We start from the raw sequence: 115,343 nt of genomic DNA on the forward strand, positions 1-115,343 counted from the left end.
TGTTTTGAGACATTCCCCTTTCCTCAAAAACCAGAAGCTCAATTAGTTAAACAAATTCGCGCTAAAGCTGAAGAACTCCATCAATATCGCACACAACAAATGGAGTCAAAACAGTGGGGAATCACCACACTCTACAATAAATTTTTTGATGAACCAACTAGCCAGCTTTATAAATTACATCAGCAGTTAGATAAATTAGTCATGCAAGCTTACGGATTTAATTCTAAGGATGATATTTTAGAAAAACTGCTGACTTTAAATTCAGAATTAGCAGCAAAAGAGAAACAAGGAATAAATATTATTGGACCTTGGTGTCCAATTGAAGAAATTACATAGGATATCAGAAATCATAAAATAGCAAGTTTTGGAAGTCCGCGATGTTGGAGAAATAGCAAGCAATGTATAAGAACACTTTGGGTATGAAAGATAGTGAAAACAGATAGCATTTTTTATCGCCTATTTCAAGAATTTCCAGATATCTTCTTTGAGTTGATTGGTAATTCTCCCGATGTCGCCAGCATTTACCAATTCTCATCCGTTGAAATCAAACAAACATCTTTTAGGATTGATGGGGTATTTGTTCCTACAGTCACAACTGAACAGCCGATTTACTTTGTGGAAGTGCAGTTTCAACCAGATGAAAGAATTTATTCACGTTTAATGGCAGAAATTTGCTTATATCTCCGGCAAAATCAACCTGTCAATGATTGGGGTGCTGTGGTTTTATACCCAAACAGAAGTATAGATATAGGAGATATTAAACATTACAGAGAGTTCTTTATTAGTCAGAGAGTTAGGTGTATTTATCTTGATGAGTTAAGTCCAGAGACATCATTGCCAATTGGTATTGCAACGGTCAAGCTAATAGTAGCATCTGAAGATACAGCAATTATCCAAGCTAGGGAGTTGATAGAAAGAACAAGATTAGAAACTTACTCCCCAAACAAACAACAGCAATTATTACAATTAATAGAGACTATCTTGTTGTATAAGTTTCCCACAATCACGAAAGAGGAGATAGAGGAAATGTTTAGCCTCAGTGAGTTAAGGAATACCAGATATTTTCAGGATGTTTTTCAAGAAGGTAAAGAGGAAGGCAGAGAGGAAGGTAGAGAGGAAGGTGTACGTATAGGTAAATTACAAGCAGTACCACCAATGTTGGCAGCAGGTTTGAGTATAGAACAAATAGCACAAGCTTTAAACTTGAGTGTGGAGGAAGTACAACAGGCTGCACAAAGAACAAAGGGGACAGGGGATAGGTGACAGGTGACAGGTGACAGGTGACAGAAAAGAGAAGAGAAGATTCTGTTATTTATCGAGGGTGGTGTAAGTTTGAAAGCGAGAATTGAGTAAATAGCTTGGAACTTTACGATTACTCAACGAAAAAGAGTTTCTGACGACGAATTTTTGGTTAATTTTTGTTAATATTGGACACAGTGTTGGTACTTCGTCCGCAAATATCCATAATTCCTAACTGAGAGAAACTCGATGCTGCGATTAGAACATATTAGTAAAATTTATCCTACAGGCGAAGTTCTCAAAGATATTAACTGGGAAGTCAAGCCAGGCGATCGCATTGGTTTAGTCGGTGTCAACGGTGCTGGAAAGTCCACCCAACTGAAAATCATCATGGGGGAACTTGAACCGACATCTGGCGAAATTATTCGTCCTGCGAGCTTGCACATAGCTTACCTGAATCAAGAGTTTGAAGTAGATCCAGCCCGCACAGTTAGAGAAGAATTTTGGACTGTATTTAAAGAAGCTAACCAAGCGCAGCTGGCTTTGACGCAGGTGCAACGGGAAATGGAAACAGCGACTCCAGAGGAACTGGATCAGCTAATTAATAAATTAGATCGCTTACAACGCCAGTTTGAAGCTTTAGACGGCTATGGCTTAGAAGCACGCATCGGGAAAATTCTCCCAGAAATGGGATTTGAGCAAGAAGACGGCGATCGCCTCGTTAGTGCTTTCTCTGGCGGTTGGCAAATGCGGATGAGTTTGGGTAAGATTCTGCTGCAAAAACCAGATGTCTTACTGCTGGACGAACCAACAAACCACCTCGATTTAGAAACCATTGAGTGGTTAGAAAATTACCTGAAAGGGCTGACTACCCCAATGGTGATAGTTTCCCATGACCGAGAGTTCCTTGACCGCCTCTGCACCCAAATTGTCGAGACTGAACGCGGTGTTTCTAGCACTTACTTAGGAAACTATTCTGCTTACCTCCAACAAAAAGCCGAAAGTCAATTGGCGCAACTGAGTGCTTACGAACGCCAGCAAAAAGAAATTGATAAACAACAGGCGTTTGTGGATAGATTCCGCGCCAGTGCTACCCGCAGCACCCAAGCCAAAAGCCGTGAGAAGCAACTCGATAAAATCGAACGCATCGAAGCACCCACAGCCAGCGTCAAAACTTTGCACTTCCGCTTTCCCCCCGCACCTCGGAGTGGAAGAGAGGTAGTCAAAATTAAAGATTTAACCCATACCTACGGTGACAAGATTCTGTTTTTGGGTGCAAATCTACTAATTGAAAGAGGCGATCACATCGCTTTTCTTGGCCCCAACGGTGCAGGCAAATCTACCATACTACGCATGATTATGGGTGTAGAACCACCCACAGAAGGGACTGTAGAATTAGGCGAACACAACGTTATCCCTGGTTACTTTGAGCAAAATCAAGCTGAGGCTTTGGATTTGCAAAAAACAGTCATGGAAACCATCCATGATGAAGTTCCTGATTGGAAAAACGAAGAAGTCCGCACTCTATTGGGACGGTTTTTATTTGCTGGTGACACAGTATTTAAGCAAGTAGAAGCATTAAGTGGAGGAGAAAAGGCGCGTTTAGCACTAGCGAAAATGCTCTTACGTCCCGCTAACTTAATCATCCTAGATGAGCCAACCAATCACCTAGACATTCCTGCCAAGGAAATGTTAGAGGAAGCACTACAAAACTATGATGGCACAGCAATTATAGTTTCCCACGACAGGTATTTTATTTCTCAGGTGGCTAACAAAATCGTCGAAATTCGTGATGGTGAATTTCGTGTCTACCTGGGTGATTACCACTATTATCTGGCAAAAATTGCTGAAGAAAAAGAAGCAGCCAGATTAGAAGCGATCGCGGCTGAGAAAGCAGCAAAAAAAGCTGCTAAAGCAGCGAAAAAGAAATAGCTGAAAATAGGGAGTAGGGAGTAGGGAATGGGGAATGGGGGAAGACAGATTTTCAATCTCCCTCATCTTCTTAACTTGCTTGTTGTCCAAATTGAAGTGAATGGGTAGTGTTTTTAGGCTGCTACTAAGTTGTCTGAGTAACTTGTTTATCAAAAAATATATGCAACAATCACTAGGGTTTAAGAAAAGCTAAAAGAAATAGAATGATGTCATAAAAGAAGTTAATAGGCAGAAATTCACTTGCAGTGGTGGTTAGCAGTGGTATCATTCGGGTATTACAAAAAGTAAAGGGCAATTTTACTATGACCAAAGCACCTGTTGCTCCTGTGGTGCTAGTCATTTTAGACGGATGGGGCTACTGCGAGGAGAAGCGAGGAAACGCGATTATCGCTGCCAAAACTCCAATTATGGACAGTTTATGGGCAGCTTACCCGCATACCCTCATCCACACATCAGGGAAAGCCGTAGGATTGCCAGAGGGTCAAATGGGTAACTCTGAAGTTGGCCATTTGAACATCGGCGCAGGTCGAGTCGTACCACAAGAATTGGTACGCATTTCTGATGCTGTGGAAGATGGTTCTATCCTCAGCAACTCAGCTCTTGTCAAAATTTGCCAGGAAGTTCGCTCTCGGAATGGCAAGCTGCATGTAGTTGGGCTGTGTTCTGAGGGTGGAGTACACTCACATATCACCCATCTGTTCGGACTACTTGACTTAGCCAAAGATCAGCGAATTTCAGAAGTTTGTATTCATGCCATTACTGATGGTCGTGACACTGCACCAACGGATGGTATAAAAGCAATCAATGCTTTAGAAGAATACGTAGAGAAAGCCGGAATTGGGCGCATAGTGACTATCAGTGGTCGTTACTATGCGATGGATCGCGATCGCCGTTGGGATCGAGTCCAGCAAGCATACAATGTTATGACGCAAGCTGGCAACGGTGATGGTCGCAAAGCGGTGGATGTCCTACAAGCATCTTATGCTGAAGGGGTGACTGACGAATTCATCGTACCAGTGCGGATTGCTCCCGGTGCTGTCGAGCCAGGAGATGGGGTGATATTCTTCAACTTCCGTCCTGATCGCGCCAGACAATTAACTCAAGCTTTTGTCAGTCCCGAATTTACTGGTTTTGCAAGAGAGCAAATCAAGCCTCTGTCGTTTGTGACATTTACGCAGTATGATTCTGATTTGTCTGTATCTGTAGCCTTTGAGCCGCAGAATTTAAGTAATATTCTGGGTGAAGTCATCGCCAATCATGGTTTACAGCAGTTACGCACTGCCGAAACTGAAAAGTATGCCCATGTCACCTATTTCTTTAATGGTGGCTTAGAAGAACCTTTTGCTGGAGAAGACCGGGAATTGGTCAGTAGTCCCATGGTAGCGACGTATGACAAAGCCCCAACCATGTCAGCAGAAGCAGTAACTGAGGTAGCGATCGCTGCCATTGAAAAGGGTGTCTACTCCTTGGTGGTGATCAACTATGCTAACCCGGATATGGTAGGGCATACTGGTCAAATGGATGCTACTGTCACCGCAATTGAAACAGTAGATCATTGTTTAGGTCGCTTGTTAGAAGGTGTGAGCAAAGCTGGCGGGACAACAATTATCACCGCCGACCACGGTAACGCCGAGTATATGCTAGATGAAGAAGGCAATTCCTGGACGGCGCACACAACTAATCCAGTCCCCCTAATTTTAGTGGAGGGTGAAAGAGTCAAAATTCCTGGATATGGTACAAATGTCGAACTGCGAAGTGATGGCAAACTAGCTGACATTGCACCGACAATTCTAGAGATTTTACAGCTACCCCAACCACCAGAAATGACCGGGCGATCGCTACTGCAACCAGCAGAATATGATGTGCAACGCACTCGTACTCCTGTACCAGTAGGGCTGTGAGAGGGAACAGGTGACAGGTGACAGGTGACAGGGGACAGGTGGCAACTTATCCTGTGATTTACGAGAAAACAGTTAGCATTAAGTTGCTATAGCAATAGCCAAGGTGGTTAGGAAATCAATAGATGATAAAACCTATACACTGAAGGGCTTTTAACTCTGTAACCTGTAACCTGTAACCTGCTATAACTGTTTTCTAACTGTGTTTTGAAACTTTTATAAAAGAGATTGCTACCATGACAGTTACCAGTATTGTGCAAATCATTTGGGCGCTTTCTGCCCTGGGCATGATTGTTTTAGTATTACTGCATAGCCCCAAAGGCGATGGGATTGGAGCTATAGGTGGACAAGCCCAATTGTTCAGCAGTACCAAAAGCGCCGAAAACACCCTTAACCGAGTTACCTGGGCGCTGACAGTCATTTTTATGGGTTTAACAGTAGTTTTAAGTGCTGGCTGGTTACCTAAGTAAAAGGGAAATAGGTCAATGGGGCAGAAAATTCTCTCTCCAACACCTCATAGCCTGAAAAATTCCATCCTCAAACGTTTACTAGCAGCCTTTGTATTATTTATCAGTACAGGGCTGCTAGTTATTTTTATCAACCTCCAATTTATTCAGCCCCTAGGAGCAAGCCTCCCTTCCCCCACCCTCAAACCTCATCCTTTACCGCCTCAATTAGCACAATGGCAAGATAGCACAAATAGTGGTGATTATTTCTCCCAAGTCACAACGACTGGGGTAGGCTATTTAGTTTGGTCGCAATTTCCTGTTAAAGTTCATATCCAACGACCACAAGCAATTAATCCCCAACAGGCTCAAACATGGGTTGAAATGGTCTTACAAGCTGTACAGGAATGGAATAATTATTTACCTTTGATAGTTGTAGAACAACCAGAGAGTGCTGATATTACTATCGAGCGCAAAACACCACCTCTGGAGTTTTCCCGTGACAATAAAATTACCCGTGCGCGTTCTGCTCTGGCGCGTTACGAGCTATACACTAACAATAATGTTTTATTACACCGCTTTCAAATTCTTTTGAGTCCCAGCCAGACTGGTAATTATCTGTTTGCAGCCGCCCGTCATGAACTCGGTCACGCCTTGGGAATTTGGGGTCATAGTCCAATAGAAACTGATGTGCTTTACTTTTCTCAAGTCCGCAACCCACCCCCGATTTCTCCCAGAGATGTGAATACCCTAAAGCGGATTTATCAACAGCCTACCAGTTTGGGTTGGTGATTTAGCTATTAATTAATTCCTAGATAAAAATATAATCAGTTAAACGCCAAATACCTATTATGGAAACTAAAACTATCACAATTCGTGTTAATGCTGAGGCTGCCCGTATCTTTGAGGCAGCTTCTGAAGAACAGCGTCGTAAATTTGAAGCATTACTTGGTTCTTGGCAACTTTTGGTGATCTTGGTTGGGGGAAGGCAGAGGGCAGAAGGCAGAAGGCAGAAGTTAGAAAGATATAATTGAGATACGTCAAACTTCACTCCATCAAACATTTGAGGGATAAGCCTCAGCTTGGTTATGTCAGTGCTAAGTTATCTATTACCAGATTCAGCAAACCTGAAACTTGAAAATTGCATTCTTGACGAGATAAAAACTCAGATAAAGTTGATTGTTTCTGCTATCAATAGAGTAGTTAATTGTCCAGTTTGTAACCAACCAACTCATAAAATTCATAGTCGCTATGAGCGAAAGTTAGCAGATTTACCCTGGGCTGATTACAGCATTACTTTACAGTTAAGGGTGCGGAAGTTTTTTTGCCTTAATAAATTGTGTAAACGGCGCATTTTTGCAGAAAGGCTGACCAATGTTACCGCACCTTGGGCGAGAAGAACTCTACGTTTAGCTCAAAGACTGAGTGCGATTGGTTTAGCTAATGGTGGTGCAGCAGGGGTAAGACTCTCACAGGACTTGGGGATAAAAGTTTCTCGCAACACGCTATTAAATTTAGTCCGCTCAATTCCACTACCACCCATCGTAACGCCACATACTCTTGGGGTAGACGACTTTTGTTTTCGTAAATGTAAAACTTACGGCACAGCACTAATTGATCTCGAACGCAGACGACCAATTGCTCTACTCAAAGATGCAAAGGCTGAAACTTTGGCAGAATGGTTAAAAGCTCACCCTGGTGTCAAAGTCGTCTCACGAGATCGGTCAAAAACTTATGAAAGTGGTATTCGCCAAGGTGCGCCAGAAGCCATTCAAGTTGCAGACCGCTTTCATCTATTGCAGAACTTATCTCAAACGCTTTATCAAGTCTTTGGTAATCACGCCAAAACACTAAAAGAAGTGGAAAAACAAGTCTTTAATACTGATACTAAAGTGCATTTAGAGGTGGAAACAGCAAACAACCTTTCCATGATTGCTGAGACTAATAAGAGTCCAGTTGTGCCAAGGTTTCCCCAAAACACATCTTTAAAAAGAAAAGTTCAATCCGCCAAAGCACGGGATAGACGCAGAGAAATCCATGAGCAAGTTTGGAGACTGCGGTCTATTGGCTTATCAGGGCTAGCAATCGCTCAAGAGCTGGGAGTTTCTAAAACTACCGTATTCAATTACTTGCGTAGCTCAACTTTTACCGAACGTCGTGAACGTAGCGACCACGGTCTGAGTCTTCTCAACCCTTATCATGATTACCTCCTCAGTCGCTGGAATAGCGGGAACCACAACACCCAAGAACTGTTTGAAGAAATTCGCACCTGCGGCTATACCGGTAGTTATGCCACGGTCGCTCGCTTCACTCGTTATCTCAAGACCTTGCCCGGATTTGAGCCAGCAAAAGGTTCAAGAAAAAACGCTTCCCCCAGGGTTAGCTCTTGCGCCCATCGTCCTCTCACCCCCAGTCGCGTCACAGCTTTAGTCTTGCGACGACCAGAATTAATACAGCCTAATGAGCGTGAAGTCATCGCTCAACTACAAAAAGCCCATTCGGATTTGAAGTCAGCTATTGAACTAGCACAACAGTTTGCATCTCTTGTGCGTCAACGCCTGCCTGAGCAGCTCGATGCTTGGTTAAACAAAGCTAAAAACAGCTTGGTTTCTTTGTTGCGCTCCTTTGCTGTTAGTTTAGAGTCTGACTACGATGCTGTGAAAGCAGGTGTAACTATGTCAGTTAGTAATGGCCCAGTTGAAGGGCATATTAATCGACTGAAAATGTTAAAACGGCAGATGTATGGTCGCGCCAAGATAGACTTACTAGAACGACGATTTCTGTTGGCTATTTGAAAAGAAAATTTTGACAATTTACACTTGATTATATGAGTTATAGAAATCAGTTTATCTGGCAAAGGGCAGTTCAACTTGCTATCAATTGTTATAAATTTACCCGCCTATTTCCTCAGTCAGAATTGTACGGTTTAACTAGTCAAATACGCCGTTCATCCGTATCTGTAGCGTCTAATATAGCTGAAGGCTATGGTAGGCGTTCCAAACCAGAATATATCCAGTTTTTACATATTGCGCTAGGTTCTTTGAGAGAACTTGATACGCAATTAATCATTGCCAAAGAAGTAGATTTAGCTGATAAAGACCTTTTCACTCCCGTATTAAATGAAGTTGAGGAAATGCAAAGTATATTAGTTGCTACTTTAAACAAACTCAAGGGTTGAAATTATTACTTCTACTCTTCCGACTTCTGCCTTCTGCCCTCTGACTTGAAAATCAAACTTTGGTAAAAAACTAAAGAAAGTATGTGGCTATTGTCGTTGAATGGCGACACAGCCGAAACAAAATATTGATTACAGGTTTAAATTGCGACCGGAACAGGTTCAACACTAACTTGATAACCAAGTTTTTCTAGGCGTTTAATCAAACGTTTCTTGACACTTACATGTCGATGTTTGTCGAAATAATCAGCTCCTAAATCTTTATAAGGTTCTTGACGTGATATGAGATGGTAAGCGATCGTTAAAATAGAATGTGCAACAGCAACCGCAGCGCGTTTTTTCCGCGTCGTGCCGACAGACGACGAAACTGTGCAGCAAGGTAAGTTTTAGTTCGAGCCAAAGCATGGGCAGCTTGAACCAAAATAGTTCGTAAAACTCGATTACCTTTGCGAGTGCCGTCACAAAGCTTCTTACCGCCACTTTCATAGTTTCCAGGGGCAACCCCAGCCCAAGCAGCCAAATGTTCGGCACTTGGGAAGCGACTCATATCCGTGCCAATTTCCGAGACAATGATCTCAGCAGTTCGACGAGCAACACCAGGTATGGTGTCAACTAACTCAACCGCTTGGTCGAAAGGGCGGCAATATTCCTCAATTTGTTGGTCAAAACATTTAATTGTTTCGTCTATGCTATCAATTTGACACAGTAGCTGTGCAAGAATGAATCGTTGATGAGGACGAACTCTACCCTCAAGTGCTTGAATCAGTAAATCGTGCTTTTTTCGCATGGTTCCTTTTGCCAAGTCCGCCATCAGTTCAGGACTAGCGCTACCTTCAACAATCGCAGCTAGCATTGCTCGTCCTGACACACCCATTACGTCACTGGCAACTGAGGCAAGTTTGATATTAGCAGCTTCCAGCACTTTTTGGACTCGATTCACTAAGTTAACTCTTTCGCGAATAAAATTGCTACGATGACGAGTTAAATCGCGCAAATCTCTTTGCTCCACAGGGGGAATAAAACTCGCACGTAACAACCCATGTTGTAGTAGTTCGGCAATCCACTGCGAATCTTTGATGTCTGTTTTGCGTCCTGGCACCGCTTTTATATGACGGGCATTAACTAACATAACTTCAAAGTTTCCTTCTAGGATATTAAATACAGGTCGCCAGTACTCTCCAGTACTCTCCATTGCTACATGAGTACAATTGTGACTTGTTAACCAGTCAGAAAGTTTTAACAAGTCCTGAGTCATTGTAGTGAATGTGCGTATTTCCTTGTGCCATCCGGACGAAGACTTCGGGGTAATTACACAAGCTACCACCGTCTTTTTGTGTACATCTAGTCCTGCACAACGATTGTAGACTACCTGCATATCTCTTGAGCTACTACAACTTTCAAAATTGATAGGGGGCTAATACGTGGATATCTAAATAGTAGATTCTGACTTGCGTGCTCACTAAAACCAAAAAATTGCTCAGTGGCGACAATTGGTAATTCCTCTCGATATCCAGGTTAGACTGCCCTTCAGGCTCTGATGCTCTAATAAGGAAACAACCTCGCTTGTATCAGCCTTATCTTGGAAGTTACCACATTTTCATTCATGGTGATGAAATTTTTTCATTGGGACTGCCCTCTGCCTTCCCCCGGCTAAGATCACCAAAAGTTGCCAAGAACCCATTACTTAGTCTTAAACTTGGTGATGCAACTCGAAGCAAAAGACCCTTAGAGGAAATAATGAGTGAGATTAGCCGGAATGCTCAAGCGCGAGGATTAACACCAGAAATTTTGGACTCAATTCTGAATGAAGAATGAAGTAAGCTACGTTTTTGATACCCTATGCTCCCCAACTGAGTTTTACAGGGCGCTGTGCTAAAACTTCCCGATACAGTTCTTCTAATTGAGTAATATTTTTACTCAGAGTATATAAATCTAGTACACGCTTTCTAGCTTTTTGTCCCAGTAATGTTGTTAACTCAGCATGGTCTTGAAATAATGGAAGAAGAGTTCTCAGTTGCGATCGCACTGTCTTGGGATTTAAGACTACTCCTGCACCTTTTTCTAATACTTCACCATCTGCACCCACATCTGTAGCGATACAAGCTAACTCACAGGCCATAGCCTCTAGTAGTGATAGCGATAAACCCTCTACTAATGAAGGCAAAATAAATACATCTGCACCCCGTAAAATTTCGATCCGTCGGGCTTCATCTGCCACAAATCCCAACCAAATAATGTTGTATTCAGCACCATAAAATGGTTCTAAAGAAGTTCTTAAGGGGCCATCACCAACAATTAACAATTTACTATTTGGCCCCATGCCTGCCTGCTTCCAAGCACGTAGCAATGATTCTACGTTTTTCTCTGGAGCTAGTCGTCCTTGATAAACAAACAGACGTTCAGCTTGAAATTCAGCTTTAATTGTGGAATAGCCAGGGGAATATTTGACAGTATCGACACCATTGGGAATCACAGCCACATTTTCTTCTCGTACACCCATTCGTCCCAACAGTTCACGCTGGATTTGAGAGAATACAATCACGCGATCATAATTACCCAAAAAAGGCGCATATAGTTGATATGCTAAAAGTTGTGTGCCTGAAATTAGTTTTGCCCCCTTACCTGCAAATGGGGTGTGAAATGTCGCAATGAGGGGCAAATTTAATTGTTCACAGATTTCTGGTAGTACAAAGTCAAGGGGAGATAAAGTCAAGGAGGCGTGGACAATATCTGGCTTAATTTCCTTGAGTGACTTAGTTAAAACCTTAGTTGCTTTGAAAGTGGGGATGGTGTAAACCTGCGACTTGTAAAGGAAAGGCAGGGAAACCTCTTGAAAATTCGGCCAGTTGTCTACTTCAGGTTCTTCTTGAGCAAAGTGGAGAAAGCTAACTTGATGCCCTCTGTCTAGCAAGGCGTTTGTGATTTCTCTACTGTAAGTGACGTTGCCACAAAAGGGTGATTTTTTTCCAATCCAGGCTATACGCATTCTTTCTCAGCTATCAGAAGAGTGGGTTTAATTATTTATTTTGAATTTTTTTTATCAGTTTTTACTTGCTGGCTGTTTATTTAGCATATATTCCCACCCTAAACTAGCCATCATGCCAAACTTTAGGTTTACTAAAGTAGATAATTCATGGGCTTATTTATCTTGTTTTTCTATTGTACATTAACGTACATTTGCAACAGCTTTATCTGGCTCAATTTAACCCGATACCCAGCAAGTTGGCGATAAAATTTTCCTGAAATAAGTTTAGCATGAAAGCTTTTGCTTTCAGTCAGTTAGTAGTGATGTTGAGGCAGTAGATAAATCTGCCTGGGAAGATGATAATTAATCACGGGAGTTATACCAAGAGAAGATACCTCCAGAAAAGACGATCGCCGCTAATCCCATAAATACAGCCTTTAAACCGACAAAAGTCTCAGCTACACCTGCTAATGCTAAAGGTAGAGACAGGGCAATATTAATCACATTATTTTGTAAACCGAATACCTTACCACGCATTTCTGGTAAGGTTTGTGTTTGAATGGTAGTCTGCATCGGGATACCTACCAATGAACCGAAAACACCTAGCAGTGTTACGAATAGCAAGACTAGCCAGAGTTGAGTAGTGAACAGAGAAAGACCCATCAAAGATGCTGCCATACCCAAACATCCACACAAACTGAGTTGAGTATAAGAGAAACGCTGACCAAACTGACCCAAAATCGTAGCTCCAGCTGCAATTCCCACACCGCCTGCCGCTAATAAAAAGCCGAATTGGGAAGCTTTCAGGTTAGGTATGATTTCTGCCATGCGAACTGCTAAAACAGTTAAAGCTGCAAACACTGAAAACAAAATCATCAGTTGCAGTAAAGCATTACGGACATGAGAGTTATCTTTCAGGTAGCTTAAACCATCGCGCAGGTCAGAAAATACGTGAGGAAACTCGGTTTCCGGTGCGTGGGTTTTTTCGTTGGTGACTAATAGTAGCAAGATGATACTAGCGATCGCATAACTACCACCAACTAAAATTTCTTTACCCAAGCCATTACTACCACCCAGTTGCGCCCAAATAGTATCAGCCAGTGCCAATAACGGTTCTCCTACTGCAAACCCTATGATTACCGAAGCCATCATTGTTGTTGTATAGAGGGAGTTGGCCGATAGTAAATCCTGTTCCTTCACCACCAAAGGAATTGCCGCCTGTTCTGCTGGTGCAAAAAACTGGGTTAATGTGGAGACTAAAAAAGTCACAGCTAAAATAATGGCAAAACCTACAGGTATCATCCCTATGGGTTGCCAATCATGAGTTAACCACAATAGAGCGGGAATGGCTAACACTAAAATGCCACGCCAAGCATTGGTGGCTACTAACACAGTCTTTTTTGACCACCGATCTACAAATACACCAGCTACCGAACCAAACAGCACGGCAGGAATAGTAAAAGCCATCATTAAAGCTGATACCCAACCACTGATACTTTGATTACTGCCCTGAAACTGAGTATTAATCAAGGCAATCATCAGTACCAAATAGACTTTATCTGCCAATTGGCAAAAAACTTGACCACCCCAAAGCGCCAAAAAATTAGGGTTACTAAATACAGGTGCAAACCCCTGCTTTTGCGTAGTACCTGATGCTGCTTCCCCACCAGAACCAGAATCATCTAATAATGATGTAGATTCTTGGCAGGGAGTAGAAGTTACTGGTATACCTTTGGCGTTGTCTTCACTTCTGGTATCACTATGAGTTAATTGCTCTGGGAATTTTGTTGCTGATGGTTCTGGCACATCAGTTTTTGGTATTTCCGATGTCCAACTTTTCCCATTTGGAGAAATATTTGGTGCAGACTTGTCTTCACTATCAATGTGACTAGGAATAGACTGAGGAACAGCACTCAAATAATTTGATGTAGTAGGATCTGATGCCCTATTCGGTTTTCTGGGATGAGTGGGTGACAACGGCAGAATTTTTGTATCCAAATCAGACGGTTGTATCATGGTTGGCAGCAAAATAAGAATCGATTAAAGTAGCAGAGCGAATAGGGCGACCTAAATGATACTGAGCATACTGGCGCAAAATCTGCTCCACAGATAACCAGCTTTGATAGCTGGTGTTATTAATTTGCATTATCTCTGGTTGTGACATCTGTTGGAGCATGGCAAGTTCTTGAGCATTCAAACGCACAGAAATGACAGGAAGTTCTTGCCGATGTACAACTGTTTGGTAGTCAGGTTTTGGGGACTGGGGACTGGGGATTGGGGACTGGGGATTTGGGACTGGGGACTGGGGACTGGGGACTGGGGATTGGTTAACAGTTCTTCTCCCCTGCTCTCCTGCTCTCCCTTGTCTGCTTGCACTTCTGTTGGCTTCTTTTCGTAAATTTTCCCAAGCTTCTAAACAAATAATTCCACCACATGGGATGCTAAAACCTACCTGCCAGTTGGGGTTGCTGGAGTCTGGCATGAGAGGGCGTTGGGTTAAACAACAGGTTTGAACTTGGGGGGTGAGTCCTGCTAAGGCTAAGAGGTGAAAAACGGCATGAGCTAGGCAGGCTAAGATACTAGATGGCTCTGTTCTAGGCAAAGCCTCTAATCGCTGAAGATGTTCATTGAGTAACTCATAGAGTTCTTCTTGGGGATGTTCACTCAAAGCCTGACAAAGAACTATTTCGGCTAGATACTGACTAGCAGCTAATTTTCCTAAATCTTGAGACAAACCCGGATAAGTTTTGACTGTTTGAGCTTGTGTAATTTTATCGAGCGATCGCCCTTTAGCAATCAGTAGCTCGTTGACGACGAACATCCCGCTTCTACCGCCAAGGCTAGAATTATGCTTACGTGCGCCTGGGGCAACTGCTCGAATCAAACCGAATTCTCGTGTCAAAATAGTCACTATTTTATCTGATTCTCCTAGCACTTGGGTTTTGAGATTGATACCCGTTGCTTTATAGGTTTTACTCATTAGTTATTAGTTATTAGTCCTTAGTCATTAGTCATTATGTGAAGACAAAAAATAAATGACAAATGAGTGAGACTAGCTACCTTTTTCCAGGTTATCGCGCTCTCGGATCAAATCAATACTCCGAGATGTGCCTAACCTCGTAGCACCCGCCAATATTAAGTCTAAAGCTTGCTCTAGAGTCCGAATTCCCCCAGAGGCTTTAATTCCTACTCTGTCTCGTGCTACTTCCTTCAACAGTTTGACATCCGATACACTAGCCCCACCATTCCAACCTGTACTGGTTTTTAAGAATGCTGCTCCTGCGTCCATAGCAATTTCGGCGGCTAGTTTTTTTTCTGCATCCGTCAACAGGTTGGTTTCCAAAATCACCTTCACAGATTGCCCTGTTTCCTCACAAATTTCAGCAATTTCTCGGTGAATGGCATCGGTTTTACCAACTTTTAGCCAACCTAAGTTCATGACTACATCTAACTCTGTAGCCCCGTTTTCTACTGCTTCTTGAGCCTCATACAACTTGACAGCCCTAGTTGTCGCCCCCGTAGGAAAACCAATTACTGTACAAACTTTAGGCTTTTTACCGTGTAAGAGTTCTGCGGCTTGTTTGACATAAGCAGGATACACACAAACCGACGCGAAATTAAATCTATCTGCTTGTTGACACCATTGCTCAACCTGCTCTGGAGTAGCTGTTGGCGTTAACAGCGCATGATCGATCAATGGCGCAATATCAATATCTGGATAGTCTGCTGCCATCGTATTTTTACCAAACTAATTGAACTATAAGTCTTTATAAAAAATTAAGATTCTGATAATTAATTAAACCATATCTATTCCGAGTCTAACCTGAAAACTCACTACAGGCTCAGTCGTATATACCGAATATTGAGTACAAGCAGCTAAGATAGGTATTTTACTTAACATTGAACCAAAATATTTTCAGTAATACTTACCCTCCAGCATCAAGAAAAATATACTATTCCCATCATCTAGATGATATTTGATTACCTTAATTTAAAATTGGGAATTTTTCCCGACCAGATACTAAAAAATCCAGAATTTTTTGAGCTAATGCTTTTGATGCCAAATATGGTACACCATTGCCTATAGTTTTAAACATATTGGTTAAGGACATATTTTCTGGCAAAACAAAATTTGCAGGTAAAGATTGTATTGCTAAAGCTTCTGCTACAGAAATTCGCCTAGCTTTGTAAGGATGTAAATGCACTTCATTATTACCATAGCAAGCTGTGGGAGAGTAACGCCAGCGATGTAGACGTTTAAAAGATTTTTTTGTATCATCACCTTCCGCAATACTGGCGAATTTTTGCATACCTGCTCTGGGTTGAAAGTAATGGTGAGCGTTAGGATGTGCTGAAACAGCATTTTTTCTAAACCAATATTCCACTGTCAGTGCTTGCGGAATACCATCAGGACAAGGAATTACAGAATCCTCACGAAATGGTTCGCATTGACTCCAAGGATAAGTAAAAACCTTGTTTTGAGGATACAAAATATGATTCAACCAGGGAAAATTAATAGATGATAATCCAGAATCACTAATAACCTTGATGCCAATATCATCCAAAAAATTTTTTTGAAATCCCAATAAAATAATTCTTTCTCTATCTTGAGGTACACCATACTCAATCGCATTAATTAAATTTTCTGTTAGTATATAATCTGCTTTTTGTAACTGAAGTTTTAGCGATTCAAAAAATTGACGGTGTTTCTTCGTGCGCCACAAACCCTTAACGTTCTCAAATAAAAAAAAATCTGGTAAATTTCGACAAATTAATTCCACATAAGCAGCCGAAAGTTTACCCTGATCTCCTGCATCACCCCTATTTTTACCTCCAATGGAGAAATCAGGACAAGGCGGGCCACCAATAAAACCAACAATATTATTTGAATGCCGACAATCTTTAACTAATTCTTGAAGCTGCTGTGCTTGTACACCTGCGAACAGTTGAGTTATATCTCCTGTTTCTCCATGATGATATCCATATTCTGGCGACGGTAATTTCAGCATCTCGCGTGAATAACGATATGCAGCCATAAACGGAGAAAAGATTTCATTGACATAAAAGATATTAAAACCGCTTGCTTCAAAACCTAAATCTAAAAAACCTGAACCAGAAAAGAACGAGAAAATACGAGGAATAAAAATCATTTGTATATTTTCGTCTCACTTATAAAATTTATTAATTACTAGACGGTAAATATGGAAAAGGGGTTGCAAATAACTCTGAAATCATCAAACATGACTACATAGGATTCATCAAAGCCAAAGCGATTTTCCAGACTCCTGGTGAAATTCAATGATTGACATAAGATATTCTTATGATAACAGGTATACCGGTTGATAGTAAGATTATTGAATGTTTAGGTTTATTTAAATTTTTTTAGAATAATTGCAACTCCTGGATTTAAATGTCTCAGAAAAACAATTTTGAGTCTGAATTTTTTTAATTTCTCGTTCTTAACAAAATCAAACAATAACAAGGAATGAATCAAAAAACATATAAGTGCAATTAATTTCAACTAAAACAAGCCACTATCTTTTCTACCTAGATATTACTGCCTACCCTTACCCAACCCATACTTCCTGTGTTAGAAGCCTTTGTATTCGCAACAATCTTGTGCGGCTTTTTCGGCATCATTCTTAAAAAGAACCTGTTGATGAAAATCATCTCTATGGATGTGATGAGTACCGGGGTGATCGCTTACTACGTACTGATTGCGTCACGAGATGGTTTATTTTCACCAATTGTTGGCAAAGTTGAAAATCCCGCCTATTCCGATCCAGTTCCCCAAGCGGTGATTTTGACAGCGATTGTGATTGGCTTTTCGATTCAAGCATTAATGCTAGTTGGGGTGATGAAACTAGCACGAGATAATCCCACCTTGGAAACCAGTGAGATTGAGAAGAACAATACGCCATGATGAACACGATCACGATCGCTTGGATTGCACTACCATTTTTTTTGGGGTTCTTGATTTTTTTAGTCCCCAAACTCAATCGCTATCTCACCTTGTTGGGGTCACTAGCTTCCGCCGCCTATGCGGTACAGTTATTTGTAGAGCAGTCGCCCATCAGACTAAATTTACTCGACAATTTCGGCGTGACATTAGTAGCCGATGAGTTAAGTGGTTACTTCATCTTAACTAATGCCATAGTCACTGCTGCGGTGATTATCTACTGTTGGTACAGCGATAAGACGGCTTTTTTTTATGCTCAGACAATTCTTGTGCATGGTAGCTTGAATGCGGCCTTTGTCTGTGCGGATTTTATTAGTTTATACGTAGCTTTAGAGGTAAGCGGCATTGCTGCCTTTTTGTTAATCGCTTATCCCCGCAGCGATCGCTCCATTTGGGTAGGGTTGCGTTATCTGTTTGTCAGCAACACAGTAATGTTGTTTTATCTAGTAGGCGCGGTACTGGTTTATCAAACCCATCATTCCTTTGCTTTTGCAGGCTTAAAAGGCGCACCACCAGAAGCTATTGCCCTGCTATTTCTGGGACTATTGGGGAAAGCGGGAATATTTGTTTCTGGCTTGTGGCTACCCTTAACCCACTCGGAATCAGAAACCCCAGTGTCGGCTTTACTATCGGGAGTTGTCGTCAAAGCCAGCGTTTTACCCCTGTTGCGTTGCGCTGCCATTTCGGAAGAAATTGAAATCATCGTCAGGATTTTTGGTGTGGGGACAGCTTTGATGGGAGCATCCTGTGCCGTTTTGGAAAAAGATACCAAGCGGACACTAGCGATGAGTACGATTTCCCAATTGGGTTGGATAATGGCCGCACCGGCAGTAGGGGGTTTTTATGCCTTGGCACATGGACTAGTCAAATCAACACTGTTTCTGAGTGCAGGCTCATTACCTAGCCGCAAATTCCCAGAACTGCAACAAAAGCAGATGGATACAACTCTTTGGATCGGCTTAGTCATAGCGAGTCTATCTATTTCCGGCTTGCCCTTATTGTGTGGTTTTGGGGCGAAGATATTGACTATGAAAAATCTGCTACCTTGGCAAGCGATCGCCATGAATACCGCCGCCGTAGGTACAGCTATTACCTTTGCCAAATTCATCTTTTTACCCCATAAACCCCAGGGAGAACAGCTAGTTAAACCAGGTTTTTGGCCAGCCGTCACACTGTTGATTGGGGGACTATTTGCCACCAATGTCATCTATCTTCAGGCGTATAACCCCAACGACATCATCAAAGCGATCGCCATCATTGCTGGAGGGTGGTTAGCTTATAAGTTGATTTTCCAACGGTTAAATGTCTATATACCCCGTGTATTAGAACAATTTGACCATTTGATTGGGATGATGAGCTTGATTTTAATCCTACTATTTTGGATGGCTTTAGCATGATTGGGTATTTCATATTACGACTGGTAATTTGGTTACTACTCACAGCTAATGTGAGTTGGACAAATATTATTATCGGTGTAGCCATTGCTCTGTTATTGCCACGCGTTTACACATCACCAGATAAATTAAAAGATTGGCTACAGGTAATCGTCAAAATCATCGTAGCTATTCCCGTCGCTTATCTGGAAGCCTTTGAAATTATTTTCCGTCCCCATCAACACGAAGAAATCATTCTCGAACACGTCAAACTCAAGCGATCGCCTAATCTCGTTTTCTTGGATATTTTCATCATTACCTTTACACCCAAAACCATAGTCACCAATTACCGCGAAGAGGGTTGGTATGAAGTCCACCAGATTCAACCGAGGAAAAAACCATGAACCTGGAAATCATCATCATTGCCATGATTGCAGCCTTGCTCATCCCCATCTATGAAACCTGGAAAAGTGATGATATCTGGCAGATCATGTTGGCTTTTGGCAGCATCTCTAGCAAGATAGCCATTATGATTTTGTTCGTCTCCGTTCTCCGCGATGATTGGATGATTGGTGTAGTGGGAGTGATTATTTTGAGTGTGGGTAACGCTGGCTTCATGCTACTAGCGCAAATATTAAAACGATTGAGTGACGTATGATCAACATTTTGAGTTATATCTGTATATTCATCGGTCTGATTTTCTGGTTTTGGGGAACGGCTCATTTAGTTAGCGATCGCTCAGTCTTATTTAAACTACATGGTCTTTCCGTCGCTGATACTCTCGGCTCAATGCTGATGGTTGTCGGCTTGCTACTCAAAATACCCAGTGAATGGCCGCTACTCATCTTGGGGATTATTTCCTTAGCGGTCTGGAACACCATGCTGGGTTACGTAATAGCTCACTGTTCCTATGAAGAGGAAAATCATGAAGGATAGCTATATCTATATAATTATTGCCTTATTGCCCTTAGCGGGTGGGATGTTAGTCACTCAAACCAATCCCTACCATGCTTTAGTAATTCGTGGGGTATTGGGTGCAGTCGCCGCCTTGGTAGATGCCATTCTAGGCGCGGTGGATGTAGCTTTAACTGAAGCCTTGATGGGGAGTATGTTGGCAACTACTCTCTATGCAGTGGCGGTACGCTCATCAATGGTGATGCGGTTGGGGGTAATTCAAGATGAGTCAAGAGAGGAAGAGAGCGATCGCCATTTCAGCACAATTATTGATGATATACGTGCTACTTTTAACAAACACTATCTGCGTTTAGAAATCGTTCCCTATACCAATACCCAAGCTTTGGAGAGGGCGTTAATAGATAAAGAAATTCACGCTACTTGTATCCCCACAGCAGACAGTGGACAAAATAGCGTAGTCGATGGCGCGGAAATTCCACCCTATCAAACGACAACCAGAATCCCACGCCTCTATGAAATCATGCAAACCGAACTTGCCACACCAGGCACAATCCTGTCCTATGTAAACGTTTCCGACTTACAGGAGCAACATTGATGAAATGGGTCTACATCTTAGCAGGGATAGCATTGTTCATCAAAATGCTGGTTCTACAAAATCCTGAACTTGCTCCCACAGAGATTTCTATTGTGGAAATGGTGGTTAAAGATAGTGGCGTTCCCAATGCAGTCTCAGGGATAATTTTCCGTAATCGCCTCTACGACACCATATTTGAGGTAATTGTTTTTACTATCGCCATCTTAGGTGTAAACTATCTGCTAGCCAATGAAAATTCATCCTGCACCATCTATCAATTTAAAGACCAACCATCAATTATATTGGCGCGTTTAGGTGCAACAATTACCGCTATAGTAGGTATTGAGCTAGCAATTCGCGGACATCTTAGCCCTGGTGGTGGTTTCGCGGCTGGTGTCGCCGGTGGAACAGCGATTGGACTGATAGCGATTACCTCATCCTACCCCTGGATGCAGGAAATCTACCAACGTTGGCGCGCCGCCACCTGGGAGAAAGTTTCGGTACTGCTGTTCATCGTTCTGGCGGTAATTACTTTGGCGGGAATAGAGTTACCACATGGAGAATTAGGAACACTATTCAGTGGTGGCGTTCTCCCCATTTTAAATATCATTGTCGCTATCAAAGTCGCCTTGGGTTCTTGGGCGGTAGTGTTGATTTTTATTCGCTATCGGGGGCTGTTGTAGAGCGATCGCATTATCTGCTTGTACACACAAAAATCTATATTAGATTATGAGGTGTTGTAGAAATCAAAACGCGACTTAATTCGGCAACACCCATAAAATTTATACACGCGGAATACATTGCAAAAAAATTCTAAACATTGCTGTAAATAAAATTTACTTCTGAGTCGGGCAGAAAACATTTCATGCTACTGTCTGACTAGTTTTATAGGAAATTTCATATAAAATGGATGAAGATGAGGACATTCTAGAAATTCCTTTACGACCTCTGGTTTGGATGGGAGACTCTCTCAAAAATATCCGTTCATTTCCTGAAGAGGTGCGTGCATCAGTAGGTTACGCGCTGCAATTGGTTCAAGCAGGGGAAACACCAACGGATGCCAAACTTTTTAAGGGGGTTGGAAGTGGCGTGTATGAAATCGTTAAACGCTACGATACCGATACTTACAGGGCTGTTTATGCAGTAAAGATTGGAGAAAAAATCTATGTTCTGCACGCTTTTCAAAAGAAATCAACGCGGGGTATTAAAACTCCACAAGCGGATGTTGACCTGATTAAACAACGCTATAAGGATGCAGTAGCAAGGGAGAAACAAGAGTGACACAAGAACCCGTTTTTGAAGAAAGCAATGGTAACGTATTCGCTGACCTTGGGTTATCAGATGCAGATGAACTGTTTACGCGGGGTAAGATAGGTATTCAGGTACTGCGCCTTTTGAAACAACGCAACTTGAAACAACGAGAAATCAGCGAACTTCTTGGTATTTCCCAGCCAGAAGTATCTCATCTTATGAAGGGAGAGTTTCAACGGTTCAGCGAAGGCAAACTCCTGATTTTCCTGAAGCGACTTGATACAGAAATCACTTTACATCTTCGCCCCCGTCACGCACCAGAGCAATCTGCTGAAACTGTGATATCGCTATAAGGACGGATAAAAGGCATATAGGATATGAGTTGAGAAAAATCGGCTTTTTCGATTCACAAAAATAAATATAGTCACGCAAAAGCGCAAGGACTTGTGTTTGCGCCTTTGCGTGAAATTAACCCACAACTTCTGGCACTAATCGCTTCACCCCTTGCTTCACAAAACCTTGCAGAAAAGCTAACTGCTGATTTTGTTGGAAGACATTTTGTAAGGTTTGACGCAATTTATCTAAATTCAAATTATTACCAGAATCTAAAGCAATTTCTTGCTGTTCAAAATATGCAATTAGACTCAAGCCAGCGACTCTAGTCAGATAAGCTGCACTCACACCTTGCACTAAACCACCAGCGACAAAGGTAACAGCGTTACTTTTGAGAACTGTACTAATAGCTTTAGTCGAAAGTTCCACTAAACCTAATTTCAGCATCAAACTTCCCATTGTTCCCGCTACAGTTTGCGCTTGTTCTAGGGAGAATTTCTGCTGATAGATATTACCCAAATCCATTACCATTTGAGCATTAATCGCCGCCGTTGCCAAAATATCCAGTGCTGGAACTGGGTTAGCAAAAGCAGCAGCCGCAGCTATCCACTGATATTGTTCAATAATTGGGGTAGCGCGATCGCATCTCACCCCATTCAAATAATTTTTCGCCTCAGCTTTCAACAGCAGAGCCTGTCTAGTAGTAGTTGTCCACACCAATTGTTGACTTTGCTGTACTAAAATCTCATTCAATTGCTGTGTCAACTGCTGAATATCTGCTGCTGGCTGTTCCATCCATTCTTGCACATTCCCATCAGCCTGATGTTTCCGCACTTTCACCGCCACAGGAGCAGCTGAAACCGCGACTACATGATCCTGCTGACGTTGTTTTAATGACTGCAAAATACTAGCACGCTCATCAGGCAAATATTGGTCTTGTTTGTTGAAAACTAAGACTTGTGGCTGATTAGTTGCTGTTAACTGTTTTAAGGCTTGAAATTCCGAATCAGTTAAATCACCGTTAGTTAAGAACAAAACTAAGTCTGATTTTGCTGTTTCTGTGAGAATAGCCGCATCAGAGGATTCTACCTCTCGAAACAAAGGTGCTGTTTCTTGGAAGCTAACTCTTTGCTGTGTTTCTTGCCAATTACTAGACTCTAGCACCTGAATTAAGGTACTTTTACCAACGAATTTACCGCCAGTGACAGCTAATCTCAAATCTTGTCTGTCTAACTCTACAGGTAATGCGGCTAGCTGTGTTTTCAGTGTGTCTAAAGCTGGATGGGTTGCAGCTTCTTGCGCTAACTGATTAATCACAACTTCAGTTTTAGCGATCGCATTCACTGCTGTTTCCCGATCAGTAATGATACCACTCGGTTGTTCTGCATGGTCATGGGGGAAGTTACGCTTCCACAGCCACAAACCACCACCTACAGCTAAGAGACTGACTAAACTTAGCTCACCTACCTGCATAATTGAATGATGCCAACTTTGCACCATCCATAAGGAAAAGGATAATCCTAATCCTCCTATTAAAATGGGTCGCTGTAACTTCACAACCATGACTCTCCGAACTTTTTGGAATATTCCAACTCAACAATAAACCAAAACCCTGCTGCACCGACTTGTAAAGGTAAGATTAACTCCCAAGCCTCACGATATTTTGCCGAACGGGGTTGACGCTGGCGTTTTTCGGTTTCGACAAGGTGTATTTCGCTACCATAGCTGATAAACACATCTACCGGAAAGACATAGAAAACATCAAGTGGTTCTATGTAGGCTAGGGCAAAATCAAAGTCTGATGGTTGATATGTTGCTCTAAGCATGAGTCGGCGATTTGTTTTAGTGCGGCGATTGTCTACAACATAATTACCAGATGGCTCATGCAACCAAGCATACTTGACTTGGATTTTAACTAAAGTTCCCTCTATATCAAATACTAAATCGTATGGCAGGCGATCGCCAATTGTGTTTTAAAACTCCCCAGCCACGCTTTAAAGCATGAAGCACAGCAGCTTGCTCTGCTATGTCTCCCCTCAGCTTTGTGTCCATTGGTCAGACGGAATAACTTATATCAGCATAAAACAAAACCCCATAATCTTTAAAGATTACAGGGTTTTATTTTAAATTTGGTGGCGGGAAGTGGATTTGAACCACTGACCTTCGGGTTATGCTTACCATCTACAACTTTCGTTGCCCAGTTTTACTGGTTTGTGGTCTGGACTGTCCCTTCACCCTCGGCGTTATCGTTAGGGTGCCTGCCTTCCAGTCTCTACACCTTCTCTGTTTCCAGAGCTTGGTTCGGGATTACCGCGCTGTTGGCTTCCCCGAGTTTGACAGGTAATCGCACATGAGTTTCTCCATGTACCGCCCACTGCAAAACAAACTAATAAGCGCGTAATTAGTTTTGCTAGTTGAGCCCGACGAGCTACCAGGCTGCTCTATCCCGCGTCGCTCTCGACTTTTCAAGTATAACTCAAAAGCTTAAGTTTGGCAACTACAAAAATGATAATTCTCCGACAACCTCTAGACGTGTGTATTTGCCTGGGTTCATAAACTTTTCTGCCAAGCTTTCAGCGACGCTAGGAGTAATCCAGCCCATCTGTTGCAGCAAGTGAATTGCCACAGCATATTTTGCTCGTTTAGCACCATCCATGACTTTAATTGCCAAACCCATGCCTTCACCGAGTCTGCCAATACACTGGACTCCTTCCGCTCCAGATTTACTTACCAGTTCCCCTGGAGTGAGACGCATTAATTCTGTATCGAATTCTCCATCACCTGCCACCATTGCTGGGTGATGAGTCATGGCGCGGACAATGCGCTCCATATCTAAGTTACTACTAGAAGCTAACAGCGCATATAAAGAAGCTATTTGACCTAGTTGCATGAGATACGTCGGTGCGCCGCAGTCGTCATGGGCGCTGATGAATTCTTCGGCGGGCATTCGCAGTAACTCAGCTACCTTACCAACAATTAATTGCTGTACTGGGTGCTTGCGTTCCAAGTAATTATTCAACGGCCAATGGCGTTGTTGACAAACAGCCAACATCCCTGCGTGCTTACCAGAACAGTTGTATTCTAGAGGACTGCGCTTACCTTTGGGAATTGGACATTGCAGGACAGAAGGATCAAGATCGGCTCGCCACAGGATGTTAAATACCTGTCGTACTTGTTCGATAGTTCCCTTGTGAGAACTGGTGATGATGGCTAAGTCGCGATCGCTGAGATCATAACGTTCCAGTGTGCCTGTAGTAGTGACAGCTAGTGCCTGAAATGGTTTCAATGCTGAACGGACAAATGTAGCTGTTTCTGCATTACCTGCAACAGTTAGCACCCGTCCCCGTTCGTCGCATACAACCGCCTGGACTATATGCCTCGATTCAATAATACCTTCTCGCAACAACCGGACTTCCAGTGCTGCTGCTTGAGTTCGTTTTCCCATTGTCATGGGTTAAATCTATCACTTTTTAGTTATTAGTCATTGATCATTAGTTATTAGTGATTAGCTAATGACTAATGAGTATTTAAAACAAATGCCAAACTATAGTACCAGTAAGAAACATTCCCGCCAAGCTAGCGAATGTAAATTGTAACCGTTGAAGAATGGGTTTGATTTCGTAGGTGACAATCAAGCGATCGCGATTTAACACTTCTTGCGGCTTGAGCCATGTTTGTCCGTCATACCACCCTGATTCTTCATAAAATACAGTTGTACTATATAGGCGATCGCGTACATAAAGCCAGCCTAAATATAAGCGTAATAGTCCTAAGACTACCCCCACACTGGCCCCAGCAGATCCACAGAGGATAAAATGTGCCATTTGTTTGGTAGGTGAGAAACTGGCTGCGGCTACTGGTCCCGCCACTAACCAAGATAAACTCCAAATCCAAACCAGCTTTTTGACATACTCCTGCGAATTCAAGACGCAATCCCGAAATAGCCAGGATGTTCTTAGCTGTTCATACTCATTAAGCGGTTGTTGTTCTGTGGGAACTGGGCAATTTGCCAGTGAGGAATTCATCATGTTGGCTTACCACCACCTTCTTCAACATTGGGAAGGGAAATACGTTCTGCATGAACCCAGAATGCTTCTAAATTATAAAATTCCCGTTCCTTTGGCATCATTATGTGGACAATCACGTCGCCGTAGTCTTGTAGCACCCAGTTTCCTTCGCCTTTACCTTCTGTCCGCAAAGGACGGCGTTGCCACTCTGTTTCTACTTTATCTTCTATTGCTTGAGCGATCGCCCTAACTTGCACCCTAGAATAGCCAGTCAACATCACAAAATAATCTGCCAAGTAAGAGACATCTGCTACCTTCAACACTAGAATATCACCCGCTTTGCGGTCTGATGCAGCTTCAGCGATAGTTACAGCTAAATTTCCACTCAATTCAGTGTCACTCTCTGAATTTCTGAGTGCGCTCTTGGTAACTGAGACGGATTGTAATGGTAAATTTCCTTGGAAATAATCAGACATTCAACCTCAGGTGCTTTATCCCTTTGATTACGGTTTTTGAGAATTAATTACAAACAACAATCGAACCAGAACTGTATATCTTGGTTTTTTTGAATACTAACAAAAAAATCGGTGTTTATGGCATAGGCTCAGTGATTGACTAATATATCGCAACATTACTGGGGCTGCATTGCAGGAGGTCTTTTTGTAGCGTTCCATCCCACAACGGCTATTTTCACCGTACAAAATTCAATATGGTCATTCCACTTAGCCCAGCAGTCATATCTTCTTGGAGACGGATCACAAAGCCGTAAAGTTGATAACTCACAACTATACACTGCCGTTTAACTCTATAAATCTGCTAAAAGATAGTATATAGCATAGCTGACGACTGTGCATTCTGCCTAAAGTGTGACTAATAACAATTACTAATAACTTTTCGTATGCCTAGCATCTGCTGCATCTTAACTCTAGGCAGTCCTTAATATACAAAAAATAGGGCATAGAAAATAATTTTTTGAATATCTATACCCTCAGATATTTGATTTTTTTTAGCTCTATAATGTTTTGGTTTCTAGTGCAAACTAACGTTAATACCTAGACTTCTTGTTTAGAAACTACTTTGGCTGCGATTGGTTGACTTTCCGCAGTGACTGAGTAGAATAATTTTTCGTATTGATTTAAAGCCTGCTCGAAAGCATATTGTTCAGTAGCGTATTTCCGGCTATTATAACCCAATGTTTTAGTTTTTTCTGGGTGTTTGTATAGGTCTAAAGTTGCCTTTGCTAAAGCTTCGGGGTCTTCTGGAGGAACTACAATACCACCTCCACTTTGTCTCACAGCTTTGGCGGCTGTACCGTTGCGGGGTACGGATGCTATTAATGCTCTACCACTAGCCAGTAAAACTTGGATTTTTGATGGCATATTGAAAGAGATGACGTTTTTCTTTTGTACCACCAAACCAACATCTGCTGCTGCTAACATCTGAGGCAAATGTTCACGGGGTTGAAATGGTAGTAACAAAACATTATCAGCGCCGCAGTCTAAACAATACTTTTGTAATCTCTGCAAACCTTTAGCTTCACCAACAATCACAAAGGCTATTTCTGGAACATGACGCAACATGGCAGCTGCTTTGATCACAGTTTCTAACCCTTGTGTCAAAGCAATGTTTCCTGAATACAGCACTACAAATTTGCCATTTAGGTTGTGTTCGTCCCGGAAACTATTGTTGACTTTTGGTAAGGGACGAATGAAATTCACATCTACCCAATTAGGGATTTGCTCTATTTTGTGGGGTGATACGCCTTTAGATAGTAGATTTTCTACAAAACCATCAGCAATGACACTAATTTTTGTGGCACTCTTGTAAGCAAACTTTTCTAATACTGAAAACACTTTGATCAGCCATTTGTTTTTCAGTAATCCCACATGGATAGCTGCTTCCGGTAATATATCTTGAAGATTTAACACTACAGGACAGGCACGTAACCATCCTAACAAGGCAGCAGGTACACACACAGGTAGTGATGGCGACGTTGAGAGAATCACATCAGGCCGCCAGCCGAAAAGAGCAGGTAAAAAGCTAGTAGTGACAAAACTAGCATCAAGCAATATTCGATCTAAAAGCTTAGGTTGTGGGCGAATCCAAACATAACTACGCTGGATTTGCACACCATTTTTATATTCTGTGAGATACCATTTGCCACGATATCCTTCGTAAATTTGACGCTCAGGATAGTTAGGCATGGCTGTAATGACACGTACTTGATGTCCTCGCTTAACCAGTCCCTCTGCTAATTCTGTCATTAGCGGGGCAATCCCAATTGGTTCTGGATAGTAGTTGTAGGAGTAGATTAAAATCCGCATAACAAATTAGTCAGAAGTCCCTGGCTGTTTAGTTCATACAAGAAAATATCTGTCTTACAGATGATTGCTTCTTACTCAAAAGCATTTGTTAAGACATATATTTAATTTTGTCTTTATACTATTGATGTGTCAGTGCTTTTTCGTTGAAGATTTAGTAAATATTGGTGGAGCTTGCTTAGGTAAGACATGAGATTTTTTTTACTTTATAACTTGTAATTATTACTTATTGTCTAATGATTTAGTATAGGCATAAACTCCGGTGTAATTAATTAAAGTTTCTAGCAATCATTGGGAGTAATTTGTAAAATGTCAGTGAAATTGAGGTGATATATGAAAAATATTTTGTTTTGATACTAAAAATAAGACATTCACGACGCAAAACTTTTTCTTTTTTTCTCAGTAATCATCTGGGTACGAGCTTTTTCATATTTTTAAAGTTTTAAAATTGCTGTGTTTGATTGTTGGCGAGAAATCAAACTGCAAATAATATAGATACATAGTTATATAAAGATAAATAGTTGAAATATTGATGAGCGAAGGCTGCTGTACATAGCATTCCTACAACCCTTACAGTGGGAATATGAATATAAAATTTACCTTTGTAGCCATGAACCAAAAGTAATTTTTCTGAGTGTAGTTGTGATTACTTTTCTCACCTGTAAAAACTTTTCACAACTTGTAAGAAGTTTTGTAGGATAGCAGTCTCCATCTCAGAACGCCAGACAATGGCTGTTTCTATGAGTGGGGTTTGCTCGATCACAGCGCGATAGACTACACCAGGTCTTTGGAGGTTCTGTAAAGAAGAAGGTGCGATCGCAATTCCCATTCCTGCTGATACTAGACCAATAATAGTTTGCATCTGGATTGCCTCCTGAGTAACTTTAGGGCTGAAATTTCCTTGTTGGCAAAGATTGATGATGTGATCGTAAAGTCCTGGTGCTAGATAGCGAGGAAACATGATGAAAGATTCAGGAAAAAGCGATCGCACTGATATACATTCTTGGTGAGCTAGGGGATGATTTGACGGTAAAGCCACAATTAAAGGCTCTCGGTGAATGCACTCTTGAGAGAGTGTGTTGTCTTCTAGAGGAGGATGGGCAAAGCCTACATGAATCCGATAATCTCTTAACGCCTGCTCCTGTTGAGTTGTAGTCAACTCCAGTAAAACTAATTCGATTTCCGGAAAATGCTCCCGAAATTGACGCAAAATCACAGGTAGCAAATCATAAGTTACCAAACTGGTAAAGCCAATTCTGAGTTGACCGATTTCACCCCGTCCAGTTATTTGAGTTAACACTACTGCTGCTTCTAATTGCGCCAGTAGTTGATAAGCCTCCTGCAAAAACACTTTTCCAGCTGCTGTTAGTTGTACCTGTCGCTTAGTTTTGCGCTGAAACAGTTCTACCCCCAGTTCCGCCTCTAGCTGCTGGATTTGTTGGCTGAGAGGCGGTTGAGCAATATGCAGTCTTTCTGCGGCTTTACTGAAATGTAATTCCTCCGCTACAGCAATAAAGTAGCGTAGGTGTCGTAGTTCCATATTTTTAATATTTTATAAGTCTCAATTTTGAATAAATATATATTGGACATCTAAAAGCAGTCTACCTATGATACTCGTACAGATTAGTTGACGATACGGAAGGAACAAAGATGACGGAGAACTTCAGAAGTAAAGTAGTCACACAAGGAGTGCAGCGATCGCCAAATAGAGCCATGCTGCGAGCAGTAGGATTTCAAGACGAAGACTTTAACAAAGCAATTGTCGGCATATCCAACGCCTACAGCACCATCACCCCCTGCAATATGGGGATCAATCAACTAGCACAGAGAGCCGAAGCCGGGATTAAAAAAGCCGGAGCCATGCCGCAAATGTTCGGCACAATTACCATTAGTGACGGCATTTCTATGGGAACAGAAGGAATGAAATACTCCCTAGTCTCCAGAGAAGTCATTGCCGACTCCATCGAAACCGCTTGTAACGGACAAAGTATGGATGGAGTCATAGCCATCGGTGGCTGTGATAAAAATATGCCAGGGGCAATGATTGCCATGGCACGAATGAACATCCCAGCCATCTTTGTCTACGGTGGCACCATCAAACCCGGACACTACAACGGTAAAGACTTAACAGTTGTCAGTTCCTTTGAAGCCGTCGGAGAATACAGCGCCGGCAAAATTGACGAAGACGAACTATTAGCAGTCGAACGGCAAGCTTGTCCTGGTGCTGGTTCCTGTGGTGGGATGTACACCGCCAATACCATGTCCTCAGCCTTTGAAGCGATGGGCATGAGTTTACCCTATTCCTCTACAATGGCAGCAGAAGATGATGAAAAAGCCGATAGCACCGAAGAATCAGCCAAAGTATTAGTCGAAGCCATTCGTCATCAACTCTTACCCCGGCAGATTATCACCCGCAAATCTATAGAAAATGCTATTTCCGTGATTATGGCGGTAGGTGGTTCTACCAATGCCGTGTTACATTTTCTGGCGATCGCCCGCGCGGCTGGTGTAGAACTCAATTTAGATGACTTTGAAACTATCCGTGGTCGTGTCCCCGTTTTGTGTGATTTAAAACCCAGTGGTCGATATGTTGCCACCGATTTACATAGAGCTGGTGGTATTCCCCAGGTGATGAAAATGCTGCTAGTGCATGGTTTACTCCACGGTGACTGTATGACTATTACAGGGAAAACCATTGCCGAAGTCTTAGCGGCAGTACCGGATGAACCACCCACTAATCAAGATGTGATTCGTCCTTGGCATAACCCCATGTATGCCCAAGGACACTTAGCCATCCTCAAGGGCAATTTAGCCACAGAGGGGGCGGTAGCCAAAATCACCGGGGTGAAAAAACCCACCATTACTGGCCCCGCACGGGTATTTGATTCGGAAGAAGAATGTTTAGATGCTATTTTAGCGGGTAAGATTCAAGCTGGTGATGTGATTGTCATCCGCTACGAAGGACCCAAAGGTGGCCCTGGGATGCGGGAAATGTTGGCTCCCACCTCGGCTATTATCGGTGCTGGCTTAGGGGATGCAGTGGGATTAATTACTGATGGGCGATTTTCTGGAGGGACTTACGGTATGGTTGTGGGTCACGTTGCACCGGAAGCTGCCGTTGGCGGTAATATTGCTCTGGTAGAAGAGGGTGATAGTATTACCATTGATGCGGATTCTCGCCTGTTGCAAGTTAATGTCTCAGATGAAGAATTAGCCCGTCGTCGTACCAATTGGCAACCTCGTCCGCCCCGTTACACTAAGGGTATTTTAGCGAAATATGCCAAGTTGGTGGCTTCTAGCAGTGTTGGCGCTGTCACTGATTTGGATTTGTTTAATTAGGGGTAAAGCTGATGCAGAGCGGAGCCGGAGTTTCTCCGCCTCCGGGGTGAGGACTGTCTAATCGGGTAGATTCATTCCCCGATTAGACAACCGCTAGAATCACCTCCGCTTTTAGCTGGCGTGAGTGTCAAACGAAGTTTTAGAGAATTTGGGAGAGAAACTTGCGGGTTCGTTCCTCTTGAGGTTGGGTGAAAAAGGTTTGTGGGGTGGCTGATTCGACTAAGTGACCACTATCCATTAACACAACTCGGTCGGCGACTTCACGAGCGAATCCGACTTCATGGGTAACTACTACCATTGTCATGCCTTCAGTGGCTAGGTTTCGCATCACATCTAAAACTTCTCTGACCATTTCTGGGTCTAATGCCGAAGTAGGTTCATCAAATAACATAATTTTAGGCTGCATAGCCAAAGCACGAGCGATCGCTACCCGTTGTTGCTGTCCCCCAGATAACTGTCCTGGGTATTTGTGCGCCTGTTCTAAAATTCCGACTCTTTCTAATAGCTGCATCGCCAATTCTTCAGCTTTGGCTTTCTTCCATCGACGCACCCAAACTGGAGCTAAGGTGATATTTTGCAGCACTGTTAAATGGGGAAATAAATTAAATTGCTGAAATACCATCCCCACCTCCCGCCGAATTGCATCAATATTTCGCAAGTCGTGACTGAGGGTAATTCCATCAATATTAATTTTTCCTCGTTGGTATTCTTCTAGAGCATTAAATGTGCGGATAAAAGTTGATTTTCCTGAGCCAGAAGGTCCCATCAATACTACCACTTCTCCGCGATAAACTGTTAAGCTAACACCTTGGAGAACATGAAATTTACCATACCATTTATGAACATCTTCAGCAATAATTATTGGTGTTTGTTCGTTCACAGATTTTAACCTCAATTTTTAAGTAGTTGGGAGAGCCAGTTAGATTAACTAATAACTAATAACTATTGACTATTGATGCAACTGTTTCTCTAATCGCCGAGAAGCTAAGGATATAGAGTAACAAAACAGCCAGTAAATGAAACCAATAAATAAATATACTTCTGCATAACGACCAATAAATTGAGGTTGTGCCAATATGGAACGAGCAATACCTGTCAGTTCCACTAAGCCCACAAGAGATAATAGAGAAGTATCTTTAAATAAGCCGATAAATTGTCCCACAATAGCAGGAATAACAGCACGTAAAGCTTGAGGCAAGACAATAAATATAACTGTGAAAGGAGTATTTAATCCTAGTGCTTTGGCTGCTTCGACTTGTCCACGAGAGATGGCTTGGAGTCCACCGCGTACATTTTCGGCCATGTAGGCAGCACTGAACAATACTAAACCTGCGATCGCTCTTAAAACCCTATCTAGGCGTATATCTGCTGAAAGAAATAAAGGTAACATGACTTGCGCCAGGAATAAAATCCCAATTAGGGGAACTCCTCGGATGATTTCAATATAGAGAATAGAAAACCAACGGACTACAGGTAAATTGCTAGTTCTTCCTAATGCCAGTAAAACTCCAATTGGAAAAGAAAGCACAATACTAACTGCGGCCATTAGTAATGTAAGTAGCAAACCATTCCACAACGTTGTAGATACAGGTTGTAAATTAAATCCACCACCAATTAGCCAGAGAATTAGGAGAAAAGATAATAACCATACTAAAGAAAGCCAAGGTGCTATAACTTGAGCAAACTTTTTCCCTAACCAGAGACTAGGAATTAGTACAGACACAATTAAAAATGACCAAAGGCGAGATATTAAATCTACAGGTAAGATAATAATTCCCAAGGTGGTGATAACGGCGAATATTCCCATACTCCGCAATTTCAACTTTGGCTGACTAAATAAAATACCTGTATTTATAGCAGCCAAAGTAGTAGTAATTGCTAATACAATCCAAATCCGCCAATATTGGCTTTGCGGATATCTCCCAACTAAAAATAAACGTAAGTTGACTTGAATTACTTGCCATTGTGCTTGAGTGGTTGCCCAAATTACTATTCCCTGCACTAGCCAAAATAGCAATATCAAGCAAATAACAGTTAACAAACTATTATACCAAGTGCTAAATAAGTTTTTACGTAACCAAGTTAGTTGTTTAGTCATTAGTTATTAATCATTCTCCCCTACTTAGTTTCTAGTCTCCAGTCCCTATTATCTTTCTTTGATCTGAACTCTGCGGTTGAATAAGTTCATGATTAAAGAGATAGTTAAACTGAGGGTGAGATAGGTGAGAGTCAGTAGTAACATTACCTCTACAGCTTTCCCGGTTTGGTTAAAGGTGGTGGAGGCGACAAAATAGAGATCAGGGTAGCCGATCGCGATCGCTAAACTCGAATTCTTGGTGAGATTCAGATATTGGCTAGTCAGTGGGGGAATTATTACCCGTAAGGCTTGAGGTAGAATCACTAGCCGCATAATTAAGCTTGGTTTTAATCCTAGCGATCGCGCTGCTTCCCATTGTCCTTGAGATACTGACCCAATTCCACCTCTGACAATTTCGGCAATGAAAGCGCCTGTGTAAAAAGTTAATCCCAAAAGTAAAGCGGAAAACTCTGGAGATAAGTTAAACCAGGGTAATTCTATGCCATTTTGACTCAGACCCAAGAATCCCCAAAGGGTGATTTTATTTTGGATTTTGGGAAAACTTAAAAAGACGGCGAAGTACCAAAATAACAACTGTAATAGTAAAGGCGTATTGCGGAATACCTCTACATAAACCAGCATAATATTCCTAACTAGCCAGTTGTCTGAGAGTCTCCCGATACCTGCTATAACTCCAATAATTGTTGTGAAGATGATTCCTAAAACTGCTACCCTTAATGAGTTAGTTAGCCCTACCCAAAAGGCACGAATATAAGCATCAGTTGGTTGATAAGGAATTGGTGTTTCGCCAATATCAAAAGATGCTTGCTGGTTAAGAAAATCAAAGCCAAACTGAATCCCTAACTGCTGTAAGTTGCGGTTGAGATTATTCCAAATAATTGCCACTATAGCTAAGGCTAAAAACACAGCAATTAATTGTCCAGCTATTCGCCAAAAGCGATCATCACGCCATAAAGGGGGTTTAGTCATTGGTCAATAGTCAATAGTCAATAGTTTTTCTCCCCTGCTTCCCCGGCATTTCTCAGTTCCCATTACCTGAAAGGTGGTGAATACAACAGTCCGCCTTTTGTCCACTGTTGATTTTGACCGCGAGGTAAGTTGAGTTTTGTTTTTGGGCCGAGGTTGCGATCGTAAATTTCATCATAGTTACCAACGTGCTTAATCACTCTGGCAGCAAAGTCATTGGTTAAACCAAGTCCTTGTCCGAGATTGCCTTCAGTTCCTAAAAACCGTTTAATCTCTGGATCATTACTGGTAGCAAATTGTCCAACATTTTGAGAGTTAATGCCTAACTCTTCAGCTTTGATTAAGGCATAAACTACCCAAGTGAGAGTATCACGCCATTTGCTATTTCCTTTAGCTACTGCTGGTGCCAGGGGTTCGGAAGAAATGACTTCATCTAAAATGACGTGATCTTCTGGTTTGGGGAGAGTTGTACGTCTGGATACTAAAGCGGAGCGATCGGCGGTGACAGCTTCACAACGTCCTTCTGCATAAGTGGCAAAGGTAACGTTAACATCTTCAAAGACAACTGGTTTGTAAGTAATACCTCGTTTCCGCATTTGGTCTGCTAGGTTCTGTTCTGTGGTAGTACCAGTTTGTACACAGATGGCTTTGTCTTTGAGATCTGTTAAAGATTTCAGTCCGCTATCTTTGCGAACCATAACTGCTTGACCATCGTAAAAAACTACAGGTGCAAATTCTAAACCTACTGATGTAGCACGGCTGAGTATCCAGGTGGTGTTGCGGCTGAGGATGTCTACTTCGCCAGTTTGTAAAGCTGTAAACCGTTCTTTGGCATTGAGGTTACGGAACTCTACTGCGTCTGGGTTGTCAAACAAAGCTGCGGCTACAGCGCGACAAATATCTACATCAATCCCACTATATTTACCATCAGTGCCTACAAAGCTAAACCCTGGAACTTCGCCACTGACACCACAAATTAATTGACCACGGTTTTTGACAGTTTCCCAGCGATCGCCTGCTGAGGTATTACCTGCATTTGGTGTTGTTGCTGAGTTGCCACCACAAGCTGTAGTAGTAAAAATTAAGGATGCTGCCAATATTAAACCTGATTTCCGCATAAAATTCCTGGATAATTGACTTTAAAATGTATTGGTGAATACAATAGTTTGGTTAAACCGAAATAGATGCTTGTAATATAAATCTTTTTGAGTACCTATGTGGCAATTTCATTAACTGCAAAGTTTATGGATATTTTTTCTGAGTGATTGAAAGTAAAAAATATTTATTTACGCTATCTTGAGTTACCTTCTACTTTAGAAAAGGGCAGGTTTGTACAATAATTTCTCAACTATAAAACTGAATTTACTAATTAAGATAATGTTTTTGAAGTAAGTGAGGTACATCATGAGTAATGAGCAAGAAATTTACTCATTACTTATTACTCATTACTTATTACTTATTACTCATTACTCATTACTCATTACTTTTTTCAATTAGTTGCTGTACCTCATAAAAATCGAATCTGCTGTATATCTTGAAACTCTGTTGACAAATAAAAATTACTGGAAGTTAAGGAATTTGGATATATCAGTCAACAAACTCATCTGATGTGCAACAACTTATTGCATACTTCTAAAAGAAGATAATTAACTACACCAACTTCAGCACCTGCCACTAAAAGGTTAAACTATATTCTGGTGACAGATGCTTCACCGTTGCTTAAAGAGGCTTTTATGGGAGCTAATCTACAACAGATTGCTAATTACTTAGATAAGATAGGTTGGGACTACCGTTTCGATGAAGACGAAGACCAGATCATCACAGGTGTAGAAGCTGATAACGTAGAAGATTTTCTAATAGTTGTCCAATTAGATGAAGGGGGAAAATTTTTCCGGGTATTTGCGCCTCAAGTTATAGCTATAGTTCAAGATCATCCTCACAAGGAAGCTATTTTACAGACAATCTTGACAATTGCCTGGGAAACGAAAATGCTGCACTGGGAATATGACCCGCTTGATGGTGAAATCCGTGCCATGATTGAATTCCCTTTAGAAGACTCAATTCTCACGGAGAGGCAATTTCATCGCTGTTTGAGTGGATTAATTCAGATTGTAGACAATATAGCAATCCCACGTTTAAAAGCGGTAATGGCAACAGGTCACGATCCAGGGAATATAGAACTTGGGGAAAGAATTTTACTGAGTATTCAGGAAGAAGCACCTGGATTACTGGAAATCCTAGAAAAAGCAATGCAAGCTAGGAAAAAGCGAGGAAGTTTTCCTACAGAGTGAGACGAAACATCACTTAAATAGCTATACTCCAAAGTGATACCCTCACAATATACTGAAATTTTCTAGGGCTGGATTTTATGACATCCTATGCAACCTCCTCTGCCAAAGCGGAAATGAGTGAACTCCGGCGGTTAAAAGGCTTACTACCGCCAGAATTGCAGAGCTGGGTCACGGTTGAAGGTACAACTGAGGTCAATCCACCCCTGATCCGTTGCGAAGAAATTGGTAAAGACCAAGTAGAAATTCAAATTGACTTGGTGAAATGGGACACCTTAGCAATGGATCAGCGTAATCTGCTGTTCTGGCATGAAGTCGCCCGCATTCAAAATGACACAATTCCCAAAGATGGTTGGGAAATGGCAGCATTAGCCATCGGCTTAGGTGGTGCTGTAGGTGAGTTGTGGGTACAGGATGGATTGTTGTTAGTGTTGGCTTTGGCGCTGTGTGGCGTTTCCGGCTGGCGACTATATCAAAAAAATAATGGAGAAAAGCAACTCAGAGAATTAATTGATGCTGATGATAAGGCGATCGCACTAGCAACTCGTTTTGGTTATAGTCTTCCTAACGCCTACAAGAGTCTAGGTAGTGCCTTAAAAACCCTCATCGATAACACTCCTAGCAAGCGCCAACGCTCTCGCTATGAAACGCGGCTTTCTGCTCTTAAGCGTAGTGCGAATAAAGCCAAAGCTAAATCTAGAGCAACAGATGAAGGCGAATTGTAGTCACCAAAAATAGATTTGGGTGGGCAAGTATTGCCCATCCCATGATTTAAATTTGATTTATCTTCATCAAAATTTTACACAAAAATTTGTGCGCGTGAAGCCTGATCAAGAACAGACCGATATGCTGTTGGCTTATAGCTGATTGAGCATTTTATGAGTCTGGGGTACAACGCGAACCTGTTTTAAGAACCGCTTCATCAAAGCTTGCCATGTCAAAACCTGTTCGGGAGTAGGAGCCAGCACAGGAGTTTTAGTAAATTGTTCAGATTCAGCCAAAGGTGTAACAGGTTGTAAAAATAGGGGAATCTCAGGACTGACATCTGCGACTAACAAAGCAGCCTGTTCCAATTCCGCCACATCAGTTTGATCAGAAATAATTATTTTGATGAAAGTTTCTAAATTTGGATAACAAATTTGCAGAAACTTCATATGCTCTTGCCAATGAGATTCACCACTGACACTGGGTAGTTTCCAATCCATACCCACCAAGTCGAGATAGGGTAATATCATTGCTAATTGTTCTGGGCGATGTCCGCCAGTTTCGAGATATATGGGTAGGCCAGTGAGCGATCGCACTTGTGGCAAAAATTCCTTTAAGAAACCTGCATGAAGAAGAGGTTCTCCACCAGTTAAGCTAATGCTATCGTGTAGAGAAGGTAAATTCTGCCTTTCAATCCATTCGAGTAAGATTGGTATTGGGACAGGATTGGGATGAGTTTCAAAGTCTCGTAATCCGGGCGATCGCTCTATCCTACAATTAGCAGGTGCATTCCAAGTATGGACACTATCGCAAAAGTGGCAACGCAAGTCACAAAAAGCAAAGCGAATAAAAATTTGACGTGTCCCGACATTCAGTCCTTCCCCTTGAATAGCAGAAAAGACCTCGATCAGGCGTGCAGTAGGTTCGGCTGTAGTCTTAGCAGTCATAGGATAGTAGCAACGCGATCGCGCTGCATCGGCGCAATAACAAGTATGTTTCACTTCTTGTTCTATTGTGAACCGTTACAGGCAGTCTGTGATCTTATCCTATACAACTAGCGATGAGTCATTATTCCTACTTATTAAATATGAGGTTAGGTGATTTTTTAGGACAAAATAAGTTTGGCAGATTAAATTTATATGGCAACGAAAGTGCAGAGCTTCATGACTAGCCAACCCACAGAGGTAAATTTCCCAGTTACTACCTTAGATGAAATGGTAATAGTGCAGGTATCTGCGCGTCTTAGCGTGCTTGAAGCAGTAGGCTTTAAGCAAACCTGCCAAGAATTAACTCAAAAAAATCCCCATCCTAAACAAATCATTATTGATTTTCAGCAAACTACTTTTATGGATAGTAGTGGTTTAGGAGCTTTGGTTAGTAGTTTTAAAACTACCCAAGAGAAAGAAATTACTATGACTCTGCGGAATGTCACTCCCCAGGTCATGGCAGTGCTAAACCTCACAGGACTAGATAAAGTTTTTTCTATTGAGTCTAGTAGCGATACACTGCCAATAGAAGCTGATAATTTGACTGATATCCAGAAGGGTAATTCTCGTAAAGTTGAGCAACTACCAACTACTCATCCATCGGTAGCATCGTGGATGAAAAGATTTTTAGACATTATTGGTGCTGTGGTAGGTTTGGTAATCACGGGAATTTTGTTGATTCCCATTATGATTGCTATCCAAATAGATGATCCCGGCCCTATTTTCTTTGGACAAATTCGCTGTGGTTGGATGGGGAAACGCTTCAAAATTTGGAAATTCCGTTCCATGTGTGTAGATGCAGAAGCGAAAAAGTCTCTAGTCAAAAATCAAGTAGAAGGTGCATTTTTTAAAAATGAAAATGATCCCAGAATCACAAGAGTAGGCAAGTTTCTACGCCGTACTAGCTTAGATGAATTTCCGCAGTTTTGGAACGTCTTGAAAGGGGATATGAGTTTAGTTGGAACTCGACCACCTACACCGGATGAAGTAGAACGTTATGAAGTCCCAGAGTGGCAGCGTTTGGACGTAAAACCAGGTATGACCGGCGAATGGCAAGTTAACGGCAGGTCTAAAGTCCGCAGTTTTGAAGATGTGATTAGGCTAGATTTGCTATATCAGAAAAACTGGAGTCTGATGTACGACTTGAAGTTAATTTTCAAGACTATTGCCATTATCTTTAATAGAAATAGTGGTGCTTATTAACAAATTAATTTGATTTGTAATTTGTTAAAAAATCCTAACTACCAAATGAATATTTATCTTTATAAATGCCCAAGCTGATTTTAGTTTGGGCATATTTCTTGATGATTTAAATTAAAAATAGCAATCCTATCTGATTCGTGACAATTTGCAGTGTTCAGATCCGCGACTTCTTTGGGAATTCGCGTATCTTGTTTCTACTAATGATTTGTGCGATCGCTTCCCTTTGCTGGGTGCATTTATTTCAAAAAACTTAGTTCCTGCATCTATATATGCTTTATATTTTTTGATTATTCATAATGATATTTACATGACAGAATAATTATTAAATCTTCTTCTACTTTGTAGACTAATCTATGTTCATCTGTAATCCGCCTTGACCAATAACCCTGTAATTCATACTTAAGGGCTTCAGGCTTACCAATTCCTGAAAATGGTTCTCTTTGGATGTCTTTAATCAATTCTAATATTTTTTTAAAAATTTTCTTATCTTCTATTGTCCACAGACCTAATTGTTCAAAAGCTTCTGGTTCAAATGCTATTTTTTTCATATTCATCTAATTCGACATAGATTAGATTTCCTTTATTTACATTTTCTAAAGCTTGAAGTAGATGTTTTTTATTGGCTTCCGATTTTAAAAGGTACGTAGTTTCATCTTCCTCAGTTTCCTGTTCCACTAGAACAATGACTTCTACAACAGTTCCTTCTGCTAGTTCGGTTGTAGACAATTCAATTTTGCCATCTTTACCGACAATAACCTTTTTTTTAATACCACTCAGCATAGATTTTAGTTACTCCTTTCATAACTGGGACTTAGACAGTATTTTAGACTTTATTTTAAGTTTATCGAAATAATGGCATTTTAGTGCGATCGCTCCCTGTATTCCCTGATCTACTTTAGTGAAAAAAGAGCGATCGCTAGTTAATTAGATACACTCTAACCCAAACTGGGAATACTATCTAAAGCACAGCTACCTGCTACATACAAGCAAAGCTGATACTTCATTGCTCACTGAGTTCTAGCAACTAGGAGAATATCATGAGTTTACCAATTCAAATTGCATTTGCACTTGCACCACATATTGCTAAAGGTTTATCTGATGGAAGCCTCTTAAGAGTTGGGGGTGTAGTCGTTGATGCTACTACAAAACAAGTTGTCACTTGGTTAAAAGAGATAACCCCTAATTCTCTAAAACCAACGTTAAATCAATCCTCTAATAGTGTCCTCAATCTTGCTGTTTCAGGAGCAAATCTAGTTGCTTCAGGGGCTAACGCAGCTGTGATAAGAAAAGGTTTATCTGATGTCAATGAGCGTTTAGGTGGTATTGAGTATCAGTTAGAAGAATTAGGGCAGAATTTACGATTAACTCAAGGAATTTTACAGGTAACTACAGCTGCTAGCATACTGAATCTAGGCGTTTCAGTGATGGGCTTTGCTGTGATAGCGCAACGACTTAAAGAACTAGAAGAACGCTTACAAGAAGCACAAGAGTTATTAAATAAGATTAACCGGAAAATTGATCTCAGTTTTTATGCTAATTTTCGTGCAGCTATTGAATTAGCAATTAATGCTTTTACGATGACCAAATTAGAAAATCGTAGAAGTAGCGCGTTACAAGCTATCAACCGATTTTTAGAAGCAGAACATATTTATACTGATTTTACTGATATTGAAATTGAGCAGCAAAGCCAAATTGCTGATGAATACCTGCTCACCTTATCCTTAGCATATCTAGCTGAAACACGTTGTTATTTAGAATTAGAAGAACATGAAACAGCACTGCGCCGCTTTCAAGAAGGGGCAAGAGTTATTCGTTCTCGTACTCAAAAGTATGTTGAAATTCTTCTAACTTCTAACCCAGCAGCTTATCTGCAACCTCACTTTAAAGACCAGATTGACTTGAGAAGATTAACCAAAGTTTACCAATGGATTGATCACAATTTGGAAGAAAATGCAGTGTTTGAAATGCAACGCGAAAATTTATATAAAATGGCGCAAGACCCTAATAAGTGGGTGGAATCTCTGCCAGTAGCTATTCTAAGTCGTGTTGAAGTTCAAGGAGGTTGGCTAGGTCCTAATGTTGGTGATTTGAAGCGAGAAGCTGATAAACGCCTTCCTCAAGTATTAGAAGTAATAGAATCTATGGTAGAAACCCACCGTCGTTTTGAATCATATCAAACAGAAATACAAGCAATATCTCAATTAGGTATCAGCTTTCATGAATGGCTCAAATTAACTCCTACAGAGAATCAACCAGAAGGTTCAGAATTAATGTATATAATGCCAAAAACACCCTTACAAATATCACTATCTACTTAAAATTACTTCTTTCCTTTGCGTCTTCCTTGCGGGACGCTCTGCGAATGTGCCTACCCTGCGGGAACGCCAAGGGCGAATGTGTGAAACATAAAAAAGGCGAACAAAGGTTCGCCTCTAAAATAATTATTTAAAACCCAAATCTTAAATCTTCGCTTCTTCCTTCACCAACTTATCCCAACCCAAATCTTTCAAATTATTATTACGACGCAGTGGACGAGTTACCAACTCTAAAATGTCACGCGCATTAGTAAAACCGTGAATTTGAGCAAAAGTAAACTCCACAGACCATTTTGTATTAATTCCCCGCGCTTCTAAGGGGTTAGCGTGAGCCATCCCAGTAATAACCAAATCTGGCTGCAAATCATAAATACGCTGCACTTGGTTGTAATTATCGGGCTTCTCGACAATTTTCGGCAGGGGTACACCCATTTCTAAACAAGCTTTCTCCAGCATTGCTAACTCAGCCGCTTGATAGCGTTTATCCATGTAGGGGATACCAACTTCATGAACAGTCATCCCGCAGCGCACTAAGAACCGTGCTAAAGAAACTTCTAGCAAGTTGTCGCCCATGAAAAATACAGACTTGCCACGAATTAATTTTACGTAGTCTTCCAACCCTGCCCAAATTTGCGCTTCCCGTTCTTCCAAGCCTTTGGGAGTAATGCCAAACACCGAACAAATTTTCTCAATCCAGGCGCGAGTCCCATCGGGGCCGATGGGGAAGGGTGCGCCAATGAGTTTACATTTACGGCGACGCATTAAAGTGGTAGCTGTGCGGCTAAGGAAGGGGTTGACACCAGCGACATAATACCCTTCTTCCAAGACTGGTAATTCTGTGAAGCGTTTAGCAGGTAGCCAGCCGGAAACTTTGATGCCTTGTTTTTTCAGTTCTAAGGTTAACTGAGTCACAACAGGATCAGGTAGAGAACCAAACAAAACCAAGGGTGGATGATCTACATACTCTGATTCTTCCTGAACTACTTCTTCTTTTTTCTTCCCGAAGTTGAGCAGCTTTTGAATAGCGTTACGCTCATTTTTCTCATTTTCCGTGACTGGGACTTGACTAGGACAACGGTTAGCCATTGCTGCTAACACGGTGTCTTCTCCTTGAGTGAAGGCGTAATCTAAGCCGTTAGCACGCGCCACTACAATGGGAATACCTATTTCACCTTCTAACTTGGGTGCTAAACCTTCCAAGTCCATTTTGATGATTTCAGTGGTACAAGTGCCAATCCATACAATTACACTGGGGTTGCGATCGCGCTTAATTTGCTCACATAATCGCTTTAACTCCTCATAATCATTCAGTTGGGCTGAAATATCCCCTTCTTCTAACTCTGCCATTGCATAGCGGGGTTCTGCAAAAATCATGACCCCCATCGCGTTTTGTAGGAAATACCCACAAGTCTTAGTTCCAATCACCAAAAAGAAACTATCTTCGATTTTTTGATATAACCATGCCACACAGCTAATTGGGCAGAAGGTATGGTAATTGCCAGTTTCACACTCAAAGTTTAAAGCTGTTGGTTCTTGCGCGACGGTCATTTTGGTTTTTCTCCCCTTAATATCTAAAGGCAGGTGAATAAGAGGGGGGAGTAGTCATACCAATTCAAAATTCAAAATACCCTTCCGGGAAGGCTTGCGCCTACAAAATTCAAAATTCAAAAGAATAGATATCACAAGGGTTTAAGCGTGTGTATCTGTCATATTCTTTTTTCAAATTGGTATGAGTAGTAAATCCTACATACTATTCCTTATTCCCTACTCCCTATTCCCTACTCCCTGATTACTAATATTTATGCGTTGGGGAAGAGACGGGCAATTTCTGATTCATCAAAAACGCCAGCTGGTAATTCTTCCCCCAAGAAATCATTATTTTCTTCACCCTTTTGTAAGGATGTTTCATCACCCCAGACATCTGATAACACGTCACTGAAAGCATTTTCATCTGGTGTGTTCAGATCATCCAGAATTTGCTCTTCCAGTTGTTCTACAGATGCAGCTGCGACATCAAAAGAAACATCGCCAAAATCATCTTCTTCCTGGCTCATGGCTGCAACAGACTCATCCTTGAGTTGTTGGATAGTTTGTTCCATGTCTCCGACTATCAGCGTTTGAGACTCAACATCTCCCCCAAAACCATTGGTATGAGAATCTGCAAAAGTTTCATCTTCGATGTTTTCATCGACTTCAGCAGTCGGCTCGTATTGGTGAGTTTCTGGTTCTGCTTCGGGAATTGTACTGTTACCAAGGGCAATGTCTGGGTCAAAATGTAAATCCAGTACCTCAATTAAAGTATCGGCATCAGGATTTAATTTGGCAAAGGGAAACATTAACTGTGCTAATTTTGGTTCTAGCGCATTCACTACTCCCAGGATGAGGTAAGAAGGTGGACGTTTTCCACCATCAGGCGTATAGACTGATTCCACCTGCATATGGAGTTTGATCCAATCACGATTGGCTTGGAAAAATTGCAACCACTTCTGTCTAATCGAATCTGTAAAGCTATTAAAGAAAGCCATATTGACCCCCATCCTGAAACTAGATGATTTATACAATCATCAAGTCTAATTCCTCTTCAGGATTAGCAACCTGTGGTTTACGCGGATTTAAATAAAAATCTGACAATAAAGAAAATAATTCCCGGTCTGGGGAATCGTTAGGTACAACTCCTTCAGGACGTGCGAGAATTTGGTCAGCGATGTTGAGGTAGTAATCGCAAACGTAGTTTAAAGATGGGTCAGACTCTGCCATTTCAAACAAAGTTTTCCCCTTGACGCGAGACACCCGGATATCTTCTATTAATGGTAAGACTTCCAGCACAGGCATAGGAACTGCTTCCACATACTTCTCAATCAAGTCGCGCTTGGAGGTACGGTTGCCGATTAACCCAGCTAGACGCAGTGGGTGAGTCCGTGCTTTCTCCCGCACAGAAGCGGCAATGCGGTTAGCAGCAAACAAGGCATCAAAGCCATTATCAGTCACGATCATGCAGTAATCTGCATAGTTGAGTGGTGCTGCGAAACCACCACAAACAACGTCACCCAATACATCAAACAAGATTACATCATACTCATCAAAAGCGTTGAGTTCTTTCAGTAATTTTACGGTTTCACCAACAACATAACCACCACAGCCAGCACCCGCAGGTGGGCCTCCAGCCTCAACGCAATCTACACCACCATAGCCTTTGTAAATTACGTCTTCTGGCCAAACATCTTCGTAGTGATAGTCTTTTTCTTGCAGAGTATCAATAATTGTTGGAATTAAAAATCCAGTTAGGGTAAAGGTGCTGTCGTGTTTGGGGTCGCACCCAATTTGCAGCACCTTCTTGCCGCGTTTGGCTAGGGCGACGGATATATTACAGCTAGTTGTGGATTTGCCTATCCCACCTTTTCCGTAAACTGCTAATTTCACTGTTGTTTGCCTCTTATCGTTTTTTTATCAAACTCGTGGCTAAAACATTGGCCTTCACCTAACCGTCGATGGCGATGTGTGAGGTATGTGAATGTGATTATTGACGAAATTTCACGGGAAATAAAGGGGGTGTAAATCTAAAAAATAAAGCTAAACAGCTTTATAAATAAAAAATTAGAAAAAATAGATAAAAATAATCGAAAAAACCTCTATTTAATGCAAAAACCTTTTTTTTGCAAAATTTAAAAATAACTAATTATAAAAATAGTTACAAAAAACAAAATTACAAAATAACGTAATATCAATATTTTTACTAGATTTAGCTGACTTGGATTGTCAGTGTGATATGGGTGATGGGAGATGCTGGGGGCGATCGCAAATCAGCCAGTGATTACAGGGGATTTTAGTCACAGAAGAGACAAAATTTCAGAGATCACCCTCTTTTTACCTCTATCTCAACCTTGGTAACTAAGGGGATATTAGCCAAATAGAACTTTTTTGTAAAAAAATATTAATTTTTCAAATAGTATCTAAGCTTGACTAAAATCCTGAGTGGGTTTCAAGTGCCTCAATTTCTTTGAGGGATTGCCATCCGGCTTGCCACTGGGAATTATCTTGTAATAATTTGGCGTTGATCCAAAACCGGACATTAGGATCACAAGCGGCAACCATTTCTGCATAAACCCACTTACCCTGATTTTTGCGGTTGACAACCTGGAAATGTCGCCAACCATCTATTTTTTTTGTGGTTGTCCACTTAGAACCGACTAAATAAGGAAATTTTTGTTTTTTAGCCATCGGTGAATAGTTATTAGTCGATAGTCAACAGTCATTAGTTATTTTCCCCTACATCCCCACTCGCTTTTCCCAGAATATGGAGAATACTACTACTTGCTGAAGACGTGAAGACCGATCCAGCAATTGGTGCCACTCTTCTTAAAATGACGATATGAGAACAATTTGTTCTATCTGCACTTTTGCGTCTAGAGTGGTAGCCTGAATTAGCCTATGCAACCAACTAATCCAAACCAATTTACAGAAAAAGCCTGGGAAGCGATCGCCCACACTCCTGAGATTGCTAAACAGCATCAACAGCAGCAGATAGAAAGCGAACACCTGATGAAAGCACTGCTAGAACAAGAAGGTTTAGCTAGCGGGATTTTGACTAAAGCAGGTGTGAACTTACAAAAAATCAACGATCGCACTGAACAATTTATCCAACGCCAGCCGAAAGTCTCAGGTAGTAGCACCTCTGTATACTTGGGGCGGAGTTTGGATACACTCTTAGACCGCGCTGAAGGTTATCGTAAAGATTTTAAAGACGAATATATTTCTATTGAACATTTATTTCTGGCTTACGCTAAAGATGATCGCTTCGGCAAAGGTTTATTTCAAGAATTCGGTTTAGACGAAAACAAACTCAAAAATATTATTAAACAAGTTCGTGGGAGTCAGAAAGTGACCGACCAAAATCCAGAAGGCAAATACCAATCGCTGGAAAAATACGGGCGTGATCTCACAGAAGCAGCCCGCAAAGGTCAACTTGATCCAGTCATTGGGCGGGATGATGAAATTCGCCGCACCATCCAGATTTTGTCTCGTCGTACCAAAAATAACCCCGTGTTAATTGGTGAACCAGGTGTTGGTAAAACTGCGATCGCCGAAGGATTAGCACAGCGTATCGTGGCTGGTGATGTTCCTCAATCCCTCAAAGACCGCAAGTTAATTTCCTTAGATATGGGTGCGATGATTGCGGGGGCAAAATTCCGGGGAGAATTTGAGGAACGCCTGAAAGCTGTATTAAAGGAAGTCACAGAATCTGGCGGCAATATTGTTTTATTTATTGATGAAATTCATACCGTTGTCGGTGCAGGTGCAACTCAAGGCGCAATGGATGCGGGTAACTTGTTAAAACCCATGCTAGCGCGGGGTGAGTTGCGTTGTATCGGGGCGACAACTTTAGATGAATATCGCAAATATATCGAAAAAGATGCAGCTTTAGAAAGACGCTTCCAGCAAGTTTATGTAGATCAGCCCAGTGTTGCAGATACAATTTCTATTTTGCGGGGCTTGAAGGAACGCTATGAGGTTCACCACGGGGTGAAAATCTCTGATAGTTCTTTAGTTGCAGCCGCTACCTTGTCTAGCCGTTATATTAGCGATCGCTTCCTACCAGATAAAGCCATTGATTTGGTAGACGAAGCTGCCGCTAGGTTAAAAATGGAGATTACCTCTAAACCGGAAGAACTAGACGAAATCGACCGCAAAATTTTGCAGTTGGAAATGGAGAAGCTATCTTTGCAAAAAGAAAGTGATGCCGCTTCCCGCGAACGTTTAGAAAGACTGGAAAAAGAACTGGCGGATCTCAAAGAAGAACAAAGAACTCTCAATGCTCAATGGCAGTCTGAAAAAGATATTATTACAAAGCTTCAGTCTGTCAAAGAAGAAATTGACCGAGTAAACTTAGAGATTCAACAAGCAGAGAGAAACTACGACCTCAATCGGGCTGCTGAGTTGAAATATGGTAAGTTAACGGACTTGCATCGGCGATTAGAAGGCACAGAAAGAGAGTTATCCCAAGCCCAAGGTACAGGTAAATCCTTGTTGCGGGAAGAAGTAACCGAAGCTGACATTGCGGAAATTATTTCTAAGTGGACGGGAATACCCATCAGCAAGTTAGTGGAATCAGAGAAAGAGAAACTCCTGCACTTAGAAGAAGAACTGCATCACCGGGTAATTGGACAATCGGAAGCTGTAACAGCTGTCGCCGATGCGATTCAGCGATCGCGTGCTGGATTAGCTGATCCGAATCGTCCCATTGCTAGTTTTGTTTTCCTCGGCCCCACTGGTGTAGGTAAAACCGAGTTAGCCAAGGCATTAGCGGCGTATATGTTCGACACCGAAGAAGCACTGGTGCGGATTGATATGTCGGAATATATGGAGAAACACGCCGTTTCTCGGTTAATCGGTGCGCCTCCCGGATACGTGGGTTATGAAGAAGGGGGACAACTGACTGAAGCGATTCGTCGCCGTCCTTACGCCGTGATTCTCTTTGACGAAATCGAGAAAGCCCACCCCGATGTGTTTAATATTTTCCTGCAAATTCTCGATGATGGTCGCGTTACCGATGCCCAAGGTCATACCGTGGACTTTAAGAACACGATTATTATTATGACCAGCAACATCGGTTCACAGTACATTCTGGATGTAGCTGGGGATGACTCCCGCTATGATGAAATGCGTCATCGGGTGATGGAAGCGATGAGAAATAGTTTCCGGCCTGAGTTTCTCAACCGGATTGATGAGATTATCATCTTCCACGGTTTGGATAAGAAGGAACTGCGGCAGATTGTGCAGTTGCAAGTGGAAAGATTAAGGGATAGGTTAGGCGATCGTAAGATGTCATTGCGACTTTCTGAGGCTGCACTTGACTTTTTGGCTGAGGTAGGATACGACCCAGTATTTGGAGCGCGTCCACTGAAGCGGGCGATTCAGCGCGAGTTAGAAACGCAAATTGCTAAGGCGATTTTGCGCGGAGAGTTTAACGATGGGGATACTATTTTTGTTGATGTGCAGAATGAAAGGTTGTCTTTTAGTCGTTTACCTGTTGAGGTATTTAGTAGTTAGTTAAAGATTGGTTCGCGCAAAGGCGCAGAGACGCAAAGGGGTAAAAGTGCCTCTTTGCGTTTTTTTTGTCAGTTATTGTCAGGCGGATTTTTTAGCACTATCAGGACTTTTACCTTGTGCTAGATATTTCAATGTGATACATAAAATAACGAAAAAGGAATATAGCGTCATGATTTTGAAGTAATGTAGTTCAATTTCAATCCCAATAGAATATTTACCTAAAAATTCTATATAAATACCCAAAATAAGGTAAATATTGATAAGGATAAATTCACTGTTTTCAATCTAAACAGTAGCATCAAAAAAATTGACAAGAATAAATTAAGGCTTACTCTTGGCTCAGGAGGAAAATCTTGACTGACAATCACCCACCACTATTACCCTTAAACAATATGGCTGAACGACATTAGGCTCTGACACCCTCAGTAGCTGGTAGTTATCTTGAAGCTGCAAGAGTGTGTCTTGATAGACATCATATTTCACCCAAAGAGTTTACTTTAGAAAATGATAAGGTTGAATCTATTGCAAAAGTTGACTGGGACATAACAGATAATAGGATCAGAGGAGCTTGGGCAAACATAGATGATGCAACAAGGGATGGAGCATATGCTGTTGCAATTGCAGCCACCGAGCTTTCGAGAGGTTTATTTGCTGTACGACGTGCAGAAACACGTACAGGCGCAGATTACTACATCGCTCCAATAAATGAAGATTTAGAGGATTTAGAGAATTGTTTTCGACTAGAAGTTTCTGGGACACATTCTGATAAATCCGAAGTCAAAAAACGACTACGTATAAAGATTGAGCAGACAAAACAAGGTAATAGTAACCTTCCTGCTCTAGCAGCAGTCATAGGTTTTAAAGTACAGTTGATATTAATTCAAACAGTCGATCAAGCATCATGAGTTGGTTAGTGCATCATACTCGCAGTGAAGAGTATGCGAGCCAAGCAGAGCAGATGTATCGCCAGCAAGACCTTATACGTGCTGCTGAACTCTATCGTTTAGCTGCTGAAGCAGAGGTTAATGCACTAGAAAATCTAACTCCCGACAAAAAACGAACCATTGGAATAACCGCAGTTAGTGCTGCATCTCTTTATTATAAAGCCCAAGAATTTCTACAAGCAAAGCGAGTGGCTCATAAATGGTTAGCTACTGAGGTTTTACCCTCTTTTGCAGTGGAAGAGTTAGAGGAACTTCTACAAGTTATTCGTTATCAAGAGTCCCGTGCAAAATCTGGTATTCAATTCATAGAAGGCGAAGTCTTAGTTTCTGTTAGTGGTGGAGAAATATTATATGGTGCGGCTCCCTTAGAACTGGTTTTAGATAAAGTAGAAAAAATTAGAAATATTTTCTACCGAACAACAGAATTTCTTCTTGATTTAGACTTACGAAAGCGAGGCAGTCCAAACCAAGTTGTAAAGAACCAGTGTGATCCTTGGTTGCTACAGGCTCCCCCTGGAAGTTATCAATTTGCTGTAAGAGTGCGTAAGCCTAATGAACAGCTAACTATACCAGGTTTACCTGATTTTGAGTTACGTGTAGAACAAATTACTAAGAAATTTCTTGAAATTATTACAGCAACCACGCAAGATCCAGAGGGAGAGCTAATAGAAGTTGTACCTAAAGAAGATTATCGAGAGGCTTTTTTGAAGTTAACTCGTGAACTTGCACCACCAGCAACAGGTAAGTCTTTTAATCAAATGGAAATTAAATCAACTGTTGATATTGAACCACGTCCTGTAATTCTCAGTCCTCATACTCGTGATGTTATTAATCATGCTCTCAAAAAAACAGATCCAGTAGTACCAGAACTACACGAACACAGAGTGATTCAATTGCGAAGTACTTTGCGTGGCTTGCAGTTGGATAAGGATTGGATTGAAGTTAATATTGATGGTGAAAATAAAATAATTTACGATGCAAAAGAAGAAATTGATGATGTTATTGGACGCATGGTCAATCGCCCAGTGGTAGTGGAAGTTCTTGAAAGACGTGATAAATCAGCAGACAAAAGATACTCTTTCCGTGACATTCAACTTCAGGAAAATGTATAGAAAATCTAATATTTTTCTATACATTTGCTTAATAACAATTTTTGTAGGGTTGGTATTATTTGTCAGTTGCTAATATCATGAGTTTTATATTGTTGGCCATGCCCACCTTACGCTTATTGAGAATGCTGCAAGATATGACTTAGTAAATTACCAACTCTCTACTTAGCTACTCAGAGATGAAAGCAATAGATTTATTTGCGGGTTGTGGAGGTTTGTCACTAGGATTTCAAAATGCTGGCTTTGACATTGTAGCAGCTTTTGATTATTGGCCTTCAGCTATTGAAGTTTATAGAGAAAATTTCCAACATACTATCTTTGAAAAAGACCTGTTGAGAGAAGATGTATGTGCGTTAATCGCTAGTTTTAATCCAGAAATAATCATTGGTGGTCCTCCATGTCAAGATTTTTCAAGTGCAGGCAAACGAGATGAAAATCTGGGGAGAGCAGACTTAACTTTTGTATTTGCTAACATTATTTCTCAAGTAAAGCCTAATTGGTTTGTGATGGAGAATGTTGAGAGAATTTCTAAAAGCAAAGTTTTAAAAACAGTCTTAGAAATATTTAAAAAAAGTGGATATGGTTTAACTTCCTCAATTTTAAATGCTAGTTACTGTGGAGTTCCGCAAGCTAGAAGACGATACTTTTTAATTGGTCAGCTTCATGGAAAGGATGATGCTCTCAACCATTATCTAATAAAACACCAATCTAAAAAACCTATGACTGTTTTTGACTACCTAGGTAATCAGCTAGGAATTGAATATTTTTATCACCACCCTAGAAGCTATAAAAGAAGGGCTATCTTCAGCATACATGAACCTAGTCCAACGGTTCGGGGAGTCAATCGACCTATCCCTAAAACCTATAAAAAACATGAAGGAGATGCCTGCGATATTAACGAGAAATTGCGACCCCTATCTACAATTGAACGAAGCTACATTCAAACTTTTCCAAAAACGTTTAAGTTTAAGGGGAATAAATCAGATTTAGAACAGATGATTGGCAATGCTGTTCCTGTAAATCTGGCTGAATATGTAGCTCGTTGCATACTTGAATATATTGAAGATGACTCTTCTAATAGCATTTCATATCAGTTACCTAACATCTTGCTTTTAAAACAATAGTGATAATGGCAGTCATTATTGCTTTATGGAGTCGATATTGTAGCAGAATAAACATAAATCTTTAATGAAAAATATAATTTCTTAGTAAAAAATACCAACTTTATACAAAAATTCCATCTGTAGCGAGATGATTAATTATCAGATTAATTTTATTTTTCTAAATAAATAAAGACTCTTTAATGCTGGACTATGCAACCCGGAATACTCTGGCTATTTAATGTAGGTCTTATTAGATACAAAAATAAAATTTTCGGGGATAAACTTTTATGTCGTTACAGCAAGTGAATGCTTTTTATGAAGTTTTGATGTCAGAAAAATCTATTTATGAAGAATACTTTAATAATTGCTGTAGTAGAGGTTTGTTGAGCAGTTGGCATTGGGACAAAACCAAGATAGTGAACTTTGCAGCTAGTATTGGTTATCAGTTCAATGAATATGAATTAGCTTATGTATGGTTTGAAAGTGAGCCTAGCTATTCTCATAACTCGTTGAGTTTATCCAAACAAGATAAATTGCTGGAATTAACTCAAGCCTAGTTTTTTGACGCTTTCTCTTTTATAGAAGAAAGCGTCTTATAAGTTTATGGGTTTAAAAATTTGAGCCTGGCTGTTGCAGAAATTCTTCTTCTTCGGGAGTGGAAACACGTCCTAAAATACTATTGCGATGAGGAAAGCGGCCAAAACGCTCAATAATGTTCAGATGTTGCAATGCGGATTCAATTGCTATGGCACTATCAGGATCATCACTCAACTGCTGGAATAACTTCACACACTGATGCTGATCAGCTAGGTTTTCCCTGTGTTCAAAAGGTAAGTAAATAAACCACCGTTGCACAGGTAGCAAGTCATGATCATAACCTTGTGCAACAGCGTGCTTGGCTACTGACAATGCTTCCCAATCAGTAGCAAATGCGTCTGGAGTACCACGAAACATATTTCGGGGAAACTGATCTAAAAGCAGAATCAAGGCTAGACAGGTTGTGGGTAAATTTATCCAGTCGTCTAAATACCCTGCTGCGGCTTGTTGATAATCTTTGAAAAATTGATGCTGTAATTCTGCATCAAATTCTGGTTGCTTTTTAAACCAAAAACTTTTGGGTTGCCCGTAATCTGGTTCATCACGATGGCCAAACCAAAAGTCTAAAATTGTCTGTGCCTGGGACATTATGTTGCTCTATGTTGACAAATCACTTGTCGCATTTTACGCATATTTGCAGGCAACTCAAAGTTCATGGCTTGTTGAATAAAAATAGCAGGTATGGGAATATTCGGGGTAGCTTGGACGCTATAAATGAGTACAGTCCCATTGCCGCAGTCTTTTAGCTCAATCTTGGCTGCAAAGTCAACAAAAGAGCCTTTTTCCATGTGGAACTGAATTTTTTGACCGATAACTTCCACGACGTTGAGGTAAATTTCAACTTGAGCCGTGAAAAAAAGGAAAGCTTTTTGTGCTGCTTGGTACAGGCGCTTGACTTCACCTCGCTGCAATACCTCACTTTTGGTGATGTCGGGAAAGTATTGTACCCAACGGGGGTAATCGGTGATTTGTTGCCATACCTGCGATCGCACCATTGGTAAGTACATACAAGCACTGACAGCACCACCACAGGCGTTATGCGATCGCGTCTGGACAAAAATTTCACCCTGCATCAGCAAGTGTCGCTGTTCTTGACTCCATGTCAGATCTGAACCTGTGATCACTGGGTTTGATATATGGGGTGCAAACATAAATTTTTTTCCGTTACTCCTCAACTTCACCATCTGCTCAGGTTGTCACCATCAACCATCTCTAAATTAATGGAGTACAACCTCATCAATGTTAGTTCCACTTCAGTACACACGGTTTCCGGAACCAATCACGTCAGCACATTATTCTGAAAATCTACTGGAAAATCCGTGTTTTTAACTACAAATACTATTGTCTATGCTCTTGGCAGTAATCATAGCACTACTTATCAAGGAAAAATTTAGCTTAAAAAAGCTAAAATGTTACAAATACAATCTATAAAGTATTTTATGTAATTGAAGCAATTCATAGAATCCTATTTTTAGTAAAAATTCAGTAAATTTTTGGTTAATTTGTCTATATACAGCTAATTAGGAATTAAGAGGAAAAAATAGTGAGTCAATCTTCCTTGAACCGCAGATTAACACAGGCGTTTGGTGTGCTACTCGGCATCGGCATAGCTGTCTGGCTACTGAGAGGTTTTGGCCTGCTGTCATTTATGCCTGGCGGAGTTATTTGGCTATTGTTTCTTGGGGCGATCGCTTTAGGACTGATTGCTTATGCTCAAAGAACTTGGTGGCGTTTTTAATAATGTGGTGATTTACCACACGATTTAGCAATAAATCATAATCCGACAAAGAAATATACCAATTCTTAATCAAAATCATCTATCCCCAGTCTGGCTGCTCACAGATATCAGAGAGATATTTTTTTATGCAACCAGTATGGTGTTTTGAGACTGAACTGCTGTTAAAGATATTGATAAGGTGAAGTATTAACCAGGGGCAACCATGCAAATTTATATATGTAGTGTTTGCGGCTACGAGTATGATCCAGAAGTAGGCGATCCAGATAGCGGCATACTCCCAGGTACCCTTTTTGAAGCCATCCCAGAGGATTGGGTGTGTCCGGTTTGCGGTGCTACTAAAGATTTATTTGAAGCAGCAGAAGGGTGAATATCAAGTCAGCTAATCACGGGAACAACCCAGAACTAAAATAAGGAAAAGTCTTGCACTACACCCTTACACACGCTACTTGCACGCCACTTGCTACAACGGGGGGAACCCCAACGGACAGTTTGCTCAAGTCGGGGAACCCGCCCACGCAACTGTCCTCCGCAACGCAGTGGCTCCTCAAGTCGAGAACCCTTTCGGCAGTGGCTCCCCTACTCCACTCCCTACTCCCTACTCTCCACTTCCTATTTTCAAGACAGATGGCGTGGGTAAATAATATCTCTATTTTGACGCTGAGTGTACTAGCCTAGAAAGTAGGTGCTATAGAAGAGATAATTTGTAAATTGCTACCTTTAAAGATTGTAGTTATTGGCGGTGGAGCCGCAGGATTTTTTGGGGCGATCGCCTGTGCCGAAGTTAACCCCCAAGCTCAAGTCACTTTACTCGAAGCTAGTCGTCAACCATTAGCTAAAGTCCGCATCTCCGGCGGGGGACGCTGTAATGTGACTCATGCTTGCTTTGAACCACAGGGGTTAGTCCAAAGTTATCCTAGAGGTGGTAAGGCTTTACGGGGCGCTTTTACTCGGTTTCAAGCTCAAGATACGGTAGCTTGGTTTGCTCACCACGGGGTAAAACTAAAAACAGAAGCCGATGGTAGGATGTTTCCCATTACAGACAGTTCTGAAACGATTGTGGATTGTCTGATGAATACTGCTCAAGCTGAGGGAGTAGAAATTTGGACGGGTACAGCTGTTGTTGCTGTTAAACGCATTAACACGGAATTTGAAATAATTTTAAAGTCTGGTGAGATCATCAGATGCGATCGCCTGCTGCTAGCTACAGGCAGCAGCCTCATCGGTTACAAAATTGCCCAACAATTAGGACATCACATCGAAGCACCCGTACCATCATTATTTACATTTAATATTCCAGAGGCCAAGCTCAGGGCATTAGCCGGGATCAGTGTAAACCCCGTACGTTTAAAATTATTGGTAGGGGAGAAGTCTCAATTAGAACAAACTGGGCCATTACTGATTACCCACTGGGGTGTAAGTGGCCCGGCTGTACTGAAGCTTTCAGCTTGGGGTGCCAGAGTTCTACACGAACATCACTATCAAGCGACTTTATTGGTGAATTGGTTGCCGGAACTGTCCCAAGAACAAGTCCGGCAAAAAATCTTAGCAGTCAAAAATGAATGGGCAAAAAAAGCGATCGCTCTGCACCGTGGCGTTGATTTACCCCACCGTCTTTGGCAATCTATAATCGCCCGTGTCGGTATTACCACAGATGATCGTTGGGCAGGACTCTCTAATAAAACTTTAAATCTCTTGATCCAAGAAATTACCCAGGGCAAATACTTAGTTAATGGTAAGGGAGTCTTTAAAGAGGAGTTCGTCACCTGTGGCGGTGTCAACCTCAAGGAAATTGACTTCAAAACGATGGAAAGTAAGCTAGTTCCTGGACTCTACTTTGCTGGTGAAATTCTAGATATTGACGGCGTAACTGGTGGATTTAATTTCCAAAGTGCTTGGACAACAGCCTATTTGGCAGGTAACGCTATGGGAATTGGCGACTCAGAACAATTACGATCACACAGATAAATTTAGTAGTCAAATTGCATAAACTCCTTAACTAGCTCTGATAAATCAAGTGACGATACTCAGCAGATTTAAGGATGCTTGTGGAATTTATGGACAACATCACGCACTTTATCCTTGTTCAAATCCATAGATTATGTAAAGTTATTATGAAGTTAGTTTAAGACAACTTTATAAACCCATAGATATCTTCATTAACTGAAGTAGTACAGCCTTTTTATGTAATTGTTATAAAATCTTGAAGTTTTGTGCAACAGAATTTCTTTTTGAGAATGTAAAACTTTGGTAAAGAGTTTAGTGATTCAGTGACTTTTCAACATAGAGATACTACCATATTCCTGTGTGTGTTTAAGTATTCTTGTTTCATAAGATACGTATACTTGTGAGTATCTTCTCTGATTTACAAAATGGTGAGTATTGTATTAGAACAAGGCTCTTCTAGGGTGTGAGTAATGCGTAAACCAGTTATCACTATTTTTTACCAGTTCAATCCCTGGCACGCTTCTATAGGAGGTATTCAGACACTCATCAATACGTTTATCAAATATGCTCCGAGTGAGTTTGAGGTACGGCTAGTAGGAACGGCAAGTGATACCAGTCAGCCCCTTGGTAAATGGCAACAAGCAGAATTTGCAGGTAGAGAAATTAGTTTTTTGCCATTATTTTTACTAGAGAATGATAATAAAAGAAGTCTAATACCCACAACGCTTAGATACACAACCGCCTTACTTGGGCGTTCTTTTTCTTCAGATTTTATGCACTTTCATAGGCTAGAACCGAGTTTGGCAGCTATGAATTGGCAAGGAGAAAAAACCCTATTTATTCATAATGATATTCACACACAGATGCAAACTGTGAGTGACCGCAAGGCAATACTCTGGAGAAGATTCCCTGCTGCCTATTTTGCTTTAGAAAGATTATTAATTGATCAGTTTAGTCAAATTCTCTCATGCAATACTGATGCAACACAGTTCTATCGACAACGTTATCCCCACTTACGAGATTGTGTTGAATACATAAAAAATTCCTTTGATAATGAGGTTTTCTATCCCTGGAATTGGGAACAAAAACAAGCCAATCGGCGGGAATTAGCAATGCAGATGGGGTTAGATGCAGAAACACGGTTTATTCTATTTGCTGGCAGGCTGCATCCCCAAAAAGATCCAATATTATTAATACGTACTTTTGCTAATTTAAAAGAGCGTAATACTCATTTATTAATAGCAGGTGATGGAGAATTAGCATCATCAGTACGCCAGGAAATTGCACAACTGGGCTTGTCTAATCAGGTAACAATGCTCGGTGCATTGAACCAAAAGGAATTGGCTAAACTACATAGATTAAGTAGCGCCTTTGTCTTAAGTAGTGCTTATGAAGGTTTGCCTTTGGTGGTATTAGAAGCACTGGCAAGTGGCACACCAATAGTAACAACTAAATGTGGTGAAACTCCCAAATTACTTAGAGGTGATACGGGAGTTGTTTGTGAAGAACGTACACCAGAGTGCATAGCGGATGCTTTGCGTCGGATACTGTTACACCCAGAAAATTATCCTAGCGAGTCTTGTGTCAGGGCTGCACAACCTTATGCGGCTCGTAGTGTTGTCAAAGATGTTTATGGTGAAATGTTTCATCGCTGGGAATCAAAACAACTCTCAGTAATTGGCTCAGGCTAGAAACAAAAATCATCGACTACCAATTCATGTGTTTCCTCATTAATAAATAGAACAACATAACTATGAAAATTGCTGTCATTGGTGCCAAAGGTCTTCCTCCCAAACAAGGTGGGATTGAACATTACTGTGCAGAAGTCTACCCTCGGATAGTGGCGCAGGGTCACACTGTAGACTTATTTGCCCGTTCCTCATACACAGATAGTTCTTGGCGAGAAAGTTACGATTTTCAAGGTGTTCGAGTAATTTCCTTACCAGGATTGGATGTGAAGGGAGCAGATGCCTTTGTCACCTCTGCATTAGGAGCGATCGCGGCTACTGCTAGCAAGTATGATATTGTTCACTTCCATGCTTTAGGTCCCTCTTTATTTAGTTTTTTACCGAGAATTGCTCAATCGACGAAAGTTGTAGTGACTTGTCAGGGACTGGATTGGCAACGCGCCAAATGGGGAAGTTTTTCCACCCAATTAATTAAGATGGGAGAACAAGCAGCAGTACGTTTTGCTCATGGCATAGTGGTCGTATCAGATGCCCTCAAGACTTACTTCTTACAGAATTATGGTCGGGATACAGTTTATATTCCTAACGCTCCTGCTAGCTATGGTGAATCAGACCCCAACTTTAGCTATGGTAAACAGTTAGGTCTGGAACAGGGACGCTACATGATATTTTTGGGGAGAATCGTCCCAGAAAAACGCCCCGACTTATTGATTGAAGCATTCTCTAAATTAAAGCCATCTGGCTGGAAACTGGTTTTAGCAGGTGGTGTGAGTGATACTCAATCATATACCGCCAAACTCTTAGAAAAAGTTGCCAATAATCCCAATATTATCTTTGCAGGTGAACTGCGCGGTTCTCGTCTTTGGGAAATTGTGCGTGGTGCAGGACTGTTTGTTTTACCTTCTGATTTAGAAGGACTGCCCTTAGCTATGTTAGAAGCTATGCAAGAAGGTAGACCAGTAGTAGCCAGCGATATCCTACCCCATCAACAATTAATCAATGGGGGTATGGGAACATTATTTGAAGCTGGCAACGTAGACTCTTTAGTAAATTCCCTTGATTGGGCAATTAATCATCCCCAACAAGTCGCACTCATGGCCAAAAACGCCCAAAGAAATGTGCAGACAAATTACAGTTGGGAACATATTACTGCTGAAAATTTAAAACTATACACAACACTTTTGAACTCATCGGAACCATTAAGTACAATCAAGCCTCATGAAATTAGTCTGGCAAGAGTTGGGAGCAAAAAATAAATAGTTTTTGTGAAAGGCAAACACATCAAACTTTCACAATCTCAATTAGTGTGTTTGCTACCAGTATTGTACTAATCGGTGTATGATACCGATTAGTTTAAGATTCATGTATCTTATCTACTCACCAATCTTTGTCAGCCTTTTAAATTAACTCAGGTGTATGTAATGGGAAAAGGCATTTCAACCTTACTAGCAGTGTTGCGGCGAAGAAGCTTGCCTGCTTTCACTACTTTTGCTGCCGTCATTGGGGCATCAGTTGCTTATCTGAGTGTTACTCCACGTTTGTACGAAACATCAACACGATTGATGGTTAATGACAATCAGGTAAGTATTTCTGAATTGGGTCGTGATCTTACACAGTTACGCTCAAGTGGTGGAATTAAAAGCAGCCCACTGGCAGATCAGGCAGAGTTAATCAGTTCACAAGCTGTTTTAGAAAGGGCAATTGCCAAAATTGTTTCCCCATCTCACAATGATTCCCATCAAAATACACTGACATCTAACAGTATCAGTCCGTGGCTAAGAATCAAAATTGTCCCTGCTACCAATATTCTGGAACTGAGTTATCAAAGCCCAGATCCCAATCTAGCTACCAAAATACTCAATGCTATTGCTCAAGCAACAGTTGAGGAAAATATCAGAACCATCAATTCCGAAGCTACAAAGGTGCGGGAATTTTTGGAAAAAGAAGTACCATTAGCTCAACGGAGGTTGCAACAAGCAGAAGTTGCAGAAAACAAATATAGACAACAAAGCGGTGTAGTTGAGATTGATAGCCAGACTAGGAGTTTGGTCGAAAGTTTAGCCAACACGGAAAATCAGGAACGCACACTACTGGCGCAACTTCAAGAAACGCGATCGCGTGATGCGTCCCTGAGACAAATTACTGATACCAAAACCCTCAATAATGCTTACTCATCGGTGCGTGGTGGTCAAGATGAGCAAGTAAAAGTGCTGCGAGCCAAGTTAACGGATTTAGAAACTAAGCTAATTGAGGCTCGGTTGCAGTTTACAGACAGCCATCCAACAGTTATATCGTTGCTTGGTCAACGAGATTCTATTCGAGCGTTATATGCACAAGAACTTGCTCGCGTATCGTCCGATGGGCAAACCATTCCTTCAACAGACATTGCAGCCGATCAAATTAGCCAAAATCTCACCTCACAGCTCATCAATAATGAAATTGAGCGTTTGGCAATAGAGAACAAGCTGAATTTTGTAATTTCTAACTATGCCAAAAGTTTCTGTTATTATTCCAGCATTCAATGCCTTGAAATATCTCCCCGAAACTTTGAAATGCCTTTTCAAGCAAACTTTTAATGATTTTGAAGTCATTATTGTTGATGATGGTAGTTCAGATGGAACTGCTGAATGGGCATCCCAAATAGAAGAACCAAGAGTTAAATTAATTACTCAAGCAAATCAAGGATCAGCAGGGGCAAGAAACACAGGTATCAAACATTCCCAAGGCGAGTTTATAGCTTTTATGGATGCTGATGATTTTTGGCAATCTACTAAGCTAGAAAAGCAAGTAAAGGTTTTGGAGGCCAATCCAGAAGTTGGCTTAGTCTACAATTGGGTTGCTTATATCAATGACAAAGGAGAACCAACAGGTAGAGTTGTCAAACCTGATGCCCAAGGCCATATCTGGGATAAATTTACAGAACGTAACCTAATTGAGTGTGGTAGTGTACCGATGATTCGTCGCCTTTGCTTTGATGATGTAGGTTTATTTGACACAACTATTGATGCTGCACCAGATTGGGATATGTGGCTACGTATTGCTGCTCGTTATTCTTTTGCTGTCATCAAAGAACCCTTAGTTAGCTATCGCCAGCACTCCAATAATAAATCTAAAAATTATCCTAAGCTACTCCACGACTTTCGCACCATTATTGAAAAAGCTTTTCAAGCTGCTCCATTTGAACTGTTACACCTGAGAAATCGCAGCTATGGTAATCTCAATTTGTTAATAGCATGGAAATGTCTGCAAAGTAAGGATAAAGACTATAAACAGGCAGATTTATTTCGTCGGCAAGCTCTGAAGCATGATTATAAATTAATTTTTTCTAGAGAATATATCCGTCTAAGTGTAGCGATCGCCATTATGCAATGCTTGGGTGCTGATGGATACGAGAAATTTATCCAGCTATTTTATGCTCTACGTCGGCGCGTTTCGTCTGTTCCTCAATCCAAAGTAGAATTTTACGTTGAAAAATAAGGCTAGAACAAAATACTAAACTTAACGCATAGTCTCAAAGGTCACTTTCACAATTTGTAGGCTAGTTAACCTTAATTCAAAAATTGATGTCAATCAATAATATTAAAAGTAAAGTCATTCAAGGTAGTATTTACTTAACTATCAGGCAATTATTAGCATCAGGATTTTCTCTGGTCAGTGCCTTAGTAATTGCAAGAATTTTAGGACCTAAAAATTATGGAATTGTCACAACATCTCTAGGAATTTTTTATTTTTTGAAGTGGTCAGGCAGGCTGGGCTTAAGTGCCTACCTAGTCCGAAAACCTAATCTATCAGAGAATGAAGCTCAACAAGTTCTATGCTTCTATAACGTTGTAGGTATTGCCTTCTGCTTTGTTTCCTGGTTAGTTGCTCCTGCATTTGGTTGGTGGACTGGACAGGTTGAAGTTGCTCAATTATTGCAGTGGTTAGTTCCAGCAATCTGGTTAGACATGATTGGCAGTGTGCCTGCCAGTATGCAAGAGCGTGAACTACGTTTTAAGCAGGTTGGTCTGATTGATGCCATAGCACAGATTGCAAACTATTTACTCTCTATTGCTATTGTCTTGATGTATAAAAATTATTGGGGAGTAATTGCAGGAACTATCCTACAGTTTATGGTCTTTGCCAGCGTATCATTTTGGTGTTACCCCATGTCTTGGCGCTGGAAGTGGCATTGGCAAGATTTAAAACCTGCAATTCACTATGGTTTAACCTACTATTTTGCTAACTGGCTCTTTACCTTGAAGTCGCTGACTATACCTCTATTTGTGAGCCGTTTAGCTGGCATTGAAGCCGCCGGAATTGCAAATATGGCTACTAGAATACTTCAGCAACTTTCACTATTGAGGAATGTTGTCAACCGTATGTCATTGAGTGTGATAGCTAAACTTTTGGAAGATCCAAGTGCTACACAACGTGCAATTAGCCGAGGTATGACTTATCAAGCTTTGCTCATGGGAACAATATGTGCAAGTTTTGCCTGTTGTGCTTCTTGGTTAATTCCAACATTGTTCGGTGAAAAATGGGTATTGAGCGCACAAATTTTTCCGATGTTGGGGTTTGCTGCCGTAGTGGGGTCTATTTTTGACTTACATACTTCTGCACTCTACGCAGCTGGCCATAATAGATCTGTAGCAATCTTCAATTTTGGTTATCTAACAGTTCTGTGGTTAGGTTCTATTTTACTAATACCTATCTTCGGACTTTGGGGCTATGGAGCAGCAGAACTCATAGCATTACCTCGCTATTTTTGGCTGCATAGATCGCTTACTAAGTTATGTAATTCCCCTAATTACTGGCACGCTTTTTGGATAATTTTTTCATTGATCCCACCCATAATATCCGGAATTTTTTTACCCCCATTAATAAATTTTGTTATTCTATTTTCTTGTTATGGATTGCTATTTTTGCTGAATGCCAATATCAGAAAAACTTTCATGGAGCTATGGTCTATATTTAGGTCAAAGCAGAAACAAGTTGCTCAAGATTTGACAAATTAACAAACTTATAATTTTTGAAACTCATAGGAGTAAAGACAATGAAAAAAGTAGGTATACTAACTTATCACCATGCTATTAATTATGGTGCTAATTTACAAGCATACGCTTTATGGAAAACTCTAAAAAACCATGACTATGAGGTAGAAATTATTGACTATAGACCAGCAAAAGCAATTAAACAGTATTTTTTTGGAAGTAATTTTTTGAGCCATTTAATCAAGGCTCCAAAAGTAGAAAATTTTTTAACAAATAAAACAAAATTGTCCAAACCTACGGTTTATACACGGTCAAATCTTCTCAAGCAAAATTTTGATTATGATGTGTTAATTACCGGTAGTGATGAAGTTTGGAATATTAATTCATTCAGAGGATTTGATCCTGCTTATTTTTTGGATTTTATGTCTCAAAGCAGGATAAGCAAAATTAGTTATGCAGCTAGCTTTGGTAGTACCACCACCCTTGGTTCTTATCAGGAAGAAATCAAAAAGCTAATTCAGCAATTTGATTATGTATCGGTTCGAGATTCAAATAGTTTAAACATAATTCAGGAGGAATGTAAAAGTAAAGCTATTCAAGTCTTCGATCCAACCTTGATATTAGATGACTACAGTGAAATTACTTCTAATATTAAATATGATAAGAAATATTTGTTAATATATGGTTATATTTTAAATAGCCTAGAGGAGAATTTAGTTAAATCTTTAGCTAAACTCAAAAATTTATCCATAATTTCTGTTGGATGTAATAATAAATTTGCAGACAAAAATATAGTTGTCGCTAGTATAGGAGATTGGCTTGGTTATTACAAACAAGCATCTTATGTGGTCACTAGCTTCTATCATGGAGCTATATTTGCAGTAATATTTAGGAAACAATTTACTGTCTTAGAAAGAGGCAATAAGTCAATAAAGGTTAATGACTTATTGGAATCTATAGGATTAGAAAATAGAGTTTTTTCATCTGGTAATGCCAATGTTAATGAATTTATTGAGAAAAATTCAGAGATAGATTATAGTTCTAAAATCGATAAATTATCAGCAGGTATATCATTATCTAAGACATTTATTTTGGAGGCAGTAAATGGTTAAGATTCAATCCATAGAATCCAATAAACTATCTTATTTTCATACCTTACATCAGTTCGATAAATATGCAGAAGTTACCACTTTAGAAGAATTTTGTGAATATTATGAATGGGCAAAAAATAATAATATCAAAGTTTATATATTGGGCAATGGTTCCAACACTTTATTTACCAAAAAAAGAGTACAATCTTTGATCATTAAAAATAAATTACCCAAATTTATTAACACCTTAGACGATCTCCATCTAGAGGTATCATCATCAGTGCTAGTAATGGACATTCTTAAATATTGCCAAGAAAAATATCTTGACTCCTTTTATTATCTTGCATCTGTGCCAGCTACTGTTGGTGGCGCTCTAGCTATGAATGCAGGACGTGGTAGAAAGCATGAATGTACAATTTATGACTACGTAGAAAGTATCACATTTTTGGAAAACGGCTGTGTTAAAACTCTGAAAAATCATGAAGTAGAAAGAAGTTACAGGGAAACGATATTTACAGGTAAACATGACAAAATCATCTTGAGTGCTGTCTTTAAGTTTACACCTTTAAATTCTAAAGATAATTTATTAATTGAAAGACTCAAGTGGTCAAAAGAAAACCAAGACCATAGTGCGCCCAATTGTGGTAGCGTATTTAAATTATCATATTATCCGATAATGAAAATTATGAAAGGTTTCAGTATTGGAGAAGCTACTTTTTCCCCAAAAACAGCAAATTGGATCATAAACAAATCCCAAAGTAGTTTGCCAATTCTTATTTTAATTTTAATAGCTAAGATTTTACATTTTTTGGCTTTCAAAAAAGTAAAACTAGAAATAATTACTATAGATTAATATTCTAGTATTCTGATGGTTAGTAAGTATTTGGATGTATGATATAAATCATAGATCCTAATAAGCTTAAGTGGAAAACAGTAATGGAATACATAAATGGAATACATAATATTTTGAATAGGAGGTAATGGTATGAAAATTCATAGTATGTGTATAGTTAAAAATGAATCTGACATAATAGAACAGACACTCAAGGCTGCTATCAAGTGGAGTGATTTTATATATGTTTTGGACAATGGTAGTACAGATGGCAGTTGGGAAAAGGTTTTAAATCTGGCTGAAGCGTATAAGCAAATTATTCCTTACAAGCAAGATGACTGCCCATTTAATCTTGCTTTATTTGCAGAAATTTTTTATCATTATCGTTCCAATACTTCTGATGGAGATTGGTGGTGTCGGTTAGATGCTGACGAAATTTATATTGATGATCCTCGAACCTTCTTATCTCAGGTACATCAAAAATATCAAGCTGTGTGGAATGCTAGCATAACTTATTATTTCACCGACAAAGACTTAGAATTATATAATCAAGATCCTTCGCTATATGCAGATGACGTGCCAGTAGAAGAAAAGTTTAGATATTACTTTAATAGGTGGTCAGAAGCACGTTTTTTTAGATATGACCGAAATTTAGTTTGGGACAGAGATCAAAGTTGGCCATACTTTGGAGCAGTATATCCTGTTAGAATCAGGTTAAAACACTACCAATATCGTTCACCTGAACAAATTCAAAAACGTATTAATACCCGTATTTTAGCTAGACAAAGAGGCAGCGATAGATTTAAGCATGAGGTTAAAAGAACTTTAGAATCTGATGCTGCTAATCTACAGAAAAAAGCCGCCAGTGCAATTGCAATACAACTCTCTGGAGATGAGTGGAAAGGCAGGATTCAAGAAGCATCACAATTCAATTATGACAATCAGGATGGTAACTATGTACTCAATGAGGATTTAATGCCTAAGTTGCCATCAGTTCACCCGACCATAGCAAATAGAATGAGGATACTAAAAAGGTATGCAAGAGCTTTGAAAAAGTTAATTGCCCCCAACCGTTCTTAACTCTTATCCTGCAAATTAGTTATTACTGACGCACCCTAGGAACAGTCAATTTGAGATAATTTATTTTTTGGTATTCCCTTTGGTTGTAAATTTAGAAACTATGCAAACCTTTGCCTATGTGAAAAAGTGAGATTTTCGCGTAGTGGGTATCTCCAAAAATCAAGAAAAATAGGCAGGATATCTCATTGGCAGAAACTTCCTTCTAGGTGTGTTTTATTTTGCATCTCTATGCTTCAATCTTTTTAGATTGAAACACACCCAAAACAATGAAGTTAAGCGACATATTAAATCAATTAGAAGCTAAAACCAACGATCATAGCCTTGCTATCAATCCAAACAACGACCCAGAAATTACAGGGTTAGCTGCTGTCGATGAAGCTATAACTGGTCAACTCAGCTATATTGAAGGTGCTAAATTTGCGTCTTTTATAAGTAAGACCAATGCTACTGCTTTAATTTTGCCTCAAGATGCAGCAATACAAGCACAAGCACAGGAACGGGGGATTGCTTGGGTAGCTACAAGTACACCCAGGCTGTTGTTTGCAAAAGCGATCGCTTTATTTTATCAACCATACCGCCCCGCTCCAGAAATTCACCCTACAGCCGTCATTCACCCCACGGCAAAAATTGGCAATGACGTTTACATTGGCCCCCATGTCGTAATTCAACCAGGGGTAGAAATTGGTAACGATGTAGTTATTCACCCCAACGTCGTGATTTACCCCGATGTCAAAATAGGCGATCGCACCACCCTCCACGCCAACTGTACAATCGAAGAACGCAGCCAAATCGGTGCAGATTGCGTTATTCACAGTGGTGCTGTCATCGGTGCAGAAGGTTTTGGTTTTGTCCCTACCCGTACTGGTTGGTTCAAAATGGAACAATCTGGCTATGTAATTTTAGAAGATCGTGTAGAAATCGGTTGTAATACCACCATTGACCGCCCATCGGTAGGCGAAACCAGGATAGGATGTGATACTAAGATTGATAACCTAGTGCAGATTGCTCATGGTTGCCAAATTGGTAAAGGCTGTGCGATCGCTGCCCAAACTGGCATGGCTGGAGGTGTAACATTAGGCAATCGTGTAATTTTGGCAGGACAAGTAGGAATTGCCAATCAAGCGAAACTTGGAGATGGTGCAACTGTCTCGGCTCAAAGTGGTATTCTGCACGATGTTGAGCCAGGAGAAATTGTATCCGGTACTCCGGCTGTTCCTCATAAGCTATATCTCAAAGTAGCTGGTCTTTATAGCCGCCTGCCAGATATGTATCAATTTTTTAGACAACTGCAACGTCAAATGAGGGAATGAAGGGAGTAGGGAGTAGGGAGTAGGGAGTAGGGAAGAAGCAGAGGGGCAGAGGAGCAGGGGAGGCAGGGGAAGCAGGGGGAGAGAAATACCCAATACCCAATACCCAGTCCCCAATCTCCAGCCCCTAATACCCTTCAAAACCCCAATTTTTCTAACACTGTTTTTGTAGAAACAATATGCCGTTCTAAACCCAATTCCTGGGGACTAACACCCAATGCCAAAGCAATTAACTGGGGTAAATGTAGCACTGGTAAACCTAACTTTTTGCCAATGACTTTTTCTACCTCTGGTTGACGAGAATCTAAATTCAGATGGCAGAGAGGACAAGGTGTTACTAGACAATCTGCACCATTTGCTAAGGCTTCTTGAATGTGCATCCCTGCCATTTGGAAAGATTGGGTAGTAGCATAGCTAGACAAAGGCCAACCACAACACTGTGTCCGCCCCCGGTAATAAATTGGAGTTGCGCCCACTGCCCGAAACATATTTTCCATTGCTTCTGGATTGTATGGATCATCATAGGGCATCAACTTTTGAGCGCGGAGCAAATAACAACCATAAAAAGCTGCACACTTTAAACCAGATAACTTGCGGGTGACGCGTTTACTAATTTCCTCCAAGCCATAATCCGTCACCAAAGCATATAAAAGATGTTTAACTTCTGTGCTACCACGATAAGGTGAACAGCCTTCCTTGTGTAACAAACTATTAACTTGCTCAACATAAGCCGGGTTATTTTGTTGATAGTCTTGTAACCGTTCATTCACATGACCAATTACACCCTGACAGGTACTGCAATGAGTCAGTAAGGGCAAATTTAATTCTTCTGCTAAGGCAATATTTCTGGCATTAACTGTATCTTCTAACAGTTGAGAATCTTCTTTAAAGGTTCCAGAACCGCAACAAGCAGCTTTTTTTAATTCAATCAGTTCAATACCCAATGCTTTAGTGAGAGCTTGAGTTGACTGATACAGTTCCCGGCAAGCACCTTGAGCAACACAACCGGGGAAGTAAGCATATTTTAACGTCTGAGATAGCATAAAAGTAAGTTGAGATTGAGGGCAACTGCCCCGATGATAACTGTTTTATCATTCCTCACCAGACATACTGAGGAGAGAAGGTAATTTATTTTGGGCATTCATCCCAAAATTTTAGAAGCACCATTTACACAGTGTATGCAATCACACAATATAATTTTGTAGCCCCTATCTTTTTGAGATTGTGGTTTGTATTTCCTTCAGGAATGAACAACAAAATTGTCCTAACATGGGATGTATAAATAGTGACGCATCCAGACACATAAATCGTGTTTGGACAAGAATGCTGAGTCTGGACACTTACTCAGCACTCATAACTCAACACCTATCCATTTTTAGGACTGGAACGTATACGGATGATCGCGCTTTCCGATAAGATGTATATGCTCAAAACCATGTCACCCATAAACAGCAGACAATAGCAATTGCTTAAGGACTTTTATCTATGAGCCAGGCAGAAATCTTTGAAAAGGTCAAGAAAATTATTGTCGATCAACTCAGTGTTGATGATGCGGAAAAAGTCACACCACAGGCAAGTTTTGCCAATGATTTAGGTGCTGATTCCCTAGATACCGTTGAATTAGTTATGGCTTTGGAAGAAGAATTTGATATTGAAATTCCCGATGAAGCCGCCGAAAAAATTACAACCGTTCAAGAAGCAGTGGATTATATCAACAGCAAAGTTGCCGCATCCGCTTAAACAGCGATTGGGGATTGGGGATTGGGGATTGGGTACTAGGGATTGGGTACTGGGGATTGGGCATTGGGCATTGGGGACTGGGTATTGGGGACTGGGTATTGGGTATTGGGTATTGGTCATAGGGCATGGGATTTCTCTCCCCCTGCCTCCCCTGCCTCCCCTGCCTCCCCTGCTCCTCTGCCCCTCTGCGCCTCTGCGCCTCTGCCCCTCTGCTTCTTCCCCAGTCCCTAGTCCTGAGTTCCTAGTCCCTAATTTTTGCAGCTTTCTCGCCATCTTTTACTGAGTCATGACAGATTATAATCGTAAACGCGTTGTTGTCACTGGTGTTGGCGCGATTACACCTATAGGTAATACACCGAGTGAATATTGGGAAGGATTGTTAAGTGGACGCAATGGCATTGATTATATCAGTGCATTTGATGCGTCTAGCCATGATTGCCGCATTGCGGGTGAGGTGAAAAACTTCGATCCACATGAGTATATGGATCGCAAAGAAGCCAAGCGCATGGATCGCTTTTCCCAGTTTGGAGTCGCAGCCGCTAAACAAGCTCTTGCCGATGCCAAGTTAGTTATTAATGAACTCAATGCTGAACAGGTAGGAGTTATCATTGGTTCTGGGGTAGGTGGGATTAAGGTCATGGAAGACCAGCAAACCGTTTATCTCAACCGCGGCCCCGATCGCTGTAGTCCATTTATGATTCCGATGATGATCGCCAACATGGCGGCCGGATTGACAGCAATTCATACTGGTGCCAAAGGGCCAAATAACTGTACTGTAACTGCTTGTGCGGCTGGCTCTAACGCCATTGGGGATGCTTTCCGCATGATTCAAGGCGGTTATGCCCAAGCCATGATTTGTGGTGGATGTGAAGCGGCTGTGACACCCTTATCTGTAGCTGGATTTGCGGCGGCACGGGCGCTTTCCACCCGCAATGATGATCCTGCTCATGCTTGTCGTCCTTTTGATCGCGATCGCGATGGATTTGTCATGGGAGAAGGTGCGGGAATCCTCATCCTCGAAGAGCTGCAACACGCCTTAAGTCGTGGCGCTCGGATTTATGCCGAAATCGTCGGTTATGGCATGACTTGCGATGCTTACCATATGACTTCCCCAGTTCCCGGTGGTGAAGGAGCCGCCAGAGCTATGCAACTGGCGCTCAAAGATGCAGGAATAGCACCAACACAAGTCAGCTATATCAACGCCCACGGCACCAGCACCCCGGCAAATGATTCCACGGAAACCGCCGCCATCAAAAAAGCCTTGGGCGATCATGCCTATAAAATCGCCGTTAGCTCCACCAAATCCATGACAGGCCATCTGTTAGGGGGTTCTGGCGGTATTGAAGCTGTAGCTACAGTTTTAGCTGTGGCTAATGATCAAATTCCCCCTACGATTAATATCGAAAACCTTGACCCAGAGTGTGATTTAGATTACGTTCCTAACACTAGCCGTCCTCTCAAAGTCGAGGTAGCCTTATCCAACTCCTTTGGATTTGGTGGTCATAATGTCACCTTAGCCTTTAGAAAGTACGTCTAAAGTTGTAAGAATTCAGAATTCAGAATTCAGGGGACAGAATCATTCCCAAATCAGGAGATAATTTGAGTAATCAACTTGCTCATAATCCCAAACTTGAGCCAGAATTCAGAATTCAGAATCTTAAATTTTTCCATTCTGCATCCTGACTCCTGAGTTCTGAATTCTTCGCCTTGACTTCCCAGTGCTGCGTTTTTCCTGTAATTAAGACAGGAAAAGTATCATAAATGTCATTCCCCCATCAGCCAAGGGTTCAAGTTAACCACTATCTTGGCTTGATAAATTACCACAAACTCAGGAGATCCCGCTTGTCCATGAACAATCGGGAATGGGATGATGAAGATACCGCAGGGGAACCTCAATCAGTAGTTCAGTTATCAGTGACCAGTGATGCAGTTGATGCCTAGGGATTTCAACCCTGACAAATCACACTCATAAGTGTTCGCTGTTAATCTGTTAACTGTTAACTGTTAAACACAACCCCGGTCAGAGTAGCTCAAAGAGTGCTAACCCGTCGTTAAACACAAGAGATTATGGCTGTTGCAACCCAATCCCTCGAAGAACTTTCTATTAATGCGATCCGTTTCTTGGCTGTTGACGCTATAGAAAAGGCAAAATCAGGACACCCAGGATTACCGATGGGCGCGGCTCCTATGGCTTTTGTGCTATGGAATCGCTTTATGCGGTATAACCCCAAAAATCCCAAGTGGTTTAACCGCGATCGCTTTGTCCTGTCTGCTGGTCATGGCTCTATGTTGCAGTACGCCCTGCTCTACCTGACAGGCTACGACAGCGTAACCATTGAAGATATCAAGCAATTCCGGCAGTGGGAATCCAAAACCCCCGGACACCCGGAAAACTTCGTGACCGCAGGTGTGGAAGTTACCACCGGTCCCCTAGGTCAAGGTATCGCCAATGGCGTTGGTTTAGCCATAGCGGAAGCTCACCTGGCAGCTAAATTCAACAAACCCGATGCCAAGATTGTTGACCATTACACCTATGTAATTCTAGGTGATGGTTGTAACATGGAAGGTGTTTCCGGTGAAGCTGCTTCCCTCGCTGGCCATTTGGGATTAGGTAAACTCATCGCTCTGTACGACGACAACCACATCTCCATCGATGGTTCTACAGATGTTGCCTTCACCGAAGATGTTTCTAAGCGGTTTGAAGCCTACGGCTGGCACGTCCTCCACGTTAAAGAGGGTAACACCGATTTAGAAGCGATCGCTAAAGCCATTGAAGAGGCTAAAGCTGTCACCGATAAACCCACCATGATTAAGGTGACAACCACAATCGGTTACGGTTCCCCCAATAAAGCCAATACCGCCGGTGTTCATGGTGCAGCTTTAGGTGCAGACGAAGTAAAACTGACTCGTGAAAGACTGAATTGGGAACACGAGCCTTTTGTAGTTCCAGAAGATATCCTCAGCTACACCCGCAAGGCAATAGAACGCGGTGCAGGCTACGAAGCTGACTGGAATCAAGCATTTGCTGATTACAAAGCTAAGTATCCCCAAGAAGCAGCTGAATTTGAGCGTTACCTAAGCGGCAAACTAGCTGAGGGTTGGGATAAAGTATTACCTACCTACACCCCAGAAGATAAAGGATTGCCCACCCGTAAGCACTCAGAAACCTGCCTCAACAAATTGGCGGCGGTTGTACCTGAACTCATTGGTGGTTCGGCTGACTTAACCCACTCCAACCTGACCGAAATTAAGGGCAAAGGCGACTTCCAAAAAGGACAATACCAAAACCCCAACATCCACTTTGGTGTGCGGGAACATGGTATGGGGGCAATTTGTAACGGTATTGCCTTACATAGTTCAGGCTTAATTCCTTATGGTGCTACCTTCTTAATCTTCACCGATTATATGCGGGCTGCTATCCGCTTATCTGCCTTGTCTCTAGCTGGCTCGATTTGGGTGATGACTCACGACTCCATCGGTCAAGGTGAAGACGGCCCCACCCACCAACCTATTGAAACTTTGGCTTCCCTCCGCGCGATTCCTAACCTGACAGTGATTCGCCCCGCCGATGGTAACGAAACCTCCGGCGCTTACAAAGTGGCAATTGAAAGAGCAAAAGCCAATGCTCCCACTCTGTTGGCATTCACCCGTCAAAATGTCCCCAACTTGGCTGGTACATCTATTGAGAATGTAGCTAAGGGTGGTTACGTATTAGTAGATTCTGAAGGTACACCAGACTTAATCCTGATTGGTACTGGTTCAGAATTGAGTCTCTGTGTTACAGCAGCTGAAAAACTCACAGCCGAAGGTAAGAAAGTCCGTGTTGTTTCTTTACCTGCTTGGGATCTGTTTGAAGCACAAGATGCAACTTACAAAGAGTCTGTGCTGCCTAAAGCTGTTACTAAGCGTTTGGCTGTAGAAGCTGCTAGTAGCTTTGGTTGGCATAAGTACGTTGGTACTGAAGGCGATACTGTAACTATTGACCGCTTTGGTGCTTCGGCTCCTGGTGGTGTTTGTTTGGAGAAATTTGGCTTTAGTGTTGATAATGTGTTAGCTAAAGCTAAACAATTGTTGGGTTAATAGCAACAGAATATTCTCTTACTTGAGTTAGAGGGTGGGCTTGATGTCTGCCCTTTTTTTTACGCCAAGGAGCGCACAGAGAAGAATCTCTAGTGCCAATTCTGAACAGGCTGCTGGTTAGCAAGTACATGAAAATTGCAACAAATATATAAAATCTTTGACTGATTTTACGGTTGGCTGATTAAAATTGGGTATTTGGTTAAGAGTTAATATTCATTGCTTTGCCTTTCCGCGTGTTTTCTGGCTTAAAAGTGCTGTTAGCGGTAGCACTGGGTTGAGCCGATGGTGTTAGCTTTCTTCGGGGCGTTGAGCCGCGTGCTGAATACTGAGTAAAATTCCATTCCCCACTCCCTAGTCCCTAATCTCCAATGTTGTAGTTCTGAGGAATGTACTAATTAACACGAATAATGGGTCTGATGAATGCCAAGATCAAAATAAGGATGTCATAAGGGTATTGTAAGTAATATGCCAGAAATACACCAATCAATTGCACAGCATTATCACGAACGTACTAAATACGACCCTGAGACCCTTGCCTCTAAAAGTCAAAGGCTAGATTGGGCTAAACAGCCAGTACCGTTTAAAGAGTACAGAATCGGTTCTGACATCGACCTGAAACCTTATATCCAAGAAACACCAGAGGGATTTGCCAATGATCCTCATGCTCAATGGTGGCAAAGACTTTCGCGGTTACTGTTTCGCAGTTATGGGCTAACAGCTAGAATGCCTTCTATGGGTAGTACGGTATATTTACGTTCTGCTCCTAGTGCTGGGGGATTGTATCCTGCGGAAGTGTATGTAGTTTCTCGTGGTACGCCCTTATTGCCAGCTGGTCTGTATAACTACCAATGTCGGACTCATTCTTTGCTTTGTTTTTGGGAAAATGATGTTTGGCAAGCATTACAAGAAGCTTGTTTCTGGCATCCTGCTTTAGAAAGTACCCAATTAGCCATGATTGTAACGGCGGTTTTTTACCGTTCTGCATGGCGTTATGAAGACAGAGCTTACCGTCGAATTTGTTTAGACACAGGACACCTATTAGGCAATATCGAGTTAGCGGCGGCGATTACCGATTATCGCCCACACTTGATTGGTGGTTTTATCGATGAAGCGATTAATGATTTACTATACATCGATCCAAAACAGGAAGGCGCGATCGCAGTCTTACCTCTGGCAGACTTATTAGATATCCAGCAAAATTTACCCCCAGGATGTACCGCCCTCCCCTCCGCCACAGAAACCAATTATCCTGACATCCCCGATGGTGAATTGTTGAAGTATTTTCATAGCCATACCGAAATTCAGGCAGGTATCACTGGCAAGCTCAATTTACCAGCTGTAAAACAACCAAAATCTTTAGAAGATAAATATAATTTTCCTTTTTGTTTAAAAATTCCTACCACTACCACACCGATTTACTGGGGAGAAAAGCTCTCAGATTTAGAACTTGCTATCCACAAGCGACGTTCTACCCGTGCCTATAATGGTGAGGATTTAGCTTTTGATGAACTCAAAGCTTTACTCGATTTCACCTATCAACCCCAAAATTATATTGATCAAAGTTTAGACAATGCTCCAGATTATTTTGACTTGAACTTAATTCAAACATTTATTGCTGTCTGTGGAGTTAACGGATTAGAATCTGGCTGTTACTACTACGCACCCAAAGCCCAAGAATTACGACAAATTCGCTTTAAAAACTTCCGGCGAGAGTTACACTTCCTCTGCTTGGGACAAGAACTTGGCAGAGACGCAGGAGCAGTGATTTTTCATACGGCTGACCTCAAATCAGCTATTGCCCAATATGGCGATCGCGTTTATCGTTATTTACACATGGATGCTGGTCATTTGGGCCAACGTCTGAATTTAGCTGCAATTCACCTAAATTTGGGTGTGAGTGGCATTGGTGGCTTCTTCGATGACCAAGTAAATGAAGTTTTAGGGATTCCTGCTGATGAGGCCGTGTTGTACATTACAACATTAGGTAGACCAAGATAAACCAGATGTGTGTACCTCTGGCATGAAATTAGCAAATAAAGATTTTTTATCCTCATTGTGGGCTTCTATCTGTGGGAGTCTCTACCGCTTCGCTAACGCGAACGCCTAACAATTCATCTCATCGCCTCCCTACCCTTTGCTACGCAACGCTAGCGCGAACGGGAACACTTCATGAACAGGTAGGTGAGAGGCTTCTTTTTGTTTAAGCTAACCGCTAAACACTAGCATCTGAATTCAACGAGAGGTACTTCACTAAAACTAGAAATACTATAAATTCTTGTATATCAACATCATAGATGTAACTCTAGGAAATTTCACCTCTTTAATATCCCTAATGTAATTGAGAGATGAGATCAATCTGCCGTAGGTAAAAACTTTGGTTAAACATCATGCTTATTAAGTAAAATTTTTCACAAGAATTATTGTTTATATTGCAAAAGCTCATAGAATTCTGCTAAAAGTGCTGATATGAGAATATTTAGTTATTTCAGCAACCACTATTGATGAACGCTATTCCTAACGGAGATACTACCAAAAATTCTTCTTGTTCATTTCATACAGTTATGCCTAAGTATGTATTATACAGATGAGATTATTAGATAATTTTTATCATCCCAGTCTATCAATGTTTATTGATAAATAAAGCAGCAATGTTGTTACCCGAAAACGAAAATAAAAGATTAGAATTACTCCACCAGTATCAGATTTTAGATACACAACCAGAAGAAGTTTTTGATGATCTGGCACAACTTGCTGCTAACATTTGTGAAACACCGATTGCTGTAATTAGCCTTGTAGATACTCAACGGGAATGGTTCAAATCAAAGGTAGGTGTAACTGAATCAGAAATACCTCGCAGTATTGGCTTAGGTACTCATACTATTTTGCAAAGTGAAATATTGATTATTCCAGATATTTTACAAGATGAAAAATTCGCAAAAAATTCTTTGGTACTGTCAAAATCTCATGTGCGCTTCTATGCAGGAATTCCACTAATTACCTCAGATGGTTGGGCATTAGGTAGTCTAGCTGTAATGGATTTTGTCCCACGTCATTTGAGTTTAAAAGTACAAACTTCATTACAAAGAGTGGCACGTCAGGTAATGAGGCAGTTGGACTTACACCAAGATACAATAATTCATATCCAAGAACGTGAAACAATTGCCCACGCACTACAAACAAGTGAAGCTAAACTTAAAGGGATTATTGAATCTATTCCTATTCCACTAATTATTTCACGGTTAACAGATGGCTTAATTTTATATATTAATTCCGAATTTATGCGGAAATTTCGGTTTACTACAGATGATTTAGGAAATCGTTATATTTATGATTTATATCAAAATCCAGATGTTCAACAAACTATTTTGGCAGCTCTTGCTCAAAATGGTTCCCTAGAGAATTACGATATCCAATTTAAGAGAGCCGATGGTACTTTTTTTTGGGCGATCGCTTCACTACAGTATTTGAATTTTAATAATGAATATGCAATCTTAACTGCCCTACATGACATCACTGAGCGTAAAAATGCTGAAGCCAAACTGCAAGAAGAAAATTCATTCTTGCAAGGTATTTTCGCTCATATTCCTTTAATGATTGCACTGTTAAATTCTGACGGTAAAGTTCATTGGGTTAACCAAGAAATAGAACGTGTTCTGGGTTTCAGCTTACAAGAATATCAAACTCGTAATGTGCTAGCAGAATTATATCCAAATCCTGAATATTATCAGTCTGTTATCAACTTTATGCAGTCCGCGGACCGCTCTTGGCGTGATCTCAGAACTCAATTACAGGACGGTCGGATACTGGATACAGCTTGGACAAATATTAGATTGCCAAATGGTCAAGTTATCGGTATTGGTCAGGATATCACAGAACGCAAGCAAACTGAGCGGGCGCTGCAAGCTCAAGCTGAGAGGGAGCAACTCATGCGAACTGTTGCTCAAAGAATTCACCAATCTCTGAATCTCCAACATATTCTCAACGCTACAGTTCAAGAAGTGAAAGATTTACTTCAGGTTGATCGAGTGATAGTGTATCAGTTTGCCGCAGATATGAGCGGTAAAATAGTAGCAGAATCAGTCCAACCTGGATGGCAAGTTACTTTGGGTGTAGATATTGAGGATACTTGTTTTCAAACAGGAGCAGGAACTGAGTATTATCAGGGACAGAAAAGAGCGATCGCTAATATCTATGAAGCTGGACTCACGGATTGTCATATTAAGTTATTAGAACGGTTTCAAGTCAAAGCTAACTTAGTTGTACCAATTCGATTAGAAGTAGGTGAGGAACTAACTAGACCTCGCCTTTGGGGTTTGTTAATAGCGCACCAGTGTTCTGCTCCTAGACAATGGGAAGGACATCAACTAGATTTGCTTGACCAACTTTCCATACCGATTGCGATCGCCATTCAACAATCGAGCATATTTCAGCAAGCACAAAATGAATTGGCTGAACGACAAAAAGCTGAAATTAAATTAAGAAGCGCCTTGGCTGAAAAAGAAGTTTTATTAAAAGAGGTTCATCACCGGGTAAAAAATAATTTACAAATCGTCTCAGGACTTTTACAACTCCAATCTCAAACCCTCAAAGACCCGGAATTAATTAAAACCCTCAGAGAAAGCCAAAACCGTGTTGAGTCAATCTCTCTGATTCATAAAAACTTATACACTTCGCCAAATATTGGGCAAATTAATATTGCGGAATATATCGATAACCTAGCAACTAGCATCCTGATTTCCTATCAAATAGAATCTGGAAGAATTAGCTTAGAAACTCATATTCAAGCCATTAATTTGAATGTTGACCAAGCTATAGCCTGTGGCTTAATCATTAACGAATTAATCTCTAATTCTCTTAAACACGCTTTTACACGGGAACAGGGCGGCAAAATTATGATTGGTTTGCATAGAGTTGGTAACAATATTGAAATGATTATTCAAGACAATGGTATTGGTTTACCAGATGACATAAATTGGAATAATACAAACTCTTTAGGTCTTTCTTTAGTTTATGACCTGGTGACAGAACAACTAGAAGGAACTGTTACCATAGAACGTCTACAGGGAACATTATTTAAAATTCAATTTCCCCAGTAAATTTTTGTTAAAAAATTAGCAATGGAAACAGTGAAAATTTTAGTTGTTGAAGATGAGGTCATTGTGGCTAGAACGATTGCTAGCCAATTGATTCAACTAGGTTACACCGTTGTAGGTACGGCTTCTTCTGGAAAAGCAGCGATCGCTAAAGCATTAGAGACTCAGCCAGAACTCATTTTAATGGATATTATCATCAAAGGTGAGATCGATGGTATCGACACCGCTAGTTACATTCGGGAACATTTAGATATTCCGATCATCTTCTTAACTGCCTATGGTGACGACGATACCGTGCAACGGGCAAAAATCACGCAACCCTTTGGATATATTGTTAAACCCTTCACTTCAAAAGATTTACGCATAGCGATTGAAATTGGTCTTTTAAAACATCGCCTAGAACGTGATCTGCGGGAAAATCGCGATCAGTTAGCAACTCTCTTAAACTCAATTAGTGATGCTGTTATTGCCACTAATGAACATGGCATGATCACATTTATCAATCCAGCCGCCGAAAAATTGACTGGATGGCATCAAGCAGATGCTTTGGGGAAAGATATTTCCACAGTTTTTCATATAGTTGATGAAGTGACAGAAACTACTCTAGAAAATCCAGTCACAAAAGTTTTAAGAGAACAAAAGGTGGTTTATTTAGAAGAATTTACATCTTTGATTGCTAAAAATGGTCAAAGAGTACCGATTGGTGATAGTGCTTCACCAATCAGAATCAGACCTAATCAAGTTGATGGTGTAGTTATTGTTTTTTGGGATCTCAGCGAACGGCGCAAAACGGAATTATTAGAACAAGCTTTAAATAAAGAGAAAGAACTTAATAATCTCAAGTCATTATTTATTTCTACAGTTTCTCATGAATTCCGTAACCCTTTGAGCGTCATTCAAACCGCAGTAGAACTGATAGAGCTACAAGGAGCAAATTTAACAGAAACAAAAAAAAATACCTATCTCAGAAGAATTAAAGGTGCTGTGCAATCCATGAAACAACTAATGGAAGATGTGTTGTTTATGGGTAGAACTGAAGCCGGAAAACTCGAATGTAATCCCATCCCCTTGACATTGAAAGAATTTTGCCAAGAGCTAATTGCCGAATTTACATCTGTGACAACTAGCGGGCATGAAATTATTTTTACTTGTAATAATGAAAATACAGAAGCTTGTATAGATGAACGGCTGTTAAATTGTATCTTGGTCAATTTACTTTCTAACGCAGTTAAGTATTCACCCCAAGGCAAAGCTATTAGGTTTGATTTAATTTGTGACCAAACTGAAGGCATAGCAACTTTTTGTATTCAAGATTTAGGTATTGGTATTCCTCAGTCAGAGCAAGCCCACTTGTTTGAATCATTTTATCGAGCTTCAAATGCCAAAACAATCCAGGGAACTGGACTAGGTTTAGTCATAGTTAAAAATTGTGTTGATGCTCACCAAGGTACAATTAGTGTCAGTAGCCAAGAAGGTAAAGGTACTACATTTACAATCGTATTACCATTAAATTCCGAATCCCAATCGTTATAGCTGTAGCTAATGAGATTAGGACATCAGGGAATCATAAAACCATTACCATCAGAGGCTTTTAAACTTGTTACCCTTATCTACGAAACTCTTTCAGCGAACGGGTTAGCCACTTGCTATATGCCACGGAATCCGTCCAACGCAGTACCTCACCTGTAACCTGTCACCATATTTTAGGGGAAACAGTGCAGTGATTCCAGTCCTGTAGGTAGGTTTCCCAACCTAGGTGACTGGTGTTCACTGTACCCTTGAACAGAGTATTCGGAGGGTATACACAGTTGATCAGGACTGCCTCCTAGCTCAAAATTTACTCAACCTGAGTGTATTCGGAAGCAACAGTTTGCTGAGTTTGCTCTATGAACTTCTTGGCCGCATCTAGCAGATACTCATAGTAAGTACGAGCCACGATAGATAACTGTTTACCAGCCGGATAAACTATGTACCAAGTCCGTTTAATCGGAAAATTCTGCACATCTAAAATGCTGAACTCTGAAGCGTCAGACAATAGAGTATGTTGAGATAATACCGAAATTCCCAAACCTCCTGCGATCGCTTGTTTAATGGCCTCATTACTACCTAATTCCAGCTTCACTTTGACTGTCACCCCATGTTCATCAAAGAGATTCTGCACAGCGCGACGTGTTCCTGAACCAGGCTCCCGCATAATAAAAGGCTCATTACATAAACTCTGAATGGGAATATTTTTTTCTTTTGCCAAGGGATGATTTACAGGTGCAAATACCACCAAAGGATTATCTAAAAATCGTTGGCAATTGGCATCTAAGTGTTCTGGAACTTGACTCATAATATACAAGTCATCCATATTATTCATCATCCGTTCTAGGATGCGTTCATGATTTGTCACTTGTAGCGAAATGTCAATTCCTGGATAAAGTTGACAAAAAGGCCCTAGTAACCGTGGTATTAAGTATTTTGCAGTGGTAATTACTGCCAACCGTAATTGTCCTTGTTTCAAACCTTTGAGGTCTGCCACCTTCATTTCAAACTGGGCGATATTATCAAAAATTTGTCTACACGTTGCAAACAATTCCCGCCCTGCTTCTGTTAAATAGAGGCGCTTTCCTACCTGCTCAAATAATGGTAAACCTACCGATTTTGTGAGCTGCTTGATTTGCATGGAAACAGTTGGCTGGGTGAGAAATAATTCCTCAGCAGCACGAGTAAAACTGCCATGCCGTGCTGCCGCCTCGAACACCTTCAACTGGTGTAGGGTCGCCTGATTCAAGGGTGATTCTCCTCTAATAGCGATTTATCAATATAAAACTTGTATCACTGAACACTCATACATGACACAGCTTCACTCATACGAAAATTATGAGTTTATTATAGATAAAAATCTATCCTCGCTATTAGAAGAAAATTATTTTATTTATGGTCTGAAGAAGTTATCATCAAAAAAACAAGCAAAGCGTAAGATGCCTTCCAGCTGCAAGATGAATGCTGAATCCTGAATGTTGAGTTGAGGATGAAAATTTCTTGGAATTTATCTTTCTTCAATTAGCAATTCATAATTCATCATTCATCATTCCATACTTCTTCTGTAATTTTTACAGGCAGGGTAGCTAAATCTGGCAACTGTAACACTTCCACTTCGGCAACTTGTTCTTTGATGTTCACTGGTAGTCTTAATGGCTGGCGTTCTTCGATCCAGCAACTGGCTATGGGCAGGGTTTGCTCTAATTCATCTAGGGGTCGAGGAATTACCATGACTGCATTTAACTCCCCAATCCGTTCTGCTTCGTACATTCCAGCTTCTACTGCTACTGCCACGTTAGCTACAGAGCCACGAATAATGGCTGTGCATAAACCCGCACCGATTTTTTCATAGGATGCTAGTTGGACATCAGCAGCTTTGAGCATAGCATCACAGGCACCTACCATAGCTGGGAAGCCCCGCGTTTCTACTAAACCAATGGCTTGGTTACTCAAACGGCTGTATCTTCCCTCCTCCATGAACTGACTCAGACGGTTCGTAATGGGTAGCACTACATCTAGGTTAGGAAAAGGTCGGGGAATCACTAAGCTAGAAACTAACTGACCAAACTGTTCGGCAGTTTGCACACCAGACTCTACCGCCAGCCTAACATCAGCAATGCCACCCCGGACGATCGCCGTACAGTGACCACTGCCAATCTTTTCATAACCAACTAGGTGAACCCCAGCCGATTTTAACATCATGTCAGCTGTTCCCACGATCGCCGGAAAACTAAGAGTGGATACTAACCCTAGGGCAGTATCCTTGAGGTTATCTCGACGACGCGATGTCTGATTGGTGCTAATAGAACGTTGATTATATGTCTCCATGTGAATTCTCCAGGATATTCACAACTTAACACTTACTCAGACTGATCGTCAGAGACTGGGGTGTTTAGGGCTTGTCTATGGGGAAACAATGTCACCAAAAGTCTTTGGATGCTTCCCTGCCCATAAATTTGAGTCCTGAAGCCATTAGGGGATTCAGTGACAGGTTGATCAGATGTTGAATCTTCAGGGCTGAGTTCTGTCAGGTTAGTGTCAGTCTCAGGCGTATTTTCTTCTCCAGCAACAAACTGATTTTCTGGTGTTGTTGCAGGTTCTGATCCAGAAATGGACTGGTGTTTAAATTCCACAGAGGCTGACGCTGAGAGGCTAGTTGAGGTGATTAATTGGCTCTCGTTTGTTTGAGGTTGTTGGGTATCTGTAGAAGCAGTGGTATTTGTCGATGATATCGTTGGTTCAGCTAAACTAATCTGCTGAGTGTTATCTCCCAAAATCGAACCGGGTGGTACTACTAATCCTGGAGAAACAGAACATTTAAACACTGTTGTTGCTGCACCAATACAAGCATTTAAGCCAATTGTGCCTTGACCAACCATCAAAAAACCAGCCCCCAAGTTTACACCTGCTTCTACCTCTATAGTTCCCTCATCAACTTGGAGAATTGACCCCATACCAATACAGACCCCTGCCCCAATGATGATCTTACTGTTTGTAGCCGCTTGGAGTATCACCCCTGGTGCAATGACTGCACTAGGATGAATTGTCACCTCGCCACTAATGTAGGAATCAAAGTTATTGTGGAGGCGTAGTGGCGGCACAGACATGGAAATTTTAACCTCGGAAGCCGATATCAAGTGGGGAGAAGGGAATGGGGAATGGGGAATGGGAAATGGTGATTGGGTATTGGGTACTGGGTACTGGGTTAAAAATTTCCCCCTACTTCCCTTACTTACCACTCCTCTTACTTCCCCTACTCCCTACTCCCTACTCCCTACTCCCTTCTACTATGGACGCTGAATAATGGTTTCCAATACCCGACGCTTGCCTTTGGGGTCAATACCAATTAACCGCACGTATTCTCCAGCATATTCAGCTAAGGCAGATTCTACTGCGGCGATCGCTTCTCTTTCAGAGTTAGCTGCAATTGTCCCGCTACTATTCCACGAACCTGTGCGGAAACGTCGCTGGTCTACGTGTTCTAAGCTCAGTTTATACCCACCAGCCAAAATTTGCCGAATCTGATCTACTACTTCCGCATTTAAGCGGGTAGCGGTAGCTGTGGCAGTTGCTGTGGCAGATGGCGCACTGGCAAAGCTTCTTTGGCTACTACCAGAGGTGACTACTTGGCCGTTAGGTCTTTGGATAATTGATTCTAGGACACGCCGTTTAGCTTTGGGGTCAATACCGATTAACCGCACGTATTCGCCTTGGTGGCTGTCCATACATTCTTCTAAAGCCGAGACAATTTCACTGGTGGAAGTGGCTTCGATGGGCTTGCAGCTATTCCAGGAACCAGTCCGGAAACGACGCTCATCTACGTGTTCTGTGCCGATTTTGTAACCACCTGCTAGGAGTTGACTGATTTGTTGTACAGTTTCAGCTGCTAGTTTGCCACTGCCAGAGCCGTTGCTATAGCTAGCGCCGTTGCCGTTGCTGTAACTGCCATTGGTACTAGCAGGCGCTTTAAAGCTAGTGGAAGTTGCCACTACACCATCGGGACGTTGAATGATGGTTTCTAATACCCGTCGTTTACCTTTGTCAATACCAAACAGACGCACATACTCGCCACTGTGGTCTGTCAAACAAGATTCCAACGCTGCCACGGCTTCGCCTACGGATCTAGCTTCAATTGGTTGACAGCTAGTCCAAGAACCTGTGCGGAATCTTCTTTGATCTACGTGTTCGGTACCAATTTTATACCCTTGCTCTAATAAATAGCGTACCTGCTCTATGGTTTCTGCACCCAAGCTGCTTGCCACTTCATTACTCCTTTCTAATCCATTAACTTTATTAGTTGTATAAGATTTAACTTGCTCTTTGAGAAGGGGAGAAATACACTTGCTATCCGCAGCACAAAGATATCCAGCCCGCAATGCTTGATTAATGCCTATGACGTGATGAGCAAAATCTTTGTCTTGGGGTTGCACATCTGGCAAGCGATCGGCCTGCTTTTGGGTAGTAATTATCGCTCCTGAAGGAACATACTTACCAGGGGGAACTTCTACATCCTTAATCAAAGCGTGCATCATCACGATGCAACCTGCTCCTACCTTGGCATTAAATACTGTAGAGCGAAAACCAATAAATGAATTATCCCCAACATAAGCAGGGCCATGAATCAGCGCCATGTGGGTCAAGGATGCGTTATTACCTACCCAAACCGAGTATTCTTGCCCATCATCGCCAACTACTCGGCCTTGCTCTAAGCCATGAATGACTACACCATCTTGAATATTGGTATTTTCTCCAATGTAAAAGGGTGTACCTTCATCGGCTCTAATTGAAGTTCCTGGTGCAATGATCACATTTGCACCAATCACAACATCCCCAATAATGTTAGAAAAAGGATGTACAAATGCGGTTGCGTGGATTTTGGCTTCAGCTAAACTCCTCGACCACGGGGTTGGGGGTGCCGCCGTGCTGCGGACTGCCATTGCGAGATTCCTCCTGATTTAAGCTTTTGTCTGGAGTCCATTATCTATAGTCCATAGTCCATAGGCTGTTGACTAATGGCTATTGACTAATGACTACCTATATTGGTCTTTTTTGCTGTAAACGAGACGATCTTCCAGGTGAATAGTATCAATTATCGCCACCACTGCTGCATCTAAAGGGCGCTGTTCATTACCCAGCACTTGACGAGCAGCACTACCACGACTAATCAGTACCCACTCATCGACTCCTGCACCTACGCTATCTGCTGCTACTTCGTATTTTTGCAGGAGGTTTCCTTCTTCATCTACTAATTGCAACAAAAGTAGCTTCACACCTCTAAGACTGGGATCTTTTTGTGTGCTAACTACTGTGCCACGAACTTTGGCAATTTGCATTACTAATTACGGTCTTCTACCGCCAAAGGGACGAATTGCATTCACATTTTCCCGGAATTGCTCTACATCTTCGGTATATCGAATTGGAAGCACATATTCTAAGTTCTCGTGAGGACGAGCGATGATGTGGGTAGACAACACTTGTCCACCGTTAACTCGCTTGACTGATTCAATGCCTGCTGCCACTGAAGCTTGAACTTCAGACACATCTCCTCTCACAATAACTGTCACACGACCGCTACCGATTTTTTCGTAACCAACCAAAGTTACACGCGCAGCTTTTACCATTGCGTCTGCTGCTTCTACTACGGCTGGAAAACCCAGCGTTTCTACCATTCCAACTGCAATTGACATTCCTTTTGTTCCTTGATCAAATTTTTAGCTCTGGACTTAAATGATGCTCAAGAAGGCAACCCCGTTAATTACTTTTTTTATCAGCTTTTAGGTACGGAACTGTTCGACAGCTTCCGTGTACCGAATCGGTAAGACGTACTCTAAGTTTTCGTGGGGACGAGCGATGATGTGAGTCGATACGACTTCACCGCCATTAACTCTTCTGGCTGCTTCAATCCCAGCTGCTACTGAGGCTTGTACCTCAGATACATCTCCCCGCACAATTACTGTGACTCTGGCACTACCAATTTTTTCATATCCTACCAAAGTTACGCGTGCAGCTTTCACCATCGCATCTGCTGCTTCTACTACTGCGGGAAATCCCTTAGTTTCAATCATTCCAACTGCAATTGGCATCCCAGAACTCCTAAAAAATTTAATCCAATTAATACTGTGGTGGGAAATTTTGGACGGGGAAGCTCATCTTGAGCTACAAAAACACTTCCAAACTAAGCATAGGAAAGCTTGGCGTTCCTGGCAATATAAATTAGTATAATAGTTTATAATAAAAAAGTTTTAAAAAACTTAACAAAAATTTGTACCTGTGTTCTATGCAATCAAAGTCCATTGATTTCTGGAGCAACCACTTATGCTTTATAATTTTTTTATGACATTCATTAACAGATATTGATAACTAAGACAAATTGTGTCTAGGGAGGAATGGTCAGAGGCTGTATGTTTTGCTGTCTCTGTCTTTCCTTAATTTTATACTGTAAATCAAAAGTATAGAAAAAACTTATAAGCTTTTCTTATGTTTGCTATAAAGTTCTTTTCTCAAGTTAGCAATAGAAAACTTAGCATACATGAAGACGTAGTAACAACAAATGTTTTTGAGTTAATCAACCTATGTCTAATTAAACATTAATCGGAGGAGCTAAGTAAAAAATAGTTATTTAAGTTTCATCAAAAGAAAATTAAAAAAAGCATAGTTTTTTGGAGAAATGATTTTTTTTAGTAAATGATTGTTTTAAGAGTTTAAAAAAGATTAAGGCTGAGTCGTCAAGGGAAATCTAAATGAATCAATTTCTTTTTGCAACAAGTTGGTGTGTCCCTTTATATAGCTTGATAGGCGCACTTTTAACATTGCCGTGGGGAATAGGAATAATTCGACGCACAGGGCCAAGACCTGCGGCTTACTTGAACTTGTTGACAACCCTTTTGGCTTTTGCCCACAGTCTCTTGGTATTTAAAGATATTTGGAGCCGAGAACAAGAAAATTTAATTGTGACATGGTTTCAAGCTGCGGACTTAAATCTATCCTTCGCTTTGGAACTATCATCAATCAGTATTGGGGCATCAGTATTAATCACAGGGTTGAGTTTGCTAGCGCAAATTTATGCCCTAGGTTATATGGAAAAGGACTGGTCTTTAGCTCGGTTCTTTGCCCTCATCGGATTTTTTGAAGCAGCATTAAGTGGTTTAGCAATCAGCGATTCCTTGTTTCTCAGCTACGCATTGTTGGAAGTTCTGACCCTTTCTACTTATTTGCTAGTGGGATTCTGGTATGCTCAACCTTTGGTAGTCACAGCAGCTAGAGATGCGTTTTTGACAAAGCGAGTCGGAGATTTGATGCTGTTGATGGCTGTGGTGACGCTTTCCACCTTAGCAGGTAGTTTAAACTTTTCTGATTTGTATGAATGGGTGCAAACAGCCCAGTTAGATTCACTGACTGCAACGTTGTTGTGTTTAGCCTTAATTGCTGGCCCTGCTGGTAAATGCGCTCAGTTTCCCCTGCATTTGTGGCTAGATGAAGCAATGGAAGGCCCCAATCCAGCTTCTGTGATGCGGAACTCGTTGGTGGTAGCTGGTGGTGCGTATATGTTATATAAATTGCAGCCAATTTTAGTATTGTCACCAGTAGCCTTGAACGCCTTAATCATCATCGGTGGGGTGACAGCCGTAGGAGCTAGCTTAGTTTGTCTAGCTCAAACAGATATTAAGCGGGCGTTATCCCATTCAACAAGTGCATATATGGGATTAGTGTTTTTAGCTGTGGGGTTAGAACAAGGAGGTGTGGCGTTGATGTTGCTGCTCACCCATGCGATCGCTAAAGCATTATTATTTATGAGTTCTGGCTCGATTATTTTTACCACCCACAGTCAAGACTTGACAGAAATGGGTGGTTTATGGTCTAAAATGCCAGCCACTACCACCGCTTTTATAGTGGGTGCAGCCGGGATGGTGACACTCCTACCACTGGGTAGCTTTTGGGCAATGCTAGCCTGGGCTGATGGTTTAGTTAGAGTTAGCCCTTGGGTGATAGCAGTTTTAATCTTAGTCAATGGCTTAACAGCTTTAAACTTGACCAGGGTATTTAGATTAGTATTTTGGGGGAAACCACAACAAAAAACTCGTCGCGCCCCGGAAGTTGGCTGGCCGATGGCTTTCCCAATGGTGTCACTGACAATTGTGACTTTATTATTACCCTTAATGCTCCAGCAATGGTATTTACTACCAACTTGGGAAAGCATTGATTGGTATGTAGTTTTAGTGTTGGTTTCTTCTACTGTCGCTGGTGTAGTCATTGGCTCCACTATTCATCTCCACAAAGCTTGGTCGAGATCAAGAGTCATGGTGTGGAGATTGTTGCAAGACCTATTAGGCTATGATTTTTACATAGACCGGATTTATCGCCTCACCATAGTTAGTGCCGTAGGCATACTATCAAAAATTTCTGCATGGAGCGATCGCTATTTAGTTGATGGCTTAGTTAACTTAGTGGGATTTGCAGCCATCTTTGGCGGACAAAGTTTGCGCTACAGCGTTTCAGGTCAATCCCAAGGTTATATGTTAACCATCCTAGTAGTTATCAGCGCCCTAGGATTTTTCATCAGCTGGTCATTAGGCTTACTAGATAAACTGCCTTTTTGAGAGTGCCGTTAGCGGTAGCGTGGCGATAAGCCTTCCCAGTCCCCAGTCCCCTTCCTCATGTAGTTCTATGCTAAGTGCCTTAATTTTTGCCCCTTTATTGGGTGCGCTATTAGTTGGTTTATTTCCTGCTGGCGAGAATGGCAAAATTTCCCGTGGTATGGCTTTAGTTGTTGCAAGTTTAACTTGCTTGTGGTCAGTGATCATAGCTAGCCAATTCAATCCAGGGGAAGTTAGTCAGCAGTTTACAGAGTTTCTACCCTGGATAGATGTCTTGGGATTAAACTATAATCTGGGAGTAGATGGCTTATCTCTACCGTTGCTAGTGTTGAATGGATTATTGACTGGCATAGCCATCTACAGCAGTGATGAATCTCTGCAACGTCCTCGGTTTTATTACTCTTTGATACTGCTGTTAAGTGCTGGAGTATCAGGCGCTTTTCTCGCCCAGGATTTACTCCTATTTTTCTTATTTTACGAGTTAGAACTAATTCCCCTGTATTTGCTGATTGCGATTTGGGGTGGTGCTAAACGGGGTTATGCAGCTACAAAATTTCTGATTTACACTGCTGTTTCCGGGATATTAATTCTAGCCAGTTTCCTCGGCTTGGTGTGGTTGAGTGGTGCAGGTAATTTCGCCTTAGCAACTTTAAATGCTAAGTCACTACCCTTAGCCACACAATTGCTACTGTTGGGGGGAATTTTAATCGGTTTTGGCATCAAAATGCCCTTAGTTCCTTTGCACACTTGGCTACCTGATGCCCACGTTGAAGCTTCGACACCGATTTCTGTGTTGTTGGCGGGTGTATTGTTGAAGTTAGGAACCTATGGCTTGTTACGCTTTGGGATGAACTTATTACCAGAAGCATGGGGATATTTAGCCCCTTGGTTAGCAGTTTGGGCAGTGGTGAGCGTGTTGTATGGTTCATCTTGTGCGATCGCGCAAACTGATATGAAGAAAATGGTAGCCTATAGTTCTATTGGACATATGGGTTATGTATTGCTAGCCGCCGCCGCCGCCACACCATTAAGTACCTTGGGCGCTATCATGCAAATGATTAGCCACGGTTTAATTTCGGCTCTCCTGTTTTTATTGGTGGGTGTGGTGTATAAAAAAACTGGTAGCCGTGATTTAAACGTGGTTCGCGGATTGCTAAACCCAGAACGGGGTATGCCGATGATTGGCAGTTTAATGGTGTTAGGAGTGATGGCTAGTGCTGGAACTCCAGGAATGGTAGGGTTTATTTCGGAATTTATTGTATTTCGGGGGAGTTTTCCAGTTTTTCCTGTACAAACGCTGTTATCAATGCTGGGTACGGGTTTAACGGCAGTGTATTTCTTGATTCTGGTTAACCGGGCCTTTTTTGGTCGCTTGTCTGAGCCAGTAATGAACCTACCTAGAGTTTACTGGAGCGATCGCGCCCCGGCAATGATTCTCGCTGCCCTAATTTTAATTTTCGGTATCCAACCCGCTTGGTTAGTACATTGGACTGAACCAACAGTCACAACTATGGTGAGTGTAGAACATCCGGTTGCTACTGTTTCTTTAGACCAAATCAAAAGCAAAAGCTAAGAGGGTGTTTGAAAAGTGTTCGGCTGTGACTTTAAGTACATTCAGATCCCCCCTAACCCTCCTTAAAAAGAGGGGAATAAGAATTAAAGTCCACGGCAGTTGCTTTAAGTCGGCAGAGCCGCCCAACGCACTGCCTCCCCTTTTTAAAGGGGATTTAGGGGGATATAAACTGATTTGATACATCGTTAACGGTAATGAGAATAGCCCAACGATTACCAGTTACCAATTATTAACCAACAATTTAAAAAAATATTTTTATTTTATTTGGAGAAGCAAAAATGGTCACTCTTAAAAACAAGCAGAAAAACCATCCATTATCCGAGTATATTAAACGCCTACAAACTGGAGAAGCTTTACTGGCAGACAGTCCAGAAAATGTCTTAGAAGTTGTCGGTATCCTGAAAAGCTACGGGGTAGTTTTAGATGCTTACTCTAAAAATCTTATTTACATAGCAGAAAATCAATTTCTAGTATTTTTCCCGTTTTTCAAATATTTTAATGGTGAAATCACCTGGCAAAAATTACTGCGTCATTGGTGGCACGACAGAATTAATTTTGAATATGCCGAGTATTGCATGAAAGCCATGATGTGGCATGGTGGCGGTGGTTTAGATGCGTATTTAGATACCAAAGAATTTCAACAAAGAGCGCAAGCAGTAATCAAAGCAAAATTTGCGAACAATCCCTTAGTCATGGGTTTGAATCAACTGTTTCCCGACTTTTTAATTGAACAGTTACGTGTGTCTTCCTACTATAGTGGTTTAGGTCAATTTTGGCGGGTGATGGCTGATATTTTCCTCAACTTATCAGACCGTTATGACCGGGGTGAAATTCAAACCATTCCTCAAGTTGTAGACCATATTAAAGCCGGTTTAGTAGCAGATGCCTTAAGACCAATTACTTACGCTGTAAAAATTAACAAAAAAGTCTATGATATTATTCCTAAAAGTTTAGGGTTGACTTTTTTAGCAGATACTGCTTTACCCTATGTAGAAGCGGTTTTCTTTAGAGGCACTCCATTTTTGGGAACAGTTTCATATAATGCCCAAGCATATCAAATTCCACCGGATCAAGCTCGATTCCAGTACGGGGCATTATATGCTGATCCTTTACCCATTGGTGGTGCGGGTATTCCTCCTACCTTGCTCATGCAAGATATGCGCCATTATTTACCAGAGTATCTGCATGAAATTTATCGCCGCAGTCCCAGAGGTGAAGATGATTTGCGCGTGCAGATTTGTATGACGTTCCAAAAATCAATGTTTTGTGTGACGACAGCCGCGATTTTAGGATTGATGCCTTATCCTGCGGATACACAAGAGCCATCAGAACAGAAAGCCAATCAAATTTATCTAGAAAAATGGATGGATAGATTTACAACATCGCGGTTGGTTGATGTTAACAGTTAAGTGCCAGAAAACAATTATAATTTTGTACTAGCTGTTAACAGAAACATGGCAAATGCAACAAGGTCGCTATAAAAATCTTCATTTGATTCAGCAACTAGACCCAGTAAACGACCATTGCCAGATTTATCATTGGATGGACGGCTATGAGTTTCCTTGGGACATAACGCGTTCCCTGGAAGTTGCACTGATGCGAACTTACTGTATTCCTAGCATTTCTAAATTACTGAATCAAACAGGGGAATTTATTCATCGTCCCCAAAAACGCTATGATGATACAACTATAATTATGGTTGAGATTGTCAAGTGGGGATATGATAGCGATCGCGGTAAGCAAGCCTTAGAACGGATGAATGCCATCCACCGCCGCTTCAAGATTGATAACGCTGATTTTCTGTATGTGCTTTCGACTTTTATTTACGAGCCTATCCGGTGGAATGAGCGTTTTGGTTGGCGGTTAATGTGTGAACAAGAAAAATTAGCCGCTTTTTACTTCTGGTGCGAAGTAGGTAAGCGCATGGATATTCAAAATATCCCCGAAAGCTATGCAGAATTTGAACGCTATAACTTAGACTACGAACGCCAAAACTTTCACTATTCAGAGACTAATCGACGTGTGGGGGAAGCAACCCGTGATTTGTTTTTGAGTTGGTTTCCTGGGTGGATGCGATCGCTCTTAGCGCCCATGATTTATGCTTTACTAGATGATACAATGCTCGATGCTTTTGGCTTTCCCCATCCCTCGCCGTTTCTGCGTTCTACTGTAGCTAATATTTTGAAATTACGCGCTAGATTACTGCGGTTATTACCACCACGCACTCAGCCAAACTTTTATATTGATTCTCCCATCCGCACCTATCCCAATGGCTATGAGATAGGGAAGTTAGGGCCAGCAGAAAATATCAGCAGATAATAATTATACATCTGGTTCAACGCCAAGAGCGCGCAATTGAGCAATCAGGCGATCGCTTCTTTGACGTTCCTGTTCTGCTCGTTGACGTTCCTGTTCTGCTCGTTGACGTTCCTGTTCGGCTCTCTCTTCACCAGTCAGCAACAAATTACCTTGCAAATCCCACCAACGTAGCCAGGGTAATTCAGCATTTTGATATTCACCCTCCCATATACCTAACTCAACTCCCAAGGGTGTGATAGGATAACGTCCGCGTTCATTGGCTGATAATAGCTGATATCTACCACCAATTAATTCATAAACTTCTACACTGGCCTTTTTCACTTCATAGATACCGTAAAAAGCCGGATGAATCACCTGCTCATAAATCCAAAATTTACCCTTCCAGGGAGTTTTGTCTCGTTCTTCTGTACCATCGCCAGAGACAAATTCCAAAGCAATTGATGGAGCAATAAACTCACGCCATAATACATAAGACCTGCGTGTTTGTCCATCAAGTAAAGGCGGGACATTTCCTACGTAAAACCAATCCGGTGCTTCTGCGCCTTTCTCTGGGGGGTCAGTTAAACGCCAATAAATGCCTAAGTCCTGACCAATACAATATTGACCATCAGGATGTAATTGTTTGAGGACGGGTTGAATTGAGTCCGTCAATAAAATACTTTGAGGATGTTCTTGCCAATTTTTCACAAAAGTGCCGTCGGACTCTGGTAGCTGCGTATGGTCGGGAAATGGGGTGAGGTCAGTGTCTAGATTAGTTGCAGAGGTCATAAGATCACCTTTGCACAGGGTAAGGGTTGTTGTTTAGTTTAACAGTCGGGGACTATTAAGCGCAGCGCAACCCAACATTAATCTCGGAAACTTAACTATAGATATTGGTGTTGGGTTGACGTAAGGAAAACCAACCTACAATTTTTTGCTTTTGACTTCCCCAACGGGGTTGCTAGGTATCAGATTTATGAAATGTTAATTCTTGCGTGGGGAAGGAGGCTATGATAAACGTTTACAAAATTTCTGGAAGTTTTATATGTTAACTTTGACAGGCTTCAACACGAGATAAAAAACTCATTACTGTAGTCCACTCCGTCGCAAAATCGATACTATCTCTAATTGTAGGCAAGTGTCCCTTTGGAGCAATTGTACTATAATTTACTTTTGAACTGTCTATAAACCTGATATTTGTTGGGTCTATCGACCAAATTGCAGACATATTCCAACCCACAATATTACTGAAGCGTTGATAAGCTTTGTAAGCTTTGTTTATTTCATCTTCCTTATCCCTTACTCTACCACCAAAACGGGTATATATCCATTGGAAGGGAACAAGAACCTTTTTGAAAGGTGAACTTGTTCGACTTCCTTCTAAAATTCCGCCTACACTGAGATAAATGTCTTTCTGAACACTAAACCCAAAGTGTCCATTGCTGTAATTGACCCATAATTGATCAATAATTCTCAAATCTTCGCAGGGGAATTCCCGAATGTCTTCTAGTTCCAGAAAGCCATGTTTTTCACTTCCCGCAGCTTCCAACATCACCTGAAATGTTTCCTCGTCCGCTTCTTTCCATTTACCTGCTGCTAGGTAGTAAGCAAGTTGTGCATAGCGAGTAGGTATTTGAAACCGCAGCAGTTGAATTTTACCATCAGCATTTTGTTCTGGTTTTAATGCTTGTCTATAACAAATTCCTGGTTCAGCTAATTCTTGGCGACTTCTTAAACTCAACCAAGCACAAAACCGATTAGCATCCCAAAAGCTAATATTAGTAACAGGCTGTTGAGCTTGTCTTTTATTGGCTAAGGTACTTGGTGTACTTGTTTCATTGAAAAATAGTTGATATTCTGCCCAAGTTATATAACTACTATCAACTGTAATGCTGTCTTGTTCAACATTAATTTCATCCAAGAAATCATGATTTAGCTGACTCATCCTATCAGCAAGTTTAACTTCAGCCGCCAAAGTAAATTCAGCTAAATTATTAGATGCTAAACCTTGTTCTAATTTAGCTGTTAACTGCTGTTTTACAGAAGGTTCTAGTTCTTGAGCTTCTTTGCTGCACTGATAAGCCAGAGCTAATACAGATATATTGGCATGATTAAGAGCATTGGCAATTAATTGGCTAGCATCTGTTTGGGCGGCATAAAATCGAATTGTTTCTCGCCACCAAGCCAGCTTAGTCTCATCATTAAATGCCTCCAGTAATAAATTCTCTTGTCGAGAGTCTTTGATTTCAACGGCTGCGAAATATTCTTGAAAGGTTTTATGAGCAAATTCATAAATACCCTCTTGTTGTTTATCACTCAGTAACTCGCGCACGCCTATATCATCTTTTTTAATAAAGTCTTCTGGCGTAATTGTGACTTGAGGAAATCTATCTAATTTGTCTTTGATAAGAGACTTCGCCTGTTTGTATGTCTTTTCACGACGGGAAAATTCATCTAAAGTAAATGCTTGGGTATTTTGTTGCATTAACTCTAGAGCCAGAGACTTTAAAACAGATTGCTTTTGTTCGGCAGAAAGTAGCGTAGTTTGTCCTTTAACTCGTTGTCTACCTTCTAACAATACTCGACAAATTTCTTTATATAAATCTACACGTTTATTAGATAAAGTCTGATGTGGTTCATGGGTGATGGCAATCATATTTAACAATAAAGGATTTCTTGCCATCAGTTTTAAAGATGAGGATACTTCGATTTGTTCAATGAGATTATTAGCCTGTTTTTTGGCGCGATCTCTGACACCCAAATCTACCTTATTGTTATATTCTCGTTTAACACGATGAAAATACCAATCTTGAATAAATTTATCTCGTTGTTCACGGATAAATGGCTGTACTTCCAACTGACAGACATTTTGTGTTAGTGGTGCTTGGCGATAACCTTCTGGGCGAGAAGTGAGAATAAAACAACTATCAGGATATATCCCAATTTGTTTATCAACCCATGCACTCACATTTTGCCTTTGCTCATCATCTGGAATTTCATCTAGTCCATCCAGCATGACTAAACATTTACTTTCACGCAGGCGTTTAGCAAACCAATTTTTACGCGGTTGCAGAGGTTCACTAGCTTGGAGTTTTTTAACTGTGTTCTCAATAATTTCTGCTAAAGGTATCTCAGGATTTTGAATTATTTCTTGGTAAATGTCTCGCAATTGCAGCAAAACCGGAATTAATTTCGGTGCTTTGGGATGTAAACGCCGTTGTTTGCGCGTCGCATACATTAAAATAATGTGTCTAAGGAGAGTAGATTTACCACAACCAGGCGCACCTAAAATAGCTAATCTTTTAAAGTAAACATCCCTTTTCATTTGTACTAGCAAGTTACCAATTTCTTGCTGTTCCAGTGGATTAATTAATTCTCGCGGATAATTAATATCTTGTGGTATTTGTTCCGCTACTTTCTGCGCCATTTTGAGGGGAACAAACACATTTTCTAATTGTAAAGCACCGCGATTAATTCCCCGGATTTCATATTCTCGACAGTCAAATTTTAATCTTTGATAATATTTACCTTCAAAATCTGAGGTGAGCTTTGCCCACAAATCCAAAGCTAATCTTTCAGCATTACTGAATATCCAGTCTAGTAGTTTATCTATGCGTTGATCGATGCGTGGAATGAGTTTTTTAACAAACCAGACAGCAACAGCCGCTACTGCACACAACCCCGCTTTTTTCCATTCCGAGTTGCGGGCGAAATGAACTGCAAGCAAGAGCAAAGCCCCAGAAATACCGAAATTAATCAGTTTGGACTTAACGAGTTGCTTAACACTTTCCGGCGTTATGGATATGTTTTGGTCTTGTGGGTTTTGTGTCATCGATCGCTTGTGAACTAAAACCTGCTGCTAGGAGTATAAGCGATCGCAGCTTACGAAAAAATACTGAGTGAGATTTTATTCTCTTAATCAATCTTGAATGGTATTGTTTGTGAGTAAAAGTTGCTGAATTGTCGCTGCCAGTTGTTTGAGTTGAACGGGTTTAGCCAGATAGTCAGTTGCTCCAGAGGCCAGACATTTTTCCCGATCGCCTGTCATGGCTAATGCTGTCAGGGCAATAATGGGTATTGAGGCTAGTTGGTGATTTTGACGAATTTTCTCAATGGCTTGCAGTCCGTTGACTCCTGGCATCTGGATATCCATTAAAATCAAGTCGGGACGATGGGTTTGGGTAAGATTAATTGCCTCCTCTCCATTGTTCGCTACCAAGATACGATAGCCTTTAGCCTCCAGGTAGCTAGAGATGGTGCTGACATTGGCTTCGTTATCTTCTGCTAAGAGGATGAGGGGTGGATGGACACTACTGGGGGCGGCGACTACTTCCGGTGGGGCGATCGCTACTGAGTGGGAAGATAAGGGTAAGCTGAGAGTTGGCCTATCTGCAACTTGACAAGTGTAAGGTAAGCGCACAGTAAAGCAGCTACCCTGATTAAGTTCACTACGAAGGCTGACATCTCCCCCATGTAGTTCAATGATGCGTTTTACCAGTGCTAACCCCAGCCCTGTACCTTCGTATTTACGGTTGAGGCTGCTGTCAACCTGGACAAAGGGTTGAAATAGTTTGGCTTGATCGGCGGGAGCAATACCGATGCCTGTATCTATGACGGAAATACAGAGGTAGTAACCGCAGCCAGGAGGACAGTTATCTGGTGTGGGGACGAGATTCAATAGCCCATGTGAACGAATGATCGGCACGCGCTCTGCTAGGTTAAGTTCCATTGGTTCATAGTGTGCCTCTAGCGTGACCCTACCACCGATAGGGGTAAACTTAATGGCATTGGTCAAGAGATTGATTAATACTTGCCGGATGCGGCGCTCATCCACAGCGATTTCTCCCAGGTGTGGCGGTAAGGACATATGCAGTTGAATCTGTTTTTTCAGTGCCTGTTGCCTGACAAAAGTCAAGCTAGATTTGCACAATTGAGAAATAGCAACGGTAGAAATATCCAGTTCCAGTTTACCTGCTTCAATTTTGGAGATTTCTAGAATGTCGTTAATCAAGCCCAGGAGATGCTCACCACTACGTTCAATGGTGGCGATCGCTTGTTGTTGTCGGTCGTTCAGTTCACCCAATACCTCCTCCAGTAAGCTCTCAGACATTCCCAGAATCGCATTGAGGGGAGTACGTAGTTCATGGCTCATATTAGCGAGGAACTCATCTTTCAGGCGGGTAGCGCGGAGCAGTTCAGCATTAGTTCGCTCTAGGCGCTGTTCATATTCTTTGTGAACCCGCATATCTCGCATGATGGTTGAGAAAAATTCTACTTTTCCTTGGGGTGATTTATGCGCCAGCAGCAATTGGGAGACGGGAATTTCTTCTCCTTGAGCGTCTAGCAAGACGTTTTCTCCCAGCCAGCTGCCATTGGCGATCGCACTTGGTACAGCCTGCTGCTCCAGCAATTCTACAGCCCATTGCGGATGATAATCAATGGGTTTTTTCTGGTTGGATGCTACATTACCATCTTGCCCCCGCATCCGTTTAAGTGATGAATTACTCCAGATGACATTACCCTCTAAGTCTGCAATCAGGATGTAGTCGGTCGAGGCTTCTAGGATGGCAATCAAGCGATTTTGTTCTTGTTCCAGGCGTTTGCGATCGGTGATATCTGTTAAGGTACCAATATAGCCAATCACTTTACCAGCCGCATCAATTTCCTGCGCCACCTGCACATAGTACCAATTAATGCTGCCGTCTGGGCGTAGATGCCTACCTTCAGTATGGTTGAGAGTGATGTCTCCTGGAGATGCTTGAATCAATTCTCCAGACCATTGGGCGAGCAGCTCATCACGCTCATCTGGATGTAGAGATGCGATCCATCCCTTGCCCAAAGCAGATTCTTTCGGTCTGCCTGTCATTTCGCTCCAGCGATCATTGACATAGACACAGTTTAAAGGTTGATCAAAGCGGAAAATGGCGACTGGAGCGGCGGCGGCTAAGGTGGCATAACGGCGTTCACTTTCTCGCAGGGCAGCCTCAGCCAACTTGCGCTGGGTGATGTCGGTTTCAGAACCGCTCATGCGAATTACCTGCCCAGATTCATCGCGCAATGCCTGGGCGCGATCCAACACCCACATATAACTACCATCTTTACGTTGAGTGCGATACTCAACTTCAAAAAACTCCGTTCTACCACCAAAGTGGTCGTCAACGGCAGCCATAACGCGATCATAGTCATCAGGGTATATGCGGCTTAAGCACTCATCCGGTGAATCACCAATTTCATCGTCGGTGAAGCCGCGCATTTGCTTCCAGCGACTAGAAAAGAAAATTTTGTGGTTTTTGAGATCCCAGTCCCAAATGGCATCATTTGCTCCCTTCAAGGCTAACTGCCAGCGTTCTTCACTGGCTTGCAGGGCAGCAGTGCGTTCCTGAACCCGGCGTTCTAAGTCCTGGTTTAATTGCTCCAGAGCTTCTTCAGCCTGCTTAATCGCGGTGAGGTCGTGGGTGCTGACAACAACCCCGGTAATCTTACCATCTTGTTCAATGTAGGGAGAATAGGTAACTCTGACAAACCGCCGAGCGCCATTTTGATATTCCAACCAAGCTTCATGTTGCTGAATTTCCCCAGTTAAACACCGTTCCAAGCATGGCTGTACTAAAGTCTCGAAGACGGTTTTACCCAAGAGTTCCTCAACGGAGTGACCAACAATCTCCTCTTGTGATTTTTCATATCTATCCAGGTAGACATCATTAACTAGCCGATAAACATAGTTGCAATCCAGCAGGGCAATGCCATCGGTAGTAGCAGATACCACCCGCTCATACTGACGGAGCATGGACTCAGTGACTTTGCGATCGCTGATATCCGTGAGCATTGCTAATGAGCCGATATAGTTACCGGCATCGTCATACAAAGGATTTGTGGAAATCAACGTCCATACATCCCGTCCCGTTTTAGTTTTGAAGCGGAAGTCATGCTGTTCCTGAATCCCCTGACGGCGACGTTCCAAATAAATATGGGCTTGTACTTGCGCTTCTGTATCCATGAAGTCAAACAGCGTTTTGCCTAGCATCTCGTCTATGGTGTAGCCCAGCATTTCGGACATACGTGGGTTAACGTAGCTAGTGCAGGTTTGGGTATCAATGATCCAAACCCCTTCCAGAGTCGTCTCAATAATCTTACGAAAGCGTTCCTCACTGGCTCTCAGAGCTGCTTCGGTGCGTTGGCGTTCTGCTAGTTCGGTTTGCACCTGTTGGTAAGCAGTAGCTTGCTGAATAGCGATCGCTAGTTGTACAGCAATTTCATCCAGCAAAGTCAGATCCGCCTCTTGCCAACAACGATACTCGGCACACTGATGACCAATCAACAAACCCCACAGTTGACCAGAGACTAAAATAGATACTACTAATTTAGCTTTTACCTGATATTCCTCTAACAGGCTTAGGTAACACTCAGGATAGCCATAGGTATAGATATTATCGATGGCGATCATTTTCCCGTCCCGATACAGCACAGCCGCTTGGTAACGAAAACAGGGATCGTCAATCATATCGTGTAACGATGCTCTGCATCCCTCACCCACGGACTCTGCAACTACGATACCACTCCAATCCGACTGGAACTGATAGACCAACAGGCGATCGCACTGTAAAAACCCTCTCACTGCGGTCACAGCAGCATCTAAGACTTCTGACAGATTCAGGGAAGCGCGAATCTGGGTGGCAATTTGAGTCAGTAATTTTTCCCGTGCTACCTGCTTGTGTATCCGGCTGGTGCGTTCCTGCACCAATCGCTCTACCAATCCGTAGATTGCCATCGGGTTGAGTACACTCAATAACGATGTTTGGGTGACAATGCCCAGCAAATTACCCTCATTGTTGGTAATTACCACCTGATTGATTTGCCGCTCTTGCATTAACTGTTGAACCACCCACAAAGAGATGTCTGCATTCACAGACACCACGGGCATACTCATGATTGTCTCCGCTATGACGGTGACGAAATCTAGTTCCAAAGATAACAACTGCACAATATGCCGTTCAGTAACAATACCAACAGGGATAAGGTGGGTAGCAGTATGATTCACAATGACCACCGAACTGACACGATGGGTGGAAATTAACTGAGTGAGTTCGGCTAGCGTCGCAGTTGGTGGAGCATGAACCACAACCTGAGTCATGACATCGGCAGTGGTGATTAAATGTAACAGATCGAACGTGGTCAACAGTTGCCGGAGGCTGTCATGGGTGAGCAATCCTACCACTCTGTCCTGTTCATCCACCAAGGGTAAATGACGGATGGGATGGTGCTGAAATAGACTTAGGGGAACAAAGATATCGGTGAAGTTTGCTGCCTTGAGGGTAATTACCGGGGAAGACATGATATCTGCGATCGCCACCTCTGCCAAATTTAACCCGGCAGCACTCAGACGCACCAGATCCCGCTCTGTGACAATCCCTACTGGGCGATCATTTTCTATTACCAATACACAACTACGTCGCGTTTGGGATAGCTGTAGGTGAGATGCAGGATCTATCTCACAGATAAAATTGCAAGTGCTACTGCCAGCACTCATCAGAGCAATGGCATCCACCACACAAGCATCTGGAGCGATCGTCAGAGGGTGAGGGACGATCGCCTTTGCCAGATCAGCTAATGTCAACACGGTTGCAGGGCTAAACATGAGCAAAGTCTTGCTGCTTCAGCTAGGTATTTCTCTTTCTTGCGTTTTGCGTCAGTATATTGCGGTCAGCCTCAGAAATACCTATGCTACTTAATATTTATATATGACTTTTTTTGTTAAGTTAAAAGACTAGGATTATCACGTAACGTTATTTGAGCAAAGCCAAAACATCTCTTAGCCAACCGGAACGCGCTCGACTAGAGACTATGTTTTGGCAAGAAGCTGTCAAACTTAGTCGATATAAAGATTCTGTCGTTAGGACACTAAGTTCTGTCGTTAGGACACAAGTTACTGTCGTTAGGACACAAGTTACTGTCGTTAGGACACAAGTTACTGTCGTTAGGATACAAGTTACTGTCGTTAGGATACAAGTTACTGTCGTTAGGACACTAAGTGTAAAATCTCAGACTTCTGGTTCAACGCCGAGAGCGCAATTGAGCAATCAGGCGTTCATTTCTTTGACACTCCTGTTCGGCTCGTTGACGTTCCTATTCTGCTCTCTCTTCACCAGTAAACAACAAATTACCTTGCAAATCCCACCAACGCAGCCACGGTAATTCCATATTCTGATATTCACCCTGCCAAATACCCAACTCAACACCTAATGGATGTATGGGATAATGACCGCGCTCATTTGCTGGTAATAATTGATATTGTCCATCAATTAAGTGATAAACTTCCACACTGGCTTTATTGACTTCATAAATTCCGTAAAAAGCTGGATGAATTACCTGCTCATATATCCAAAATTTACCCTTCCAAGGAGTTTTGTCTCGTTCCTCCGTACCATCGCCAGAAACAAATTCTAAAGCAATTAATGGGGAAATAAACTCGCGCCACAGCACATAAGACCGACGTGTTTGTCCATCCAGCAAGGGCGGTACATTTCCTACATAAAACCAATCCGGTGCTTCCGCGCCTTTTTCTGGGGGATCAGTCATCCGCCAGTAAATACCGCTATCTTGACCTATGCAGTATTGTCCATCAGGATGGCGTTTTTGTAATACGGGTTTAATCGAGTCAGTGAGTAGAATGCTTTGGGGATGTTCCTGAAAGTTCTTCACGAAAGTACCATCGGACTCTGGTAGCTGCGTATGGTCGGGAAATGGGGTGAGGTCAGCGTCTAGATTGGTTGCAGAGGTCATAAGATCACCTTTGCAGAGGGTAAGGGTTGTTTTTTAGTTTAGCAGTGAGAAGGGGAGGAGAGCGATGTATACGACCAGCTATAACTGTATATTGTTTTACAGTGACTACTTACTATAATACTTGTTTAACTATTGTATTTTTGTTCCAATATATCCAATGATGATTTTACCAGGGCCTAACTCTGTAGAGAAATGAAGTCGCCAAGCCCCTGCGCCAGTCATTCTAAGATGCAAACTAAAAATGCGATCTTTACCATCAGGGCATTTAAAAGTTAGTTTCTGCACTAACTTGTGCAGCCTAGATTCGCTTTCTGGAGTTGCTTTACTGGCAATACCTTCTACATTAAAACCCCCTTCAGTCCAAGTTTTACAGTAGTTTTCTAATTCAAGCAACTTGTTTACAACCTGTGTAAGAATTGGAGTTCCATAATAAAGATTTTGGATTTGCTTACTGACATTTTCGCAAAACTCCAAACTAGGAAATAACTCATCTCTCCGATTCCAAAGATCCTCACCATCTATAACACCCAGGCGAATGCGGTTTTTGAACCATTCGGTGTGTTCTTCAACATGATTGCTACGACTAGTATGAACTATATTGACAATCTCATCGATTACTACTCCATCTTCATCAATTGTTTGAGCTTCAATTGATAAAAAACTTCTATCCCAGCATTCTGCTGACATCAAACTTACGGACATAGTGTCTAGGATATAAGCAACACCAAGACCAATTGCTGTTTCTCCCTGATACCAAAATTCCGATAAACCACAATTATTCTCGATATCTTTAATATCTACATTTGCAATATTTGTTGAGAAAGGATTTCCTGTTGCTAGTGTTCTAATAAAACCTCGTTCAACTTGATCTACTTCCTGATCATTAAGCCAACGACGTAACGGATAATCAGGTGCAAGTATAGTTGTATGAAAATTATCTTTGGTGCGAAGATATACTTTTACACCCTGAGCTTTTATTGCTTTTATAGTTTGAATAAAGTTTGACATCCAATAACGCGCTGTTTGCTGATCAGAAGCGGGATTTTTGAGAGACAGTTCATTTAATAATAAGTCAATCTCCACTTTTATTCTCCCGCCGGTTCTAACAAAGCATCCAAGCTCTTTTCCCATTCATCAAAAAATCCATCAGGCCATCGGTCAATTCTACCGTTCCGATCAATACATGGTGATACTACTTGTGTAACAGTTTGCTTTCTGCCCTCTTGTCGCCGAAAATAATGTAACTGAACATCATCAGGTTTAAGTTTTCCTCCATGAACAGCAAGACGAATACCATTTAAAATATGATCACTATGAGTTTCTAATACTAATTGAACTCCACAACTAGCTGCAAGAGACAATAATTCACCCATTCTAACTTGTCCTTTAGGATGCAGATGTGCTTCTGGATTCTCAATAAGAATTATAGTACCAGGAGAAGATGCTAAAACTGCTACAATAATCGGTAATGTATAACTAATTCCAAATCCGACGTTCGTAGTACGATACGGGTTACTATCTCCATAAAAATACTGCAAACTCATCAAACCTATATCTGAGTTTGAGTTGATTCTAATTCTCGTACCAGGACTAACTTCTCTCATCCATCCTTCAACCTGGCTACTCAGAGTATTTGATTTTGCCATTGGATGTCTTAGTTTACTTTGAAGAACATCTTTATCTTGATTAATTGCTAAAAAATGTGCGGTGTATTCACCTCTAGAACCTAGTTGTCCTAGTCGTCGGGCTTGATAATCTGACATATCGTAAGATGTTCTTGGGCCAAGACGTTCTGCTTGTAAATAGTGAAATCGCTTATTAAAAATGCTTTTTGATTTATAAACACCTGCATCAACTGATGATTGGTTATCTAGATTATTTAAGATGTCTGCTTCTGTTTTAATTGGGTCATAACTAAAATACCAAGTCCCTTTTTTCTCATCATTCCAAACAATTTCAAAACCAAGATAGTCCTCTTTAGCTCTTTCGCAGAAAGCATCTTTGGCAGTACCAATCTTTACTAATTCACCATTTAATGCTAAACCGATATTTGGTAATAATTCTTGTTGATAAGATTGACGCAACAACAATAACGATTGCAGTACAGAAGATTTTCCTGTGCTATTTAGACCAGAAAGGAACGTAAGTGGTTTAAATCCAAGTAGCTGGCTTTCAAAAGCTTTATAATTTATCAATTTCAGAGAGCTAATCATGATAATACTTTTTTGATAATTTTCTCAACTGTTGCAAACCTATACTCTATTTTATTTTTTACTTGAGATATTGATACTAGAAAATCTGCATCATTATCAACATGATTAACAAAAATATTTATAAGTTTTTGTCTTCTATGTTTTAATATTTCAATTTCTTCTATGCTTAGACGGCTAAGATTTACAGACCAAACCTCAAACAAAGATTTATTGAGTGGGAATTTTCTTTTATTTTTATAAGATATTTTACGAAAAGCATTATTATCGAAAATTTCAAAGGCTGCAACCATAGCCTTTTTGAAATTTTCTTCTATTTTTATCACATCTTCATGATTAAGATTGTTAATTTTTGATAATGCCTTGCTAAAGAATGACTCTCTAGTTTCATCTTGATATTCTTTATAAGAAATTAAATAAAAAGCAAGAAAGCCTAGCACAAACTCCCTATCATCCATCCTCTTTTTCTTTGAATCACTGAGATTAACAACAAGTTGAAACTCTGAAAAAGAAGCTAATTTCGCAACCAATTTGATAGCTTGACCTGGATTCAAAGCATGACGTAATTCTTGATTAGAGAGAGGTACTCCACCCGTATTAATCCGTTTAAATATATTATATTTTACTTCCAATGGTGTACCTTTCTCAATTAAAAATACTGTAACTTGAGTTTCTAGAATACGACGTTGATATCTCCTTTCTAATTCATCATAAGTTTTATTATTAAGCTCCTTCAAGTATTCTAAACCAACTAATTTAAGTCTTGTTTTGTCACTTTTATCAATTACAAATTGTTTGAGAGCAGACAATCTCTGTAATCCATCCACAACTACCCATTCATCTTCATTAGTAGCATCTATATAAAAAGCAGGCAATGGAATTCTAATTAAAATAGATTCTATCAATTTACTTTTTGCTTCTGGAGTCCATATATTTGCTTGTCTTTGGAAGTCGGGTGCTAAATCAAGTGCTGCTTCATCAATTCTTCTCAATAATTGCTCAATAGTTGGCTCTCTAGTAACAATGTTAATTTTTTCAGGATCATACTGAAAGGTAAATTTTTCCTCTAGTTCTTCATCATTATCTTCATCATCATCTAAAGTTTCTTCATTTGCTAATTCTAATCTGTAGTTATTTAAATCGGTCACAGTAATTACTCCTTAGTGTTAAGACTGTTACACTAAATGACTAGTTATGCCTGGGGTGACTATATTATTAAATAGAGCTTGTTGAGGAAGCTATTTCAATCCTACTATTTTCTCAATTTATAGAGACGCAAAATTTTGCGCCTCTATCTAGATAGTCTATTACTAACCTACTTCGCTAACACCTGATTAACTGGTGTAACTCCAGCTAAATCTAAGATTTTGGGAATCAAATCTTCCCGCTTCACCGCCATCATGTGGACACCATGACATAATTGCCTTGCAATCTGCACTTGCTCGCCAGCAATTTTTACACCTTCTTCTAAGGGGTGTTTGGCTTTTGCTAACCTATCAATAATGTGTTCAGGTATATTTACACCCGGAACGCATTTATTAATAAATTGAGCATTTTTCGCTGATTTCAACAGAAAAATTCCCGCTAAAATCGGTTTATTATGGACGGATGCTATCTTATCCATGAATTTTTCTAGTCTTTCAAAATCAGTAATTAGCTGACTTTGGAAAAATTGCGCGCCCGCTTCAATTTTACGTTCAAAGCGACTTTGCAAACCTGACCAACTGTCAGATTGAGGATCTACAGCTGCACCTGCAAATAAATCTGTTGCACCATCAGTTAAAGGTTTATCATGGCTATCGACACCTTGATTCATGTTCCGAATCAGTTGTAGTAGTCGCACAGCTTCCAAATCAAATACAGCTTTGGCTTCAGGATGATCACCTGCTTTTACTGGGTCGCCAGTTAAAGCTAAGATGTTACGAATTCCTAAAGCGTGCGCGCCCATGAGGTCGGCTTGTATACCAATACGGTTGCGATCGCGGCAAGCCATCTGACAAATTGGTTCAATCCCATGTTGCAACAAAATCGCTGATGCTACCAACGAAGACATCCGTAACACAGCACGGCTACCATCGGTAATATTGACAGCATGAACCCTCCCCTTAAGGGTCGCCGCCATTTCAATCATGTGTGTGGGATTTCCCCCTTTTGGTGGTGCTACCTCGGCGGTAACTAAAAATTCACCTGCTTGCGCGGATTTACGGAAATTATTCAATGTACTGTAATTGCAGCTATGGCTATGTTCCATAACGTTGATAATTGGGTTCTCTTTAAGGGTATTATGAATCACTCCTTAAAGAGAAGTCTGGGGACTGGGAGGCAGGGGGCAGGGAGCAGGGAGCAGGGGGAGAAAATCCCATACCCAATGCCCAATGCCCAATGCCCAATGCCCAATGCCCAATGCCCAATGCCCAAATTTACAAAGGCATTGAATAACCCAATGCAGCTTTCACATCTTTTAGGGTTTGGTTGGCGATCGCTTCCGCTTTTTCTCTCCCATCACGTAACACAGACTCTAAATAGCCTTTGTCATCCATGATTTGCTGATATTTCTCTTGGATTGGTTTGAGGGCATTAATTGCTGTTTCCGTGAGCAATGGTTTAAATTGTCCCCAGCCCATGTCTTGACACTCAGCCGCTACTTCTTCCTTCGCCTTGCCCGACAATAACATATATAAAGTTAGCAAGTTGTTGCACTCTGGCCTTTCTGGGTCATCAAAGGTTAAACCCCGTACTGGGTCAGTTTTACACCGCTTAATTTTATTCGCAATTTGGTCTGGTGTATCTAAAAGATTAATCCGGCTTAATTCTGAAGGATCAGACTTAGACATTTTGCGTGTCCCATCCGTCAAACTCATTACCCTCGCGCCTTCCTTGCGAATTAAAGGATCTGGCAGTTTCAGCACAGGATTATCCTTGGCGAATTGGTGATTAAATCTGTTGACAATATCCCGTGTCAGTTCTAAATGTTGTTTTTGGTCTTCACCTACCGGTACTTTATCAGCTTGGTACAACAAAATATCAGCCGCCATCAACACGGGGTAGATTAATAAACCTGCACCTACATTTTCCCCTTGCTTGAGGGCTTTCTCTTTAAACTGAATCATGTCTTGCAGCCAATTCAGGGGTGTGATGCAGTTGAGCAACCAAGCAAGTTCACTGTGGGCTGAGACGTGGGATTGAATAAAGATATTCGAGTATTTTAAGTCAATACCACAAGCTAAATAAAGTGCAGCAATTGTGTAACTATCTGCTGCCAATGTCGCTGGATTATGCGGTACTGTAATCGCGTGTAAATCTACGACACAAAAGAAATTATCATACTGTTCTTGAATCTCCACCCAGTTGCGAATTGCACCTAAGTAGTTACCCAAGTGTAAGTTACCAGTCGGTTGAACTCCCGAAAGAACACGCTGCTTACCCATAAATTACCAGTTTATTGATCTCAAATGCCCACTGTGTAAAGTGGCAATGGCAAAACACCTTTCATTTTGACATTTTCCAGGGTAACTGTCTTGAGAGTGCTGAGTGGGGAGTGCTGAGTGCTGAGTGCTGAGTGCTGAGTGCTGAGTGGGGAGTGTGGGAGGTGTGGGGAGTGTGGGGAGTAGGGAGTGCTGAGTCAAGAGTTTTTCTCCTCTGCTTCCCCTGCCCCCTGCCCCCTGCCCCCTGCTCCCTGCCCCCTGCCCCCTGCCCCCTGCTCCCTGCCCCCTGCCCCCAATCCCCACTACAATTTTAAGAAACGTAACAAAAGAATCCCTAATGGGATTGATAATATTACTATATAGTTATATAATGGAAAAACATTCAAGGGATGTCATTCAGTTAGTCGAATGACGAGGTTTTATTTATGGGGAAATTATTTAACGAGCTGAAGAAAGATATTTTATATCAGCATGGAATGAATGCCTGTTTAAATTGTGGTGTATGTACTGCGGTATGTCCGGCGGCTGAGTTTAGCGATTACTCTCCTAGGGAAGTAATGAACACGGTGCAGTCGGAAGATGACGAAATGATTGAGGAATTACTCAAGTCAGACAAAATCTGGTATTGCGGACAGTGTTTTTCTTGTAAAACCCGGTGTCCTAGAGGTAACAGCGCAGCTTCGGTAATTCTCGCTTTACGTCGCCTTTCAATTAGACATGGTTACTTTGCTGAGTCAGAAAAAGGCAGACAGCAATTAATCGCCAAGCGGGTGTTTGGGGAAAATATGCTCAAACGGGGTTACACCTTGCTGGCGGAAAATATTTCGCCTTCCCACTTCCCTGAACTCGGTGACAACTGGGAATACTATTACAACCATATGCAAGAAATGCGGCAATGGTGGGATGTCCCCATGAATCTGGAAAATAGCGCAGGTTCGCATCGGGTGATTCCAGAAAAAGATATGGAAGAAGTACGGGCAATTTATCAAACCACTGGTGCAGTTTCTTTGATGGATGCTGTGGAACAAGGCATGGAGAAGAAACTAGGTAGCAAGAAAGAAGTAGAGGAATATTGGCAAACCTGGCTAGAAACCGGCGATAGCAGAAATTACGAATTGAAATAACTACATAGGGTGAAAAATAATGAAACTGGCAGGAAAAAATCAGGCTTGGGAAAGACACCAGAAAAATGTCCCCACTGTAGATGATGAAGGTGGGAAGTTGTGGGGATGCTTTCGCAGTTGTTTTCTTCAAAGTGCTGCCCCTTACACAGAAGGCATTGCATATAAAATTTTGAAAAATGATTTAGGTATGGAACTGCGGGAAGCAGCCGGACATACTTCCTGTGGTGCTATTGGCTATCACGGGGATGTGTCGAACCTGGAAACGCAAATGGTGATGGCGGCGAGGAATTTTTCTGTGGCGCATCATGAACTGGGTGTAGATAATCTTTTCTCATTTTGTGTGACCTCTTTCGCTAACTATACAGAAGTGATTAAACTTTGGGAGGAAGAACCAGAGTTAAAAGAATATACAGAAAAGACTTTGAAGGAAACTACCGGAAGAGAATTTTGGATTCCTCACGTTTCTGGGGGTAGACCTTCTGTGGTTCATGCTTCGGATGTGTTCTTTGCAAATCGCCATAAGTTAGCCGCAAAAGCTAAGTACAGTCTCAAGGGTATTAAAGCTACAGACCATGTTGGATGTCACTATGGGAAGATTTTCCCAGGTGAGGCGATGGGTGGGGCTGAGTTCCCACAGGTGCTAGTTGGGTTGTTAGAAGCTTTTGGTGCAGAGATTGTTGATTATCCTGAACGCAGACATTGCTGCGGGATGGGCTTTCGTCAGTGTGCTTTTCCAGAAAATAGAGATTACACCGCTAGCAGTGTTTATAAGAAAATGGTGAGTTTGAAGGAGGCGCATCCAGACTGTAATTTAATTCTCACTAATTGTCCGGGGTGTACGGTGTTTCTTGATGCGGAACAAGGAACGATTAAAGAGGTGTTGGAAGAGGAGTTTAATGTCAGTATTCTTGACTATGCTCAGTTGACTGGGTTGTTGTTGGGTTATGACCCGTTTAAGGATTGTGGGTTGAATGCTAAGGCTGTGCCGATTGAGCCTTTGTTGGATAAGATTGGTATTCCTTATGACAGGAGTAAGACGGCGGAGGAGCGTCGGAGGCCGTTTTAGGTTGGGGATTTTTTCACGCAGAGACGCAGAGGCGCAGAGAGTAGGAGAGTTTAGAGGTGAAGGTTATGGGTAAGAATGTAGTAGTGATTGGGGGCGGTGTTGCTGGGATGGCGGCGGCTGGGAGGTTGCAGGATTTTGGGTATGAGGTGGTGTTAGTTGAGAAGGCGGCTGCTATTGGGGGTCATGTTAAGAATTGGTATAAGGTGTTTCCTGATTTTACTGATGCTACGGAAATTATCGGTAATTTGAAGGGTAATCTGGGTAAGACTAGGATTTTAACTGATTGTACGGTGACTGGGATTGCTGGGTCAGCACCTCATTTTCAAGTGACTACTTCGACGGGTGAAATTATCAATGCGGCTGCAATTTTGGTGGCGACGGGATTTAAGCCGTTTGATGCTGCTTTGAAGGAAGAATATGGTTATGGTATCTACGATAATTCTTTCACTTCTATTGAGTTAGATGCCATGCTGAAACATCACACGGTGAAGACGGCTGCTGGGAAAATACCTAAGAAGGTGGCGATGATTCACTGTGTGGGTTCTAGGGATGAGAAGGTCAATAATAATTACTGTTCTAGGGTCTGTTGTACGAACACGATTAAGGTAGCCATTGAACTTAAACAGCAGATTCCTGATTGTGAGATTTATTGTCTCTACATGGATATTCGGGTGTTTGGTCGCGGTTATGAGGAACTGTATCGCACTTCTCAGGAAGATTATGGGATTCAGTTTATTCGCGGTCGGTTGTCGGAGGCGAATGAGAAAACTGACGGTAATTTATTGTTAAGGCTGGAAGATACACTCACCGCTAGACCGATGCGTTTGACTGTGGATATGTTGGTGTTGATGGTGGGGATGTGCGCCAATACGGAATTATCTGATGTGGCGGGGTTGAAGGTTGGTGCAGACCGTTTTTATGAAACTGCAAATATGCAATACTCTAACAATTCTTCGCCCAGAGAAGGGATTTTTCTGGCGGGGACAGCTACAGGGCCGAAAGCAATTGTGGAATCTATTACTGATGGACGTTCTGCTGCGGCAGAAATTGCAGGATTTTTAGCTAGTCAGTCTGTGGGTTCTCAAAATGGTTATTCAGCAGTGACGGAAATTGCAGCTTCACTTCATTAGGGTGTAAAAAAATGGCAGCGAAAAAGTGTTTCTTTGGGTTAAAGGTCGATCGCCAGGTGGATGGCGACAAGATGAACCGCGAGTTTCTTAAGAAAGTGCTGGCGGAGGGTGGTGATTATGCCGCGATCGCAAGTTGTATGCAATGTGGTACTTGTAGCGGTGGCTGTACCAATGCTGATCGGATGGATATTTTACCGCGCAGCTTGGTATTGATGATTCAAAGGGGTGAGTGGGAAAAAGTTCTGCAAAGTCAGGCTTTGTGGTTGTGTACTTCCTGTCAAATTTGTACTTCCCGATGTCCGCGTGGGGTGCGTCCGGCGGATGTGATTGAAGCGGTAAAGGCGATCGCTATTCGGGAAGGGATCAAAAATGATTCTGTCAGGTTCAATCAGATATTTGTGGAGTTAATCAAGAAACGCGGTATTCTCTTTGAACCGGAATTAATGCAAGAGTACGGGGGTATGTCTGCCGTGCTGGAACAAGCGCAATTAGGTATCAAATTAGCTTTACGGGGCAAAATCTCTCCATTCCCCGCCAAAGTCAAAGACCCCAAACAATTTAGTGCAGCATTAGCAAAGGCAGTTGAACAATGAAATTTTCTTACTATCCGGGATGTAGTCTGCACACAACTGCTAAAGAGTTTGATATCTCCACTAAAGTTGTGATGCGGGAGTTGGGAATTGAACTTGAGGATTTACATGATTGGTCATGTTGTGGGGGTTCTGTTGCTGGTGCTGTCTCCCATGATGTGGGTATGGCTTTGGCGGCGAGAAATGTGGCTTTGGCACAGAAACAAAATCTCGATTTGTTAGCATCTTGTTCTGGTTGTTATAACAAATCAGCTAGGGCAGCACAAGCATTAGAAAAAGAGACAGAACGAGATAAAATCACCGCGATTTTGTCACAAATGGGGATATCTATTACTGATTCCCACATTAAAGTTAGGAATGTGGTAGATGTTTTACTCAATGATGTTGATATCTCCACCCATATCAAAAAACCCCTCAAAGGTTTGAAGGTGGCTTGTTATTATGGTTGTCTGCTAACTAGACCAGCAGACATTACTGGATGGGATTCTCCTTTATTCCCAATGTCAATGGATAAATTAGCTCAAAAGTGTGGGGCTGAGGTCGTTGATTTCCGATCCAAAACCAAATGTTGCGGCGGTTCTATGGTCATCCCTAAAGAAGATGTCGCCTTAGATTTGACTAAGCAAATATTAGATGAGGCTAAATCTCTGGGGGCTGATTGTATAGTTTTGGCTTGTCCGTTGTGTGCTACCAACTTAGAAATCAAACAACCAGATATTGAGAAGAAATATCATGTTAACTATGGGCTACCAGTTATCTACATTACGGAGTTAATTGGTTTAGCGTGTGGGATTTCACCGAGGAAATTAGGCTTGCATCAGCACATAATTTCTACTAAGTCGGTTTTACAAAAATTGAATACTTATGAGTAAGTAGGAGACATCAATTATGAAATTAGAATATCAATTGAGCAAGGCATTAACTAGAAATCCTCTATTTGGTAAATACTGCCTATTTCCTGGTATGACAAAATTACTACTTGTTGGTGTTACTGGTTTTATTCTCGTACCAATACTGCTACCAGCCGTCAAGAAACTTGGTAAGTCCATCGCTAAGGAAACCATCAAAGGCGGAATCATTGCCTATGAAGGTAGTCAAGAACTGATCTCGGAAGCTAAAGCAGAAATCGCTGCTAAAACCTCTACCTAAAAGTTTCATATTCACACTTTCATTAGATGGGCATATTATCTTTATGGTCTAGAATGTAGTGAAAAAATACGTCCTAATTGATAATCGAAAACACTAGCTAAATCTAGACCATGAAATATCAAAGGTTTTTGGCAATTTTACTAGCAATAGGCATATTTTTCTGTATTCTTTTTAGTGTCACATATAACTTGCCAGCCTTAGCATTGACTCAAACTATATCTAACCCAATTACAAAAGTCTCAACCGTGTTAAATTCAGATTCAGACATACAAACAGCAGTTGATCATTATCTTAATTCTCTTCCCAAAGGTTATTACACCGTGGGTAATGTAGAAGAATTGCAACGGTTACTCAGAGAAGATAATATGCTTTTGGTTGATGTCAGAGAGCCTTCTGAGTACGCGACTGGACATATTGGTAATGCGATTAATATTCCTTTGCCAAAACTGACGCAAAACCTAGATAAAATTCCGCAAAATCAGCCTGTGGTAGTTTACTGTACATCTGGTTATCGTTCAGCAATGGCAGTTATGTCTTTACGTTTGTTGGGCTATGAAAATGTCCGAGGTTTTCCCCCCAGCATCAATGGTTGGAAAGCAGCAGGCCAAACTTTAAATACTTCCTCTAGCTAATTTGTTTTTTTGCAGCAAAAACTATATCCTTAAGTTACCTACATTGTATTTTGTATACTTTGTAGGCTTATTAATATGTAGAAAATCATCACAGATAAAAATGCGTGAACTTTACCCACCGATTGAACCTTACAACGAAGGGAAATTAAAAGTTTCAGAATTGCATACAATTCATTTTGAAGAATCAGGAAACCCCCAAGGTAAGCCGATAGTTTTACTGCATGGAGGCCCTGGTGGTGGGTGTCCGCCATATTATCGCCAATATTTTTATCCTGAGAAATGGCGATTAATTATGTTTGATCAACGTGGCTGTGGTCAAAGTCAACCCCATGCAGAGTTAAGAGAAAATACGACTTGGGACTTAGTTAATGATATTGAAAAGCTGCGCGAGCATTTAAATATAGAAAAGTGGGTAGTTTTTGGTGGTAGTTGGGGTAGTACCTTATCATTAGCCTATAGTCAAACTCATCCAGAACGTTGTTTAGGATTAATTTTACGTGGTATATTTTTGTTGCGACAAAAAGAATTACGTTGGTTTTATCAAGAAGGGGCTAGCTATATTTTTCCTGATGCTTGGGAAGAATATCTCAAACCAATTCCTGTAGATGAGCGTGATGATTTACTGACTGCTTATTATCAACGTTTAACTAGTCCAGACTTGGAAACTAGGCAAGAAGCAGCGCGGGCGTGGTCAATTTGGGAAGCTAGCACCAGTAGATTATTTACAGATACACAATTAATGCAAACTTTTGGTGAGGATAAATTTGCGGAAGCTTTTGCACGGATTGAATGTCATTATTTTATGAATCAAGGATTTTTAAATCCTGACAATCAATTATTATTAAATGTTGACTGCATTCGTCATATTCCCGGTGTGATTGTGCAAGGGCGTTATGATGTAGTTTGTCCGATGATATCAGCTTGGGAGCTACATCAAGCTTGGCCAGAAGCCGAATTTATCGTTATTCCTGATGCGGGGCATTCTATGAGTGAAATCGGAATTCGTAGTGCTTTAATTGAGGTGACAGATAATTTTTGATGTATTGTAGACTATATGTCTCATTCAAGCATTTATTTCAGAGAATTAAGCAACTAATGCAAGGTACACAACTTTCTTTTTTTAGCAACGAAGAAGGGTTTAATCCTACCAAAAAGGAGAAAAAACCAAAATTAGGACGTTATGAACGTATCAAACGTAATTTAGAGAAAAATGATCAAGATCCATACAAGATATTTATTGATGTTAATACCCCACTAATACCAGCATCTCAATATACTTTTGTGGATCTGTTCTGTGGTGCAGGAGGAATTACACAAGGATTAGTACAGGCTGGATTCCAGGCCTTAGCTAGTGTGGAAATTAGTCCAATTGCTTCTGCTACACATCAAAGAAATTTTCCTCATTGTCATCATTTTTGTGGAGATATAGAACAATTTTATCCAAAAAGTTGGTTGCAACAAATTGGCTATCCTGAAGTAAATCTGGTGGTTGGTGGTCCTCCTTGTCAGGGGTTTTCGGTAGCAGGTAAACGCGATCCCAAAGATCCGCGTAATCGTCTATTTTATGAATTTGTACGTGTGGTATCAGAAA

At 41.3% G+C, this 115,343-nt stretch carries 101 protein-coding genes and 1 pseudogene (2 of these 102 running past the window's edge); 59 read left to right on the forward strand and 43 right to left on the reverse strand.

The features are described 5' to 3' along the window. The 9 genes from NOS7524_RS24115 to NOS7524_RS24155 all read left to right on the forward strand — a co-directional run. Positions 1 to 336 carry the end of a DNA methyltransferase gene (locus tag NOS7524_RS24115; protein WP_015141094.1) on the forward strand. It extends 2,364 nt beyond the left edge of the window, so the window shows 336 of its 2,700 coding nt (coding positions 2,365-2,700); its start codon lies beyond the left edge, outside the window; it ends in the stop codon at positions 334 to 336. A gap of 93 nt (positions 337 to 429) precedes the next feature. Beyond that, positions 430 to 1,263: an Rpn family recombination-promoting nuclease/putative transposase gene (locus NOS7524_RS24120; protein WP_015141095.1), complete on the forward strand. Its 834-nt coding sequence runs from the start codon at positions 430 to 432 to the stop codon at positions 1,261 to 1,263. Positions 1,264 to 1,488: 225 nt separating this feature from the next. Continuing rightward, positions 1,489 to 3,171, forward strand: a complete 1,683-nt coding sequence (locus NOS7524_RS24125) for an ABC-F family ATP-binding cassette domain-containing protein (protein ID WP_015141096.1) — start codon at positions 1,489 to 1,491, stop codon at positions 3,169 to 3,171. A gap of 302 nt (positions 3,172 to 3,473) precedes the next feature. Then, positions 3,474 to 5,072, forward strand: coding sequence for a 2,3-bisphosphoglycerate-independent phosphoglycerate mutase (gene gpmI / locus NOS7524_RS24130; RefSeq protein ID WP_041555938.1), 1,599 nt, complete (start codon positions 3,474 to 3,476; stop codon positions 5,070 to 5,072). Between the two features lie 233 nt (positions 5,073 to 5,305). After that, positions 5,306 to 5,539, forward strand: coding sequence for a preprotein translocase subunit SecG (gene secG / locus NOS7524_RS24135; protein ID WP_015141098.1), 234 nt, complete (start codon positions 5,306 to 5,308; stop codon positions 5,537 to 5,539). A gap of 15 nt (positions 5,540 to 5,554) precedes the next feature. Further along, a complete protein-coding gene (locus NOS7524_RS24140) occupies positions 5,555 to 6,307 on the forward strand; it encodes a matrixin family metalloprotease (protein WP_015141099.1) in 753 nt (250 codons plus the stop codon). A gap of 59 nt (positions 6,308 to 6,366) precedes the next feature. After that, positions 6,367 to 6,549, forward strand: a complete 183-nt coding sequence (locus NOS7524_RS24145) for a hypothetical protein (RefSeq protein WP_015141100.1) — start codon at positions 6,367 to 6,369, stop codon at positions 6,547 to 6,549. A gap of 54 nt (positions 6,550 to 6,603) precedes the next feature. Further along, positions 6,604 to 8,310 carry an ISL3 family transposase gene (locus tag NOS7524_RS24150; protein WP_015137799.1) on the forward strand — a complete coding sequence of 569 codons (1,707 nt, stop codon included), beginning with the start codon at positions 6,604 to 6,606 and terminating at the stop codon, positions 8,308 to 8,310. A gap of 32 nt (positions 8,311 to 8,342) precedes the next feature. Then, positions 8,343 to 8,693, forward strand: coding sequence for a four helix bundle protein (locus NOS7524_RS24155; RefSeq protein WP_015137800.1), 351 nt, complete (start codon positions 8,343 to 8,345; stop codon positions 8,691 to 8,693). A gap of 298 nt (positions 8,694 to 8,991) precedes the next feature. Here the strand turns inward: NOS7524_RS24155 and NOS7524_RS24160 are convergent, their stop codons facing one another. The 6 genes from NOS7524_RS24160 to NOS7524_RS24190 form a co-directional block, all read right to left on the reverse strand. Continuing rightward, positions 8,992 to 10,065 (reverse strand): IS110 family transposase, encoded by a 1,074-nt coding sequence (locus tag NOS7524_RS24160; protein ID WP_216087500.1) that lies wholly within the window; start codon positions 10,063 to 10,065, stop codon positions 8,992 to 8,994. 462 nt (positions 10,066 to 10,527) lie between these two features. Continuing rightward, complete coding sequence (locus NOS7524_RS24170) at positions 10,528 to 11,676, reverse strand: glycosyltransferase family 4 protein (RefSeq protein ID WP_015141101.1); 1,149 nt, start codon at positions 11,674 to 11,676, stop codon at positions 10,528 to 10,530. A 342-nt stretch (positions 11,677 to 12,018) separates the two neighbouring features. Continuing rightward, complete coding sequence (locus NOS7524_RS24175) at positions 12,019 to 13,671, reverse strand: MFS transporter (RefSeq protein ID WP_015141102.1); 1,653 nt, start codon at positions 13,669 to 13,671, stop codon at positions 12,019 to 12,021. Then, positions 13,655 to 14,635: a DNA repair protein RecO gene (gene recO / locus NOS7524_RS24180; protein ID WP_015141103.1), complete on the reverse strand. Its 981-nt coding sequence runs from the start codon at positions 14,633 to 14,635 to the stop codon at positions 13,655 to 13,657. Before recO ends, NOS7524_RS24175 begins: the two co-directional genes overlap by 17 nt. A 72-nt stretch (positions 14,636 to 14,707) precedes the next feature. Continuing rightward, positions 14,708 to 15,388, reverse strand: coding sequence for a deoxyribose-phosphate aldolase (gene deoC / locus NOS7524_RS24185; protein ID WP_015141104.1), 681 nt, complete (start codon positions 15,386 to 15,388; stop codon positions 14,708 to 14,710). A gap of 253 nt (positions 15,389 to 15,641) precedes the next feature. Next, positions 15,642 to 16,805: a DNA cytosine methyltransferase gene (locus NOS7524_RS24190; protein ID WP_015141105.1), complete on the reverse strand. Its 1,164-nt coding sequence runs from the start codon at positions 16,803 to 16,805 to the stop codon at positions 15,642 to 15,644. Between the two features lie 437 nt (positions 16,806 to 17,242). On the opposite strand from NOS7524_RS24190, the gene NOS7524_RS24195 reads away from it, so the two are divergent. The 9 genes from NOS7524_RS24195 to NOS7524_RS24235 all read left to right on the forward strand — a co-directional run bounded on the left by NOS7524_RS24195 (position 17,243) and on the right by NOS7524_RS24235 (position 22,080). Then, positions 17,243 to 17,578 carry a cation:proton antiporter subunit C gene (locus NOS7524_RS24195; protein WP_015141106.1) on the forward strand — a complete coding sequence of 112 codons (336 nt, stop codon included), beginning with the start codon at positions 17,243 to 17,245 and terminating at the stop codon, positions 17,576 to 17,578. Continuing rightward, on the forward strand, positions 17,578 to 19,011 hold the full coding sequence (locus tag NOS7524_RS24200) for a cation:proton antiporter (protein WP_041555440.1): 1,434 nt from the start codon (positions 17,578 to 17,580) through the stop codon (positions 19,009 to 19,011). The genes NOS7524_RS24195 and NOS7524_RS24200 overlap by 1 nt, the downstream gene beginning before the upstream one ends. Next, the gene (locus NOS7524_RS24205) at positions 19,008 to 19,391 is read left to right on the forward strand and encodes a Na+/H+ antiporter subunit E (protein ID WP_015141108.1); all 384 of its coding nucleotides are present in this window, start codon (positions 19,008 to 19,010) and stop codon (positions 19,389 to 19,391) included. Before NOS7524_RS24200 ends, NOS7524_RS24205 begins: the two co-directional genes overlap by 4 nt. Beyond that, complete coding sequence (locus NOS7524_RS24210; protein ID WP_015141109.1) at positions 19,388 to 19,645, forward strand: hypothetical protein; 258 nt, start codon at positions 19,388 to 19,390, stop codon at positions 19,643 to 19,645. Before NOS7524_RS24205 ends, NOS7524_RS24210 begins: the two co-directional genes overlap by 4 nt. Then, a complete protein-coding gene (locus NOS7524_RS24215; protein ID WP_015141110.1) occupies positions 19,642 to 19,923 on the forward strand; it encodes a monovalent cation/H(+) antiporter subunit G in 282 nt (93 codons plus the stop codon). Before NOS7524_RS24210 ends, NOS7524_RS24215 begins: the two co-directional genes overlap by 4 nt. After that, positions 19,913 to 20,497: a DUF4040 domain-containing protein gene (locus tag NOS7524_RS24220; protein WP_015141111.1), complete on the forward strand. Its 585-nt coding sequence runs from the start codon at positions 19,913 to 19,915 to the stop codon at positions 20,495 to 20,497. Before NOS7524_RS24215 ends, NOS7524_RS24220 begins: the two co-directional genes overlap by 11 nt. Next, positions 20,497 to 21,159, forward strand: a complete 663-nt coding sequence (locus tag NOS7524_RS24225) for a Na(+)/H(+) antiporter subunit B (protein WP_015141112.1) — start codon at positions 20,497 to 20,499, stop codon at positions 21,157 to 21,159. The genes NOS7524_RS24220 and NOS7524_RS24225 overlap by 1 nt, the downstream gene beginning before the upstream one ends. A gap of 223 nt (positions 21,160 to 21,382) precedes the next feature. Beyond that, complete coding sequence (locus tag NOS7524_RS24230; RefSeq protein ID WP_015141113.1) at positions 21,383 to 21,757, forward strand: type II toxin-antitoxin system RelE/ParE family toxin; 375 nt, start codon at positions 21,383 to 21,385, stop codon at positions 21,755 to 21,757. Then, positions 21,754 to 22,080 (forward strand): helix-turn-helix domain-containing protein, encoded by a 327-nt coding sequence (locus tag NOS7524_RS24235; RefSeq protein ID WP_015141114.1) that lies wholly within the window; start codon positions 21,754 to 21,756, stop codon positions 22,078 to 22,080. Before NOS7524_RS24230 ends, NOS7524_RS24235 begins: the two co-directional genes overlap by 4 nt. Positions 22,081 to 22,195: 115 nt before the next feature. On the opposite strand, the gene NOS7524_RS24240 is transcribed toward NOS7524_RS24235, so the two are convergent. From NOS7524_RS24240 to NOS7524_RS24270, 7 genes are all read right to left on the reverse strand, one after another. Continuing rightward, complete coding sequence (locus tag NOS7524_RS24240; protein WP_015141115.1) at positions 22,196 to 23,623, reverse strand: slr1306 family protein; 1,428 nt, start codon at positions 23,621 to 23,623, stop codon at positions 22,196 to 22,198. Next, positions 23,614 to 24,027 carry a group I intron-associated PD-(D/E)XK endonuclease gene (locus NOS7524_RS28945; RefSeq protein WP_327084613.1) on the reverse strand — a complete coding sequence of 138 codons (414 nt, stop codon included), beginning with the start codon at positions 24,025 to 24,027 and terminating at the stop codon, positions 23,614 to 23,616. Before NOS7524_RS28945 ends, NOS7524_RS24240 begins: the two co-directional genes overlap by 10 nt. A 530-nt stretch (positions 24,028 to 24,557) precedes the next feature. Then, entirely contained in the window at positions 24,558 to 25,511 is a 954-nt protein-coding gene (locus tag NOS7524_RS24250) for an asparaginase (protein ID WP_015141117.1), read from the reverse strand. A 76-nt stretch (positions 25,512 to 25,587) separates the two neighbouring features. Further along, a complete protein-coding gene (locus NOS7524_RS24255) occupies positions 25,588 to 26,088 on the reverse strand; it encodes a CGLD27 family protein (RefSeq protein WP_015141118.1) in 501 nt (166 codons plus the stop codon). Then, positions 26,085 to 26,543 (reverse strand): ribosome silencing factor, encoded by a 459-nt coding sequence (rsfS, locus tag NOS7524_RS24260; protein WP_015141119.1) that lies wholly within the window; start codon positions 26,541 to 26,543, stop codon positions 26,085 to 26,087. The genes NOS7524_RS24255 and rsfS overlap by 4 nt, the downstream gene beginning before the upstream one ends. Positions 26,544 to 27,119: 576 nt before the next feature. Continuing rightward, complete coding sequence (locus tag NOS7524_RS24265; protein WP_015141120.1) at positions 27,120 to 28,391, reverse strand: glycosyltransferase family 4 protein; 1,272 nt, start codon at positions 28,389 to 28,391, stop codon at positions 27,120 to 27,122. A gap of 652 nt (positions 28,392 to 29,043) precedes the next feature. After that, positions 29,044 to 29,928 (reverse strand): LysR family transcriptional regulator, encoded by an 885-nt coding sequence (locus NOS7524_RS24270; protein WP_015141121.1) that lies wholly within the window; start codon positions 29,926 to 29,928, stop codon positions 29,044 to 29,046. A gap of 110 nt (positions 29,929 to 30,038) precedes the next feature. Between NOS7524_RS24270 and ilvD the strand changes: the two genes are divergently transcribed. Next, positions 30,039 to 31,727 (forward strand): dihydroxy-acid dehydratase, encoded by a 1,689-nt coding sequence (gene ilvD, locus NOS7524_RS24275; protein ID WP_015141122.1) that lies wholly within the window; start codon positions 30,039 to 30,041, stop codon positions 31,725 to 31,727. Positions 31,728 to 31,866: 139 nt separating this feature from the next. Here the strand turns inward: ilvD and NOS7524_RS24280 are convergent, their stop codons facing one another. The 4 genes from NOS7524_RS24280 to NOS7524_RS24295 form a co-directional block, all read right to left on the reverse strand. Then, complete coding sequence (locus NOS7524_RS24280) at positions 31,867 to 32,607, reverse strand: amino acid ABC transporter ATP-binding protein (protein ID WP_015141123.1); 741 nt, start codon at positions 32,605 to 32,607, stop codon at positions 31,867 to 31,869. Positions 32,608 to 32,676: 69 nt separating this feature from the next. Next, positions 32,677 to 33,825 (reverse strand): amino acid ABC transporter permease, encoded by a 1,149-nt coding sequence (locus tag NOS7524_RS24285; RefSeq protein ID WP_015141124.1) that lies wholly within the window; start codon positions 33,823 to 33,825, stop codon positions 32,677 to 32,679. A 48-nt stretch (positions 33,826 to 33,873) separates the two neighbouring features. Further along, on the reverse strand, positions 33,874 to 34,794 hold the full coding sequence (locus NOS7524_RS24290; protein ID WP_015141125.1) for an amino acid ABC transporter permease: 921 nt from the start codon (positions 34,792 to 34,794) through the stop codon (positions 33,874 to 33,876). 62 nt (positions 34,795 to 34,856) lie between these two features. After that, the gene (locus tag NOS7524_RS24295) at positions 34,857 to 35,909 is read right to left on the reverse strand and encodes an amino acid ABC transporter substrate-binding protein (protein WP_015141126.1); all 1,053 of its coding nucleotides are present in this window, start codon (positions 35,907 to 35,909) and stop codon (positions 34,857 to 34,859) included. A gap of 615 nt (positions 35,910 to 36,524) precedes the next feature. Between NOS7524_RS24295 and NOS7524_RS24300 the strand changes: the two genes are divergently transcribed. Then, the gene (locus NOS7524_RS24300; protein WP_015141127.1) at positions 36,525 to 37,082 is read left to right on the forward strand and encodes a hypothetical protein; all 558 of its coding nucleotides are present in this window, start codon (positions 36,525 to 36,527) and stop codon (positions 37,080 to 37,082) included. Positions 37,083 to 37,159: 77 nt separating this feature from the next. Beyond that, a complete protein-coding gene (locus NOS7524_RS24305; protein WP_015141128.1) occupies positions 37,160 to 37,804 on the forward strand; it encodes a DUF3318 domain-containing protein in 645 nt (214 codons plus the stop codon). Positions 37,805 to 37,936: 132 nt separating this feature from the next. On the opposite strand, the gene NOS7524_RS24310 is transcribed toward NOS7524_RS24305, so the two are convergent. Continuing rightward, positions 37,937 to 38,731: a 7-carboxy-7-deazaguanine synthase QueE gene (locus tag NOS7524_RS24310; protein ID WP_015141129.1), complete on the reverse strand. Its 795-nt coding sequence runs from the start codon at positions 38,729 to 38,731 to the stop codon at positions 37,937 to 37,939. Between the two features lie 192 nt (positions 38,732 to 38,923). On the opposite strand from NOS7524_RS24310, the gene NOS7524_RS24315 reads away from it, so the two are divergent. Then, the gene (locus tag NOS7524_RS24315; RefSeq protein ID WP_041555441.1) at positions 38,924 to 39,973 is read left to right on the forward strand and encodes an anti-sigma factor antagonist; all 1,050 of its coding nucleotides are present in this window, start codon (positions 38,924 to 38,926) and stop codon (positions 39,971 to 39,973) included. 287 nt (positions 39,974 to 40,260) lie between these two features. Here NOS7524_RS24315 and NOS7524_RS24320 read toward each other — a convergent pair whose 3' ends face one another. After that, positions 40,261 to 40,521, reverse strand: coding sequence for a Txe/YoeB family addiction module toxin (locus NOS7524_RS24320; protein WP_015141131.1), 261 nt, complete (start codon positions 40,519 to 40,521; stop codon positions 40,261 to 40,263). After that, on the reverse strand, positions 40,502 to 40,753 hold the full coding sequence (locus tag NOS7524_RS24325) for a hypothetical protein (protein WP_015141132.1): 252 nt from the start codon (positions 40,751 to 40,753) through the stop codon (positions 40,502 to 40,504). Before NOS7524_RS24325 ends, NOS7524_RS24320 begins: the two co-directional genes overlap by 20 nt. 257 nt (positions 40,754 to 41,010) lie before the next feature. Between NOS7524_RS24325 and NOS7524_RS24330 the strand changes: the two genes are divergently transcribed. Continuing rightward, positions 41,011 to 42,291: a hypothetical protein gene (locus NOS7524_RS24330; RefSeq protein WP_015141133.1), complete on the forward strand. Its 1,281-nt coding sequence runs from the start codon at positions 41,011 to 41,013 to the stop codon at positions 42,289 to 42,291. Between the two features lie 141 nt (positions 42,292 to 42,432). Here the strand turns inward: NOS7524_RS24330 and NOS7524_RS24335 are convergent, their stop codons facing one another. From NOS7524_RS24335 to NOS7524_RS24350, 4 genes are all read right to left on the reverse strand, one after another. Continuing rightward, a complete protein-coding gene (locus tag NOS7524_RS24335) occupies positions 42,433 to 43,836 on the reverse strand; it encodes a ferredoxin:protochlorophyllide reductase (ATP-dependent) subunit N (RefSeq protein ID WP_015141134.1) in 1,404 nt (467 codons plus the stop codon). Between the two features lie 251 nt (positions 43,837 to 44,087). Then, the gene (locus NOS7524_RS24340; RefSeq protein WP_015141135.1) at positions 44,088 to 44,813 is read right to left on the reverse strand and encodes a DUF5331 domain-containing protein; all 726 of its coding nucleotides are present in this window, start codon (positions 44,811 to 44,813) and stop codon (positions 44,088 to 44,090) included. Positions 44,814 to 44,841: 28 nt separating this feature from the next. Then, a complete protein-coding gene (gene bchL / locus NOS7524_RS24345) occupies positions 44,842 to 45,708 on the reverse strand; it encodes a ferredoxin:protochlorophyllide reductase (ATP-dependent) iron-sulfur ATP-binding protein (protein WP_015141136.1) in 867 nt (288 codons plus the stop codon). Between the two features lie 540 nt (positions 45,709 to 46,248). Then, positions 46,249 to 46,506 (reverse strand): TIGR02450 family Trp-rich protein, encoded by a 258-nt coding sequence (locus NOS7524_RS24350; RefSeq protein WP_015141137.1) that lies wholly within the window; start codon positions 46,504 to 46,506, stop codon positions 46,249 to 46,251. A gap of 210 nt (positions 46,507 to 46,716) precedes the next feature. On the opposite strand from NOS7524_RS24350, the gene clpB reads away from it, so the two are divergent. The 5 genes from clpB (at position 46,717) to NOS7524_RS24375 (ending at position 53,048) form a co-directional block, all read left to right on the forward strand. Then, positions 46,717 to 49,335, forward strand: coding sequence for an ATP-dependent chaperone ClpB (clpB, locus tag NOS7524_RS24355; protein ID WP_015141138.1), 2,619 nt, complete (start codon positions 46,717 to 46,719; stop codon positions 49,333 to 49,335). A gap of 455 nt (positions 49,336 to 49,790) precedes the next feature. Then, entirely contained in the window at positions 49,791 to 50,240 is a 450-nt protein-coding gene (locus NOS7524_RS24360; protein WP_015141139.1) for a hypothetical protein, read from the forward strand. Continuing rightward, positions 50,237 to 51,391 (forward strand): hypothetical protein, encoded by a 1,155-nt coding sequence (locus NOS7524_RS24365; RefSeq protein ID WP_015141140.1) that lies wholly within the window; start codon positions 50,237 to 50,239, stop codon positions 51,389 to 51,391. Before NOS7524_RS24360 ends, NOS7524_RS24365 begins: the two co-directional genes overlap by 4 nt. Positions 51,392 to 51,567: 176 nt before the next feature. Next, positions 51,568 to 52,512, forward strand: a complete 945-nt coding sequence (locus NOS7524_RS24370) for a DNA cytosine methyltransferase (RefSeq protein ID WP_015141141.1) — start codon at positions 51,568 to 51,570, stop codon at positions 52,510 to 52,512. Positions 52,513 to 52,778: 266 nt separating this feature from the next. Beyond that, positions 52,779 to 53,048, forward strand: a complete 270-nt coding sequence (locus NOS7524_RS24375) for a hypothetical protein (RefSeq protein ID WP_015141142.1) — start codon at positions 52,779 to 52,781, stop codon at positions 53,046 to 53,048. 52 nt (positions 53,049 to 53,100) lie between these two features. Here the strand turns inward: NOS7524_RS24375 and NOS7524_RS24380 are convergent, their stop codons facing one another. Together NOS7524_RS24380 and NOS7524_RS24385 are read right to left on the reverse strand one after the other, a co-directional pair. Further along, positions 53,101 to 53,676 (reverse strand): DUF924 family protein, encoded by a 576-nt coding sequence (locus NOS7524_RS24380; protein ID WP_015141143.1) that lies wholly within the window; start codon positions 53,674 to 53,676, stop codon positions 53,101 to 53,103. Further along, on the reverse strand, positions 53,676 to 54,239 hold the full coding sequence (locus tag NOS7524_RS24385) for an SRPBCC family protein (protein WP_015141144.1): 564 nt from the start codon (positions 54,237 to 54,239) through the stop codon (positions 53,676 to 53,678). The genes NOS7524_RS24380 and NOS7524_RS24385 overlap by 1 nt, the downstream gene beginning before the upstream one ends. A 392-nt stretch (positions 54,240 to 54,631) precedes the next feature. Here NOS7524_RS24385 and NOS7524_RS24390 point away from each other — a divergent pair, with 392 nt between their 5' ends. The 12 genes from NOS7524_RS24390 to lpxD all read left to right on the forward strand — a co-directional run bounded on the left by NOS7524_RS24390 (position 54,632) and on the right by lpxD (position 67,744). After that, on the forward strand, positions 54,632 to 54,826 hold the full coding sequence (locus NOS7524_RS24390; RefSeq protein ID WP_015141145.1) for a hypothetical protein: 195 nt from the start codon (positions 54,632 to 54,634) through the stop codon (positions 54,824 to 54,826). Positions 54,827 to 55,028: 202 nt separating this feature from the next. Next, entirely contained in the window at positions 55,029 to 55,193 is a 165-nt protein-coding gene (gene rd / locus NOS7524_RS24395) for a rubredoxin (protein WP_015141146.1), read from the forward strand. A gap of 341 nt (positions 55,194 to 55,534) precedes the next feature. Beyond that, complete coding sequence (locus NOS7524_RS24400) at positions 55,535 to 56,791, forward strand: NAD(P)/FAD-dependent oxidoreductase (RefSeq protein WP_015141147.1); 1,257 nt, start codon at positions 55,535 to 55,537, stop codon at positions 56,789 to 56,791. 449 nt (positions 56,792 to 57,240) lie between these two features. Then, positions 57,241 to 58,461: a glycosyltransferase family 4 protein gene (locus NOS7524_RS24405; RefSeq protein ID WP_015141148.1), complete on the forward strand. Its 1,221-nt coding sequence runs from the start codon at positions 57,241 to 57,243 to the stop codon at positions 58,459 to 58,461. A 62-nt stretch (positions 58,462 to 58,523) separates the two neighbouring features. Beyond that, on the forward strand, positions 58,524 to 59,714 hold the full coding sequence (locus tag NOS7524_RS24410) for a glycosyltransferase family 4 protein (protein WP_015141149.1): 1,191 nt from the start codon (positions 58,524 to 58,526) through the stop codon (positions 59,712 to 59,714). A 165-nt stretch (positions 59,715 to 59,879) separates the two neighbouring features. Then, positions 59,880 to 61,034 carry a GumC family protein gene (locus tag NOS7524_RS24415; RefSeq protein ID WP_015141150.1) on the forward strand — a complete coding sequence of 385 codons (1,155 nt, stop codon included), beginning with the start codon at positions 59,880 to 59,882 and terminating at the stop codon, positions 61,032 to 61,034. Then, a complete protein-coding gene (locus NOS7524_RS24420) occupies positions 60,946 to 61,935 on the forward strand; it encodes a glycosyltransferase family 2 protein (protein ID WP_015141151.1) in 990 nt (329 codons plus the stop codon). Before NOS7524_RS24415 ends, NOS7524_RS24420 begins: the two co-directional genes overlap by 89 nt. Before the next feature lie 86 nt (positions 61,936 to 62,021). After that, complete coding sequence (locus NOS7524_RS24425) at positions 62,022 to 63,455, forward strand: oligosaccharide flippase family protein (RefSeq protein WP_015141152.1); 1,434 nt, start codon at positions 62,022 to 62,024, stop codon at positions 63,453 to 63,455. A 38-nt stretch (positions 63,456 to 63,493) separates the two neighbouring features. Beyond that, positions 63,494 to 64,543: a polysaccharide pyruvyl transferase family protein gene (locus tag NOS7524_RS24430; protein ID WP_015141153.1), complete on the forward strand. Its 1,050-nt coding sequence runs from the start codon at positions 63,494 to 63,496 to the stop codon at positions 64,541 to 64,543. Then, positions 64,536 to 65,375, forward strand: a complete 840-nt coding sequence (locus NOS7524_RS24435; protein WP_015141154.1) for an FAD-binding protein — start codon at positions 64,536 to 64,538, stop codon at positions 65,373 to 65,375. The genes NOS7524_RS24430 and NOS7524_RS24435 overlap by 8 nt, the downstream gene beginning before the upstream one ends. Before the next feature lie 132 nt (positions 65,376 to 65,507). After that, a complete protein-coding gene (locus NOS7524_RS24440) occupies positions 65,508 to 66,434 on the forward strand; it encodes a glycosyltransferase family 2 protein (RefSeq protein ID WP_015141155.1) in 927 nt (308 codons plus the stop codon). Between the two features lie 266 nt (positions 66,435 to 66,700). Then, a complete protein-coding gene (gene lpxD / locus NOS7524_RS24445) occupies positions 66,701 to 67,744 on the forward strand; it encodes a UDP-3-O-(3-hydroxymyristoyl)glucosamine N-acyltransferase (protein WP_015141156.1) in 1,044 nt (347 codons plus the stop codon). A gap of 134 nt (positions 67,745 to 67,878) precedes the next feature. Here the strand turns inward: lpxD and NOS7524_RS24450 are convergent, their stop codons facing one another. Next, entirely contained in the window at positions 67,879 to 68,784 is a 906-nt protein-coding gene (locus tag NOS7524_RS24450; RefSeq protein ID WP_015141157.1) for a CoB--CoM heterodisulfide reductase iron-sulfur subunit B family protein, read from the reverse strand. 442 nt (positions 68,785 to 69,226) lie between these two features. On the opposite strand from NOS7524_RS24450, the gene acpP reads away from it, so the two are divergent. The 6 genes from acpP to NOS7524_RS24480 all read left to right on the forward strand — a co-directional run bounded on the left by acpP (position 69,227) and on the right by NOS7524_RS24480 (position 80,187). Next, positions 69,227 to 69,481 (forward strand): acyl carrier protein, encoded by a 255-nt coding sequence (acpP, locus tag NOS7524_RS24455; RefSeq protein WP_015141158.1) that lies wholly within the window; start codon positions 69,227 to 69,229, stop codon positions 69,479 to 69,481. Between the two features lie 286 nt (positions 69,482 to 69,767). Further along, on the forward strand, positions 69,768 to 71,018 hold the full coding sequence (gene fabF / locus NOS7524_RS24460; RefSeq protein ID WP_015141159.1) for a beta-ketoacyl-ACP synthase II: 1,251 nt from the start codon (positions 69,768 to 69,770) through the stop codon (positions 71,016 to 71,018). Between the two features lie 530 nt (positions 71,019 to 71,548). Continuing rightward, positions 71,549 to 73,561 carry a transketolase gene (tkt, locus tag NOS7524_RS24465; protein ID WP_015141161.1) on the forward strand — a complete coding sequence of 671 codons (2,013 nt, stop codon included), beginning with the start codon at positions 71,549 to 71,551 and terminating at the stop codon, positions 73,559 to 73,561. Positions 73,562 to 74,026: 465 nt separating this feature from the next. Then, positions 74,027 to 75,559: a SagB/ThcOx family dehydrogenase gene (locus tag NOS7524_RS24470; protein ID WP_015141162.1), complete on the forward strand. Its 1,533-nt coding sequence runs from the start codon at positions 74,027 to 74,029 to the stop codon at positions 75,557 to 75,559. 650 nt (positions 75,560 to 76,209) lie between these two features. Next, positions 76,210 to 78,657 carry a GAF domain-containing protein gene (locus NOS7524_RS24475; protein WP_015141163.1) on the forward strand — a complete coding sequence of 816 codons (2,448 nt, stop codon included), beginning with the start codon at positions 76,210 to 76,212 and terminating at the stop codon, positions 78,655 to 78,657. 21 nt (positions 78,658 to 78,678) lie between these two features. Beyond that, positions 78,679 to 80,187 (forward strand): hybrid sensor histidine kinase/response regulator, encoded by a 1,509-nt coding sequence (locus NOS7524_RS24480; RefSeq protein ID WP_015141164.1) that lies wholly within the window; start codon positions 78,679 to 78,681, stop codon positions 80,185 to 80,187. A 304-nt stretch (positions 80,188 to 80,491) separates the two neighbouring features. On the opposite strand, the gene NOS7524_RS24485 is transcribed toward NOS7524_RS24480, so the two are convergent. From NOS7524_RS24485 to NOS7524_RS24520, 7 genes are all read right to left on the reverse strand, one after another. Continuing rightward, a complete protein-coding gene (locus tag NOS7524_RS24485; protein ID WP_015141165.1) occupies positions 80,492 to 81,430 on the reverse strand; it encodes a LysR family transcriptional regulator in 939 nt (312 codons plus the stop codon). 290 nt (positions 81,431 to 81,720) lie between these two features. Next, a complete protein-coding gene (locus NOS7524_RS24490) occupies positions 81,721 to 82,509 on the reverse strand; it encodes a carbon dioxide-concentrating mechanism protein CcmK (RefSeq protein ID WP_015141166.1) in 789 nt (262 codons plus the stop codon). A 32-nt stretch (positions 82,510 to 82,541) separates the two neighbouring features. Further along, positions 82,542 to 83,288 (reverse strand): hypothetical protein, encoded by a 747-nt coding sequence (locus tag NOS7524_RS24495; protein ID WP_015141167.1) that lies wholly within the window; start codon positions 83,286 to 83,288, stop codon positions 82,542 to 82,544. Positions 83,289 to 83,468: 180 nt separating this feature from the next. Continuing rightward, positions 83,469 to 85,118 (reverse strand): ribulose bisphosphate carboxylase small subunit, encoded by a 1,650-nt coding sequence (locus NOS7524_RS24505; RefSeq protein WP_015141168.1) that lies wholly within the window; start codon positions 85,116 to 85,118, stop codon positions 83,469 to 83,471. 93 nt (positions 85,119 to 85,211) lie between these two features. Further along, positions 85,212 to 85,514, reverse strand: coding sequence for a EutN/CcmL family microcompartment protein (locus tag NOS7524_RS24510; RefSeq protein ID WP_015141169.1), 303 nt, complete (start codon positions 85,512 to 85,514; stop codon positions 85,212 to 85,214). Positions 85,515 to 85,520: 6 nt separating this feature from the next. Further along, positions 85,521 to 85,868 carry a carbon dioxide-concentrating mechanism protein CcmK gene (locus NOS7524_RS24515; RefSeq protein WP_015141170.1) on the reverse strand — a complete coding sequence of 116 codons (348 nt, stop codon included), beginning with the start codon at positions 85,866 to 85,868 and terminating at the stop codon, positions 85,521 to 85,523. An 87-nt stretch (positions 85,869 to 85,955) separates the two neighbouring features. Beyond that, on the reverse strand, positions 85,956 to 86,264 hold the full coding sequence (locus tag NOS7524_RS24520) for a carbon dioxide-concentrating mechanism protein CcmK (protein ID WP_010995042.1): 309 nt from the start codon (positions 86,262 to 86,264) through the stop codon (positions 85,956 to 85,958). Positions 86,265 to 86,921: 657 nt separating this feature from the next. Between NOS7524_RS24520 and NOS7524_RS24525 the strand changes: the two genes are divergently transcribed. The 4 genes from NOS7524_RS24525 (at position 86,922) to NOS7524_RS24540 (ending at position 92,667) form a co-directional block, all read left to right on the forward strand. Next, entirely contained in the window at positions 86,922 to 88,778 is a 1,857-nt protein-coding gene (locus NOS7524_RS24525) for an NAD(P)H-quinone oxidoreductase subunit F (RefSeq protein WP_015141171.1), read from the forward strand. 67 nt (positions 88,779 to 88,845) lie between these two features. After that, complete coding sequence (locus NOS7524_RS24530; protein WP_015141172.1) at positions 88,846 to 90,348, forward strand: NADH-quinone oxidoreductase subunit M; 1,503 nt, start codon at positions 88,846 to 88,848, stop codon at positions 90,346 to 90,348. Positions 90,349 to 90,626: 278 nt separating this feature from the next. Beyond that, on the forward strand, positions 90,627 to 91,757 hold the full coding sequence (locus tag NOS7524_RS24535; protein ID WP_015141174.1) for a CO2 hydration protein: 1,131 nt from the start codon (positions 90,627 to 90,629) through the stop codon (positions 91,755 to 91,757). Between the two features lie 52 nt (positions 91,758 to 91,809). After that, entirely contained in the window at positions 91,810 to 92,667 is an 858-nt protein-coding gene (locus tag NOS7524_RS24540) for an oxygenase MpaB family protein (protein ID WP_015141175.1), read from the forward strand. A 3-nt stretch (positions 92,668 to 92,670) separates the two neighbouring features. On the opposite strand, the gene NOS7524_RS24545 is transcribed toward NOS7524_RS24540, so the two are convergent. The 9 genes and pseudogenes from NOS7524_RS24545 to trpS all read right to left on the reverse strand — a co-directional run bounded on the left by NOS7524_RS24545 (position 92,671) and on the right by trpS (position 108,064). Continuing rightward, positions 92,671 to 93,435 (reverse strand): Uma2 family endonuclease, encoded by a 765-nt coding sequence (locus NOS7524_RS24545; RefSeq protein ID WP_015141176.1) that lies wholly within the window; start codon positions 93,433 to 93,435, stop codon positions 92,671 to 92,673. A 259-nt stretch (positions 93,436 to 93,694) separates the two neighbouring features. Then, complete coding sequence (locus NOS7524_RS27940) at positions 93,695 to 96,478, reverse strand: GUN4 domain-containing protein (protein WP_015141177.1); 2,784 nt, start codon at positions 96,476 to 96,478, stop codon at positions 93,695 to 93,697. Positions 96,479 to 96,565: 87 nt separating this feature from the next. Then, positions 96,566 to 101,281 carry a PAS domain S-box protein gene (locus NOS7524_RS24555; RefSeq protein ID WP_015141178.1) on the reverse strand — a complete coding sequence of 1,572 codons (4,716 nt, stop codon included), beginning with the start codon at positions 101,279 to 101,281 and terminating at the stop codon, positions 96,566 to 96,568. A gap of 403 nt (positions 101,282 to 101,684) precedes the next feature. Next, positions 101,685 to 102,426, reverse strand: a pseudogene (locus NOS7524_RS24560) (Uma2 family endonuclease). Between the two features lie 129 nt (positions 102,427 to 102,555). Further along, positions 102,556 to 103,509: a hypothetical protein gene (locus NOS7524_RS24565; protein ID WP_015141180.1), complete on the reverse strand. Its 954-nt coding sequence runs from the start codon at positions 103,507 to 103,509 to the stop codon at positions 102,556 to 102,558. 2 nt (positions 103,510 to 103,511) lie between these two features. Further along, on the reverse strand, positions 103,512 to 104,639 hold the full coding sequence (locus tag NOS7524_RS24570) for an AAA family ATPase (protein WP_015141181.1): 1,128 nt from the start codon (positions 104,637 to 104,639) through the stop codon (positions 103,512 to 103,514). Next, a complete protein-coding gene (locus tag NOS7524_RS24575) occupies positions 104,636 to 105,784 on the reverse strand; it encodes a DUF262 domain-containing protein (RefSeq protein WP_015141182.1) in 1,149 nt (382 codons plus the stop codon). The genes NOS7524_RS24570 and NOS7524_RS24575 overlap by 4 nt, the downstream gene beginning before the upstream one ends. Positions 105,785 to 105,951: 167 nt before the next feature. Beyond that, on the reverse strand, positions 105,952 to 106,887 hold the full coding sequence (locus NOS7524_RS24580; RefSeq protein WP_015141183.1) for a methylenetetrahydrofolate reductase: 936 nt from the start codon (positions 106,885 to 106,887) through the stop codon (positions 105,952 to 105,954). A gap of 169 nt (positions 106,888 to 107,056) precedes the next feature. Further along, the gene (trpS, locus tag NOS7524_RS24585) at positions 107,057 to 108,064 is read right to left on the reverse strand and encodes a tryptophan--tRNA ligase (RefSeq protein WP_015141184.1); all 1,008 of its coding nucleotides are present in this window, start codon (positions 108,062 to 108,064) and stop codon (positions 107,057 to 107,059) included. Between the two features lie 422 nt (positions 108,065 to 108,486). On the opposite strand from trpS, the gene NOS7524_RS24590 reads away from it, so the two are divergent. The 9 genes from NOS7524_RS24590 to NOS7524_RS24630 form a co-directional block, all read left to right on the forward strand. After that, entirely contained in the window at positions 108,487 to 109,185 is a 699-nt protein-coding gene (locus NOS7524_RS24590; RefSeq protein WP_015141185.1) for a 4Fe-4S dicluster domain-containing protein, read from the forward strand. A 19-nt stretch (positions 109,186 to 109,204) separates the two neighbouring features. After that, on the forward strand, positions 109,205 to 110,251 hold the full coding sequence (locus NOS7524_RS24595) for a heterodisulfide reductase-related iron-sulfur binding cluster (protein ID WP_015141186.1): 1,047 nt from the start codon (positions 109,205 to 109,207) through the stop codon (positions 110,249 to 110,251). Positions 110,252 to 110,316: 65 nt separating this feature from the next. Further along, on the forward strand, positions 110,317 to 111,381 hold the full coding sequence (locus NOS7524_RS24600; RefSeq protein ID WP_015141187.1) for an FAD-dependent oxidoreductase: 1,065 nt from the start codon (positions 110,317 to 110,319) through the stop codon (positions 111,379 to 111,381). Between the two features lie 11 nt (positions 111,382 to 111,392). Continuing rightward, positions 111,393 to 111,974 (forward strand): 4Fe-4S dicluster domain-containing protein, encoded by a 582-nt coding sequence (locus tag NOS7524_RS24605; RefSeq protein ID WP_015141188.1) that lies wholly within the window; start codon positions 111,393 to 111,395, stop codon positions 111,972 to 111,974. Beyond that, a complete protein-coding gene (locus NOS7524_RS24610; RefSeq protein WP_015141189.1) occupies positions 111,971 to 112,843 on the forward strand; it encodes a CoB--CoM heterodisulfide reductase iron-sulfur subunit B family protein in 873 nt (290 codons plus the stop codon). The genes NOS7524_RS24605 and NOS7524_RS24610 overlap by 4 nt, the downstream gene beginning before the upstream one ends. A gap of 16 nt (positions 112,844 to 112,859) precedes the next feature. Beyond that, the gene (locus NOS7524_RS24615; RefSeq protein WP_015141190.1) at positions 112,860 to 113,120 is read left to right on the forward strand and encodes a hypothetical protein; all 261 of its coding nucleotides are present in this window, start codon (positions 112,860 to 112,862) and stop codon (positions 113,118 to 113,120) included. Between the two features lie 110 nt (positions 113,121 to 113,230). After that, entirely contained in the window at positions 113,231 to 113,752 is a 522-nt protein-coding gene (locus NOS7524_RS24620) for a rhodanese-like domain-containing protein (protein ID WP_015141191.1), read from the forward strand. A 100-nt stretch (positions 113,753 to 113,852) separates the two neighbouring features. After that, positions 113,853 to 114,791: a prolyl aminopeptidase gene (pip, locus tag NOS7524_RS24625; RefSeq protein ID WP_015141192.1), complete on the forward strand. Its 939-nt coding sequence runs from the start codon at positions 113,853 to 113,855 to the stop codon at positions 114,789 to 114,791. A 56-nt stretch (positions 114,792 to 114,847) separates the two neighbouring features. Beyond that, positions 114,848 to 115,343: the start of a DNA cytosine methyltransferase gene (locus tag NOS7524_RS24630; RefSeq protein ID WP_015141193.1), read on the forward strand. The gene runs 698 nt beyond the window's last position; only the first 496 of its 1,194 coding nucleotides appear in the window; its start codon is at positions 114,848 to 114,850; its stop codon lies off the right edge, out of view.

Source organism: Nostoc sp. PCC 7524 (assembly GCF_000316645.1).
Taxonomy (GTDB): domain Bacteria; phylum Cyanobacteriota; class Cyanobacteriia; order Cyanobacteriales; family Nostocaceae; genus Trichormus.

Excerpts from the sequence above, each read along its gene's own strand:
- NOS7524_RS24125 (WP_015141096.1), top strand. The coding sequence starts at position 1,489 with ATGCTGCGATTAGAACATATTAGTAAAATTTATCCTACAGGCGAAGTT.
- gpmI (WP_041555938.1), top strand. The coding sequence starts at position 3,474 with ATGACCAAAGCACCTGTTGCTCCTGTGGTGCTAGTCATTTTAGACGGA.
- secG (WP_015141098.1), top strand. The coding sequence starts at position 5,306 with ATGACAGTTACCAGTATTGTGCAAATCATTTGGGCGCTTTCTGCCCTG.
- NOS7524_RS24140 (WP_015141099.1), top strand. The coding sequence starts at position 5,555 with ATGGGGCAGAAAATTCTCTCTCCAACACCTCATAGCCTGAAAAATTCC.
- NOS7524_RS24145 (WP_015141100.1), top strand. The coding sequence starts at position 6,367 with ATGGAAACTAAAACTATCACAATTCGTGTTAATGCTGAGGCTGCCCGT.
- NOS7524_RS24150 (WP_015137799.1), top strand. The coding sequence starts at position 6,604 with ATGTCAGTGCTAAGTTATCTATTACCAGATTCAGCAAACCTGAAACTT.
- NOS7524_RS24155 (WP_015137800.1), top strand. The coding sequence starts at position 8,343 with ATGAGTTATAGAAATCAGTTTATCTGGCAAAGGGCAGTTCAACTTGCT.
- NOS7524_RS24160 (WP_216087500.1), bottom strand. The coding sequence starts at position 10,065 with ATGCAGGTAGTCTACAATCGTTGTGCAGGACTAGATGTACACAAAAAG.
- NOS7524_RS24170 (WP_015141101.1), bottom strand. The coding sequence starts at position 11,676 with ATGCGTATAGCCTGGATTGGAAAAAAATCACCCTTTTGTGGCAACGTC.
- NOS7524_RS24175 (WP_015141102.1), bottom strand. The coding sequence starts at position 13,671 with ATGATACAACCGTCTGATTTGGATACAAAAATTCTGCCGTTGTCACCC.
- recO (WP_015141103.1), bottom strand. The coding sequence starts at position 14,635 with ATGAGTAAAACCTATAAAGCAACGGGTATCAATCTCAAAACCCAAGTG.
- deoC (WP_015141104.1), bottom strand. The coding sequence starts at position 15,388 with ATGGCAGCAGACTATCCAGATATTGATATTGCGCCATTGATCGATCAT.
- NOS7524_RS24190 (WP_015141105.1), bottom strand. The coding sequence starts at position 16,805 with ATGATTTTTATTCCTCGTATTTTCTCGTTCTTTTCTGGTTCAGGTTTT.
- NOS7524_RS24200 (WP_041555440.1), top strand. The coding sequence starts at position 17,578 with ATGAACACGATCACGATCGCTTGGATTGCACTACCATTTTTTTTGGGG.
- NOS7524_RS24205 (WP_015141108.1), top strand. The coding sequence starts at position 19,008 with ATGATTGGGTATTTCATATTACGACTGGTAATTTGGTTACTACTCACA.
- NOS7524_RS24210 (WP_015141109.1), top strand. The coding sequence starts at position 19,388 with ATGAACCTGGAAATCATCATCATTGCCATGATTGCAGCCTTGCTCATC.
- NOS7524_RS24215 (WP_015141110.1), top strand. The coding sequence starts at position 19,642 with ATGATCAACATTTTGAGTTATATCTGTATATTCATCGGTCTGATTTTC.
- NOS7524_RS24220 (WP_015141111.1), top strand. The coding sequence starts at position 19,913 with ATGAAGGATAGCTATATCTATATAATTATTGCCTTATTGCCCTTAGCG.
- NOS7524_RS24225 (WP_015141112.1), top strand. The coding sequence starts at position 20,497 with ATGAAATGGGTCTACATCTTAGCAGGGATAGCATTGTTCATCAAAATG.
- NOS7524_RS24230 (WP_015141113.1), top strand. The coding sequence starts at position 21,383 with ATGGATGAAGATGAGGACATTCTAGAAATTCCTTTACGACCTCTGGTT.
- NOS7524_RS24240 (WP_015141115.1), bottom strand. The coding sequence starts at position 23,623 with ATGGTTGTGAAGTTACAGCGACCCATTTTAATAGGAGGATTAGGATTA.
- NOS7524_RS24250 (WP_015141117.1), bottom strand. The coding sequence starts at position 25,511 with ATGACAATGGGAAAACGAACTCAAGCAGCAGCACTGGAAGTCCGGTTG.
- NOS7524_RS24255 (WP_015141118.1), bottom strand. The coding sequence starts at position 26,088 with ATGATGAATTCCTCACTGGCAAATTGCCCAGTTCCCACAGAACAACAA.
- rsfS (WP_015141119.1), bottom strand. The coding sequence starts at position 26,543 with ATGTCTGATTATTTCCAAGGAAATTTACCATTACAATCCGTCTCAGTT.
- NOS7524_RS24265 (WP_015141120.1), bottom strand. The coding sequence starts at position 28,391 with ATGCGGATTTTAATCTACTCCTACAACTACTATCCAGAACCAATTGGG.
- NOS7524_RS24270 (WP_015141121.1), bottom strand. The coding sequence starts at position 29,928 with ATGGAACTACGACACCTACGCTACTTTATTGCTGTAGCGGAGGAATTA.
- ilvD (WP_015141122.1), top strand. The coding sequence starts at position 30,039 with ATGACGGAGAACTTCAGAAGTAAAGTAGTCACACAAGGAGTGCAGCGA.
- NOS7524_RS24285 (WP_015141124.1), bottom strand. The coding sequence starts at position 33,825 with ATGACTAAACAACTAACTTGGTTACGTAAAAACTTATTTAGCACTTGG.
- NOS7524_RS24290 (WP_015141125.1), bottom strand. The coding sequence starts at position 34,794 with ATGACTAAACCCCCTTTATGGCGTGATGATCGCTTTTGGCGAATAGCT.
- NOS7524_RS24295 (WP_015141126.1), bottom strand. The coding sequence starts at position 35,909 with ATGCGGAAATCAGGTTTAATATTGGCAGCATCCTTAATTTTTACTACT.
- NOS7524_RS24300 (WP_015141127.1), top strand. The coding sequence starts at position 36,525 with ATGGGAGCTAATCTACAACAGATTGCTAATTACTTAGATAAGATAGGT.
- NOS7524_RS24305 (WP_015141128.1), top strand. The coding sequence starts at position 37,160 with ATGACATCCTATGCAACCTCCTCTGCCAAAGCGGAAATGAGTGAACTC.
- NOS7524_RS24310 (WP_015141129.1), bottom strand. The coding sequence starts at position 38,731 with ATGACTGCTAAGACTACAGCCGAACCTACTGCACGCCTGATCGAGGTC.
- NOS7524_RS24315 (WP_041555441.1), top strand. The coding sequence starts at position 38,924 with ATGGCAACGAAAGTGCAGAGCTTCATGACTAGCCAACCCACAGAGGTA.
- NOS7524_RS24320 (WP_015141131.1), bottom strand. The coding sequence starts at position 40,521 with ATGAAAAAAATAGCATTTGAACCAGAAGCTTTTGAACAATTAGGTCTG.
- NOS7524_RS24325 (WP_015141132.1), bottom strand. The coding sequence starts at position 40,753 with ATGCTGAGTGGTATTAAAAAAAAGGTTATTGTCGGTAAAGATGGCAAA.
- NOS7524_RS24330 (WP_015141133.1), top strand. The coding sequence starts at position 41,011 with ATGAGTTTACCAATTCAAATTGCATTTGCACTTGCACCACATATTGCT.
- NOS7524_RS24335 (WP_015141134.1), bottom strand. The coding sequence starts at position 43,836 with ATGACCGTCGCGCAAGAACCAACAGCTTTAAACTTTGAGTGTGAAACT.
- NOS7524_RS24340 (WP_015141135.1), bottom strand. The coding sequence starts at position 44,813 with ATGGCTTTCTTTAATAGCTTTACAGATTCGATTAGACAGAAGTGGTTG.
- NOS7524_RS24350 (WP_015141137.1), bottom strand. The coding sequence starts at position 46,506 with ATGGCTAAAAAACAAAAATTTCCTTATTTAGTCGGTTCTAAGTGGACA.
- clpB (WP_015141138.1), top strand. The coding sequence starts at position 46,717 with ATGCAACCAACTAATCCAAACCAATTTACAGAAAAAGCCTGGGAAGCG.
- NOS7524_RS24365 (WP_015141140.1), top strand. The coding sequence starts at position 50,237 with ATGAGTTGGTTAGTGCATCATACTCGCAGTGAAGAGTATGCGAGCCAA.
- NOS7524_RS24370 (WP_015141141.1), top strand. The coding sequence starts at position 51,568 with ATGAAAGCAATAGATTTATTTGCGGGTTGTGGAGGTTTGTCACTAGGA.
- NOS7524_RS24375 (WP_015141142.1), top strand. The coding sequence starts at position 52,779 with ATGTCGTTACAGCAAGTGAATGCTTTTTATGAAGTTTTGATGTCAGAA.
- NOS7524_RS24380 (WP_015141143.1), bottom strand. The coding sequence starts at position 53,676 with ATGTCCCAGGCACAGACAATTTTAGACTTTTGGTTTGGCCATCGTGAT.
- NOS7524_RS24385 (WP_015141144.1), bottom strand. The coding sequence starts at position 54,239 with ATGTTTGCACCCCATATATCAAACCCAGTGATCACAGGTTCAGATCTG.
- rd (WP_015141146.1), top strand. The coding sequence starts at position 55,029 with ATGCAAATTTATATATGTAGTGTTTGCGGCTACGAGTATGATCCAGAA.
- NOS7524_RS24405 (WP_015141148.1), top strand. The coding sequence starts at position 57,241 with ATGCGTAAACCAGTTATCACTATTTTTTACCAGTTCAATCCCTGGCAC.
- NOS7524_RS24410 (WP_015141149.1), top strand. The coding sequence starts at position 58,524 with ATGAAAATTGCTGTCATTGGTGCCAAAGGTCTTCCTCCCAAACAAGGT.
- NOS7524_RS24415 (WP_015141150.1), top strand. The coding sequence starts at position 59,880 with ATGGGAAAAGGCATTTCAACCTTACTAGCAGTGTTGCGGCGAAGAAGC.
- NOS7524_RS24420 (WP_015141151.1), top strand. The coding sequence starts at position 60,946 with ATGCCAAAAGTTTCTGTTATTATTCCAGCATTCAATGCCTTGAAATAT.
- NOS7524_RS24425 (WP_015141152.1), top strand. The coding sequence starts at position 62,022 with ATGTCAATCAATAATATTAAAAGTAAAGTCATTCAAGGTAGTATTTAC.
- NOS7524_RS24430 (WP_015141153.1), top strand. The coding sequence starts at position 63,494 with ATGAAAAAAGTAGGTATACTAACTTATCACCATGCTATTAATTATGGT.
- NOS7524_RS24435 (WP_015141154.1), top strand. The coding sequence starts at position 64,536 with ATGGTTAAGATTCAATCCATAGAATCCAATAAACTATCTTATTTTCAT.
- NOS7524_RS24440 (WP_015141155.1), top strand. The coding sequence starts at position 65,508 with ATGAAAATTCATAGTATGTGTATAGTTAAAAATGAATCTGACATAATA.
- lpxD (WP_015141156.1), top strand. The coding sequence starts at position 66,701 with ATGAAGTTAAGCGACATATTAAATCAATTAGAAGCTAAAACCAACGAT.
- NOS7524_RS24450 (WP_015141157.1), bottom strand. The coding sequence starts at position 68,784 with ATGCTATCTCAGACGTTAAAATATGCTTACTTCCCCGGTTGTGTTGCT.
- acpP (WP_015141158.1), top strand. The coding sequence starts at position 69,227 with ATGAGCCAGGCAGAAATCTTTGAAAAGGTCAAGAAAATTATTGTCGAT.
- fabF (WP_015141159.1), top strand. The coding sequence starts at position 69,768 with ATGACAGATTATAATCGTAAACGCGTTGTTGTCACTGGTGTTGGCGCG.
- tkt (WP_015141161.1), top strand. The coding sequence starts at position 71,549 with ATGGCTGTTGCAACCCAATCCCTCGAAGAACTTTCTATTAATGCGATC.
- NOS7524_RS24470 (WP_015141162.1), top strand. The coding sequence starts at position 74,027 with ATGCCAGAAATACACCAATCAATTGCACAGCATTATCACGAACGTACT.
- NOS7524_RS24475 (WP_015141163.1), top strand. The coding sequence starts at position 76,210 with ATGTTGTTACCCGAAAACGAAAATAAAAGATTAGAATTACTCCACCAG.
- NOS7524_RS24480 (WP_015141164.1), top strand. The coding sequence starts at position 78,679 with ATGGAAACAGTGAAAATTTTAGTTGTTGAAGATGAGGTCATTGTGGCT.
- NOS7524_RS24490 (WP_015141166.1), bottom strand. The coding sequence starts at position 82,509 with ATGGAGACATATAATCAACGTTCTATTAGCACCAATCAGACATCGCGT.
- NOS7524_RS24495 (WP_015141167.1), bottom strand. The coding sequence starts at position 83,288 with ATGTCTGTGCCGCCACTACGCCTCCACAATAACTTTGATTCCTACATT.
- NOS7524_RS24505 (WP_015141168.1), bottom strand. The coding sequence starts at position 85,118 with ATGGCAGTCCGCAGCACGGCGGCACCCCCAACCCCGTGGTCGAGGAGT.
- NOS7524_RS24510 (WP_015141169.1), bottom strand. The coding sequence starts at position 85,514 with ATGCAAATTGCCAAAGTTCGTGGCACAGTAGTTAGCACACAAAAAGAT.
- NOS7524_RS24515 (WP_015141170.1), bottom strand. The coding sequence starts at position 85,868 with ATGTCAATTGCAGTTGGAATGGTAGAAACGCTGGGTTTTCCAGCCGTA.
- NOS7524_RS24520 (WP_010995042.1), bottom strand. The coding sequence starts at position 86,264 with ATGCCAATTGCAGTTGGAATGATTGAAACTAAGGGATTTCCCGCAGTA.
- NOS7524_RS24525 (WP_015141171.1), top strand. The coding sequence starts at position 86,922 with ATGAATCAATTTCTTTTTGCAACAAGTTGGTGTGTCCCTTTATATAGC.
- NOS7524_RS24530 (WP_015141172.1), top strand. The coding sequence starts at position 88,846 with ATGCTAAGTGCCTTAATTTTTGCCCCTTTATTGGGTGCGCTATTAGTT.
- NOS7524_RS24535 (WP_015141174.1), top strand. The coding sequence starts at position 90,627 with ATGGTCACTCTTAAAAACAAGCAGAAAAACCATCCATTATCCGAGTAT.
- NOS7524_RS24540 (WP_015141175.1), top strand. The coding sequence starts at position 91,810 with ATGCAACAAGGTCGCTATAAAAATCTTCATTTGATTCAGCAACTAGAC.
- NOS7524_RS24545 (WP_015141176.1), bottom strand. The coding sequence starts at position 93,435 with ATGACCTCTGCAACTAATCTAGACACTGACCTCACCCCATTTCCCGAC.
- NOS7524_RS27940 (WP_015141177.1), bottom strand. The coding sequence starts at position 96,478 with ATGACACAAAACCCACAAGACCAAAACATATCCATAACGCCGGAAAGT.
- NOS7524_RS24555 (WP_015141178.1), bottom strand. The coding sequence starts at position 101,281 with ATGTTTAGCCCTGCAACCGTGTTGACATTAGCTGATCTGGCAAAGGCG.
- NOS7524_RS24570 (WP_015141181.1), bottom strand. The coding sequence starts at position 104,639 with ATGATTAGCTCTCTGAAATTGATAAATTATAAAGCTTTTGAAAGCCAG.
- NOS7524_RS24580 (WP_015141183.1), bottom strand. The coding sequence starts at position 106,887 with ATGGAACATAGCCATAGCTGCAATTACAGTACATTGAATAATTTCCGT.
- trpS (WP_015141184.1), bottom strand. The coding sequence starts at position 108,064 with ATGGGTAAGCAGCGTGTTCTTTCGGGAGTTCAACCGACTGGTAACTTA.
- NOS7524_RS24590 (WP_015141185.1), top strand. The coding sequence starts at position 108,487 with ATGGGGAAATTATTTAACGAGCTGAAGAAAGATATTTTATATCAGCAT.
- NOS7524_RS24595 (WP_015141186.1), top strand. The coding sequence starts at position 109,205 with ATGAAACTGGCAGGAAAAAATCAGGCTTGGGAAAGACACCAGAAAAAT.
- NOS7524_RS24600 (WP_015141187.1), top strand. The coding sequence starts at position 110,317 with ATGGGTAAGAATGTAGTAGTGATTGGGGGCGGTGTTGCTGGGATGGCG.
- NOS7524_RS24605 (WP_015141188.1), top strand. The coding sequence starts at position 111,393 with ATGGCAGCGAAAAAGTGTTTCTTTGGGTTAAAGGTCGATCGCCAGGTG.
- NOS7524_RS24610 (WP_015141189.1), top strand. The coding sequence starts at position 111,971 with ATGAAATTTTCTTACTATCCGGGATGTAGTCTGCACACAACTGCTAAA.
- NOS7524_RS24615 (WP_015141190.1), top strand. The coding sequence starts at position 112,860 with ATGAAATTAGAATATCAATTGAGCAAGGCATTAACTAGAAATCCTCTA.
- NOS7524_RS24620 (WP_015141191.1), top strand. The coding sequence starts at position 113,231 with ATGAAATATCAAAGGTTTTTGGCAATTTTACTAGCAATAGGCATATTT.
- pip (WP_015141192.1), top strand. The coding sequence starts at position 113,853 with ATGCGTGAACTTTACCCACCGATTGAACCTTACAACGAAGGGAAATTA.